The 115,343-nt window shown below is 73.2% G+C and carries 83 protein-coding genes and 1 pseudogene (2 of these 84 cut by a window edge); 28 read left to right on the top strand and 56 right to left on the bottom strand.

Annotated features, from left to right (window positions below; genetic code table 11):
* Nucleotides 1-500 carry the 3' portion of a hypothetical protein gene (locus ABZ354_RS10895; RefSeq protein WP_358655401.1) on the top strand. It extends 181 nt beyond the left edge of the window, so the window shows 500 of its 681 coding nt (coding positions 182-681); the start codon falls outside the window, past its left edge; the stop codon is at nucleotides 498-500.
* A gap of 7 nt (nucleotides 501-507) precedes the next feature.
* Here ABZ354_RS10895 and ABZ354_RS10890 read toward each other — a convergent pair whose 3' ends face one another.
* Nucleotides 508-1,845: a right-handed parallel beta-helix repeat-containing protein gene (locus tag ABZ354_RS10890; protein WP_358655211.1), complete on the bottom strand. Its 1,338-nt coding sequence runs from the start codon at nucleotides 1,843-1,845 to the stop codon at nucleotides 508-510.
* 89 nt (nucleotides 1,846-1,934) lie between these two features.
* Here ABZ354_RS10890 and ABZ354_RS10885 point away from each other — a divergent pair, with 89 nt between their 5' ends.
* Nucleotides 1,935-3,092 (top strand): Dyp-type peroxidase, encoded by a 1,158-nt coding sequence (locus ABZ354_RS10885; protein ID WP_358655209.1) that lies wholly within the window; start codon nucleotides 1,935-1,937, stop codon nucleotides 3,090-3,092.
* A gap of 323 nt (nucleotides 3,093-3,415) precedes the next feature.
* Here ABZ354_RS10885 and ABZ354_RS10880 read toward each other — a convergent pair whose 3' ends face one another.
* The 21 genes from ABZ354_RS10880 to ABZ354_RS10780 form a co-directional block, all read right to left on the bottom strand.
* Nucleotides 3,416-4,828 carry an aminotransferase class V-fold PLP-dependent enzyme gene (locus ABZ354_RS10880; RefSeq protein WP_358655207.1) on the bottom strand — a complete coding sequence of 471 codons (1,413 nt, stop codon included), beginning with the start codon at nucleotides 4,826-4,828 and terminating at the stop codon, nucleotides 3,416-3,418.
* A gap of 53 nt (nucleotides 4,829-4,881) precedes the next feature.
* A complete protein-coding gene (locus ABZ354_RS10875) occupies nucleotides 4,882-5,031 on the bottom strand; it encodes a hypothetical protein (RefSeq protein ID WP_358655205.1) in 150 nt (49 codons plus the stop codon).
* Nucleotides 5,032-5,510: 479 nt separating this feature from the next.
* Nucleotides 5,511-6,110 carry a hypothetical protein gene (locus ABZ354_RS10870; protein ID WP_358655204.1) on the bottom strand — a complete coding sequence of 200 codons (600 nt, stop codon included), beginning with the start codon at nucleotides 6,108-6,110 and terminating at the stop codon, nucleotides 5,511-5,513.
* A 254-nt stretch (nucleotides 6,111-6,364) separates the two neighbouring features.
* Complete coding sequence (locus tag ABZ354_RS10865) at nucleotides 6,365-6,817, bottom strand: hypothetical protein (protein ID WP_358655399.1); 453 nt, start codon at nucleotides 6,815-6,817, stop codon at nucleotides 6,365-6,367.
* A gap of 597 nt (nucleotides 6,818-7,414) precedes the next feature.
* Entirely contained in the window at nucleotides 7,415-8,671 is a 1,257-nt protein-coding gene (otnK, locus tag ABZ354_RS10860) for a 3-oxo-tetronate kinase (protein ID WP_358655202.1), read from the bottom strand.
* Nucleotides 8,668-10,359 (bottom strand): glycoside hydrolase family 13 protein, encoded by a 1,692-nt coding sequence (locus tag ABZ354_RS10855; RefSeq protein ID WP_358655200.1) that lies wholly within the window; start codon nucleotides 10,357-10,359, stop codon nucleotides 8,668-8,670. The genes otnK and ABZ354_RS10855 overlap by 4 nt, the downstream gene beginning before the upstream one ends.
* A gap of 10 nt (nucleotides 10,360-10,369) precedes the next feature.
* Nucleotides 10,370-11,011 carry an aspartate/glutamate racemase family protein gene (locus ABZ354_RS10850; protein WP_358655198.1) on the bottom strand — a complete coding sequence of 214 codons (642 nt, stop codon included), beginning with the start codon at nucleotides 11,009-11,011 and terminating at the stop codon, nucleotides 10,370-10,372.
* Nucleotides 11,008-13,860: an FGGY family carbohydrate kinase gene (locus ABZ354_RS10845; protein ID WP_358655196.1), complete on the bottom strand. Its 2,853-nt coding sequence runs from the start codon at nucleotides 13,858-13,860 to the stop codon at nucleotides 11,008-11,010. The genes ABZ354_RS10850 and ABZ354_RS10845 overlap by 4 nt, the downstream gene beginning before the upstream one ends.
* A complete protein-coding gene (locus tag ABZ354_RS10840) occupies nucleotides 13,857-16,850 on the bottom strand; it encodes an FAD-dependent oxidoreductase (protein WP_358655194.1) in 2,994 nt (997 codons plus the stop codon). The genes ABZ354_RS10845 and ABZ354_RS10840 overlap by 4 nt, the downstream gene beginning before the upstream one ends.
* 46 nt (nucleotides 16,851-16,896) lie before the next feature.
* Nucleotides 16,897-18,279 (bottom strand): GH1 family beta-glucosidase, encoded by a 1,383-nt coding sequence (locus ABZ354_RS10835; RefSeq protein ID WP_358655192.1) that lies wholly within the window; start codon nucleotides 18,277-18,279, stop codon nucleotides 16,897-16,899.
* A complete protein-coding gene (locus ABZ354_RS10830) occupies nucleotides 18,276-20,276 on the bottom strand; it encodes a hypothetical protein (protein WP_358655191.1) in 2,001 nt (666 codons plus the stop codon). The genes ABZ354_RS10835 and ABZ354_RS10830 overlap by 4 nt, the downstream gene beginning before the upstream one ends.
* 88 nt (nucleotides 20,277-20,364) lie before the next feature.
* Nucleotides 20,365-22,929: a glycoside hydrolase family 2 TIM barrel-domain containing protein gene (locus ABZ354_RS10825; protein ID WP_358655189.1), complete on the bottom strand. Its 2,565-nt coding sequence runs from the start codon at nucleotides 22,927-22,929 to the stop codon at nucleotides 20,365-20,367.
* On the bottom strand, nucleotides 22,926-25,382 hold the full coding sequence (locus ABZ354_RS10820; RefSeq protein ID WP_358655187.1) for a glycoside hydrolase family 38 C-terminal domain-containing protein: 2,457 nt from the start codon (nucleotides 25,380-25,382) through the stop codon (nucleotides 22,926-22,928). The genes ABZ354_RS10825 and ABZ354_RS10820 overlap by 4 nt, the downstream gene beginning before the upstream one ends.
* Nucleotides 25,379-25,981 (bottom strand): SIS domain-containing protein, encoded by a 603-nt coding sequence (locus ABZ354_RS10815; protein ID WP_358655185.1) that lies wholly within the window; start codon nucleotides 25,979-25,981, stop codon nucleotides 25,379-25,381. Before ABZ354_RS10815 ends, ABZ354_RS10820 begins: the two co-directional genes overlap by 4 nt.
* Nucleotides 25,982-26,155: 174 nt before the next feature.
* Nucleotides 26,156-27,136 (bottom strand): ROK family protein, encoded by a 981-nt coding sequence (locus ABZ354_RS10810; RefSeq protein WP_358655184.1) that lies wholly within the window; start codon nucleotides 27,134-27,136, stop codon nucleotides 26,156-26,158.
* Nucleotides 27,136-28,071 carry a carbohydrate ABC transporter permease gene (locus ABZ354_RS10805; RefSeq protein ID WP_358655182.1) on the bottom strand — a complete coding sequence of 312 codons (936 nt, stop codon included), beginning with the start codon at nucleotides 28,069-28,071 and terminating at the stop codon, nucleotides 27,136-27,138. The genes ABZ354_RS10810 and ABZ354_RS10805 overlap by 1 nt, the downstream gene beginning before the upstream one ends.
* Nucleotides 28,068-29,024, bottom strand: coding sequence for a sugar ABC transporter permease (locus tag ABZ354_RS10800; RefSeq protein ID WP_358655180.1), 957 nt, complete (start codon nucleotides 29,022-29,024; stop codon nucleotides 28,068-28,070). Before ABZ354_RS10800 ends, ABZ354_RS10805 begins: the two co-directional genes overlap by 4 nt.
* A 7-nt stretch (nucleotides 29,025-29,031) precedes the next feature.
* Entirely contained in the window at nucleotides 29,032-30,390 is a 1,359-nt protein-coding gene (locus ABZ354_RS10795; RefSeq protein WP_358655178.1) for an extracellular solute-binding protein, read from the bottom strand.
* Nucleotides 30,391-30,640: 250 nt separating this feature from the next.
* Nucleotides 30,641-31,675: a LacI family DNA-binding transcriptional regulator gene (locus tag ABZ354_RS10790; protein WP_358655176.1), complete on the bottom strand. Its 1,035-nt coding sequence runs from the start codon at nucleotides 31,673-31,675 to the stop codon at nucleotides 30,641-30,643.
* Nucleotides 31,672-33,507, bottom strand: a complete 1,836-nt coding sequence (locus ABZ354_RS10785; RefSeq protein ID WP_358655174.1) for a hypothetical protein — start codon at nucleotides 33,505-33,507, stop codon at nucleotides 31,672-31,674. Before ABZ354_RS10785 ends, ABZ354_RS10790 begins: the two co-directional genes overlap by 4 nt.
* Nucleotides 33,504-35,354 carry an MBL fold metallo-hydrolase gene (locus ABZ354_RS10780; protein ID WP_358655172.1) on the bottom strand — a complete coding sequence of 617 codons (1,851 nt, stop codon included), beginning with the start codon at nucleotides 35,352-35,354 and terminating at the stop codon, nucleotides 33,504-33,506. Before ABZ354_RS10780 ends, ABZ354_RS10785 begins: the two co-directional genes overlap by 4 nt.
* A 155-nt stretch (nucleotides 35,355-35,509) precedes the next feature.
* On the opposite strand from ABZ354_RS10780, the gene ABZ354_RS10775 reads away from it, so the two are divergent.
* Nucleotides 35,510-37,693, top strand: coding sequence for a beta-N-acetylglucosaminidase domain-containing protein (locus ABZ354_RS10775; RefSeq protein ID WP_358655170.1), 2,184 nt, complete (start codon nucleotides 35,510-35,512; stop codon nucleotides 37,691-37,693).
* A gap of 17 nt (nucleotides 37,694-37,710) precedes the next feature.
* Here ABZ354_RS10775 and ABZ354_RS10770 read toward each other — a convergent pair whose 3' ends face one another.
* Nucleotides 37,711-38,667, bottom strand: coding sequence for a MerR family transcriptional regulator (locus ABZ354_RS10770; protein ID WP_358655397.1), 957 nt, complete (start codon nucleotides 38,665-38,667; stop codon nucleotides 37,711-37,713).
* A gap of 110 nt (nucleotides 38,668-38,777) precedes the next feature.
* Here ABZ354_RS10770 and ABZ354_RS10765 point away from each other — a divergent pair, with 110 nt between their 5' ends.
* Both ABZ354_RS10765 and ABZ354_RS10760 read left to right on the top strand, forming a co-directional pair.
* Entirely contained in the window at nucleotides 38,778-40,298 is a 1,521-nt protein-coding gene (locus ABZ354_RS10765) for an alpha/beta fold hydrolase (RefSeq protein ID WP_358655168.1), read from the top strand.
* Between the two features lie 913 nt (nucleotides 40,299-41,211).
* Nucleotides 41,212-42,408 carry a hypothetical protein gene (locus ABZ354_RS10760; protein ID WP_358655166.1) on the top strand — a complete coding sequence of 399 codons (1,197 nt, stop codon included), beginning with the start codon at nucleotides 41,212-41,214 and terminating at the stop codon, nucleotides 42,406-42,408.
* A gap of 256 nt (nucleotides 42,409-42,664) precedes the next feature.
* Here the strand turns inward: ABZ354_RS10760 and ABZ354_RS10755 are convergent, their stop codons facing one another.
* Nucleotides 42,665-43,618 carry a hypothetical protein gene (locus ABZ354_RS10755; protein WP_358655164.1) on the bottom strand — a complete coding sequence of 318 codons (954 nt, stop codon included), beginning with the start codon at nucleotides 43,616-43,618 and terminating at the stop codon, nucleotides 42,665-42,667.
* A gap of 620 nt (nucleotides 43,619-44,238) precedes the next feature.
* Between ABZ354_RS10755 and ABZ354_RS10750 the strand changes: the two genes are divergently transcribed.
* Nucleotides 44,239-44,511, top strand: a complete 273-nt coding sequence (locus tag ABZ354_RS10750; protein ID WP_358655162.1) for a hypothetical protein — start codon at nucleotides 44,239-44,241, stop codon at nucleotides 44,509-44,511.
* A 672-nt stretch (nucleotides 44,512-45,183) separates the two neighbouring features.
* Nucleotides 45,184-46,923, top strand: a complete 1,740-nt coding sequence (locus tag ABZ354_RS10745) for a SpoIIE family protein phosphatase (RefSeq protein WP_358655161.1) — start codon at nucleotides 45,184-45,186, stop codon at nucleotides 46,921-46,923.
* A 304-nt stretch (nucleotides 46,924-47,227) separates the two neighbouring features.
* On the opposite strand, the gene ABZ354_RS10740 is transcribed toward ABZ354_RS10745, so the two are convergent.
* Entirely contained in the window at nucleotides 47,228-47,779 is a 552-nt protein-coding gene (locus ABZ354_RS10740; RefSeq protein WP_358655159.1) for a TerB family tellurite resistance protein, read from the bottom strand.
* Nucleotides 47,780-48,703: 924 nt separating this feature from the next.
* Here ABZ354_RS10740 and ABZ354_RS10735 point away from each other — a divergent pair.
* Both ABZ354_RS10735 and ABZ354_RS10730 read left to right on the top strand, forming a co-directional pair.
* Nucleotides 48,704-50,080 carry a deoxyribodipyrimidine photo-lyase gene (locus tag ABZ354_RS10735; protein ID WP_358655157.1) on the top strand — a complete coding sequence of 459 codons (1,377 nt, stop codon included), beginning with the start codon at nucleotides 48,704-48,706 and terminating at the stop codon, nucleotides 50,078-50,080.
* 208 nt (nucleotides 50,081-50,288) lie between these two features.
* Nucleotides 50,289-52,064 carry a SpoIIE family protein phosphatase gene (locus ABZ354_RS10730; protein ID WP_358655155.1) on the top strand — a complete coding sequence of 592 codons (1,776 nt, stop codon included), beginning with the start codon at nucleotides 50,289-50,291 and terminating at the stop codon, nucleotides 52,062-52,064.
* Between the two features lie 206 nt (nucleotides 52,065-52,270).
* Here ABZ354_RS10730 and ABZ354_RS10725 read toward each other — a convergent pair whose 3' ends face one another.
* From ABZ354_RS10725 to ABZ354_RS10700, 6 genes are all read right to left on the bottom strand, one after another.
* Complete coding sequence (locus tag ABZ354_RS10725) at nucleotides 52,271-53,608, bottom strand: hypothetical protein (RefSeq protein WP_358655153.1); 1,338 nt, start codon at nucleotides 53,606-53,608, stop codon at nucleotides 52,271-52,273.
* Between the two features lie 279 nt (nucleotides 53,609-53,887).
* Nucleotides 53,888-56,041: an alpha-galactosidase gene (locus ABZ354_RS10720; RefSeq protein ID WP_358655152.1), complete on the bottom strand. Its 2,154-nt coding sequence runs from the start codon at nucleotides 56,039-56,041 to the stop codon at nucleotides 53,888-53,890.
* 57 nt (nucleotides 56,042-56,098) lie between these two features.
* Nucleotides 56,099-58,138: a beta-galactosidase gene (locus tag ABZ354_RS10715; RefSeq protein WP_358655151.1), complete on the bottom strand. Its 2,040-nt coding sequence runs from the start codon at nucleotides 58,136-58,138 to the stop codon at nucleotides 56,099-56,101.
* Nucleotides 58,135-59,034 carry a carbohydrate ABC transporter permease gene (locus ABZ354_RS10710; RefSeq protein WP_358655149.1) on the bottom strand — a complete coding sequence of 300 codons (900 nt, stop codon included), beginning with the start codon at nucleotides 59,032-59,034 and terminating at the stop codon, nucleotides 58,135-58,137. The genes ABZ354_RS10715 and ABZ354_RS10710 overlap by 4 nt, the downstream gene beginning before the upstream one ends.
* Nucleotides 59,031-59,942, bottom strand: coding sequence for a sugar ABC transporter permease (locus ABZ354_RS10705; protein ID WP_358655147.1), 912 nt, complete (start codon nucleotides 59,940-59,942; stop codon nucleotides 59,031-59,033). The genes ABZ354_RS10710 and ABZ354_RS10705 overlap by 4 nt, the downstream gene beginning before the upstream one ends.
* 66 nt (nucleotides 59,943-60,008) lie before the next feature.
* Nucleotides 60,009-61,364 carry a sugar ABC transporter substrate-binding protein gene (locus tag ABZ354_RS10700; RefSeq protein ID WP_358655145.1) on the bottom strand — a complete coding sequence of 452 codons (1,356 nt, stop codon included), beginning with the start codon at nucleotides 61,362-61,364 and terminating at the stop codon, nucleotides 60,009-60,011.
* A gap of 364 nt (nucleotides 61,365-61,728) precedes the next feature.
* Between ABZ354_RS10700 and ABZ354_RS10695 the strand changes: the two genes are divergently transcribed.
* Nucleotides 61,729-62,247, top strand: coding sequence for a DUF402 domain-containing protein (locus ABZ354_RS10695; protein WP_358655143.1), 519 nt, complete (start codon nucleotides 61,729-61,731; stop codon nucleotides 62,245-62,247).
* Between the two features lie 95 nt (nucleotides 62,248-62,342).
* Here the strand turns inward: ABZ354_RS10695 and ABZ354_RS10690 are convergent, their stop codons facing one another.
* A complete protein-coding gene (locus tag ABZ354_RS10690) occupies nucleotides 62,343-63,335 on the bottom strand; it encodes a LacI family DNA-binding transcriptional regulator (protein WP_358655141.1) in 993 nt (330 codons plus the stop codon).
* 232 nt (nucleotides 63,336-63,567) lie between these two features.
* Between ABZ354_RS10690 and ABZ354_RS10685 the strand changes: the two genes are divergently transcribed.
* The 3 genes from ABZ354_RS10685 to ABZ354_RS10675 all read left to right on the top strand — a co-directional run bounded on the left by ABZ354_RS10685 (nucleotide 63,568) and on the right by ABZ354_RS10675 (nucleotide 65,947).
* Entirely contained in the window at nucleotides 63,568-64,140 is a 573-nt protein-coding gene (locus ABZ354_RS10685; protein WP_358655139.1) for a helix-turn-helix domain-containing protein, read from the top strand.
* Complete coding sequence (locus ABZ354_RS10680) at nucleotides 64,137-64,967, top strand: SDR family NAD(P)-dependent oxidoreductase (protein ID WP_358655137.1); 831 nt, start codon at nucleotides 64,137-64,139, stop codon at nucleotides 64,965-64,967. Before ABZ354_RS10685 ends, ABZ354_RS10680 begins: the two co-directional genes overlap by 4 nt.
* 263 nt (nucleotides 64,968-65,230) lie before the next feature.
* A complete protein-coding gene (locus ABZ354_RS10675) occupies nucleotides 65,231-65,947 on the top strand; it encodes a DUF2690 domain-containing protein (RefSeq protein ID WP_358655135.1) in 717 nt (238 codons plus the stop codon).
* 111 nt (nucleotides 65,948-66,058) lie between these two features.
* On the opposite strand, the gene ABZ354_RS10670 is transcribed toward ABZ354_RS10675, so the two are convergent.
* Together ABZ354_RS10670 and ABZ354_RS10665 are read right to left on the bottom strand one after the other, a co-directional pair.
* Nucleotides 66,059-66,604 carry a GNAT family N-acetyltransferase gene (locus ABZ354_RS10670; protein WP_358655133.1) on the bottom strand — a complete coding sequence of 182 codons (546 nt, stop codon included), beginning with the start codon at nucleotides 66,602-66,604 and terminating at the stop codon, nucleotides 66,059-66,061.
* 114 nt (nucleotides 66,605-66,718) lie between these two features.
* Complete coding sequence (locus ABZ354_RS10665; protein WP_358655395.1) at nucleotides 66,719-67,981, bottom strand: amidohydrolase; 1,263 nt, start codon at nucleotides 67,979-67,981, stop codon at nucleotides 66,719-66,721.
* Nucleotides 67,982-68,236: 255 nt separating this feature from the next.
* Between ABZ354_RS10665 and ABZ354_RS10660 the strand changes: the two genes are divergently transcribed.
* Nucleotides 68,237-68,413, top strand: a complete 177-nt coding sequence (locus tag ABZ354_RS10660) for a thiazolylpeptide-type bacteriocin (RefSeq protein WP_358655131.1) — start codon at nucleotides 68,237-68,239, stop codon at nucleotides 68,411-68,413.
* Nucleotides 68,414-68,536: 123 nt separating this feature from the next.
* Here the strand turns inward: ABZ354_RS10660 and ABZ354_RS10655 are convergent, their stop codons facing one another.
* The 10 genes from ABZ354_RS10655 to ABZ354_RS10610 form a co-directional block, all read right to left on the bottom strand.
* Nucleotides 68,537-70,456 carry a TOMM precursor leader peptide-binding protein gene (locus ABZ354_RS10655; RefSeq protein ID WP_358655129.1) on the bottom strand — a complete coding sequence of 640 codons (1,920 nt, stop codon included), beginning with the start codon at nucleotides 70,454-70,456 and terminating at the stop codon, nucleotides 68,537-68,539.
* The gene (locus tag ABZ354_RS10650) at nucleotides 70,453-71,208 is read right to left on the bottom strand and encodes an ABC transporter permease (RefSeq protein WP_358655127.1); all 756 of its coding nucleotides are present in this window, start codon (nucleotides 71,206-71,208) and stop codon (nucleotides 70,453-70,455) included. The genes ABZ354_RS10655 and ABZ354_RS10650 overlap by 4 nt, the downstream gene beginning before the upstream one ends.
* Nucleotides 71,205-72,188 carry an ABC transporter ATP-binding protein gene (locus ABZ354_RS10645; RefSeq protein ID WP_358655125.1) on the bottom strand — a complete coding sequence of 328 codons (984 nt, stop codon included), beginning with the start codon at nucleotides 72,186-72,188 and terminating at the stop codon, nucleotides 71,205-71,207. The genes ABZ354_RS10650 and ABZ354_RS10645 overlap by 4 nt, the downstream gene beginning before the upstream one ends.
* 87 nt (nucleotides 72,189-72,275) lie before the next feature.
* Nucleotides 72,276-73,379 carry a peptidase M50 gene (locus ABZ354_RS10640; RefSeq protein ID WP_358655123.1) on the bottom strand — a complete coding sequence of 368 codons (1,104 nt, stop codon included), beginning with the start codon at nucleotides 73,377-73,379 and terminating at the stop codon, nucleotides 72,276-72,278.
* The gene (locus ABZ354_RS10635) at nucleotides 73,379-74,392 is read right to left on the bottom strand and encodes a lantibiotic dehydratase C-terminal domain-containing protein (protein WP_358655393.1); all 1,014 of its coding nucleotides are present in this window, start codon (nucleotides 74,390-74,392) and stop codon (nucleotides 73,379-73,381) included. The genes ABZ354_RS10640 and ABZ354_RS10635 overlap by 1 nt, the downstream gene beginning before the upstream one ends.
* A gap of 26 nt (nucleotides 74,393-74,418) precedes the next feature.
* Entirely contained in the window at nucleotides 74,419-77,145 is a 2,727-nt protein-coding gene (locus ABZ354_RS10630) for a lantibiotic dehydratase (RefSeq protein WP_358655391.1), read from the bottom strand.
* A gap of 20 nt (nucleotides 77,146-77,165) precedes the next feature.
* Nucleotides 77,166-78,848: a SagB family peptide dehydrogenase gene (locus ABZ354_RS10625; RefSeq protein ID WP_358655121.1), complete on the bottom strand. Its 1,683-nt coding sequence runs from the start codon at nucleotides 78,846-78,848 to the stop codon at nucleotides 77,166-77,168.
* A gap of 43 nt (nucleotides 78,849-78,891) precedes the next feature.
* Nucleotides 78,892-80,829, bottom strand: a complete 1,938-nt coding sequence (locus ABZ354_RS10620; RefSeq protein ID WP_358655119.1) for a TOMM precursor leader peptide-binding protein — start codon at nucleotides 80,827-80,829, stop codon at nucleotides 78,892-78,894.
* Nucleotides 80,819-83,020, bottom strand: a complete 2,202-nt coding sequence (locus ABZ354_RS10615) for a TOMM precursor leader peptide-binding protein (RefSeq protein ID WP_358655117.1) — start codon at nucleotides 83,018-83,020, stop codon at nucleotides 80,819-80,821. The genes ABZ354_RS10620 and ABZ354_RS10615 overlap by 11 nt, the downstream gene beginning before the upstream one ends.
* Nucleotides 83,021-83,133: 113 nt before the next feature.
* Nucleotides 83,134-85,017 carry an AfsR/SARP family transcriptional regulator gene (locus ABZ354_RS10610; protein ID WP_358655115.1) on the bottom strand — a complete coding sequence of 628 codons (1,884 nt, stop codon included), beginning with the start codon at nucleotides 85,015-85,017 and terminating at the stop codon, nucleotides 83,134-83,136.
* Nucleotides 85,018-85,854: 837 nt separating this feature from the next.
* On the opposite strand from ABZ354_RS10610, the pseudogene ABZ354_RS10605 reads away from it, so the two are divergent.
* Together ABZ354_RS10605 and ABZ354_RS10600 are read left to right on the top strand one after the other, a co-directional pair.
* A pseudogene (locus tag ABZ354_RS10605) lies at nucleotides 85,855-85,929 on the top strand (ABC transporter ATP-binding protein); the annotation flags it as partial.
* Nucleotides 85,930-86,321: 392 nt separating this feature from the next.
* Nucleotides 86,322-88,598 (top strand): catalase, encoded by a 2,277-nt coding sequence (locus tag ABZ354_RS10600; protein WP_358655113.1) that lies wholly within the window; start codon nucleotides 86,322-86,324, stop codon nucleotides 88,596-88,598.
* A gap of 180 nt (nucleotides 88,599-88,778) precedes the next feature.
* Here ABZ354_RS10600 and ABZ354_RS10595 read toward each other — a convergent pair whose 3' ends face one another.
* The 7 genes from ABZ354_RS10595 to ABZ354_RS10565 form a co-directional block, all read right to left on the bottom strand.
* Entirely contained in the window at nucleotides 88,779-89,435 is a 657-nt protein-coding gene (locus tag ABZ354_RS10595; protein WP_358655111.1) for a dihydrofolate reductase family protein, read from the bottom strand.
* A 185-nt stretch (nucleotides 89,436-89,620) separates the two neighbouring features.
* Nucleotides 89,621-90,505 (bottom strand): class I SAM-dependent methyltransferase, encoded by an 885-nt coding sequence (locus tag ABZ354_RS10590; protein WP_358655110.1) that lies wholly within the window; start codon nucleotides 90,503-90,505, stop codon nucleotides 89,621-89,623.
* 156 nt (nucleotides 90,506-90,661) lie between these two features.
* On the bottom strand, nucleotides 90,662-91,312 hold the full coding sequence (locus ABZ354_RS10585; RefSeq protein ID WP_358655108.1) for a gamma carbonic anhydrase family protein: 651 nt from the start codon (nucleotides 91,310-91,312) through the stop codon (nucleotides 90,662-90,664).
* Nucleotides 91,313-91,350: 38 nt separating this feature from the next.
* On the bottom strand, nucleotides 91,351-92,250 hold the full coding sequence (locus ABZ354_RS10580; protein WP_358655106.1) for a Gfo/Idh/MocA family oxidoreductase: 900 nt from the start codon (nucleotides 92,248-92,250) through the stop codon (nucleotides 91,351-91,353).
* 323 nt (nucleotides 92,251-92,573) lie between these two features.
* Complete coding sequence (locus ABZ354_RS10575; protein WP_358655389.1) at nucleotides 92,574-93,440, bottom strand: carbohydrate ABC transporter permease; 867 nt, start codon at nucleotides 93,438-93,440, stop codon at nucleotides 92,574-92,576.
* A 17-nt stretch (nucleotides 93,441-93,457) separates the two neighbouring features.
* On the bottom strand, nucleotides 93,458-94,477 hold the full coding sequence (locus tag ABZ354_RS10570) for a sugar ABC transporter permease (protein ID WP_358655104.1): 1,020 nt from the start codon (nucleotides 94,475-94,477) through the stop codon (nucleotides 93,458-93,460).
* A gap of 31 nt (nucleotides 94,478-94,508) precedes the next feature.
* Entirely contained in the window at nucleotides 94,509-95,912 is a 1,404-nt protein-coding gene (locus tag ABZ354_RS10565; RefSeq protein WP_358655102.1) for an extracellular solute-binding protein, read from the bottom strand.
* A gap of 127 nt (nucleotides 95,913-96,039) precedes the next feature.
* On the opposite strand from ABZ354_RS10565, the gene ABZ354_RS10560 reads away from it, so the two are divergent.
* From ABZ354_RS10560 to ABZ354_RS10535, 6 genes are all read left to right on the top strand, one after another.
* Nucleotides 96,040-97,086: a zinc-binding alcohol dehydrogenase gene (locus ABZ354_RS10560; RefSeq protein ID WP_358655100.1), complete on the top strand. Its 1,047-nt coding sequence runs from the start codon at nucleotides 96,040-96,042 to the stop codon at nucleotides 97,084-97,086.
* Nucleotides 97,087-97,111: 25 nt separating this feature from the next.
* Nucleotides 97,112-97,912: a sugar phosphate isomerase/epimerase family protein gene (locus ABZ354_RS10555; RefSeq protein WP_358655098.1), complete on the top strand. Its 801-nt coding sequence runs from the start codon at nucleotides 97,112-97,114 to the stop codon at nucleotides 97,910-97,912.
* Nucleotides 97,909-99,273 (top strand): trehalase family glycosidase, encoded by a 1,365-nt coding sequence (locus tag ABZ354_RS10550; RefSeq protein WP_358655096.1) that lies wholly within the window; start codon nucleotides 97,909-97,911, stop codon nucleotides 99,271-99,273. Before ABZ354_RS10555 ends, ABZ354_RS10550 begins: the two co-directional genes overlap by 4 nt.
* The gene (locus ABZ354_RS10545; RefSeq protein WP_358655095.1) at nucleotides 99,270-101,261 is read left to right on the top strand and encodes a glycogen debranching N-terminal domain-containing protein; all 1,992 of its coding nucleotides are present in this window, start codon (nucleotides 99,270-99,272) and stop codon (nucleotides 101,259-101,261) included. The genes ABZ354_RS10550 and ABZ354_RS10545 overlap by 4 nt, the downstream gene beginning before the upstream one ends.
* Nucleotides 101,262-101,718: 457 nt before the next feature.
* Entirely contained in the window at nucleotides 101,719-103,437 is a 1,719-nt protein-coding gene (gene ctaD, locus ABZ354_RS10540) for a cytochrome c oxidase subunit I (protein ID WP_358655093.1), read from the top strand.
* A 71-nt stretch (nucleotides 103,438-103,508) separates the two neighbouring features.
* Entirely contained in the window at nucleotides 103,509-103,811 is a 303-nt protein-coding gene (locus ABZ354_RS10535; RefSeq protein ID WP_358655387.1) for a hypothetical protein, read from the top strand.
* 218 nt (nucleotides 103,812-104,029) lie between these two features.
* Here ABZ354_RS10535 and ABZ354_RS10530 read toward each other — a convergent pair whose 3' ends face one another.
* Nucleotides 104,030-104,779, bottom strand: a complete 750-nt coding sequence (locus ABZ354_RS10530; RefSeq protein WP_358655091.1) for a hypothetical protein — start codon at nucleotides 104,777-104,779, stop codon at nucleotides 104,030-104,032.
* Between the two features lie 434 nt (nucleotides 104,780-105,213).
* Here ABZ354_RS10530 and ABZ354_RS10525 point away from each other — a divergent pair, with 434 nt between their 5' ends.
* Both ABZ354_RS10525 and ABZ354_RS10520 read left to right on the top strand, forming a co-directional pair.
* A complete protein-coding gene (locus ABZ354_RS10525) occupies nucleotides 105,214-106,899 on the top strand; it encodes a ribonuclease J (protein ID WP_358655089.1) in 1,686 nt (561 codons plus the stop codon).
* Between the two features lie 70 nt (nucleotides 106,900-106,969).
* Nucleotides 106,970-107,719 carry a spermidine synthase gene (locus tag ABZ354_RS10520; protein WP_358655087.1) on the top strand — a complete coding sequence of 250 codons (750 nt, stop codon included), beginning with the start codon at nucleotides 106,970-106,972 and terminating at the stop codon, nucleotides 107,717-107,719.
* A gap of 197 nt (nucleotides 107,720-107,916) precedes the next feature.
* On the opposite strand, the gene ABZ354_RS10515 is transcribed toward ABZ354_RS10520, so the two are convergent.
* Entirely contained in the window at nucleotides 107,917-108,573 is a 657-nt protein-coding gene (locus tag ABZ354_RS10515) for a DUF6629 family protein (RefSeq protein ID WP_358655385.1), read from the bottom strand.
* A gap of 171 nt (nucleotides 108,574-108,744) precedes the next feature.
* Nucleotides 108,745-109,416, bottom strand: coding sequence for a trypsin-like serine protease (locus ABZ354_RS10510; protein ID WP_358655085.1), 672 nt, complete (start codon nucleotides 109,414-109,416; stop codon nucleotides 108,745-108,747).
* Between the two features lie 253 nt (nucleotides 109,417-109,669).
* Here ABZ354_RS10510 and ABZ354_RS10505 point away from each other — a divergent pair, with 253 nt between their 5' ends.
* Both ABZ354_RS10505 and ABZ354_RS10500 read left to right on the top strand, forming a co-directional pair.
* On the top strand, nucleotides 109,670-110,902 hold the full coding sequence (locus tag ABZ354_RS10505) for a glycosyltransferase (RefSeq protein WP_358655083.1): 1,233 nt from the start codon (nucleotides 109,670-109,672) through the stop codon (nucleotides 110,900-110,902).
* Nucleotides 110,903-111,028: 126 nt separating this feature from the next.
* Nucleotides 111,029-111,451 (top strand): DUF350 domain-containing protein, encoded by a 423-nt coding sequence (locus ABZ354_RS10500; RefSeq protein WP_358655081.1) that lies wholly within the window; start codon nucleotides 111,029-111,031, stop codon nucleotides 111,449-111,451.
* Nucleotides 111,452-111,684: 233 nt separating this feature from the next.
* On the opposite strand, the gene pgm is transcribed toward ABZ354_RS10500, so the two are convergent.
* The gene (gene pgm / locus ABZ354_RS10495) at nucleotides 111,685-113,325 is read right to left on the bottom strand and encodes a phosphoglucomutase (alpha-D-glucose-1,6-bisphosphate-dependent) (protein ID WP_358655079.1); all 1,641 of its coding nucleotides are present in this window, start codon (nucleotides 113,323-113,325) and stop codon (nucleotides 111,685-111,687) included.
* 308 nt (nucleotides 113,326-113,633) lie between these two features.
* Between pgm and ABZ354_RS10490 the strand changes: the two genes are divergently transcribed.
* Nucleotides 113,634-114,152, top strand: a complete 519-nt coding sequence (locus ABZ354_RS10490) for a GNAT family N-acetyltransferase (RefSeq protein ID WP_358655077.1) — start codon at nucleotides 113,634-113,636, stop codon at nucleotides 114,150-114,152.
* An 18-nt stretch (nucleotides 114,153-114,170) separates the two neighbouring features.
* On the opposite strand, the gene ABZ354_RS10485 is transcribed toward ABZ354_RS10490, so the two are convergent.
* Nucleotides 114,171-114,935 (bottom strand): TioE family transcriptional regulator, encoded by a 765-nt coding sequence (locus ABZ354_RS10485; protein ID WP_358655075.1) that lies wholly within the window; start codon nucleotides 114,933-114,935, stop codon nucleotides 114,171-114,173.
* Between the two features lie 69 nt (nucleotides 114,936-115,004).
* Here ABZ354_RS10485 and ABZ354_RS10480 point away from each other — a divergent pair, with 69 nt between their 5' ends.
* Nucleotides 115,005-115,343, top strand: partial view of an erythromycin esterase family protein gene (locus ABZ354_RS10480; RefSeq protein WP_358655073.1) — the 5' portion only. Its footprint extends 873 nt past the window's final position; the window shows 339 of its 1,212 coding nt (coding positions 1-339); it begins with the start codon at nucleotides 115,005-115,007; its stop codon lies beyond the right edge, outside the window.

The raw sequence follows: 115,343 nt of genomic DNA, 5'->3' as shown, positions 1-115,343 counted from the left end.
ATCGGCGCAAGGCCGGTTACGGCGTGGTGCACGGCACCGGGCGCGACCGGTCCAGCGACGGGCTGATCCAGTGGACGCCCACCGCGGTGCACGTCCGCCCGATGGCGGACGCCCCGGCGCACGCACCCGCGTCGCCACCTCGCTCGGGCTGGTACGACCGTCCCCTGCTGTCGTCCGGCAGTGCGCTCGACACCGCGCTGTCCATCACGCTGGGTCTCGGCGGCGACCGGCCGGACAACGCCGAACTGCTGCCGCAGAACGGCGCCGCCTGGTGGGGGCGGGAGCAGGTGGACGGGCGCCGGGTGGACGTCATGAGCGGACCGTCTTCCCCCGACCGCTCAGGTACGGCGGGCAACGTGCGCTACTGGATCGGCTCCGACGGCACCATGTACCGGGTCCGCGTCAGCGTGGGTTCGCAGCCGGAGCCGGTAGTCATCGAATTCGACACCCACACGTACGTTGCGGTCGAGCCGGTACCGGGAACCACCCCGGCCCGGTAGCCGCTGGTCAGGACGCCTGCACCCGCGCGTTCGCGGCGAGCAGGGACGCCGGCGGCAGCCGGATGCCCTCCGTCTCCGGCAGGGCCGGGACGGGTGGGACGGTGGTGGCTCCCGCGGTGGCGGCGTCGGGGAACTGCGGCTGCGGAGCAGGCGCCGCGACCTCGCTGAACGGGATGCCACCGGGTGCCGTCGGCGCCGCCCACGTGCCGGCCGGCGAGGACGACCCGGCCGGAAGCGGGCAGGCCGCAGTCGTCGCGAGCGCGGCGGGCACGGTGGTGCGCAGAGCGTTGCCCCGCAGGCAGTTGCCCCGTCCCCGCGTGGCGGTGGGGAACGTCCAGCCGACGTCGACGCCGTTACCGGTGAACGTGTTGTCCACGATCTGGTTGCCGACGGGACGTATGTCGGCGGTCGCGGTGATCACCAGCCCGGCGTTGCGGTTGCCGGCGACGCGGTTGCGGACGAACCGGTTGTCGCTGCCGCCGTCGATGCCGGCGCCGATGCCCCACCCGCCGTCGGCCTGCTCCGGGGTGGCCTTCTGCTGGTTCGCGGCGATCAGATTGCCCGCGATGACGGAGCCCTTCTGCGGGAGCAGTTTCTCCTGGTGGTCGGAGTTGGTGGTGAGTCCGACCCGGTTGCCGACCAGGCGGTTGCCGACCACGTACATGTCCTCGCTGGCGTTGGTGCCTTCGTAACCGACCGCGTTGAGTTCGGCGACGTTGTCCCGCACCACGATGTTGCAGGGCTTGCACTGGCCGACGTAGATCCCCGAGTCGGCGCCGCCCGACGCGTACGAGTGCTCGATGACACCGTTCTGGGCGGAGAACGCGTAGATGCCGTACAGGCCGTTGCGGGTCGCGGTCACGTGGGAGACCAGGAACGACTTCAGGAAGGTGACGGGCTCGTCGCCGGTGTCGTAGCCGCCGCTTCCCCCCGGCAGGCCGGCGGCCGCCTTCGCCGAACCGGTGACCAGGACCCCGTTCTGCGTGTTGTTCTCCACTGTCAGGTTCTCCACGGCTACCCCGGGCGCCGTGACGACGACGCCGTTCGGCTGACGTAACCGCCCGTCGATGACGACCTTGTCCCGGGACACTCCGCGAAGAGTGACGCGCGCCGTGTCGATCTCCACCGACTCGTGGTATCGGCCCGGTGCGACCAGCACCAGGTCACCTGGTTGCGCCAAGGACACCGCATCCGAGATCGTCGGGGCGTCCGCAGGTACCGCGATCGTCACCTGCGCGCCGGCCGGACGTCGGCCTTCGTCCGATTCGCCGTCACCACCGCAGCCTGCCACCAGTGTCAACGTGCCCAGTGTCGCCGCCCACACGCGTAAAACTGATCGAGGCATGATCCCAGTCTGGCATGACGCTCAACCCCACGCCAGAATGGGCAGGTTGACCGGCATGCGCGATGCGGATGTGTGGCACGCTGCACCCCATGTGCCGAGCCGATCACCATCCGTCACGCCGCACGTTCCTCGATATCGCCGGCGGCGTGATGGCCGCCGGTCTGACCGCCGGGTGCACATCGGACTCCGCCCAGCCGGACCGGCACGCCCCCGCCCCGGGGCCCACGCCCATGCCGGTTCCGGCGACGGGCCGGCACCAGGCAGGCATCACGCTCCCCCAGCCGGCCCAGACCAACCTGCTCGCCCTGGTGGCCGACCTCGGTGCCACCGTGGCTCCCGGCCCGTTGCTGGCCGAACTCGGTCAGGCCATCCGCACACTCACAGCCGGGACCGACACGCGGCTGCTGGGCCTGCCGCCGGGGGACCTCACCGTGACCGTCGGCGTGGGCCCCCGGCTGGTGCGCGCGGCCGGTGCCTCGCTGCCCGGCGCGGCCGAGCTCCCGCGATTCTCCCGCGAGCGGATCGCCCCGCGAGCACGCGGCGGTGACCTGCTGATCCAGATCTGCGCCGGTGACGCGCTGCTCCTGCCGGTCGTCGCCGCCGCACTTCTCGACCAGGCCGGTGACCGCGTCCGCGAACGCTGGCGCCAGTCCGCACACCGCGGTACGCACGTGTCCGTCGGCAACGGCCTCACCGCGCCACGCAACCCGCTCGGGTTCATCGACGGCATCGTGGGCCCGCACACGACCGCCGAACAACGACGCGACCTGTGGCTGGCGGGGCCCCCTGCCGTCGCCGGCGGCACCCTTGCCGTACTGCGGCGTATGGAGCTCGACCTGCCGCGGTTCGCCGCCCTGTCCTTGGCCGAACAGGAAGCGGTCCTCGGGCGGCGCCGGGCCAGCGGCGTCCCTCTCTCCGGCGGAACCGCCGCCTCGGGCCCGGAACTCGGAGCCAAGACACCGGACGGGCGCTATCTCGTCCCCGCGGACGCCCACGTGCGCAGGGCGCACGCCACCGTGGTGGGGGTCGGGCTCATGCTCCGCCGCTCCTACAGCATCGACGGGGCCGCCCCCGGCCTGCTGTTCATCAGCTTCCAGAACGACCTGCGGACCTTCACCGCCACCCTCACCCACATGGACACCTCCGACGCGCTGCTGCCCTTCACCACCACAACCGCCGGCGCGTCCTTCCTGATCCTCCCCGGCTTCGACCGGCGGCACCCGCTCGGTTCCCGGCTGTTCGGCTGATCACGATCAACTCGAGGGCAGGGAAACCGCGATGTTCGACCCTGCCCGACGATGTGCCCGCGTCGACGCGGGACGGGTCGCAGGGGGCTTCTTCCTCAAGCAACTCCCGCTGGTGCTCGCCGATGATCGTGGCCGTGGCCGACGTCGCCGGGCTGCCGGCGCTGGACTCCCTCTCGGTACACCGGGTCCGGCGCCGCACCGGGAACGGAGCGGGTGAGCGTCCAGCTCGCGGCCACGACGTCGCGGAACGCGGAGTCCGCGCGAGCGCGCGCATGCCGAGGGGCCGCGGAGGACCTCCGCGGCCCCGGGGCGTATGCGTGGGCTCAGCCCATGGTGCGCGACAGTCGCCACAGGGCGTCGATCAGGCGCTCCACATCCTCCTCCTGGTGGAACAGATGCGTGGAGATGCGGACCGCCTGGTGCGGGCGGGCCGATCCGAGTACCGGGAAGTCGCTGGTGCGGATCACGATTCCGTGCTCGTCCTTGAGCCGTGCGACGAGTGCCTCGGTCTTCTTCGCGTCGTAGACGTCCCCCGGGTCACGGAAGGGCGCGAAGGAGGTGAGCGCGCACACGAGCCGCGGATCGTCCTTCGGTGAGTACAGGGAGCCGGCCCCCCAGCGCTCGGCGATCAGGTCCTTGGCGTACGCGGAGAGCCGCAGGACGTGGTCCTGGATCCTGGCGCGTCCGATGCGGTCCCAGACCTCGCAGACGTTGCGCACGCCGGTCATGATCGCCAGGCTGCTGTTGCCGACGCTCTGGAGCGTTGCGGCGATGTCGTAGCTCGCCGTCGGTCCAGACGATCGCGGCGGCAGTCCTCCCTCCGGGTATCCGCTGGAGACCACGGGCCAGAAGTCGGGCAGGGGGTTGGGGTTGTGGCGGGGCAGCACCTTGTTGCGGAGGTAGAGGACGCCGGTGCCGCCCGGTCCGCACTGCCACTTCGCCGCCGAGCCGGCGAGGAAGTCCACACCGAGCTCGTGGAAGTCGTACGCCATCATGCCCGGTATGTGCGCGCCGTCGACGATGCTGATCAGGCCGTGGTCCTGGGCGAGCCTCGCCAGCATCGCGATGGGCAGCATCGTGCCCGTCTTGTAGGTGGGAGCGGAGAACATCAACGCCTTGGTCCGCGGAGTGATGGCACGGCGGAACAGCTCGACGTAGTCCTCGGCCCGTTGCTCGTTGCCGACCGGCAGGGCCACCCGCTTGACGACGATCCCGTACCGGTCCCGCGCCTGTGCGAGGGGCGCGTTCCCGGCGGAGTGCTCGTGGTTGGTGGTGACGATTTCGTCGCCTTCTTTCAGGGCGAGCCCGGCGAAGATCTTCGACATCCCGTCGCTGGTGTTGTGCGTGATGACGATCTCGTCGGGATCACACCCGTATCCACGCGCCGCGACGGCCCGCACGTCGGCGAAGTCGCTGTAGGAGGCCGTCGCCTTGACGGCCACTTCCCGGTGCACCCGGTCGACGGTGTCGAGTACCTCGCGCGGGGGCGACCCGACGGTGCCGACGTTCATGAACAGCACCTTCTTGTCCAGAACGAACAGCCGCTCGACGGCCTTCCAGTATCCCGGCGACGAAGCGGGCGGGAGGGCGGCGGAGGTCGCGCTGGCGGCGGCCGCGGCCGGCGCGGCGCCGGCCGCTCCGATGCCGACGGAGGCGGCACCCGCGCCCAGCAGTCCGACGAATCCTCGTCGCGAGACTCCGCTGCCCTTCCGGGCGTTGGCGTTGGTCAGGGGCATGTCATTCTCCTTCGGTGGGGCCCGGCGGACGGCTGTCGCCGGGACCTGGAGTTTCACGTCACGGACAGTCGCGGCACGTGGACCGTGGCACGGGCGGGCGGCGCGCAGGAGCAGAAGGACCCGGTGTACGCGGTGCCGAAGCGGGCGAGTTCATCCAGGGCGGTCGGACAGACCGTGGAGTTCACCACCCGCTTCTGCGTCATTCGGCCGGCCTCCTGGCGGCAGCGGGCACGCCACGCGGAGGACGAGAGCGCATCGCGGTCCTCTCCTCGACGGGTGGGGTGGTGCATGACCGGCCGGCGTCACGGCTCGGGTCGGCCCGCGTCACCGCCGCCGGCCATCGGCGTCCCGACCCCGACCTACCCAACTCCCCTACTGCGAACGCATGTTCACGTACCGACTGTTGCGGCGCAAGGTCATGAAGGAGCCACCCTCGGCGCGGCCGGTCGGTGTACGTCGGGCAGCAAGACGGCCGTCAGTCCTGGCCGCACCGGACGCTGACGCGGCGACGGGCACGAGCCCACCGCGCGCCCCACTGACGACAGCATGTCCTGCGCCTGCTGCGGTCCGCCCCAGAACCCGTTGGGTGACGTCCGGCCGGATGGACCGGGTAGTCGCCGGAACCAGGGCCACGTCGGGCCCCGGTCGTTGTGTCCGCCTTGACGGCACGGTCACTCCCGGCCTAGACGGTTGCGCCCGCTTCCCTCCGTGCCAGGGCCCGGTCGATCGCCCATGCGCCCAGACCGACCAGGACGGACGCCCCGAGTCCGTACAGCGGCAGCCATCGGGTCGTGGTGGATGCCAGGCAGTCGGCGACGGCGTCGTGGCGCCGGATCGCCCGCGCCTGAGCCAGGGCGGCACTGTCGCGGCCGGTGAGGTTCCCCAGCGCGGCCTCCGTGCGGAGGCTCTCGTACCGGCCCACCGCCCGGCAGTCGTCGCGGGTGCCCGGCATCGGGAAGAGCCACGCCGAGCGCTGCAGTACCGGTGCCAGCACGATCGCGACGCACAGGCCCGCCACCATCGAGTACGCGATCAGGACCCGCACGTACGCGGAGCGGAGACCGGGCTTCCACGGTGGCATGCGGGAGACGAAGGAGATCACCGCGAGGAGCGTCAGTCCGATGTACGAGGCGAACCACTCCCAGGCACCCTCCGCGAGTGCGAACGTCAGCACGGCGGCGAGCCCGATGCCGATGACCCCCGCCTGGGCGGCGGGGACGCTGTGGCCGCCCGTACCGACCGGCACGGGTCTTGCGGCTTCTTGAGTCTCGGGGTCGTCCACGGTGTCCCTCCTTGTCGCCCGGGGCCCGCCGTTCCCGCGCCTCCCGCCTGCGGCCGGCGACGGCCCGGTGACGGCCCGACGCCAGGCCGTGCCTTGCGGGGACCGCCCGGGACCTTCCGGGGACCGCCCCGGGCGAAGGATCCTCCTCCCTGGACTGTCTCGACGGTGCTTCCGGTCGGCTCCGGAGCGGACGGAACTCCTCGAGTCGGTGAGTTGCCCGACGGCCTCGGGACGGAGCGCGCGACGGCGGCGCGCTAGGTGTACTGACCCGTGAGGTTGGGGACGCGGCTGGCGGGTGGTTGGCCCTTCATCGTGACCGAATGCCGCAGAGTGGCCCGGATCCGCGCGCCCTCGCCGTGTTTCGCAGGCCACTCCTGTTCCGCCGCCGCGCCCTGGCCGACGATCGGGTCGAGCCCGGTGTCCAGGGCTCCCGCCGGTTTCGGTCTCACCCTGGGACGCAGGAACGTGGGACCGTTGCACCAGGACTGTTGCATGAACTCGAAGTGGTCCTGGATGCTGCTCTGCGCACACAGGAACAGCAGGCCGACCTTCCCGCCCCGGGCGAAGCTGATGCCCCTGCGGGCGATGCGGACGTCCCGTTCCCTCGGGTTGCCGGTTTCGTTGCGCGGGTTGGTCTTGCGGATGTGCGACTGGAACGGGCACCTGTCGCCGTTCGGGTCCGCCGCGAAGTCGAAGTCGTTCGGGATGTCCGTGCCGGAACCGCTCTGCGCGTCCCGGCCGCGGCCGGGTCCGTGAACCGGACGAACAGGTGCTGGCTGTGGTCCCGCCCGTGGCTCTTGAGGATGTTGCCCTGGATGCCCCGCAAGTACCGGTCGAGGTCGGCCGGGAGGTCACCGAAAGGGTCCTTCGGACCGATCGGCGAGGTGTTGGCGAGGTCGAGCGGCATGGCGTACTACTCCGTTCGGGAGGGGGCAGCGCGATGCGCCGCCACAGTGGCCCTGATCTCCCCTCCCATGGCGGCCGCGACGGCTACCGGCGCCGGCGTGCTATTACGCCGGGCGCCCGGGGCAATCCCCCGGGTGGCCGTGACCGCTTGACGTGCCGGGGCCTCCGGGGGCAGGGCCGCTCCCCGGAGACCGCCGGGCGGGTCCGTGGCGTGGCCGTCACGTCGACGTGGCCAACCCACCCGCGTTGCGGACGGCGGGTCCAGGGCCGGGCGACGATACGAACGTGGGCGGGCCGCACGGCTGTCGGATCCACCGTGAACGGCCCTCAGGGCGCGGGCCGGGCGTGGCCGCGGGGTTCCCCGCGTGTGTGCGGGGGCGCTGCCTTCCGCCGGGGGTTCAGGGGGTTTCCAGGGCTCGGGTGAACAGGTCGGGGCGGCCGAAGTTGCCGGATTTCAGCATGAGGGCGAGGCTGCCGGTCCGGGTGGTGGCGCTGGTCCAGGGCACCCCGGGGTCGGCTTCCTCGTGGACCAGGACCGTTCGGACGCCGAGGGCCGTGGTCACCGTCCCGGAGGTTTCCCCGCCGGCGACCAGGAGGCGGCGTACGCCACGGTCGGTGAGGTGAACGGCGAGTGCGCCGAGGAGGCTCTCGGCCACTGCCGCTGACTCGGCCGTGCCCAGAAAGTGCTGGGCGGTGGTGAGTTCCTCGGGCGGCACGGAGGTGTGGATGAGGACGGGTTCCGCCGGGTCCTGGGCGTCGTACCAGGCCAGCGCCTCGCCGATGATGTCGCGGCCGGCCGCCGCCGCCAGGATGTCGAGGCGGAGGGTGGGGCGGCCCGCGGCACGGAAGTGGGCGATCTGTTCGAGGGTGCGGGTCGAGCAGCTGCCGGCCAGCACCGCCGCGCGGCCCGCCGGAGGCCGACGGCCGGCGGCCACGCCGCGGGCGGGGCGGGTTCGGCCGAGGCCCTCGGCCAGGCCCGCCGCGCCGGCGACCACCGGCAGACGGCGCGTGGCCCGGCCGAGGACGGCGAGGTCGTCGTCGGTGAGCGCGTCGGCGATCACGTGCCGTACGCCCTCTAGTCTGCGGGCCTCGACGGCGTCGTGGACGGCGTCGGCGCCCCGGCGCACGGTGGCCCAGTCCAGCACCGCGACGCGGTGGCGGGTCTGGGCGGACAGCAGTCTCACCAGGGCGGAGTCCGTCATGGGGTTGAGCGGGTGGTGGCGCAGGGGCGACTCGGACAGCAGTCGGTCGTGGACGAAGAGGTGCCCCTGGTAGACGGTGCGGCCGTTGGGCGGCGAGGCCGGGCAGTGCACGGTGACCTCGGCACCGGCCGCGTCCATCAGCGCGTCGGTGACCGGGCCGATGTTGCCCGCGGGGGTGGAGTCGAACGTGGAGCAGTACTTGACGTAGGTCTGCCCGGCTCCCTTCGACCGCAGCCAGTGGTGGGTGGCGAGGGAGTCGGCCACGGCGAGATACGCGGGCGCGGAGCGCGACTTGAGGGCGACCACGGCCGCGTCGCAGTCGGCCGGCAGGGGCGTGGTGTCGTCCGGGACTCCGAAGACCAGGGCGGTACGCAGCCCCGCCCGCCGGAAGGCCGCGGCGACGTCCGTGCCGCCGGTGAAGTCGTCGGCGATGCAGCCGATGTGCAGTGTCATGCGCGCGTCTCCCGCTCGGGCGTGCGCGGGCCGGTGGCGGCCAGCCATGCCGCCGAGTCCGGCGGCAGCGTCCCGGGGTCCGTCCCCGGCGCGGCGGCCAGGAGGGCGGGGGCCGGCAGCGGTACCGGGTCCGGGCCGAGGTTCAGCACGCAGCGCAGGCCGCCGCGTGTGAAGTCGAGGGTGGCGGGGGCCGGACGTGGATTCCACTCGAGGGGGCCGGTGGCGTGGGTGCGGCGCAGGCGCAGTGCCGCGCGGTACAGCTCCAGGGTGCTGTCGGGGTCGCCGGTCTGTTCCTGAACCGAGAGCCGGGCCCAGTCCGGCGGCTGGGGCAGCCATCCGGGTGCGGGGCCGAAACCCAGCGACGGACCGCCGGGCCGCCACGGCAGCGGTACGCGGCAGCCGTCCCGGCCCTTGCGGGCGCCCGCCGAGCGCTTGTGCACGGGGTCCGCCAGCACGTCGGCGGGGAGGTCGGCGACTTCGGGCAGGCCCAGTTCCTCGCCCTGGTAGAGGTAGGCGGAGCCGGGCAGGGCGAGCAGCAGCAGGGCTGCCGCACGTGCCCGGCGCCGGCCCAGTTCCGTCTCGGGTGGGGGCGTGGTGCCGTCGCTGCGGAGCCAGGCGTCGAGGTCGGTGCCGGGTGGGAGGGCCAGGCGGGAGGCGTGGCGGATCGTGTCGTGGTTGGACAGCACCCATGTCGGGGCGGCGCCGGTGGACACCGCCAGGGAGATGGAGCGGTCGATGGTGGCGCGCAGGGCCCGCGGTTCCCACGGGGCGCCCAGGAAGTCGAAGTTGAAGCTCTGGTGGAGCTCGTCCGGGCGGGTGTAGAGGGCGCGGCGGTCGAGTTCGGCCCAGGATTCGGCGACGGCGGCGCGGGGTGGGTCGTAGGCGTTGAGGAGGGTGCGCCAGGAGCGCAGGATCGTGTGGACCTCGTCGCGGTCCCAGAAGGGGTGGGTGCCGTTGGCGCCGACGCCGACCATGCGGTGGTGGACCTGGCCGGGTCCGAGGTCGCGCAGGGGTGGGGTGAGGTCCTTGGCCATGCCGTGGGCGACGTCGATGCGGAAGCCGTCGACGCCCAGGTCCAGCCAGAACCGGAGGATGTCCTCGAACTCGGCGGCGACCTCGGGGTTGTCCCAGTTGAGGTCGGGCTGCTGGGGGGCGAACAGGTGGAGGTACCACTGGCCGTCCTCGGCCCGGGTCCAGGCGGGGCCGCCGAAGACGGACTGCCAGTCGCTCGGCGGGGCGGTGCCGCCGTCCCGGCCGTCGCGGAAGACGTACCGGTCCCGGGCCGCGCTGCCCGGCGGGGCGTGCAGCGCCTCGGTGAACCAGGCGTGCCGGTCCGAGGTGTGGTTCGGCACGACGTCCACGATCACGCGCAGGCCGAGTTCGTGAGCGCGTTCCAGCAGGTCCTCGGCGTCGGCCAGGGTGCCGAAGCGGGGGTCGACGTCGCGGTAGTCGGCGACGTCGTAGCCGCCGTCGGCCATCGGGGAGGGGTAGAACGGTGTGAGCCAGACGGCGTCCGCGCCGAGGGCCGCGACGTGGTCGAGGCGGGCGGTGATGCCGGGGAGGTCGCCGACGCCGTCGCCGTCGGAGTCGGCGAAACTGCGGACGTAGATCTGGTAGACGACGGCTTCGCGCCACCAGGCGGCCGAGGACGCCCCTGGGGTCTGCTGCGGGTCGGGTGCGACGGGCATGAGGGCTTCCTCAGAGGGCTCTGCGCAGCTGGGCGGTGCCCGAGCGCGGTGAGGTCAGGACGGGGACGGACAGTTCGCCGTCCGGGACGGCCGCGGCCATCGACGCCTGGGCTAGGACCAGGACGTCGTGGTCGGCTGCGAGACGCCGCGCCTCGGCGGCGATCAGCGCGTCGTGTTCGGCGGTACGGCCGGCGATGCGGGCCTCGTACGCGCCCGGGCAGGCGGAGGCGGTGAGTTCGACGCGTACGCCCGTCGCGTCGGCCTGGCGGCGGATCAGGGCGGTGGTGGGGTCGAGGGTGGAGGACAGCGTGGCGAGGACGCCGATGCGGGCTCCGGTGCGGACCGCTTCGGCCGCCATCGGCTCGTCGACCCGCAGGACGGGGATGCCGACCAGCGGGCGGGCGGCCTCGGCGGCCGGGCCGACGGAGGAGCAGGTGACGAGGACGGCCTCGGCCCCGGCGGCCTCGGCGTGCTGGACGTACGCCGCGAGGCGCGCGGCGGTGCGGGGCAGCGGGCCGTGCGTGATCGTGTCGGCGAGGAGGCTTTCGTCCACGACGTGGTACGGGCGCACGCCGGGCGCGAGTTCGCGCACCAGGGGGTCGAAGACGGCCGGGAGGGCGGCGACGGTGTGCAGGACGCAGACACGGCTCACGCGGAGGCCCCCTGTGCCGCGGCGCCGGCGGTCCACCAGGGGCGGCCGTGGGTGTCGACGGTTTCGGCGAGCCTCTTGAGGCGGTCCGTGCAGGGGCCGGCGAGCGTGCCCCGGGTGTCCGGGCTGTCGAGGGCGTCGGTCCACAGGGCACGGCCGGCGAGGAAGCCGGAGGCGCCGGCCCGGCAGGCCGCCTCGACTGCGTCGGGGAAGTCGTCGAGGGCGACGCCCTGCGACAGCACGACCCACGGGACGTCCACGACGGCGTCGATCCGTTCGGCCTGGGCGGCGATCCGGGCGACACTGCCCCGGCCGCCGTCCGGCACCTGGCATTTGTAGAGGGAAGGGCGCAGGGGTGCGAGGGCGTGGGCGGCGTCCACGATGGCGTCGTTGAGGCGGAAGGTGCCGGCGGCTTCCTGTTCGGCGGTGGGGCGGGCCACGGGTTCCAGGACGGAGGCCAGTCCGGCGGTGCGGCAGAGGTCGATGAAGTGGGCGGCCAGGGCGACACGCCGTTCCTCGTGCCCGTCGCGGCGCCAGATGATCAGCAGTTTCAGGCCACGGGTTCCCTCGGCTGCGGCGGCCTGCGGGTCCACGGCGGTGTCGAGGGAGGTGTCCTCGACCGGCCCACCGGGCTGCTGGTCGAGCGCGTCGACGGCGAGGATCGGGGCGCAGGCCGGGGGCAGGGCCTGGGTGTCGAGCATCGGGCGGTATCCGTAGTCGCGGTCGATGAGGAGCGCGGAGGCGTGCGGTCCGAGGGTGCGGGCGACGGCGAGCTTGAACTCGGTGAGCCGCTCGTCGGGGATGCCGGCGCCGGGGACCCGGGCGCGCTCGGCCATCATCGTGCGCAGCGAGTCGCGCTGGTCCATGGCGACCATGGCGAACGTGCCGGAAGGGCGGGCCAGTTCGCCCGGGGCGAGCGAACCGCCGGTGAGGGTGGCGGGGAGCGGTACGGGCGGGGTGGTACTCATCGGTCTCCCTGGGGTGGTGGGGCGGGCGGTGCGGGGCGGGTTCGTGCCGGGGCGGGCGGTCCCACCGCCGGGGGCGGCGGCGGGACCGGGGGTCGCGTGCGTACGGGTGGGCGGGTGCGTGCCGGGGGCGACCGGCGTCCCGGAGGCCGCGCCCCCGTTCCCGCCCGGGCCCGCGCCCGGGGCTGCGGGCGTACCGGACGCGGGCTGCCCGTCGGAGGCAGGGCGCAGCCCGGGGGCGGCCGTCGTCCCGCGGACCACGCCCGGCCCGGGGGTCGCGGAGGCGCCGGAAGCGGTGGCCGGACCGGAGATCGCGGACGCGCCGGAGACGGCAGCCGGACCAGAGGCAGCGGACGTGTCCGGCACGGGCGGCGTGCCGACGTCCGAGGGCGCGTCAGGAGCGGTGGGTGGCCGTGTGCCGCGGTGTGTGCCGGTGACACGGGGCAGGAAGCCCGTCTCGTACGCGTGACGGTGTGCCTCGGCCGCCGGGCGCGGTGGTCGTTCCTCGCGGTGCGGTGGGCGGATGGACGCCGGGTCGTGGCCGAGGGCCGCGCAGGCCCAGGCGGCGGCGCCGAGACACGGGGCCTCGGGCTCGTCGCAGACCTCCGTGCGCCAGGGGGTGACGGCGGCCTTGAGGGCGGTCCAGGCGCGCAGCCGGGTGGAGCCGCCGAGCAGGGTGACGGTCGTGGGCGGGTGGCCGGTGAGCCGGGACTGTACGTCGGTCATCCAGCGGGCCTGGTGGGCGGCGCCTTCGAGGAGCGCGCGGGCCAGTTCGGGCGGCCCGTGGTGTACGCCGATGCCGTGGACGGCCAGCCGGGCGCCCGGGTCGGGGCGCGGGGCGCTGCGGCCGTGCAGGTAGGGCTCGACGGTGAGGCCGGTGGGCGTGGCGTCGTCGCCGACGAGCCGGGCGAACGCGGCGTACCTCTCCGTGCGTGGCGCGTCGGCGAGGTGGGGCAGGAAGCGGTCGCAGAACCACTCGACGAGCGCGCCCGAGCTCGACATCCCCGCGACGGTGACGAAGTGCGAGCCGTCGGCGTGCCGCCCCCACGACATGCCCTCGCGCGCGGCGGCGGCCCGGTCGGGTGGTGCCGCCGAGACGGTGACGACGGCTTCGGCGGTGCCCATCGAGTCGGCGACGCACCCCGGTGTGCGGGCGCCCGCGGTCCATGCCCCGACGAGGTGGTCGTGTCCGGCGACGACGACCGGGGTGCCGGGTCGCAGTCCGGTGCGGGCGGCTGCCTGAGCGGTGACACGGCCGACGGGATCGCCGGGTCCGTGCACGTGCGGCATCCGCTCCGGTGTCAGTCCGGCGTCCGCGAGGAGATCCGGGTGCCAGCGGCCGGCGGCGGGGTCCCAGGCCATGGTGCGCTGCGCGAAGGTGGCGTCGGTGCCGGTGCGGCCGGTCAGGGCGTGGGCGACGAGGTCGGCCGCTCCCGCCCAGGTGTGCATCCGGGACAGCCGCCCGGGGTGTTCGGCGCGCAGCCAGTGCCAGCGGGCGAGCGGGACCTTGGCGCTGGGCAGGACGCCGGTCCGCGCGTGCAGTGCGGCGCGGCCGTAGGCGCGGGCGAGCCGGTCGGCGTGCGCCGCGGGCGCCGGGTCGGACCACATCAGCAGCGGGCCGATCGTCCGGCCGTCCCGGTCGAGGGGTACGCCGGACTCCGCCATGCCGGTGACGCCGACGGCCTCGGGGGCCGTGCCGCCCGCGGAGCGGACGCACCGCGCGAGGGCGTCGAGTGCGGTGGTGGCCAGGTCGGTGCTGTTGGTGGGTGCCTGGGCGCGGGCCACCACCGTGCCGTCGGCGGTGCACAGCAGGGCCTTGCAGTGCGTGCTGCCGGCGTCCACTCCGGCGAGCAGCGGCCCGGACGGTACGGGAACTGGTCCGGTCATGTGGTGCGCCTCCCTGGCTGGAATCCCCGCGGGAGGTCTGCCCGGTGCGGGTCGTGCCGCCACGGCAGCGGACGGGCGGGGGGTGTGCCCGCGCGGGCGGCGAGCTCCCGCCACGCCCGCGTGTCGTGGCGGGCGGGGGCGTCGGACGGGTCCAGGTCGTACAGGGCGCACAGTCTGCGGCGGGCCTGCGCGGCGAGTGGCGCCCGGCAGTCGGTCAGGTACGCGAGGAGGACGTCCAGTCCGCGGCTGCTGCCGCACTGGGCCAGGGCGCGGGCGAGGGCGAGTTCCAGCATGGCGCGGCGTTCCTGGAAGTCGTCCGGTTCGATGCCGCCGGTCCGGTGCTGGCCGTGCAGCGCCGGGTGCCGGTGGAGGCGGGTCAGGACGGGTACGGCGGCCCGGTCGCCGAGGCGTTCGGCGCCGGCGGCGACGCTGTCGACCCAGGAGAAGGTCCCGGCGGCGCCGTCGCGCAGCGACTCGGGCGTCACCTCCAGGCGCGCGGCCACCCGCTCCCACACCCCGACGGTGCGCGGATCGCGTGCGAGGGCGAGGGTGTTGAGCAGATACACCTCGTCCGGCATAGCGGACTGGTCGGGCGGCAGCTGTGCCTCGCGGATGTGTGACGCGCGGCGTGGCAGGGCGGGGCCGGAGAGCCTGCGGTGGAGGTGGTCGCGCAGTACGTCGGCACCGGCCGGGTCGCCGCGGAGCACGAGGAGCTGGGCGAGCGTCAGGCGCAGCGGCTCCGCGTCGGTTTCGGCGAGGGCCGCGGCGATACGGGCCGTCGTGCCGGGCTGCGGGTCGAGGGCCAGGTCGACGAAGGGGATGCGGCCGTGGAACACCTCGCGGCGGCCCATGTCGGAGTACGCGTGCAGGGGCAGCCGTGCGGCGAGTTCGCGCAGTGCCTGCGGCCAGGGCAGCGGGGTGGTGGGCGGGGCCGGTTCCGGCAGGTGCCCGGTGTGCCTGAGGTGGCTGCGGAGTTTCGCCACGTCGAGGTGGCGCGGCCGGACGCCGTCCCGTACGCACTGGGCGGCTGCGATACCGGTGGCGGCGCCCAGGTTCTCCAGATCGGCCTGCATGCGCAGGGCGGGCAGGGCGTCATGGGTGGCTGCCAGGGCCTTGCCGGTGACGAGGAGGCCGTCCACGGTGCGGGGCAGCAGGGCACGGTAGGGGACCTCGATCTCGAGGTTGGGCGGGATCAGGCCGAGCTGCGGCCAGAGCGCCTCGCCCTTGCCCTTCAGGTCGTGGTTGGAGAAGTGCACGGCGATCGTGTCCGGCCGGCGGCGGTCCGTGAGCTGGTCGGTGAGCGTCAGCACCGTCTCGCCCACCAGATGGCGGCCCTCGCGGGTCACGGGTGCCTCGCCGTGGTCGTGCAGCCGGGGGCTGCGGCGGCGGGCGGCCAGTACGGCCCGGGTGGCGTCGGCCGGGTCGGTGAGGTCGGCGAGGCCGCCGAAGTTGTTGCGGGTGATGCCCGGGGTCTCGAAGCCGGCGAGGGACGCCCACATGGTCGTACGGGTAGCTGCCGCGCCGTGCTCGGTGGGTGCGCCGCTCCAGGCGGCGAGGTCGGCCTCGCCGGTGGCGTCGACGACGACCTCGGCCGTGGCGGCGTACGGGCCGTGTTCACCGGCGAGGGCCGCCCCGGTGACGCGGTGGCCGTCCCTCAGGACGGCGAAGGCGCGGGTGCCGTAGTGGAGTTCGACGCCCGCGGCCCGGAGTTCGTCGTGCAGGGCGAGGGCCTTGGCCTCGATGTTCCAGGTGGCGACGCCGCCGCGCAGGCCGAGTTCCCGGTGGGTGCGCCTGCTCGCGCGCTGCACGGAGCCGGCGTGGCCCGCGCGGCGGCCGAACCAGTAGCTGTGCACACCGCCGTAGGTGCCGGTGCCGCCGGGGCCGGGGCCCGCCTCGGCCATCAGGACGCGGGCGCCCTCGCGCGCGGCGGCCAGCGCGGCGGAGGCGCCGCTGGTGCCGCCGCCGACGACGAGGACGTCGACCGGGGGATGCGCGCGCAGCGGCTGCGCCGTGACCTGTGCGACGCCCGGCGTGCGGTGTGGCACCGACGGCGGGCCTCCCGGTCCCACACTGAGCGTGCGGGCCGCTTCCTCGCCGCGCGTGACGGCCGCGGCCGGGCACTGTCCGCGCAGGGGGATCCGGCCCACGGCGCCGATGCGGGCGCCGCGCAGCGCCGGGTGCCCGCGCAGGAGGCGGCCCGCGGTGCGTACGGCCGTGCGGCGGTCGCCGTCCGTCTCGATCAGCGCGTACAGGTGTCCTTCGCCCCGGTAGCCGTCGACGTACCGCACCCCGGGGACCGGGTGACGACGGGAGGCCTGCGCCGCGTCCGCGCCCGCGCCGTCGATCTCCACGCTGAACACCCGCGACGGCCCGGACGGCCCGGACGACCGGGCGGGCTCCGTCGGCCCGGGGCGGTGGCTCCCCGGGAGCCCGGGCCGGTCGTGCGGGTGGTGCGGACCGCCGTGGCGCCCGTCGTCCGGCGGGGACCCGTCCGTGGTCAGGACGGTGCCGCAGGCCACCAGGCTGCGGCCGGACACGTCCGCCACGACCAGACCCGCCCCGCGGCCCTCGTCGCGGTGCTCCGCCACCGGTCGCGTCCCGTACAGCAGCTCCACCCCTGCCGCGAGCAGCGCGTCCTCCAGGTGGAGCTTGAGCGCCGCCGGGCGCAGCGGCACATGGGCGCCCGGCGCGGTGTCCTCGGGCACGAGCGGTGCCAGCAGGTCCGGCAGCGCCGCCTGCCGTGACCGGCGGTCCGGTGCGGTGAGCCACGGCCGGTTCGCCGCCGTGAGGTCCGTGCCGGGGGCGTACCCCGGTTCCAGCAGCGCCACCCGGTGCCCGGCCTCCGCCAGACGGATCGCGGCCACCACGCCGGTCAGGGTGGCGCCGACCACCGCGACGTCCACGTCCGCCCGTACGGGCACCTCCGCCCCGGGCAGCGTCACCGTGCCGCCCGGCGCGCTCCGCCCCGCGCTCCCCGAGCCGCTCCTCACGGCGCTCCTCCCGGCGCTCCCCGCCGCGGGTCGCGCGCCGCCCCCGTCACCGCGGCTCCGCGATCGCGCCCGTGCGCGCCGCCCTCGCGTACCAGCGGCCACTGTCCTTGACCGTCCGCCGCTGGGTGGCACGGTCGACGTGCACGAGGCCGAACTGCGGCCGGTAGCCCATCGCCCACTCGAAGTTGTCGATGAACGACCAGTGGAAGTAGCCCTCGACCGGTGCGCCCGCCTCGATCGCCGCGTGCACCGCCGCGAGGTGGCGGTGGAGGAAGTCCACCCGGCGCGCGTCGCGCACGGCGCCGTCGGGGCCGGGCCCGTCGTTGAAGACACCGCCGTTCTCCGTGATCAGCAGCGGCAGGCCCGGGTACTCGCGGTGCAGGCGCACCAGCAGGGACTCCAGGTCGCCGGGGAGGATCTCCCAGTCGAGGTCCGTACGCGGTATGTCCGCCCGGCCGCCCTCCACCTTCCACGGCCAGGGCCCGTCGCCCCGTCCGGCGCTGACGATCCGCCGCGTGTAGTAGTTGACGCCGATGAAGTCGCTGCCGGCGGCGATGGTGTCCTCGTCCCCGTCGTGTACGAAGTCCAGCGGGCCGGTCGCGCGTTCCCAGTGCCCGCGCATGTCGGCGGGGTAGCCGCAGCCGTGCACCGGGTCGAGGAACCAGCGGTTGGTGTAGCCGTCGGAGGCGTGCGCCGCGTCCCGGTCCTCGGCGCTGTCGGTGTCCGGGGTGTGCGGCCAGAGGCTGAAGGCGACGCCCGCCCGCGCGTCCTGACGGCCCCGCGCCCGCAGTTCCCGTACGGCCAGGCCGTGCGCCAGCAGCAGGTGGTGCATCACGCGCACACTGCCCGCCAGGTCCTTCTCGCCCGGTGCGTGCAGGCCCAGCTGATGGCCCAGCAGGCCGACGACCCAGGGTTCGTTGATGGTCACCCAGTCGCGTACCCGGTCGCCGAAGGCGTCGAAGCACACGGCGGCGTACTCGGCGAAACGCTGCGCGGTGTCCCGGTTGCGCCAGCCGCCCGTGTCCTGCAACGGCTGCGGCAGGTCCCAGTGGTAGAGGGTGACGAGCGGGGTGATGCCCTTGTCGAGGAGGGTGTCGATGAAGCGGTCGTAGTGGGCGAGCCCGCGCTTTTCCACCCGGCCCGATCCTTCGGGCACGATCCGCGGCCAGGCGAGGGAGAAACGGTGGGCGTTCAGCCCCAGCTCCGCCATCAGCGCCACGTCCGACTCGCGGCGCCGGTACTGGTCGCAGGCGACGTCCCCGGTGTCACCGTTCTCGACCGTGCCGGGCCGCGCGCAGAACCGGTCCCAGATCGACTCACCCTTCCCGTCGGCCCTCGGGGAGCCCTCCACCTGGTAGGCGGAGGTGGACGTGCCCCAGCGGAACCCGTCGGGGAAGCGCAGCAGGCGGGACGCGTCCGTGTCGGTCATCGCAGCTCCTTGAACTCGGGCATCTCGCGGGCGGTTTCGCAGCCGTACAGGAGCACGCCCGCGGACCAGGCGTGCGACAGGGTGAGCAGCATGCCCTTCGCCTGGAAGCACTCCGTCTGGTAGAAGCGCTCGCTGACCATGCCGCGGTAGGCGTTGAAGTCGCCGTCGGCGCGGGCGACGAACTGCCGGAAGCAGTCGAGGTTCTCGCGCGCCGACGCCAGGTAGTACGGGTCGCGGGTGTGGCGGGCGAGCCGGGTCAGTTCCGGCAGGCAGATCAGGCCGAAGGCGTGCAGGTGCTGGTTGGAGGGCGAGGCCTGGTCGCCGCCGCGGGTGCGGAAGCCGTAGCGGCCGAGGAGGGTGTGCTCGCCGAAGGAGACGTCGTAGGTGTAGCGGAAGGTGAGTGTCCAGTCGGCCGCGCGCCGCGCGAGGTCCAGCCACCGGCCCTCCCCCGCCGCCGGGTCCGCCTCGTGCAGCAGGGTGTACGCGATGAGCGCGTTGTAGCCGTCCTCCGAGGTGGGCGCGAGGGACACGTCCTCGGGTGCCCCGCAGATGAACTCCGCGGCCACGTCCGCCGCGTACGCCTGCCCCGCCCCGCGCGCCACCGCCAGCAGCTCCGGCTCCCCGAACGCCTCCGCCGCCTCCACCATTGCGGCGATCCAGGCGAGCCCGGCCGCACCCTCGTACGACAGGGCCTCTCCGGTCTCGGTGTGGTGCGCCGCCGCGAGCCGTCCGGAGTCCGGGTGCCGGCCGGCCACCGCGACGGCCAGGTTGGAACGCACCGCCCGCTCCCACAGCGGGTGGCGGTGGCCGCGTGCCCGCTCGGAGCGCAGCGCGCGCAGCAGGAAGAGGGTGGCGTCGCCGATCGTGCGGGCGTGGACGCGGCTGCGGTCGGGGGTCCAGCCCGCGTTCCAGCCGCCGCTCTCGGTCCACTGGCCCCAGAAGGTGCCGCCGGGTGTGAGGTTGCCGGCGATGTGGTCGAGGACGCTCACCGCCGCCTCGGCCTGCGCCGCGTCGCCGGTGCGGCGGGCGTGCAGCAGCAGGGCGTGCGCGTACGGGGTGCCGCTGACCCAGGAGACGTGCATCGCCCGCCGGTCGCCGCGCTCGCCGAGCGCCTCACGGTCGAAGGCGGCCGTCTCCAGGAGCAGCGGCGGGTCGGGGCGGTAGTGCCAGCGGTGCAGCCCGTACGCCGACAGTTCGGCCGCCTCGTCCAGGCCCACCCAGGCGGCGGGCCGTTCGGGCACGGCGGTGCGGGCGTGCAGGGCGCGCAGGACGGGGGCGTAGGCGTGCGGGTCGGCGTCCAGCAGGTGCACCGTGAAACGCAGCGTGTGCTCCTCGCCGGGAGCCCAGCTGTGCAGGGGGGCTTCGGCGGGCCTCGGGGTGCCGCTGCCGTAGTAGGAGACGGGTTCCTCGCGGTAGGGGGCGTGCAGGCGCAGGGCCGGGCGGTCGCCGTCGAGGAGGGCGAGGCCGACGCCCTGTTCGCCCAGTTCGCCGGTCTCCGCCGTGAGGGCGAGGGCCGCGCCGCCGTACGGGTCGCGGGCGAAGACCACGGGTGTGGCGCAGCGGTCGGCCCGGAAGGACCAGGCGTCCGCGGTCATGCCGTCGGGGTCGTGGTCGCCGCGCTCGTAGCGGGGGTAGGGGCGGGTGCAGTCGGGGCGCCGGTTCTCGCCGTAGAAGACGCCGGGGACGAGCCAGCCGGGGTCGGTGCTCGCGCCGAGCCGGATCTCGGCGCGCAGGCCCGCCTCGGCGGGTTCGGCGGCGACGCGCCGTACGGTGAGTGCCGCCTCGCGCAGTCCGGTGCCGGGTGCGAGGCGCAGGCGGGCGGTGAATCCTCCGGCCGTGCCCTGGACGTCCACGGTGCCGTCGGCCCGGACGGAGGTGTGCTCGGCCGGTACGGGCAGACAGTGGCCGTCCGGGCGCGTCAGCCCCACGACGTACGGCAGCGTCACCTCGCCGGCCGGGGCGGACCGCAGGACGACCGGGGCGGGGGCGTCAGCCACCGGCCCGGCGGCATGCGGCGGCCTCGCCCCGCCTCCGGTGGCGTCCCGCGGGGGCGGCGCGGGGGCCCCGGGCGAGGGGGCGTCAGCGTCAGAGGAGTTCGACGACACCGGTGTTCCATCCTTCCAGCCGTACGGTGCGGCCCTCGGCGGGGGCGTGGCGCCACTGCACGGGGATGCGGACGCGGTCGCCGGGGAGCAGGTCGAGCATGTTGTCGCCGAAGGCGGCCCAGCCGGGGTCGGTGATGGGGCGGGCGTCGGTCAGGACCAGGCCGAGGGCGGCCGCTCCCCCGGTGTGGGCGACGGTCACGTGGTCCGGGCCCGCCGTGGCCTCGATGTGCGCCGCGGGGAGGTCGAGGAGCGGGGACAGGTCGGCGGTGCGGGTGTGGAGCCAGCGGTTCGCGGCGAGCACCGACCCGTCGGCGTCGTACAGGGCGAGGTCGAGGAGGAAGACATCCGTGGTGAGGCCGTCCAGCACCACCTCCCACTCGCCGGCCCGGGCGGCGGGGACGGACGTGTGCGGTCCTGGCGCCGTCGGTTCGCCGAGCGGGCGGCGGTGCTCGGCGAGGAGTTCGCCGTAGGCGTCCGTGAGGCGGGCGGTGACGGTCCTGCCCCGTCCGTGCTGGTCCCAGGCCCACAGTTCGGCCGTGAAGGCCGGGTGGCCGTGCCAGGCCTGGGTGGGAAAGCGGGCGCAGACGTGTGCGGGGCGGTAGGCGCGGCGCACCCCGTGGTAGGCGGGTTTCGGGTCGCCGCGGTGGTCGACGGCGGCGGTGCACCAGGCGTTGGGGAACGGCTCGTCGAACTGCCAGGGGATCGTGCCGCTGCTGCGCGGCGCGCGGCGCAGGTTGGCCTCCACCGCGTAGCGCAGTCCGTCGTACTGGAGCTGCTGCGAGGCGCGCCGTACGAGGTCGGGGGTGGTCAGCCTGCCGCCGAAGGACGCCTGGACGAGCGGGGTGTTGTTCCACCAGGCGCCCAGGTGCTCCATGAGGGGGTTGTCCCGGCCGGTCGGCCACCGGCGGCCCTCGGGGACGACGGCCTGCCACGTGCGGGCGTTCGCCATGCCCTCCACGCCGAACTCGCTGTGCAGCAGACAGGTTCCCGCGTCGTACAGCTCGTGCTGTGCGCCGATGCCCTGGTGCTCCCACGGGCCGTGCACGTCGTGCTGGGCGTCGGGGGCGGCCGCGATGAGGTCGAGGCGGTTGAGGAAGGCGGCCCCGGACGGTGAGCCGGGCAGCCAGGCGCGGTCCGGGTCCAGCTCCGCCACGACGTCGGCCAGCGCGGCGACGACCGGGGACGACCGCTCGTCCAGGGGGCAGGCGGCGGCCGTGTCGTGCAGTTCGTTGCCCGGGCCCCAGATCGCGAGCGAGGGGTGCGGGCGCAGTGCCGGTACGAGGGCGCGCGCCTCGCGCTCCATCAGCGCCACGTACTCCCCGTCGGCGGCGGGCACACTGTCGATTCCGGAGCTGGAGAGGCTGAACTCCTGCCACACCAGCAGCCCCAGCCGGTCGCACCACCGGTAGAAGTCCGCCGTCTCGATCAGGCCGCCGCCCCACACCCTCAGCAGGGTGACGTGCGCGTCGGCGGCCAGCCGCAGCAGGTGTTCCAGCCGCTCGGGCCGCGGCACGCCGTAATGGGCGTCGTGCGGGACCCAGTTCCAGCCCTTGAGGTGGATACGGCGGCCGTTGACCTCCAGGGTGTAGGGGAGGGCGCCGGCGGGAGCGCCGGGGTTCGGTACGAGCCCGATCCGGCGGAAGCCCGTGGCGGCGCGGCGGACCCCCACCGTGCGGCCGGTGGTGTCCGCGAGGGTCACCTCGACCTCGTACAGGGGCTGGTCGCCGTGCCCGTTCGGCCACCACAGCTCCGGCCCCGGGACCGGCACGCCGAGGACCGCGGACCGCTCCCCGGGCGCCACGGCGTGTTCGGCCGCCGCGACCGGCTCGCCGTCGGGCGAGCGCACCTCGACCCGCAGCAGCCCCGCCGCCCGCGCCTCCACCGACGCCGAGACCCGCACCTCGCCGGTGTCGAGGGCTTCACCGGTCTCGGCGCCGATGTGCGCGTCCACCAGCCGTACGGGGCCCGCGATCTCCAGGGTCACCGGCTTCCAGATGCCCTGGTGGATCATGCGCGGGCAGAAGTCCCAGCCGTAGCCCATGCGGGACTTGTGGATCCGTACCCGGTCCGTGCGGCCGACCTGCGGCTCGGACGGCGGGGCGGGGTGGACGGCAACGGCCAGCAGGTGCGGGCCGCCGTCGGCGAGCTGTTCGGTGACGTCCACCTCGAACGGCACGAACATGCCGCTGTGGTGGGCCACCTCCCGCCCGTCCACCAGCACCGTCGCGTCGTGGTCGACGCCGCCGAACCGCAGGACCGCCCGCTCCCCCTGGGCGAGGGGTGCCCCGGCGATCTCGCGGCGGTAGAGCCAGGTGCGCTGCGGCACCCACTCCGACGCGAGACTGTTGTCGGAGTGGTACGGGTCGGGCAGCCGCCCGGCCCGGCACAGGTCGTCCGGCACCGAGCCGGGCACACGGGCCGCGAACCATCCCGCCTCACCCGCCGGCCGTCCGGGGCCGCCGAGCCACCGCCAGGTGTCGCCCAGGCAGCCCCGGATCTCCCAGCCGTCGCCGGCCGGGTCGCCGGACAGGGGGTACGAGGTCACTGGCCGGCGGTCCTCTCCAGCAGGTCCGTCTCCGTGACCGGCGCCTGCGGGTCGAGCGGCACCCGGAACGTCTTGATCTCCTGCGGCCCGAACGCGGCCTCGATCACCCGGCCGCCGAGCATCGGCAGCTCGATCCGCGCCTCGGCCGGGACGCCCTGCGACTCGTAGGCGCGGACGACGTAGTCGCCGCTGCCGTCCTCGTCGCCCTTGACGACCGTCACGAGGACGCTGCCCGCGCCGTCGTCGGCGTGCGCGGCGCGCTGTGCGAACGGGCCGGTATGGAAGGTCTCCAGCAGCGCGAACGCGGGCTGGTTGAGCTCCGCGGCCCGCCGCACCGGGTCGGCGGCACGCCAGTCGCCGGCGTGCGGGACGAGGGTGTAGCGGAATTCCTGCCGCCCCTGGTCGAGGTACTCGTACACGCCGTCCTCGTCCAGCAGCTTCGGCTCGTGCCAGGCGTAGACCGGGCTGCGCAGCGCCGTCATGCCGATGCGGCCGGCCAGGACGTCGTGGCCGTGCTTGCTGTCGTTGACGACGGCGAGACCGGCGCGGGCGCCGCCGGGCAGGGTGCCGGTGACGTCCACCCACGCCTGAGTGGGCTCCTCGGTGCCGTCGGGCGTGCGCTCGATGTGGCCGTAGGGAATCTCGTGGGTGGCCGTGACGTCCGTCAGCGCCGTGGGGAAGCGCAGCTTGAGGAGCTTGAGCTGCTCGTGCCAGTGGACGACGGCACGGACCTCGACCTGGCGGGAGCCGGCCGACAGCACCAGTTCCTCGGCGAGGGTGGAGCGCCCGTACTCGCTCTCGACGCGCAGCACCGCCCGCACCGGGCCCTGTTCGACCAGGCGTACGCGGGTGCAGCGGAAGGCGCCCGCCTCCTTGTCGTAGGCGCGGACGCGGTGGCCCCAGGTGTCGGAGGCGTCGTCGATGACGACGGCGTGCGGCTCGGGCCGCCCGGGGAGCAGTTCGACGTTGTTGTCCTTGTCGTACAGGGAGCCGAGCCAGCCCGTGGCCGGGTCGACGGTGAGCCTGAGGTGCTCGTTCTCCAGCATGGTCCCGGTGGCCGTGACGGGTCCGGGCTGTGCCGTACGGGTGCCGGGCAGGAGGTGGTAGACGCGGTGTCCGAGCGGCGGGACGGTGGCGCGGAAGGCGATCCGGCCGCGGCTGCCGTTCATGGTGGATTCCGAGCGGGTGAGCTGGACGGGGACCGGGGTGCCCGTCTCGTCCTCCAGGTGGATGGTGGCGGCCTGGCCGTACTCGGCCTCGACGTCCGCCGTGAGCTCCCAGGGGTGCGGGTTGAACACGACGAGGGGGACGGTGCCGTCGCGCTGCGGGATGTCGATGCGGCGGGCGACGGCCTGCACCGAGCGGTTGAAGACCTCCGCGGCGATCGAGCGGGCGCGGCCGTAGTCGTCGCGGGCGTCGTCGTAGGCGGTACGGAGGGAGGTGCCGGCGAGGATGTCGTGGAACTGGTTGAACAGCACCAGCTTCCAGGCCTCGGTGAACTGGGCGAGCGGGTACGCCTCGCCGGTCAGTGCCCGGGCGACCGAGGCCCACTTCTCGGCGCGCTGCAGTTCGTTCTCGGCGCGGCGGTTCCACTCCTTGACGCCGGAGTGCGAGGAGTAGCAGCCGGGGCCGTGGTGCTGCAGTTCGCCCGCGTGCACGGGGATGTCCTCGCGGTCGCGGATGCGCTCGTAGAACGCCTCGGGGTGGGAGAGGACCAGTGTGGGCAGGCCGCCGAGGGAGTCGAGTCGCTTGACCGAGTCCAGGTTGGCCTTGGTGGGGCCGCCGCCGTGGTTGCCGACGCCGTAGAAGACCATGAGCTCGTCCTCCTCGGGCGGCATCATGGCGAGGGACTTGTCGAGGTGGCCGCCGATGTCCTGGCCGGGGCTGCAGTACTCGTGCGGCAGCCGGTAGGCGATGACGCGTGATCCGTCCGGGGACTGCCAGTGGAAGAACTGGCCCGGCAGCACCTGCTCGTGCCGCCCGGGGCGCAGGAAGATGTAGCCGTCCATGCCGGACTTGCGCAGGATCTGCGGGATCTGCGCGTTGTGGCCGAACGGGTCGAGGTTGCAGCCGAGGGTGGCGGCGGCGCCGAACTTCTCGATCAGGTAGCGCTGCCCGTACAGCGCCTGGCGGACGAACGACTCGCCGGAGGGCACGTTGCAGTCGGGTTCGATCCACCAGCCGCCGACCACCCGCCAGCGGCCCTCGCCGACCCGCTTCCTGATCGTCTCGAAGAGCTCGGGGTGGTGCTTCTCGATCCACTCCAGGTACATGACGGAGTCGCAGGTGAACACGAAGTCGGGGTACTCCTCCATGCGGTCGACGGCGGACTGGAAGGTGGCGCGGATCTCCTGCAGGCCCTCCGGCCAGCGCCACAGCCACACCGGGTCGATGTGCGCGTTGCCGACGAGGTGGAGGGTGCGGCTGCGGGCGTTGGGCTTGTGCGCGGTCATGCGGGCTTCTCCTGCCGGTTGTCGTCGGTGGTCGCGGCCCAGGCGTCGACCTGCTCGCTGAGCAGGTGGAGCAGCATCAGGTGCATCTCCTGGATCCGGGCGGTGGCGGTGGCCGGGACGATCAGGGTGTGGTCGGCGTGGTCGGCGGCGGGCCGGCCGTCCTGGTCCCCGCCGGCGAACAGGACGGTGACGGCACCGGCTTCGCGCGCGGCGGCCAGACCCCGCACGACGTTGGCGGAGCGGCCCGAGGTGGTGAAGCCGATGACCATGTCGCCGCGACGGGCCAGGGCCTGCACCTGGCGGGCGAAGACGTCGTCGAAGGAGTAGTCGTTGGCGATGCAGCTGACCACGGTCGGGTCGGTGACCAGCGACACGGCGGGCAGCGGGCGGCGCTCACGCAGGTAGCGGCCGATCAGCTCACCGGCGAGGTGCTGGGCGTCGGCGGCGCTCCCGCCGTTGCCGAACGTGTAGAGCCGGCCGTCGGCCTCGTACACCTCGATGAGCCGCTCGGCGACCCTCTGGAGTTCGGGGATCAGCTCCCGGGTGCGTTCGGCCAGTTCGAGATGGTCGGTGAGCTGGCGGGCGGGGTCCTCGGACATGGTGCTCCGTAAGTCGGTGGGTCCGTCGAGCGGTGGACCGGCCGGGCCGGCGGCGGTCGGCGGCTGGTGGGTCCGGTGGGCGGGGAGCGGTCGGTGTGTGGTCGGCCGGTCGGTGGTTCGGCCGGGTGAGCGTGTGCGGCCGGTCGGGGAGGGGTTCGGGAACGGTGACGGTGGTCAGGTGAGGCGTTCGAAGGCGACGGCGGCGGCGCCGAGGAGGCCCGCGTGTTCGCCGCCGGTGGCCGGGACGATCCGTACGGCGGCCGCCGCGGGCCCCATGGCCTGCGCGGCCACCCGGCGCCGTACGGGCTCGAACAGCAGGTCGGCGGCGCGGGTGACACCGCCGCCGAGGACCAGCACCTCGGGCTCGTAGAGGTTGACGATGCTGGTCAGGCCGCTGCCGAGGAGGTCCAGGGTCTCCTCCCACAGCGCGGTGGCGAACGGGTCGCCGGCCCGGACGGCAGCCGTCACGTCGGCGGCCGTCACGTCCTCCAAGGCGTTCAGCGCGGAGTCGCCGCCCGCGCCCTCGGCGAGCCCTTCCCGGGCCCGCTCGGCGATCGAGGTGCCCGACGCGTACGCCTCCAGGCACCCGGCGCGTTCACAGCTCCGGCAGCGCCGGCCGCCGGAGCGGACGGTGACGTGCCCCGGCTCCCCGCCGTTGCCGGCGGCACCCCGGAAGGTACGGCCTTCGAACACGGCGCCGCCGCCGACGCCGGTCGACAGGGTGAGGTACACGACGTGGTCGCTGCCCCGCCCGGCGCCGAAACGCCACTGCCCGGCAGCGCCCGCGGTGCCGTCGTTGTCCAGGACGGCATCGTGGCCGTACGCCGCCCGGGCGAGCTCCGTGATCGGGACGTCCACCCACCCCGGCAGGTGCGGCGGCCCGGTCAGCACGCCCGTGTACGGGTCGAGCGGGCCCCCGCAGCCGATGCCGGTACCGATGAGGCCGCCCAGGTCGGCGCCGGCCGACGCCACCGCCTGCCGGCCGAGATCGATCAGCCGTTTCAGTGCCTGGTCCGGGCCCTCCGGGGCACGGGTGGGGCAGACTGCGGACGACAGCACCGTGCCGTCCGCGGCCACGACTCCGGCAGCCAGTTTCGTGCCCCCGATGTCGAGGGCGAGCACGGCCGGCGACGCTGTGGGGTGGTGCTCCGCCATCAACCCTTCCGTCCCTGTGTGGCGATGCCCTCGGTGAAGTGCCGCTGGCAGAAGAAGAACACGAGGATCATGGGGAGGGTGACCACCACGGAGGCCGTCGCGACGATCTCCCACCGCCATTCGCCGCCCTCGCCGAACTGGTCGAGCACGGCCTTCAGCCCGCGCGGCACGGTGTAGAGGTCCGGGTCGCGCAGATAGATCAGCGGGCGCACCAGGTCCGTCCAGGACGCCTGGATCTCGAAGACGAACGTCACCAGCAGCGCGGGCTTGCACAGCGGCGCGGCGATGCGCCAGTACAGCGTCCAGTAGCTGGCGCCGTCGACGCGTGCGGCGTCGAACAGTTCGCGCGGCAGGCCGAGGAAGAACTGGCGCAGCAGGAAGATGTAGAAGGCGCTGCCGAAGAGGTTCGGCGCCCACAGCGGCAGCTGGCTGCTGGACAGGTGCAGCCAGTCCCAGATCAGGTACTGCGGCACCATCAGCACCGTGGCGGGCAGCATCATCGTGCCGACGACCAGCCCGAACAGGACGTTCCTGCCGGGGAAGCGGAAGTACGCGAACCCGAAGGCCACCAGCCCGCTGGACACCGTGACGGCGACGGCGGCGGCCAGGGTGATGACGGTGGAGTTCCACAGCCAGGTCAGCAGCGGGAACGTGTCCCAGATCTCCGTGTAGTTGCCCGGCTGGAACGTCTCCGGGACGAGCGCGTTGTCGAACACCTCCTGCACGGGCTTGACGGACGCGCTCAGCAGCCAGACGAAGGGGTACAGGAAGACGGCGGAGACGAGGACCAGCAGCACGAGCCGTACGGCCCTGCCCGCCGGGCTCCCTGACCGGCGCCGGTCACGGGCCGTGCGGCGCTTTCGGAGGGCGCGGGACGCGCCGTCGGCACCGGACGGTCCGGTGTCTGTTCTGCCGTGCTCCTCGATGACCGTCATCGCTCATCTCCCTCGTAGTAGACGAAGCGCTTGCTGAGCCTGAACTGGACGAGGGTGATGACGACGATCACCAGGAACAGCAGCCAGGCGAGCGCCGAGGCGTATCCCATGTGCATGAACTGGAAGGCCTGCTGGAACAGGTAGACGACGTAGAAGAGGGCGTCGTCGCTGGTGTACGACTGGGCCTGCCCGGTGCCGTAGAAGGCGGTGTAGGCCTCCGTGAAGGTCTGCAGCGAGGCGATGGTGTTGACGACGAGGGTGAAGAACAGCGCTCCCGATATCTGCGGCAGTGTCACGTGCCGGAAACGGTGCCACCAGTTCGCGCCGTCCAGTTCGGCCGCCTCGTACAGGTCCTGCGGCACGTTGCGCAGCGCGGCGAAGTAGATGACGACGGTCGAGCCGACGGCCCACAGCGAGATGAGCACCAGGCCCGGCTTGATCCACGGCCCGTCGGTGGTCCAGCTCGGCCCGGTGACGCCGACGGCCTCGAGGGCCTTGTTGATGACGCCGACGTTGCCGTTGAACAGCATCAGGAACAGCACGCCGACCGCGACGGCCGGGGTCATCACCGGCAGGTAGAAGACCGTGCGGAAGAAGCCGGCGGCGCGGCCGACGCGCAGCAGCAGCATGGCCAGGGCCAGGGCGATGACCATCTGCAGTGGGACGCGCAGCGCGGTGAAGAAGAGCGTGTTCCCCATGGACTTCGCGACGGACGGGTCGTCGAAGATCTGCGCGTAGTTGGCCAGGCCCACGTTCTGGGTGACGCCGATGCCGTCGTAGTTGGTGAACGACAGGGCGAAGCTGGCGATCATCGGGCCCAGTGTGAAGATCAGGAAGCCGAGGATCCAGGGCAGGATGAACAGGTAGGCGGCGCGGGTGTCGTGGCGCTTCCATGCCGCCCAGCGGCCGCCGCGGGCGGGAGGCCGCGGGTCGCCCGGTGTGGGTGCGGTCACAGCCGGCTCACCTCTTTCCCTGGTTCGCGATGTCGAGGACGCTCTGGGCCTGCTTCTGGGCCTGGTCGAGCGCTTCCTTCGGGCTCTGCTGGCCGGCCAGGACGCGGTTCACGGCCTTCTGCCAGGCGCTGGTGAACTCGCTGCCGGCGGCGTTCGCCGGGACGCTGAAACCGTTGGCCTGGACGTCGAAGAGGACGCGGGTGGCCTGGTCGTAGGGCTTGTTGCCGCTCGGCTTCCAGATCTCCGTCTCGATGGTGCGGTCGGCGACGGAGTTGCCGGTGAAGTCGCCGACGTAGGGGCCGCCGGCTTTCTTGGCCTCCTGCTGCTTGGCCCGGGCGCCGATCTCCCACGTCTTGGCGGAGCTCATCGTCTTGATGAAGGCGCAGGCCTTGTCGACGTGTGCGGCGCCCTTGGGGATGGCGAAGGAGTAGCCGGTCGTCCAGTTGATCGGGTTGCCTTCGCGGTCCTTGAACGGGGCGGTGTAGAGGTCGGTCTTCGGGGAGTTCTGGGCGAGGACGTTGACGTACCAGTCCTCCATGGGGAAGCCGCCGAGCTGCTCGCGGGCGAACTGGTTCTTCGACCCGAACATGTCGAAGGAGTCGCGCAGCGCCTTCACCCTTCCCCAGCCGCCCTGGAGATCGAGCAGGTGGCTGGTGTACTCGAGCGCCTCGACGGCCTCGGGGCTGTTGAGGGTGGCGGTCCGGCCGTCCTCGCTGATCAGGGCGCCGCCGTTGGCCTCGACCCACATCGGGAAGAACTCGGGGATCTTCGGGTCGAAGCCGATGCGGGAGAGCTTCTTCCCGTCGAACTTCACCAGCTTCTTCGTGATCCGCTCCAACTGGTCCCAGTCGGCGGTGTCGAAGTCCTCCGGGGTGAGGCCGTGCTTCTTCAGCAGGCCCGCGTTGATCATCATGATGCGGCTGTCGAACGAGTTGGGCAGGCCGTACAGCCTGCCGTCCAGGGTGGCCTCGTCGATGGCGGTGTCGCGGTACTCGCCGATGTCGATGTGTTCCTTCTTCACGCACGCGTCGAGCGGGAGCAGCGCGCCGCGGGACGCGTAGCCGCCGATCTTGGCGCGGTCCATGTTGACGACGTCCGGCGGGTCGTCGGCGGCGACCGAGGACAGGAACTGCTGCTCGTCGAAGGAACCCTCGTTGACCTGGATCTTGATGCCGAGGGCCTTGCGGGCCTCGTTCATGCGGGCGACCGCGAGGGCGTCGCCCGTGCCCTGGCCCATGGTGGTGAAGGTGTCGGAGCCGTCGCCGGTGAGGTTGACGCCGCCGCAGGCGGTGAGGGACAGCAGACCGGACACGGCGGCGAAACAGGCCAGTCGGCGGCGTGTCCGATGTGGAGATGGTGCAGCCATGCGCTCTCCCTTGAGGTGGCGGCTGACACGGCACGGGCGGCAGAAGGCGCCCGGGGACAGGTGGAGCCGGGTCGCGCCACGGGTCTCGCACCCATGTGGCATCGTTCCCACATGAGAACGTACCCACATGGGTCATGGGCGTCAATGGATGGCGAACAAAGGGTTTCGTGAAGAGTCAACAGGCCGCTGACCTGCGATGACGACACACCGAGGGCCGGTCGGGCACGGTGCTGACTACGCGACTCGCAGGTCAGTTCACTCTCGGTGCCGACGTCGAACCGCGTGTCAGCAGCTCGGGCAGCAGGACGCGTACCTCCGGCCTGCCCCGGGTCCCGGCGAGGCGCTGGAGCAGCAGTTCGGCCGCCCGCACTCCCATGTCGTAGACGGGCTGGCGGACCGCGGTGACGCCCGGTTCGACCATCCGCATCCACGTCATGTCGTCGAAGCAGATCAGCGAGCACTCCTGCGGCACGCGGCGCCCTCGGCGCTTCAGCTCCTGCCAGACGGTCTCGCCGACAACGTTGTTCGCGGCGAAGACGGCGGTGATGTCCGGATTGTGGTCGAGGAAGGCGGCCACGTCACGGTCCGGGTCGGCCGGGCGCAGTCCGAGGGTGAGGACGAGCCGCCTGGACACCGGTACGCCGGCTTCCCGGTGCGCGGCCCGGTAGCCCTTGAGGCGTGCCTGCCCGGTGTCCCACATCGTCTCGTCGGTGATCAGGGCGACCCGGCGGTGTCCCTGGGCGAGCAGATGTCCGACGGCCTCGCGGGCGCCGAGGCCGCTGTCGATGGTGACGGAGTCGCAGCCCCGCACGCCCGAGCGGCGGTCGACCTCCACGACGGGCGTGCCGCGCTCGACGAGTGTCCGGGTCGCGGCCCGGCCGACGGGCGCGAGGAGCACGCCGTCGGCCCGCATGGCGAGGAAGGCACGCGCCCCGTCGGCGGCCTTCTGCTCGCTGCCGTGGTCGTCCACGAGCACGAGTTGCTGCCCGGCGGCAGCCAGGGTCTGTTCCACCCCGGCGGCGAGCTGGGCGTAGAACTGGTTGCGCAGGTCGGACACCAGCAGCCCGACCAGGCCGCTGGACTGGCCCTTCAGGGTGCGGGCCGAGACGTCGGGTACGTACCCCAGCCGGTCGGCGGCCTCGCGCACGCGGGTCCTGATGGACTGGGCGACGTAGCCGGTGCCGGCCAGCGCCCGGGACGCGGTGGAACGCGAGGTGCCCGCGGCCTCGGCGACGTCGCGCAGGGTGACCCGGCCGCGCTTGCCCCGCGGACCGTACTCACTCATCGGGCTGTCCCTCCGCCCGCGCGCCACTCGGACCACTGCCGGCGCAGCGCGGCGTAGTCCGCGTCCTCCAGCGGCTCGCCGGTGCGGTCCAGGTGCGTGGTGACGTACAGCGCGGGTACGCCGAGTTCGGTCTTGACGGCGGCGTACGCGCGCCACTGCTCCCGGTCCGGGGCGCACCAGTCGTCGGTGTCGATCGGCAGGTGGGGGCAGGAGGCGGCGGTGACGGCGGCCCGGTGACGCATCTGCGGTACGACGGGAGCGTACGGGTCGGGATCGTCGAGGCGGAGCATGTCGTTGAGCCGGACCATGTCTGTCACCCCCGCGAAGGCCGGATGCGGTGTGTGCGTGATGACCAGCGCGTCCGGCTTCGCCGCCTTCGCCGCAGTATGGATCACCGCGAGGAGATCGTACAACAGGGCGATTCCCCACCTGTCGCCGTGTGCGGTGAGGTGATGGCCGGAGGGGGTGTCCGCCGTGAAGTCGATCTTCAGCCCGTCGGCGTCGAACCCGTCGCGTCCCGCCGGGGCGAGCATCCGGGTGATGCTGTCGGTGAGCAGGGCACGCGCCTCGGGGTGGCCGGGGTCGAGGGCGACGGGGTGGCCGTCCGGGGTGCGCACGCACCAGGCGTCCGGCACGCCCTCGGTGGACCATGCGCGCCACCACAGCAGCACCTTCTGCCCGCGCGCGTGCCGGCCGGCGATCCAGCCGGGCAGGTCGGGCCACTTGGCGGGGTCGGGGTCCGGACGGCCGTAGCTCTCCTGCCACTTGTCGTCGATGACGACCGTGCCGGGGACGAGGCCGCGCTCCTCGAGGTGGGCGAGGTGGCCGTCGTACTCGGTCTGCGTGGCCAGGGCCGGCGCCGGCCGGCCGGTGTCGCGGGCGCGGGCCATCTGGGCGCCCCAGCCGCAGAACATCGGCTCGGTCCACCAGTCGGGCCGCCCGGGTGCCGGCTCGGCGGGCGGGGCCCAGCCGCGGCGCTCCAGCCAGGACCGGTGGGCGCGCAGACCGGCGTACGGATCCTGGTGGCCGGGCGAGACGAGCAGCGCGGGGGTGCTGAAGCGGCCGTCGACGCGGGTGTGGCCCTCGTAGCCCAGGGTCAGGTGGAAGCCCTGGTCGGAGGGGACGTACGTGGCGGTGGTGAAGGTGAGTTCGCGGACGGGCGCGCCGAGCCCCAGGGTGTGCCAGCCGCCGGGGGGCCGGGCCCCGGCGGGGTCGGCGTCGTCGGCGTAGGCCTCGGCGGTGAGGGCGAGGCAGAGCGGGGCGGGGGTGAAGAACCAGTGGCCGCGCCCCGGGCGGGCGTCGCCGCAGGCGCCGACGACCGCGCTCTCCCCGGCGCCGCGCAGCAGTCTGCGCGGCGGGCCCGGGTTGGGGGTGAAGAGGGTCTGCCAGTCGTGCCCGCTGGGCCGCAGTCCGGTGCCGCGGCCGGGGAGCGCCGAACGCAGGGCCGCCAGGTGTACGTCGTCCAGCCGGCCGGTGCCGTGGACGGTCCAGGTGAACTCCGGCCCGTCGGGCGTGCACACGATGCGGGTCTCGGCGCCGTCCCACGCGGTGCTGCGCCGGCGGACGGTGATGACCGGGGCGTCACCGGTGGGGGTCCCGCCCGCGTCGGTGCGGACGGGCAAGTCGGCGGCGAGGACCGGCGGTTCGGCGGAGAGGGTCTCGTCCTTGGCGTCGGTGCGGTCCAGGGCGCCGGGCAGTTGCAGCTCCAGCGGGTGGCCGGAGCGGTGGGAGAGGCGGGCGACGAGGCCGTCCGGGGTCACCGTCAGCCGGTAGCCGGGCGCGGTCACCTCGATGGTGCCGTCGTCGCCGCGGACCGCCTTGATCGCGTTCATCGCCCCGCTCCCTCGCTCCGTACGCTCACCAGTGCCTCCGCCTGCTGTCCGAAGCGCATCGTTCCGACCGTGAGGTCCACCGCGAGACGCGCGCGTTCCACGGGATCCGCGTCCTCGGGCACCCTTACCTCGAACCGGGCCGTGCCGGTGGCGTGCCCCGCCAGGTCCAGCGCGATCCGCTGCTCCGCCGCCCGCCAGCCCTGCGGGAGGACGATCTCCACCTGGGCCGTCTCGGCGCCGGGGAAGGGGTTGACCAACTCGGCCTCCAGCCGCAGCCGGCCGCCGGGGGCGACGACACTGCGGTACGGGCTGATGCGCGCCCCGAACCCCTCGGCGCCGAAGTCCACGTCCCGCGGGAGGATCTCGCGGTGCAGCTGGGCCAGCCGCCGCCCCTTCTCCAGCAGCATGTCGAGGTAGGCGTCGCCGACCTCGAACGGCTGCCAGTGGCCACTGATCATGAGGTCCGGGCGGATGGCGCGGTACAGCTCGGCGCTGCGGGTGAAGTCGTCGATGCGGAAGCGGTTGCGGTACTGGTAGTTGAGCAGCTCGGGCCGTAGTCCCGGCTCCCAGGCGGTGTCCTGCTGGTCGCCGGTGGCGATCACCCGGCGGCCGTCGGCGGTGAAGGAGTAGGCGGCGGCGTAGAGGGTGTGGCCGGGCAGGTCGTGGACGCCGATCTCGTACTCCCGCCACACCACCGGGGTGTCCGGCGGGAGTTCGCGGTCCACCGGGACCGGGTCGTACCACAGGCACGGCAGGTCCCAGCGCTCCGGCGAGTGCAGGACGGGCGCGATGTGCGACGGCGACCAGACCTCGGTGCCGTGCACGTCGCGCAGCAGGTTGAAGCCGGCCACGTGGTCGTCGTGGTAGTGGGTGGGAAGGGCGACCTCGACGCGGTCGATGCCGTGGTCGCGCCGGAGCGCCTCGATGGAGGCGAGGAGCGGACGCCGGGAGGAACGGTCGTGGCCGCCGGGCAGCCCGGTGGTCAGGTCGTAGCCGAAGTCGAGGAGCAGGGCGGTGCCGTGGTCGGAGAGCAGGGCGTAGGAGTTGGCCATGCCGGTGACGTTGCGCAGGAGGTGCGGGGTGACCGGCTTCCACGGCGCACGCAGCATCGCTTCCGGGTCCCACGGTGCCGTGCGGCGCATGTCGAGCAGTTCGGTGAGGTGCGTGCGCAGCCGGGCGACGGCGGCGGGCGGGTCGGTGACCGCGTCGCCGTGGGAGGGCAGCAGGACGTCGGGGCGGTGGTCGAGGAGTTGCAGGCAGGACAGGACGGTGGCGGCGGCGCCCTCCATCCCGGCGTTCGGGTGGAACCCGGTGTACGCCCACTGGGTGGCGGCGAGCGACCAGAGCCGCCCCTCGCCGTGGATCAGGTCGCCGGTGAAGGCGAGCCGCCGGCCGCCCACGTCCACGAGGTAGCCGACCGAGCCGACGGTGTGACCGGGCAGCGGCACGGTGTGCACGTCGAGGTGGCCGTAGCGGGCGGTGCGGTACTCGGCGACGGTGCCGGTGACGGGGACCTGCTGAAGGAGGGAGAAGCGGTCCTGGCGGACGTCGTAGTCGTTGTCGAGGGGGCGGGTGCGCCAGTGCTCGTCGACACCGGCGATCAGGTCGCGTTCGACGGGCGGCACCCAGATGCGGATGCCGGCCGCGGCAGCCCGGGCCAGGCCCTGCACCTGGTCGCGGTGGTGGTGGGTGACCAGGATGTCGGTGACCTCGTCCACGCCGTAGTCGGCGAGGTGGTCGAGGACGGCACCGCTGCCGAAGTCGATCAGTACGGCGCTGCGGCCGCCGCGCAGGACGTAGACGTGGCAGGTGTCCTGGAACAGGTGGACGTCGTCGCCCACGCGCATGGGTCTCTCCCCTCCTGGTACCCCGACCTGGGATCGATCCCAGATGGGAACGGTCTCATTCGCCCGGCGGAGGCGTCAACACCCCCACCGGGCGCGGCCAAGGAGTACGCACCCGGGCCTTGCGCCGCAGGTCAGACATGGGGAACGCTGCAGCGATGACCTCGGACGCACCGCTCCTGCCCACTCCTCGATCCCTCACCGCCCTTCCCGGCCGGGACACCGTCCCGATGGACAGAACGGTGCATTTCCTGCCCGGTCCCGACCCGCGCGCCAACGCCCTCGCAGAAGGCGCACTGCGCGGGGCAGGCGCACGGATCGCAGCCGCGGACCCTTCTGCCCGCGGCGTTGTGAGCGTCGTCTGCGGCGGCCCCGCCGCCGCCCGCGCGCTGGCCGCGCTCGGCGTCGAGGGCCCCGCGGCCCTGCCCTCCGACGGCTACGTACTCGCCGTCACGGACGGCCGTGTCGTCCTGGCCGGATCGGGCGACCGCGGCACCTACTACGCCGCCCAGACGCTGCGCCAGCTGCTCGCCCACCACGGCACCCGGCTGCCCCCCACGGTCGTCCGCGACTGGCCGGCGACCCCGCTGCGCGGCGTGGTCGAGGGTTTCTACGGCATCCCGTGGTCGCACCGGGCGCGCCTGGACCAGCTGGACTTCTACGCCGCGCACAAGATGAACGTCTACGTCTACTCCCCCAAGGACGACCCGTACCTGAGGGAGAAGTGGCGCGAGCCGTACCCGGCCGAGGACCTGGCCCGGCTGCGGGAGCTGGTGGAACGGGCCGACGAGCGGCACGTCGCGTTCGTGTTCGCCCTCTCCCCCGGCCTGTCGGTCCGCTACGGATCGGACGCCGACGCCCGGGCGCTGATCCGCAAGTTCGCGTCGCTGTGGGAGATCGGGGTGCGGTCGTTCTCCGTGCCGCTCGACGACATCAGCTACACGGAGTGGAACTGCCCCGAGGACGCGGAGCGGTTCGGGACCGGGGGCGGCGCCGCGGGGACGGCGCAGGCGCACCTCCTGAACCGCGTGAACCGGGAGTTCATCCGCGTCCACGAGGGCGCGCGACCCCTGCAGATGGTGCCGACCGAGTACGCCGACGCCGACGCCACCCCGTACAAGGCGGCCCTCGCCGGCTCCCTGGACGCGGACGTGCTGGTGGGGTGGACGGGCGTCGCGGTGATCCCGGCGACGATCACCGTGGCCCAGGCGGCACGGGCCCGTGAGGCGTACGCCCACGAGATCCTTCTCTGGGACAACCACCCGGTCAACGACTTCGCGTTCAACCGCCTGTTCCTCGGCCCCTTCGACGGCCGGGAGAAGGGCCTGCCGGGCGGACTGGCCGGCTTCACCGCCAATCCCATGGTCCACCCCGCCGCCTCGAAGCCGGCGCTGGCCACGGGAGCGGACTACTCCTGGAACGACGAGGCGTACGATCCGGCCGCCTCCTGGCGTACCGCCCTGCGCCGGGCGTCCGGTGGCGATTCGGTGGTCGAGCACGCCCTGCGCGCCTTCGCCGACGTGTCGTACGGCTCGATCGTCACGCCGGGCCAGGCGCCGGAACTCGCCTCGGCGGTCGGGGAGTTCTGGGCGGGAGGCCCGGCCGGGACGCTGGAGGCGCGGCTGCGGGCGCTGCACGAGGCGCCGGCCGTGCTGCGCGGCGGGCTGCCGGACCGGGGGTTCGTCGAGGAGACCGGTCCATGGCTGGACGCCGCCGGGGCCTGGGCCGCGGCGGCACTCGCGGCACTGCGCATGGTGGTGCGCGCGCGGGCCGGGGACGCGGCCGGGGCGCAGCGCCTGCGGAGCGAGCTGGTGCGGCTGGAGGAGGTGGCCCGCTCCTTCACGTACACCGGTCTGGCGGACGCCTCGTACGCCGTGCTGGTCGGTGAGGGCGTGCTCGACGGCTTCCTGGACGACGCCCGGCACGAGGCCGACCGTGCGCTCGGCCTGCCGCGCCGGCCGAAGGGGATGGCCAGTCTGCGCACGTTCCAGGACATGGCCGTCTGGCGGATGACGGACGGCGTCGGCGACACGTACTTCCGCAGCGCCAACGCCGTGGACGCGGACGCGTACGTCGGTGTCGACCTGCACACGGCGCGGCCCCTGCGCGCCGTGCGTGTCGCGATGGGCACCCCGGACCTGCCGCGGCACCGCATCCGGTCGGGCGTGGTGGAGTGCTCGCGGGACGGCGCGGAATGGACGCCGCTCACGTCGTTCGACGGCCCTCACGAGGTGCTGGTGGACGTCCCCGCGGGCACCCACGCCCGCTATGTCCGCGCCCGCGCCACGCGAGCCCAGCAGGAATGGCTGGCGGTGCGGGAGTTCACCGCCGTGTACACGTAGCGTGCCTCCCGCCGTGGTCATCCCGCCGCGGCGTTGTCCCGGTCCAGCGCCGCGCGCAGCCAGTCGTCCGCGGAACCCGGAGTCGGCTCCGGACGGCCGCCCGGCGGCGTCCGCACGACGGCTGTCAGCTCCCAGTACCGCTCCAGACGCGGCTCCGCCGCGAGCCGCGCGGACAGCAGACGGCGGAATGTGCGGGTGTCCCGGCTGCCGTACGCGCGCGCGTACGCCGCCACGTAGGCGTCCAGTGCCCCGCCCGGGTGCGGATCCCGCGCCCGGCGCAACTGCGGGCTCGCGAGCTCGTACGCTTCGGCGAGGCCGGCGTACAGCGCTGCCGTCCCGTGCGCCCCGGCCACCCGGTGCACCTCCGGCTCGGGCCGGCGTCCACCCGGGCACGGGGCTGTCGTCATCGCGTGCAGCCGGGCGAGGGCGAGCAGATGCGCCGGGGCCGGCTCGTCGGGCAGCTGCGGGACGGCCACCTCCAGGAACGCCGATGTCGCCCCGGCCGGCATCCGGGGCGGCAGCCAGCCACGCCAGAACCGGACCAGCGGCGCCGTGCTCGGCGGGACGCCCACGGTGGCGATCAGCCGCAGCCGGCCGGCCCGTTCCGCGGGCGGGCTCTCCCCCACCAGCCGCAGCGCGGCCTCCCGCCAGCGCAGTGCCTTCAGCTCGCTGCCCAGCTCGCGCAGGCGGCCCGCGACGGCGTCCTCCAGCACCCGGTCCGCCGCGCCCCCGGCGTCGAGGACGCGGCGCACTTCGGGCAGCGGAAGGCCGAGCGCCCTCAGGGAGCGGATCATCCGCAGCCGGTCCAGCGCCCCGGGGCCGTACCGGCGGTGCCCGCCGGTGCTGCGGGCGGTCGCGGGCAGCAGACCGTGATCGGAGTAGAAGCGGACGGTTTTCACCGTGACGCCCGCGCGCTCGGCGAGTTCGCCGATGCTCCAGACAACCTCGTGCGACGGCAGTTGAACCTCCCTCAGGGGGAGTTCCTACGGTACCGGCGCACCCGGGCCGGGCGTACGGCCCCGTCCGCGGAGCGAGGGCGCACGCGAACGGCGTGACGTCGTGTGACAGATCCGAGGAGAGAGCCATGACCGTGTTCATCCTGGTGGGGGGCGTGTTCACCGGTGCCGATGTGTGGCGGGAGACGGCCGCGCGGCTGGCCGCGGCGGGCCGCGAGGCGCACGCGGTCCCGCTCACGGCAATCGACGCGGGCCGCCCCGCCGTCGGCCACGTCGACCTGGAGACGCACATCGCGGACGTGACCGCGGCCATCGACGCGGTGGGCGAAGGTCCCGGCCGGGAGATCGTGCTCGTCGGGCACGACTACGGCATCCACCCCGCTCTCGGCGCCGCCGACCGGCGGCCGCAACGCGTCGACCGTGTCGTGTACCTGGACTGCGGGATGCCGCGCGACGGAGTGCCGCCCCTGGCCGCCGTACCGGACCCGGCCCTGCGCGCGCGACTGGCCGCGCGGGCCGGACGAGGCGAGACCCAGGGCGAGCTGGCCCCACCGGCCACCCATGAGGAATGGCAGCGGTGGGGCAGTACCGCCGGGGTCGGCGTCGCCGCTCTGGACCGGCTCACCGCCCTTGCCGCGCCGCAGCCACTGGGCACTCTGCTCCAGCCGCTGCGGCTGAGCGAAGCGGTCGCCGCGGTTCCGGCCACCGGGGTGCTGTGCACCCGCAACGGTGTCGGCATCGACCTGGTGCAGCGGCTCGTCGACTTCGGCGACCCCGTGGCGGCGGCCCTGGCCGGCCCCCGGGTCACCTTCTTCGAACTGCCGACGGGGCACTGGCCCATGCTGTCCTGTCCCGCCGAGCTGGCGGACGTCCTGCTGCGGGCGGCGGCCGGCGCCGGACACCGCCTGCGGCCGGCGGACACCGGCACGCCCCCCGCCCACCTGCGCCCGTTCCCGCTGGACGTGCCGGAGGTGCCCAGGGACCGCAAGGGCCACGTCGACCTGTACGTGCCCGGCGAGGGGGGCGCGCGGCCGGCCGTGGTCTTCGTGCACGGCGGGCCGGTGCCCGCCGCGGCCCGGCCCACGCCGCGCGACTGGCCGACCCTGGTGGGGTACGCCCGTCTGGCGGCCGCCGAGGGCGTGGTCGGCGCGACCCTGGACCACCGGCTGCACGACGTCGCCGACTACGAACGCGCCGCCGCGGACGTCACCGCCGCGGTGGAACTGGTGCGTGCCGATCCCCGGGTGGACGCCGACCGGATCGCCCTGTGGTTCTTCTCCGGCGGAGGCCTGCTCGCCGCGCCCTGGCTGGCGGAGCCCCCGGCCTGGCTGCGCTGCCTGGCCGCCTCCTACCCGGTCCTGGAGCCGCCGCCCGGGTGGGGGCTGGGCGACAGCCGGTTCCGGCCCGTCCGGGCGGTCGCGCACGCGGGCGCCCTGCCGGTCGTCCTTCTGCGCGCCGGGCGGGAGGCACCCGGAATCGCCGCCACGGTGGAGGCGTTCGTCGCAGCGGCGAAGGACAGCGGGGCCCGGCTGGAACTGGTGGACGTCCCCCACGGCCACCACGGCTTCGAGACCCTCGACCCCGCCGAGGAAACCGGTCCGCCCCTGCGCCACGCGATGCGGGCGGTGGTGACCCGTCTCACCGGCTGACACCCGGTCCCCGGCGGGCCGCCACCCCGGTTCCGGACCACGGTGTGCGCCGTTCCACGGCCTCGGCGAACACCGGGCCGGACAGACCGTCGAGTGCGCGGAGGCAGTACGTCACCCTCCCGGCCGACGGGCCGAAGGGCCGAAGGGCCGAAGGGCCGACGCCGTCACCCGCACGCGGGCTGTGCGGGTGACGGCGCAGGACCACCGTCCGCACCGCGTGCGGCAGTTCTCGCGCCGCGCGTCCTGCCGCCGCGCCCGTGCGCGGACCGTCCCCCATCCGTGACCGTTCCCATCCGTGCGCGGACCGTTCCCATCCGTGCGCGGGCCGTCCCCCATCCATGCGGGAACCGGCAAGGGCACGATGCCGCTCACGCCTCATTGACGCGTACGCGTCATTCTCTCTAGATTCTTTCTCGCACCGTCCGACACTTCTCTCTCGCACCATCCGGATGAACGAGGGTCGCGGAAACGGAGGACGCGGATGGGAGCCGACGCCTCCACGCGCGTCGCCGCACGGCGTCGCGTCGCGGACGAAGGACGCGACCCACGCCCGCGACCCGGATGCGCCGCTCGGCGCATCGCCCGGCACCGGCAACGCGCCGACCGCCGTCCCCGCAGCCGCAGCCGGGGCGGCCACGCCGGTAAGCGGAGACGGCACCCTCATGCCCGGTGGGGGGGCCGGTACGCACCGGGGTCACCCGGGCCCTTCCCCGCCGCTGCGGCCGGTTACCGGACCCGTGCGCGGCAGGAGTGCGCGTCCTCAACGGCAACGCGGTTCAGGACGGCGCCAAGACCGCCAGCTGCTCGCACTCAGCGGCTACTGACCCCTCCGCCACCGACCCCTCGGCGCCCGGTGGCAGCCCTCCTACCGGCCACCGCACCTTCCGCGCCCTCCGCCCGAAAGGACGATCACATGTTTCTTCCCGTCACCAGACGTCGACGGCCCGGCGGCCGTCTGGCCGTCGGCGCCGCGGCCCTGTTCGCAGCTCTCGCCCTCGCCACCCCTGCCCAGGCCTCTCCCCCGGCCGCCGACGAGCAGCCCACCCTGACCGAGGCCGTCTCCACACGCCTGCACACCGCCGCCCCCGGGACAGCCACCGTCCTCGGCTCCGACACCCGGATCGACGTCACCCGCAAACAGGGCGGTTGGGCCTTCGGCACCGCGGTACTGGCCACGCCGGCAGGCTCCGAACACCTCCCCGAGGGACGCCTCTTCCTCGCCCACCGCGACGCCACCGGCTGGAAGGTCAGCTTCGACGGCGAGTCCTCCTTCAGCCGCCTCGCCCGCACCAGCCCCGTCATGAAGGCGCCGGAGCAGCGCCTGCTCTCCGCCGGCACGGACGGCCCGCAGGCAGCGGTGGCCGGAGACTTCCGTACCGGCATGACCCTGCCGTACTCGACCGGCCAGAGCTGGACCATGGCCGGTGGCCCGCACGGCTGGTCCGGTGAGGCCGCTCCGTGGAGTTCGGTGGACCTCGCCGGCGGCGACCAGGTCGTGCGAGCCGTACGCGCCGGCACCGCGTACACCATGTGCCAGGGCTGGATCCGTGTGCTGCACGACCGGGGCTACGCCACCGACTACTACCACCTGTGGAACAACATCGGCGTCGACGGCGCCACCGTGCAGGCCGGCGCGTTCCTCGGCAACACCGGCACCGACGTCACCTGCGGCGGATCGGCACTCGGTCGCCACGTCCACCTCGCGCTCCGCCACGACGGCGCGTACATCGGCATCGCCGGACACAACCTCAGCAAGTGGGTACTGCAGAGCGGCGGCAGCGCGTACCAGGGGTCCGCTCTGCACGGCAGCCGGCAGGTAGCCGCCGGAGGCGCCCTGTACAACTACGGCGTCCTCGGCTTCACCCAGGGCGTCGTCGACACCGACGGCGGGACCACCCTCACCCGCCGGACCGGCCCCGGAACCGGCTACGCGGTGGCCGGCAGCGTCGCGGACGGGGAAACGGTGACCATCTCCTGCTCCCGCACCGGCACCAGTCACACCGGCCGCTGGGGCACCAGCGCGTGGTGGCACCGTCTGAGCGACGGCACCTGGGTCAGCGACGCCTTCGTATGGACCGGGGTCGACGGGCCGGTCAACGGGACGTGCTGAACCGGCTTCCCGGCGGACGTACGTGACGAAGCCCTGATCACCGTTCCCGGTGCGCCGCTCCGCGACCCACCCGCCGGGCGACCGCGGTCCGGAGCCCAGCGGCGCTTCCGGGGCGTCCGGCGGGGGCCCGTGCGCACCGGGCACGTCACCGGTGTCTGCGGTGCGGATGTGCACGACAGTCGGGCTGGGCGGTCGTCGGGCGGGGCGCCGCTGATCACCTCGTGGTCGGCGGCGCCCCTCGTCGTAGGACGCGGGGTCAGTAGTTGACGTACGCGGTGACCGCCCGATGGCCGGAGTACTCGCCGCCGACCATCGCCTCGGTGACGGTCGCGACGTTGCTGAAACCGCTGCCGCTCTTGGCCAGCAGGAAGTCGATCCGGTGGTTGGTGGTGGTGTTGTAGGCGGACGAGCAGATCCGGGCGCCGCACTTCTCGGAGATCGGGTCGCGGAATCCGTAGCCCTGGGACGTGGCCCACCAGTCCGCGGCCCCGGTGGTGGCATTGGTGTCGCCGGCGACGATCTTGAGGGAGCCTCCGAGGCGGTCGACCGCCAGGTTGGCCTCGTTGATGTTCTCGGCCGCGCACTCGGGACCGTGCCAGGTGTCGGTCGGCCAGTGGATCGACGCGACGGTGACGTCCTTGTTGGCGATGGTGTCGTGGAGACGTACGGCGATGTTGTGCACCCGGTCCTGGCTGGTCTTGGTGGGCTCCAGGTTCTGGCAGCCACCGGTGCCCGCCTCGGGGTCGGCGGGGGCGTCGGACCGCCAGGTGGTGGAGTCCTCGAAGGTCAGCCGGTCGGACCGGTAGACGACCGCGTTGGTCTGCTGGTTCTTCAGCTTGCCGCAGGTGCTCGTGTACCCCATGGAGCCGGGGCTGGCGATCGCGATCCTGCCCGCGTACGTACCGGGCAGTTCGTCGGACAGCCGTTTGGTCAGCGCCGCCAGCTGCGTGGAGTTGGAGATCTGCTGCACCGTGAAGACGTCGGGGCTCTTGGGCCGGGCCTTGAGGTAGTCGATCATCAGGTCGTAATCGTCGCCGTAACAGGACGGGGGCACCATGTTCTCGATGTTGTTGTCATAGACGACGAGGGTGCTCGCCGAGGTGTTCACATCGGCCTGGGCGACATGGGCGCTCCCGAGCGCCAGGGTCGTCAGGCCGGCGGTCAGGACGGTGACGGCGCAGCGGGCGAAGCCGCGTCTACGGTCGGGCATTCTCAGCTCCTCGGTATGTGGGGGCTCGCGCAGCATCGCATGACGCGGATCAGCATTCGAGGGTCCGGCGAGCTCCTCGTACCCGCGGCTGCGTCAACCCGGCCCGGGGACGGCAGGATGGACCCGTGATGACCTGAAATGCCGTGACGCCGCCGCCAGTTGACCGTGTCGGCGCCGATCGGTCGTTAGCCGCGCCGAGGGGGCAGACCCGTGTACGCGGAGAGGTGCTCCGCACCCTCGCCCGGCACCATGGGCCCCGGACCCCGGACCCCGGACCCCGGGCCCGGTGCGCGGCGTCCGGCGCGCGCCGCGCGCCCCGCGCCCGTAGTGTCCCGGTCTCGCCGGGCCGCGTTCCGGCGGACTGCCGCCGGACGCGGTGGGGGTGCCGCCGGTGCGCGGATGTCCGGCTCGTCGTCCGCGCACCGACCGGCCGAGGGGGATGACGCCGCTTCACGGGCCCCGGGGCAGGTCGGCCGTCCCCGTCTGGCCGGCCGGGCCGGGCGTCACCGGTTTGGCGTACACCACACATCCGTCAAAATGTGCGAAATGGGATGATTGGGCACAGTGGCATTGAGGAACACGGCCACCATTCCATTCACCCTGCCTGCAACGGAGCCGCAATGATCATCAAGAAGATGCACGAGATGGGCATCCGCAGCGAACACGCCTACATGGCAGCTCTGGCCTCCATCGGACTCTCGGTCGCCACCTGGGTGGCCAGCCTGAAAGCCGAGCCCGTGGGCGGTCTCGCCCGTGCCGACAGGTGGGGAATCTTCGTCGGCGAGTGGGCACCCACCTTCTTCGGCCTCGGCGTCGCCCTGTCCCACTACGAACAGCACGACGGCACCCTCACCGCCACCGTCCACGAGCTGCGCGAGCAGAAGGCAGGCTGAGGACCGGCCGAGGGCCGCCCACGCCCCCGGCCGGCCCCGGGCACCCCGCACTCGCCGGCTCCCATGCGCTCCGCGAACCCACGACACCGTCGGCAGCGGGCAGGACCCCGGACGCGGACACGTCGCCGGAGGTCTACGACGCCCGTCCACCCGGCGGACCGCACACCGGCCCTGTGCCGTGCCCCAGCCGGACACGAGGCACCCCGCGCCCCCCTGCCGCCGGACACCGGACCCCGGACCGCGGCCGGCGACCGCAGCGCGAACAGGACCCCGCCGGAAGATCCCGTACCGGCGGGGCCGACGCCGTCCCGCGCCGTCCCCGCCACGGCATTCCGCTCCCCCACCCGCACCCGCCACTCGGGGAAGAGACGTACGCCTCCTCCGCGCCCCCGTCAGCAGACCGGGCCGTCGTCACAGACGGAGTCGCTTTCGTGGGCGGGGCGGATGTCGCGACGTGGTCCGGCACGCCAACACGGTCCGGCTCGACGCCGTCATCCGCCCAGCGGCGTGATCCGGCCAGGCGCCGTGATCCGGTCGGCCACGCGCGGCCGTTCCGGTCGCAGTGCCCGACCGGCGGGGGACAATGGTGACGCCGGTTTCCACCAGCGGAAGGCAGCCGTACTTGTGAACGACATCGGTCGCGCGGGACAGCGTGGGCCGACGTCCTCCTCCATGCCCGCTCCCGCCGGCGGGCGGGGCGGCGTCGAGATCGACGGACTGTCCGCCGCGCAGCCCGAGGCCCTGCGTCACCTGGTCTGGCTGAACGAGGCGAGCGCCAAGGTCGGAACCACCCTCGACCTCCAGCGGACGGCCAAGGAGTTCGCCGACTTCACCGTCCCGCGGCTCGCCGACGGATGCGCCGTCGACCTGCTGGAATCGGTGCTGCGCGGCGAGGAGGGCACCCGCTGGTCCGCCTCGCGGCCCCCCGTCCTGCGGGCGATGGCCGTGACCCAGATCGAGCAGCTCGGCGATCTGGAACCCGATGTTGTCGGAGAGATCGCCACCAGCGACCCCACACTCGTCGGCATGCAGTGCCTCATGGCCCGCGAACCCATCCTGATCAGCCGCATCGGTCCGGACGAATACGAGCGGATCGCCGTCACCCGGAGCGCGGCCGCCGAGATGCGCAAGGCCGGGGTGCACAGCTACATGGTCATCCCGCTGATCGCCCGGGGGGTGCTGCTGGGCCTCGCGGACTTCGTCCGCTCCGCCGGCCACCCGCCGTTCACGCGCACCGACCTGGCCCTGGCGGTACAACTGGCCTCCAAGGCGGCCGTCTTCGTCGACAACGCACGGCTGTACGGGCGTGAGCGGGACCACGTCGTCAACCTGCAGCGCAGCCTGCTCCCGCGGAGCACCCCGCCCACGCCGGGGCTGGACGTCTCCACCCGCTACGAGCCGAGCTCCGATCCGAGCGGCGTGGGCGGCGACTGGTTCGACGTGGTGGCACTGCCCGGAGGGCGTACCGCCCTCGTCGTCGGCGACGTCATGTCGCACGGTCTGCCGGCCGCCGCGACGATGGGGCAGCTGCGGACGGTGGCGCGCACGCTCATGGCGCTGGACATGGCCCCGGAGCGAGTCCTGGCACGGCTGGACCTCGCCGCGCGCGACCTGGAGGAGGACCAGATCGCGACATGTCTGTGCGCGGTGCACGACCCGCTCGACAGCAGCTACACCGTGGTCCGGGCGGGTCATCCGCCGCCACTGCTGGTCACCGCGGACGGTTCGGCCCGCTACCTCGACGTACCGGCCGGTGCGCCGCTCGGCGCCGGCGTGATCCCGTACGACCCGGTGGCCGTCCCGGTGGAGCCGGGCAGCAGCCTGGTGCTGTTCACCGACGGGGTCGTCAAGACGCGGGCCGACGACATCGACACCCAGCTCCGGCGACTGCTCGAGGCAGCCGCCCGCCCGCGCCCCGGAGGGCTGGACGCGACCACCCTGATCGGCAAGTGCCCGCTCGATGAGCCCCGCTTCGACGAGGCGGTCATGGTGGTGGCGAGAAGCAGATCGCCGGAGGCGGGCCTCGACGTGAAGGAGTGGCCGCTGCCGGAAGGCGGGGCGGCGGCCGGGACGGCGCGTCGGCTGGTGCGGGAACGGCTGGAGCGCTGGAGGCTCACGGAACTGGCCGAAGTGACCGAACTGGTCGTCAGCGAACTGGTGGGCAACGCCCTGCGGTACGGCGGCGGGCCCGGCCACCTGCGGCTGCTCCGGCACGAGCGGCTCGTGGTGGAGGTGTCGGACAAGGGACCCGACCTGCCGCAGATCCAGCACACCACCCCCAGCGACGAGGGCGGGCGCGGCCTGCAACTCATCAACATGCTCTGCCGCCGGTGGGGGTCCTGTCGCACGGAGACCGGCAAGCTCGTCTGGGCCGAGCTGGACCTGCCCGACCCGCCCCGCCCGGGGTCGTGACCGGGCACCACCCGCCCGCGTTCTCCGCGGGCGGGTGGTGCCCGGCTCCGCCTGTCCCGAAGTCTCGACGGGCCGGCCGGGGCGGGTGGTCCCGGCACCACCGGCCCCCGTCGGGGTCACACGCCGTGACGGCGGTTCCGGAACGTCCGGGGACGGGACCACGCCGGTCGCTTCCGGGATGGTGTCCGGTGGCCGCCCGCGCGGTGACCGGGCGGGCCGGGCGACCGTGCCGGCGGCCGGCGGCACCCGGCAGGTGCCGGCGCTGACGAGCGGCCGTACGCACCGGGGCGCAGCGGCTCCCGGGTCAGAGGCCGAACTCCTGGGCGGACAGGCCCAGTGTCGAGCACGCCTCGCGCAGGACCTGCTCCTCGGCGGGCGCGATGAACCCGTCCGCGCCAGCGACGACGAAGCCCGTCTGTACGACCGCCCTGGCCTCCGTGGGCTTCTTCGCGGCCTTCGCGATCTCCTGCAGCGCCTCGGCCTTCCCCTGCGGGAAGTTGAGCGCCAGCTGGTCGACGTGCTTGTTGAAGCGCTGCCGCAGCTGGTCCGGCGGGAAGTTCTGCAGGACGTCGTTGTTCAGGAGCAACGACTCCACGTGCTGTCGCTCAGCCGCGTCGACCTGCCCGTCGGCGGCGGCGACCAGGGCGCACATGGCCATGCTCGCGTCACGGTAGGCGCCGCTCTTCAGCTCCGTCTTGAAGGAGGTGAGCTGCGACTTCAGGGCGCTCACCATCTGGGCCCTGCCCGCTCCCGAGGTCCCTGCTCCCGGCCGTCCGTGTCCGCCGGCACCCCGCGCGCCCTGTGCCTGCTGCTGCAGACCCTTGGCCTGGTCCTTGATCCGATCCCACATAGCCACCCGCGCCACCTCGGCTTCAGCCCGTGTCCTTGCCCTGCACGCACGTCCCGCACGTCTCCCCGACAACGCCTCCCGGCACCGGGAAGTTCCGGGCGCCGGACCGCCCGCGCGCGGGCCGTGTCGCCGGCGAGGCCGTGCGCGAGGCGGCTGATCACGCCGTTCGTGCGCCCCAGCCGCACGGCGACGGCCCGGAGGACGCTGCCCGGATCGCCGTCACGGAGGGCCCGCTCCGCCCCCCTTCCGTCCGGCCCCGCTCCCGGTCGAGGTTCCCGCTGTGGTTCCTGCCACGCGAACGGCCTACGGAGGCCCCCGCCTCCGGTACGGCCCGGCCGGAGCGCGTGATGATCGGGGCAGACACGCACACATCCGGCGGGCGACGCGCAGCCACACCCGCGGAAGGACTGAGGGGCGACGCATGCACGGCAAGGAGACCGGGCCGGGGCCGCGCCGTGCGCCGACCGGCTCCATGCGCCGCGTCAGCGGGCCGCCGACCGCGGAACCGCTCGTCGGGGCCGACGGGTGCGTTGCCCGGCCCGCTCGCCCGCGGAACTCCGTGACCACCGGAAGCGCGCCCACCGGGCTGGGCCCGGCCGGAGTCGTACGCCGAGACGGACGGAGCCGGCCATACCCGTCACCGGGGGCGGGCCGTGTCTCCGCCGATGTCCGCCGGGCCGTGCCCACGGTGTGGCGCGGGCCCCCGAGGTCACGCCCCGGAGCCCCGTGTGCGTCCCGCAACCCGGCTCACCCGTGTCACGCCGTGGTGTGCGGCGGCCCGGCCCGCACCGTCACACCGGCCGCCGCCACGGGGACGCACGCGGGGCGCCGGGCTCGCCGGGCCGTCGGCCGTCGCGTCCACCGGGCCCCGCCGGCCCGGCCCGAAGTCACCCTCGCCCGGTCACGATGTCACCTCCTGGAGTGCGCACCATGAACGTCTCGGTCGTTCTGTTCACCTCCGATCTCCGGCTGCACGACCATCCGCCGCTGCGTGCCGCCTGCGACAACCACGGCGGGCAGGTCGTGCCCCTGTTCGTGCGGGACCGGGTCGTGGACGCGGTGGGCTTCGCCGTCCCCAACCGGCTGGCGTTCCTCGCCGACTGCCTGCGGGACCTGGACACGGGCCTGCGCGAGCGCGGGGGGCGGCTCGTCGTCCGTTCCGGGGATGTCGTCGAGCAGGTGTGCCGGGTGGTGGCCGAGGCGGACGCCGGCGAGGTGCACATGGCGTCCGACGCCGGTGGCTACGCCCACCACCGCGAACAGCGGCTGAGGAGGGCCCTGGGAGCGCTGGGGTGCCGCTTCCACGTCCACGACAGGGTGACCACCGTGGTGGCCCCGGGTGGGGTGACACCGTCCGCGTCCGACCACTTCGCCGTGTTCACGCCGTACTTCCGGACGTGGTCGGGGCAGCCCCTGCGCGGTGTCCTCGACGCCCCGCGCGCGGTACGGGTCCCGGACGGTGTGGCGTCCGAGCCGCTGCCTTCGCGCGAAGACCTGTCCGGCCTGTCGGAAGGACTGGCCCCGGGCGGTGAGACGGCGGGCCGCAAACGGCTCACGGCGTGGCTGCGCACCGGCATCGCCTCCTACGAGGAACGTCACGACGACCTGGCCGGTGACGCCACCTCGCGCCTCTCGCCCCACCTGCACTTCGGCACCCTCTCCCCCGTCGAGGTCGTCCAGCGGGCACGGCGGGCCGGAGGGCCCGGCGCCGCGGCCTTCGAGCGTCAGCTGGCCTGGCGGGACTTCCACCGGCAGGTCCTCGCGGCGCGGCCCGACGCGGCCCGCGCCGACTACCGCACCCGGCACGACCACTGGCGCTCCCCGCGGGAGTCCGAGGCGGACGTGGCCGCCTGGCGGGAGGGGCGCACCGGATACCCGGTGATCGACGCGGCGATGCGCCAGATGCGCCACGAGGGCTGGATGCACAACCGTGCCCGTCTGCTCACCGCGAGCTTCCTGACCAAGACCCTGTACGTCGACTGGCGTGTCGGTGCCCGGTACTTCCTCGATCTGCTGGTCGACGGCGATCTCGCCAACAACCAGCTCAACTGGCAGTGGGTGGCGGGGACCGGCACCGACAGCCGGCCCAACCGGGTCCTCAACCCGGTTCTCCAGGCCAAGCGGTACGACCCCGACGGCGGCTACGTCCGGCGCTGGGTGCCCGAACTCGCCGATGTGGTGGGCCCCGCGGTGCACGAGCCGTGGAAACTGGTGGGTCTGGACCGCGTCGCGGCCGACTACCCCGATCCGATCGTCGATCTGGCGGACGGTCTGGCCCGTTTCCGCGAGGCCCGCGAACGCGGCTGAGGCCGCCGGCGGGCGAGCGTCGGCACGGGCCGGCGGCTGTCGGCGATCGGGTGGACCTCTGCGGTGGAGCCGAGGCCCCGTCGATCGGTACGCGCGTCTGTGTGCTGGTATGGAACGAGCGACGCGTATCCCTCGGTGTTTCCACGGATGCGCCGGCTGGGAACGCGGGGAGTCGCCCATCACGACCGGCCAGGACGAGGACGAAACCATGCAGGGCCGAGACGATGCAGCACCGGAGGGACACGCTGCCGCGGAGGGCGCGGGACCGCCGGCCGTCGGACTGAACGCGCTCGCGGCCGGTGCCTACCTGGCGGACGAGCACGGCGTCATCACGGCCGTCAATGAGGCAGCCGAGCGGCTGATCGGCCGGCCCGCCGCCGAACTCCTCGGCCGTGACTCGCACGAGCTGCTGCACCGCAACGCCGCGGGCCAGCCCGTGGCGAGGACCGAGTGCCCGATCCGGCAGGCCGCTCTGGCGGGCCACACCGCACAGGGCGCGGAATTCTGGTTCGAGCGGGGTGACGGCTCCGTGGCGCCCGTGGCCTGGCTGGTCACCTCCTGCGCGAACGGCGACCGGCAGGACATGCTGGTGCTCTTCCACCTGGTCGACAGCGAGGAACCGGGTCCGCCCCAGCAGACCCTCTCCGAGCTGCAGCGCCTGACACTGCTCGCGGAGCTGACCACTCAGCTGACCTCGACCATGGACGTCGAGGAGGCGCTGCGGCGGCTCGTGCGGCTGGTGGTGCCGCGGCTGGCGGACTGGGCGGTCATCGACCTGATCAACGAGTCCGGTCAGGTGTGGCGCCGGGCCGTCGTCCACTTCGAGAACGGCGCTCTGACGCACAAGGAGGAACTCGTCGGGCTCATGCCGGCGGTGCCGCAGAAGTCTCAGCTCCCGCTGTCCCGAGCGCTGCGGGGCGCGGCGTCGACGCTGGCGGGTCCCGAGACCTACGCGCGGGAGCCGGACTCGGACGTCGCCGTCGAACAGCAGCGGCTCTTCACCACCACCGGGATCCGCTCCGCGGTCATCGGCCCCATCCGCGGCCTGCGGGACGTACTGGGGGCCCTGACCCTGGGCCGCTCCGTGTGCCCGGCCCCTTTCACGTCGGCCGACCTTCCCCTTCTGGAGGAGATCACGCGGCGGGCCGGGGTGGCGCTGGACAACGCCCGTCTCTACCAGCGGCAGCGGAAGGTGGCGGAGACGATGCAGCAGCATCTGCTGCCGCAGCTGCCGCGGGTGCCGCGCCTGGAGATGACGGTCCGCTACGTGTCGGCTCCGGACGCCTCGCAGGTCGGCGGTGACTGGTACGACGCGTTCGCCCTGCCGGACGGGGCGACCTCGCTCGTCATCGGGGACGTCGTCGGACACGACCTGGACGCCGCGGCCGGTATGGCCCAGCTGCGGAGCATGCTGCGGGCCTACGCGTTCTCCGAGCAGAAACCCCCCAGCAAGATCGTCGAATGGATGGACCGGGCGGCGCTGCAGTTGTCCGGTACCGACATGGCCACCCTCGTCCTCGCGCGGCTCACCGATCTCGGAGCCGTGGGCTGGGAACTGACCTGGACCAACGCGGGCCACCCGCCACCCCTGCTCATCACCGAGGAGGGAGTGACCGAGTACCTCACCGCGGGGCACGGCGTTCTCCTCGGCACCGGCACCCTGGAGGGGCGTTCGGACGCGACGGCGTTCGTGCCGCCCGGTGCGACCCTGCTGTTGTACACCGACGGCCTCATCGAGGAGCCCGGCGTGTCACTCGACGACGGACTGGACCGGCTGAGCCGCCATGCCGCCGCTCTCGCGCACCGCCCCCTGGAGACGTTCACCGACCAGCTTCTCGCACGCGCCCGTCCCACGGCCAATGACGACGACGTCGCCGTCCTCGCCGTGCGCACCGGCGCCCAAACGGGTGACCCGCCGGCCGTCTCCCACGGTCCGGCCGGTCCGGCCCAGGACCGGAAGGAACGACCCGCGCCCCCGCCGTAGCGGGCCGGCCACGCGGCCCGGCCCCGGCGAGGACGCTGCGTCGACGGCCCACACCTTCACCACTCGATGCCGTGCCGCGCTCCCGTCCGGGGACGGGCCCCGCCGCCGGGCGGCCCCGGGCAGGGGCGAGAGCGGAGCAGCGGAAGGGAGCCGTGCCGGGGCCCGGCCGATGCGCCGACATCGCACCGCACCCGTCGCGCGGGACTTCAGTCGGTGATGTACCACTCGCCCTTGAGGTATTCCAGGGTGGAGTCGCCGAGTTCATTCTCGGAGAAGGTGACGGAGGCCCTGACCGATTCGACCGGCATCTCGATCTTGTCGGGTGACTGCACCACGACGCGCTGCGGGTCGACGGTCGCGGTCTGCAGGGCCTTCTTCTGCGTCGGCGAGATCATGTGGAACACGACGGCGAACGTCAGCCTGCACGGACCGAATCCCTGGTCCTCGGCCTGCTTCGCCGCGGGCCCGGCCACCTCGCACACCGTGTCGATGTCCTCACGGCCCAAGGCGTGGAGGTACTCCTCGTACCGCTCGATCGCGCCTTCCTTCGTCTTGGGCGCGGGCTGCGGCCCGGACGGCTCCGCCGGCGGCTTGTGGGCGCCCCCGCAGGGCTTTTCGGTGAAGATGCCCGCCAGTTGCCGATGCGGGTAGGGGCCGATCGGCCCGTTGAACCCGTCCACGTGCTCCTGCGCACCCCACCACCCGGCGTACCCCCACCAGGACTCCCGGTCGACGGGGCGGGCGTGGTCCCAGGTGCGCCATTCGGCGCCGCCGTCCGAGGTCCGGTCGACCGTGACAGCCACCCGGTGGTATCCGTCGGTCGGGTAGGAACCGTGCGACCCGAGCGCCGAGTACACCGTCGGATGCCCGCCGTCCAGTTTCAGGTCCGGCCACTTCACACTGCACGGGCTGCCGCCGTGCCTGGCGAACGTCACCGCCTCCGGCTTCCCGTCGCGCAACTGGACGGCGACGCGCTCCCAGTCGCCCTCGTGCCTGTTGCCCGCGGTCAGCTTGTTGTAGGCGTAGAAGAACCAGTACACGTACGCCGTGCGCCCCGGGTCGCTCTTGTGCTTGTGGTACTCCCAGTAGACGGGCGCACCGGTGCCTTCGCCCGTGCGGACCTCCTTGGGCGGGTCGAGGTAGAACCCGCCGCCGACCTTGGTCGTGGCGTGCTCTTCTCCGGTGTGCCCGGGGCAGGTCACCGGCGTCGACGACGGGCTGCGCGGGTCGACGGAGCGGTGGGTGTAGGGGGAGGCACGCAGGCCCAGTCTGCGCGGGTCGACCGGATCGGCCACCGGCCCCTCCGCGCGGCACAGGCCGTCGTGGTCGAAGCGCAGCACGGACCGCCCGGCGAACCGCTCCGCGTCCATCGGCATCAGCGACTCCTTCTCGTGGAGCCGCACCAACGGCGCGAACTGCGCGGCGGCGGCCGAGGACGCGCCCGCCGACTCCGCGCCCGTGTACTCCTTCGGCTCCTCCGGATCGCACGCCACCAGCGCCACAGAGGCCACTACCGCCAGGCTCACCATCACCCGCACCCGCATGCGCACCCGCTCCCCCTTCGGTCACCCGCCGCCTGCTGACAGCACGTCAGGTCATCACGCAGAAACCGGCCGAGTGGTTCCCTCTCCGTGTGTTCCGCGCCGGCTCTCCCGGCCCGGGCAGCCCGGTGAGGCTCACGACAGGCGGGCGGGAGGGTCGGTCGGCACCTGGACGTCGTCCGCGCCGGATCGAGGATGACGCCGCCGCCTCCCCGGCCCGCGCGTGTGGGGCGGGCCGGCGACCGGGACGGGCTCCCGCGTGCGGTCGGGCGGATCCGCGCCTCAGTCGTGCCGCCTGAGCCGTACCACCGCACTCGAGCAGTCACCGGGCGGCATGTCGGGCAGCGGCAGTCCGAAGCCGGTGAGTGTCGCTCCGGACCACTGCGCGCCGGTGTCCTCGTCCCGGTATCCGGCCGTCGCGTCGAGCCCGCGCAGCCGGAGCGGGGGGTGGGCGGAGGTGAAGGAGGTGGTCGGCCGCCAGAGGAACACCACGACGCGCTCGGCCTCGGCGTCCGCGTACTGGACGGCTGTGAGCGGCCCGTCCCCCGGCGCGAGCAGGCGGTACTGGTGGCCGTGCTGCACGAGGTCCCGGATGTCCTTGTAGAGGGTGACCAGTCGCTCCGCCTCGTGCGTCTCTTCGGGAGTCCAGCGGGTCAGGTCGCCTCCGATGCCCAGGACGCCCGCCATGGCGCAGTGGAAGCGGAAGCGCAGCGGGACCTTCCGTCCGGTCAGGGGGTTGGGGCTGTCGGTCACCCAGGCCGACATCACCGCGGCGGGATAGACCTGGCTGAAGCCGTGGTGGATGGTGAGCCGGTCCACCGCGTCGGTGTTGTCCGACGTCCACACCTGGTCGGTGCGCCGGAGGATGCTCAGGTCGATCCTGCCGCCGCCTCCCGCGCAGGATTCCACGCGCAGGTGCGGGACGTCGGCGCGCAGCCGGTCGAGCAGACGGTTCAGGCCCTCGGCGTGCTCGACGTACACCCTTCGCGCGTCGCGGCCGCCCGCGTGGACGCCCGCTTCCGTGAAGGAGCGGTTGAAGTCCCACTTGAGGAAGTCCACGTCGTTGGCGTCGACGAGTTCGCGGAGCCGTCCGTAGGCCCAGTCGGTCACGTCCTGCCGGGAGAAGTCCAGGACGAGCTGGTGCCGCAGCTCCGTGGGCGAGCGGTCGGGCAGGTGCAGTACCCAGTCGGGATGCCGGCGGTACAGGTCGCTGTCGGCGTTGACCATCTCCGGCTCCACCCACAGTCCGAACGCCATGCCCAGCCCGTGCACTTCGTCGGCGAGGGGGCGCAGTCCTCGTGGGAAGCGGCGGCGGTGCGGTGTCCAGTCGCCCAGGCCCGACCGGTCGTCGTCGCGTCCGGCGAACCAGCCGTCGTCGACGACGAACAGCTCCGCGCCGAGGGCCGCCGCCCGCCGGGCGAGGGCCCGCTGGTTCTCTTCGCTCACCTCGAAGGACGTGGCCTCCCAGGAGTTGTACAGCACGGGGCGCGTCTCATGCGGGTGGGGCAGCACGTGCCGGCGTACGTAGGTGTGGAAGGCGCGGCTCGCACCGCCGAAACCACCCGTGGCGTACGCCGCCACGCTCACGGGGGTGCGGTGCCGCTGCCCGGGTTCCAGAGAGACGCCGACGCCCTCGTGTCCTCGCGAGGCCACGACGCCGACGCGTCCTGCGGCGGTGCGCTGGATCGTGAGCCGCCAGCTGCCGCTGGTGGCGAGGGCCGTCGCCCAGACCTCCCCGTACTCCTCGCCGGTGTGACCGGGGTCGAGCATGACCCACGGGTTGGCGTGGTGACCGGTGTGGCCGCGTCTGCTGGTGAGCGTGGTCTCGCCGACGGCCGGGACGCTCCGCTCCAGACGGCTCTCCGAGGACCAGCCGCCGTGCACGGACGACAGCCGCCATGCGTGGCGCGGCGGCATCGGCCAGTGCGCGGAGGCGCATCGCAGGACCAGCAGCGCCGGCGCGTCCGGCCCGGCCGTGTGGGTGAGTTCCGTCCAGCGTTCGATCACGTCGGCGCCGGGCGGCACGCGGTAGTGCAGTTCCCAGGCCAGTGGCCGTGCGCGGTCCCGCAGCGAGACGGCGAGGTGTCCCTCGTCCACGATTCTCACGCCCTCGACCTGCGGTTCCACCGGGCTGCTGCCGTCGGCGAAGCGGACTTCGAGCGCCGGGGTGCCGAACCGGGCGCCGCCCTCCACCGGGTACTCCTCCACCCCGTCGAGACGTCCGGCGAAGCTGTTGTCGTGGTCGGCCCAGTCCGGCAGTCTCGCGGCGTCGGCCAGCGGAAGGGGCGCCCCCCAGTGGATGTGGCGCACGGTGCCCGCCGCGGTGTCCAGGCGCAGGACGTAGCAGGAGGCGGCGGTGCGCAGCAGCACGGTGCCGCTGGGATGGTCGATCTCCACCGTCTCGTACCGGGGTGGTGGAGTCTGCGGGGCGGACATGCGGGCGCTCCTCACTGGGCGGGGGACGCCGCGCAGGGGTGGGGCGGCGGCGGGTGGTTAGGGACGGCTCGGGGGCGGGGGCGTGGTTTCGCGCAGGACGGTCACGCCCCCGGCGGGGATGTCCGTGCCGGGGCCGTCTTCCTCGGTGCCCGGCTGTCCGGTGGCGCCGACCGTCACCGTGACGTCGTTGTCGGTGTGGTTGATGAGGAACAGGAAGGAGCCGCCGGGGCCGGTGCGGCGCACCGCCTCGACGCCGTCGGGGGTGTCGGCGACGGGCGTGACGCCGGCCTTCTCGGTGACCCGGCGGAGCAGTTCGCGCAGGGTGCCGGACGAGGGGCGGGTGGCCAGGTACCAGGCGGTTCCGCCGCCGTAGTTGTGGCGGGTGAGGGCCGGCCCGCCGCGGGCGGGGCCGCCCTGCGGGGTGTTCGCGAAGTGGAGGAGCGGGATGCAGCCCTCCGGTTCGACCCGTTCGGCCCACAGCCCGGCCGGCGCCCCGTCGCTGAGGCGGACGGTGTCGTCCGGCCGGAGCGGAAGGTACTCGTCGACCCGGAGTCCGAGTACGTCGCGCAGCGGGCCCGGGTGGGCGCCCGCGTGCACCCGGTCATGGGTGTCCACCACGCCGCTGAAGCAGCCGACCGCCAGGTGTCCGCCCTCGCGGACGTACCGGGTGAGCCGGTCGGCGTGCCGGTCGGTGAGGAGGTACAGGTTGGGCGCGACGACCGCCTTGTACGGGGTCAGGTCGGTGCCGGGCGCGACGAGGTCGCAGGTGATGTTCGACGTCCACAGTGCCTCGTACCATTCGCGCACCATGTCGAGGTAGCGCATCAGGCCGGAGGGGCGGGCCTCCAGTTCGAGCGCCCACCAGTTGTGCCAGTCGAAGAGCATCGCGACGTCCGCCCGGACCCGTGTGCCCGCCACGTCGGCGAGCTGCGCCAGGTCGGCGCCCAGCGTGCGTACCTCGCGCCAGATGCGGGTGCCGGTGCCGCCGTGCGGAAGCATGGCGGAGTGCCACTTCTCGGCGCCGGCGCGGGACTGGCGCCACTGGAAGAACATGATGCCGTCCGCGCCGCGGGCCAGGTGTGTGAGGCTGTTGCGCCGCATCTCGCCGGGGCGTTTGGCGACGTTGACGGGCTGCCAGTTGACGGCGGAGGTGGAGTGCTCCATGAGCAGCCAGGGGCGGCCGTCGGCCATGCCCCGGGTGAGGTCCGCGTTGAGTGCCAGGTCGATGTGGCCGTCCGGGTCTGCGGCGGGCAGGTAGTGGTCCAGGGAGACGATGTCGCACTCGGCGGCGAGGGCGTGGGCGTCGGTCTTCTTCTCCAGTGTTCCCAGGTGGTTGGTGGTCAGGGGGACGCCGGGTGCGTGGCGGCGCAGCAGGTCCGCCTCGGCGCGGTGGCGGGCCAGCAGGGCGTCGGAGGAGAAGCGGCGGTAGTCCAGGTCCTGTCCGGGGTTGCGGAACGCCGTGGTGTCGCGGGGCGCGTCGATTTCCTCCCAGTCGCCGTAGCGCTGGCCCCAGAAGTCCGTTCCCCATGCCTCGTTGAGGGCGTCGAGCGTCGTGTACCGCTCCTCCAGCCACGTCCGGAAGGCCGCCGCGCTGGTGTCGCAGTAGCACAGGGCGTTGTGGTTGCCCCATTCGTTGTGGACGTGCCACAGGGCGAGGGCGGGGTGGCGCCCGTAGCGTGCGGCGAGCCGGGTGACGAGGGCGTCGGCCGCTTCGGCGTAGGCGGGGTGGCTGGGGCAGAAGACCTGTCGGCTGCCGTGGGCCAGGCGGTTGCCGGCGCGGGTGACCGGGCGGGCGTCGGGGTGCTGCCGGGTGAACCACGGCGGTGGGGCCGCGGTGGAGGTGGCGAGGTCGACGGCGATGCCGTGTTCGTGCAGCAGGTCGAGGACCTCGTCGAGGAGGCTCCAGTCGTAGGTGCCGGGGCGGGGCTGGAGGCGGGACCAGGAGAACACGCCGACGGTGACGAGGTTGACGCCTGCCTCGCGCATCAGGCGTACGTCCTCGTGCCACACCTCGCGCGGCCACTGCTCGGGGTTGTAGTCGCCGCCGTAGGCGATGCCGCCGAGCCGTCGGTTGAGTGCGGTGAGGGGGTGGGTCACGACTTCACGGCTCCGGCGGCGAGTCCGGCGCGCCAGTGGCGCTGCAGGAGGAGGAAGGTGAGCACGATGGGTACGACGGAGATCAGCGCTCCCACGATGGTGAGGGTCTGCAGTTCGGGCAGGCGGCTGGTCTGCGACTGCCAGGTGAACAGGCCGAGGGTGACGGGGTAGAGGCGGTCGTCCTGCAGCATCACCAGGGGCAGCAGGAAGTTGTTCCAGATGACGACGAACTGGAACAGGAAGACGGTCACCAGGGCGGGTGCCATGAGGCGCAGCGCGATGGTGCGGAAGATGCGGAGCTCCCCGGCCCCGTCCATGCGGGCGGCTTCCATCACCTCGTCCGGCACGGACGCGGCGGCGAAGATGCGGGAGAGGTAGACGCCGAAGGGGCTGACGATGCTGGGCAGGAACACCGACCAGAACGTGTTGGTGGCGTCGGCCTGCGCGAACAGCAGGAACAGCGGCAGGGCGAGGGCGGTCGCCGGTACGAGGACACCGCCGAGGACGACGGAGAAGACGGTCTCGCGCCCGCGGAAGGTGTACTTGGCGAGGGCGTAACCGGCCGCGGCGGCCAGCACCGTGGCGACGCCCGCGCCGGCACCCGCGTACAGGAGGCTGTTGAGCAGCCAGCGGGCGAAGACACCGTCCTGCTGGGAGAAGAGCGAGGCCAGGTTGTCGCCGAGGTGCCACTCGGCGGGCAGCAGGCCCTGCGTGGTGACGAGGTCGCTCTGGCTCTTGGTGGAGGAGATGAGCAGCCAGTAGACCGGCAGCAGCATGTAGCAGGCGACGACGGTCATGAAGGTCACGGCGGCCACGGTCGACGCGCTGACACGGCGTCGGCGGCCGGCCGGGGCGGGGGCCGCGTGGGCGCCTTCGGTGCGGGTGAGGAAGCTCACGCCTGCCTCCTGGAGGTGAAGCGGAGGAACAGGAAGGACAGCAGGAACGTCACCACGGCCAGCAGGACCGACAGGGCGGCCGCACCGCTGTAGTCGTCGCCGGAGGCGAGCGAGTAGGCGGCGAGGTTGGGGGTGTAGGTGCTGGTCACGCTCGTGGATATGGAGCGGAAGACCTGCGGCTCGGTGAACAGCTGGAAGGAGCCGATGATGGAGAACACGCCGGTCAGGACGAGGGCGGGCCGGATCATCGGGAGTTTGATGCGCAGGGCTATGGTCCAGCCGCTCGCCCCGTCCATCCGGGCGGCCTCTTCGACGTCGGAGGGGACGGCCTGCAAGGCGGCGTACAGGATCAGCATGTTGTAGCCGGTGTAGGTCCAGGTCACCACGTTGCCGATGGACCACAGGATCGCGCCGGGCCCCAGCAGGTCGACGTGCGCGCCGGCGGAGTCGAGGAGGTCGACGACCGGGGAGAGCCGCGGGTCGTACAGGAAGGCCCACATGAGGGCCGCCACCACGCCGGGGATGCCGTACGGCACGAAGTAGACCAGGCGGAAGAAGCGCTTGGCGCGGGCCACGGCCGAGTCCAGGAGCAGGGCGAGGACCAGTGCCAGCAGCAGCATGACGGGGATCTGGACGAGGGCGAAGCCGGCGACGCGCAGCACGCTCTGGGTGAAGAAGGGCGCGTCGAGGATGTCGGCGTACTGCTCGAATCCGGCGAACACCGACCGGGTGCGGCCGAAGGTGCCGCCCGTGCGTTCGGTCTTGTGCAGGCTCTGCCAGAACGCGTAGCCGACCGGGACGAGGGTGAACAGGACGAAGGGGATGAGGAAGGGGGCGAGGAACGCGTAGGGCGCGACGGTGCGGCGCGGGCGCCGGCGTTTCGCGGGTGGGGCGGTGATGGGGGTCACGGGAGGCCTTTGCGGGTGCTGTTCCCCGCCGCGCGGGCGGCGGGGAGTGGCAGGGCGGACGACCGGTCAGTCGCTGACGTCGAGCGCCTGCTTGCGCAGGGATGCGGCGCTCTGGGTGTCGGTCTGCTTCAGCACGTCGGCGAGGGTGTTCTTGCCGCCGATCACGCTCGCGGTGCCGTCACTGAGGTAGCGGTAGGTGTCGGTCATGGTCGGCCCCCAGGTGAAGCCGGTGTCCACGTTCGCGGAGGCCCGGGCGAAGACGTCAAAGATCTTCTGCTTGCCGTAGAAGCCGACGGGCTGCTGGAGCGCGGGCAGGTCGAGTCCGGCCTTGGCCGCCGGGTAGAGCCCGCCCTCGCGGTTGAGGATGGCCAGCGCCTCGGGGTCGGTGTTCAGCCACAGGGCGAACTCGGCCGCTTCCGCCGGGTGCTTGCTCCCGCCGAGCACCGCCGTGGTCGACCCGCCCCAGTTGCCGGCCTGCCTGCCGCCGTTCTCCCACTGCGGCATGGGTGCCACCGCCCACTTGCCGTCGGTGGACTTGGCGTTGTCGCGGATGGTGCTGTAGCCCCAGGCGGCGCTGATCCAGGTGACCACCTCGCCCGAGTTCCACGCCTTGTAGAGCGCCGGTGAGAAGCCCTGCAGGTCGGTGGCGACGAGCTTGTCGTCGATCATCTTCTGCCAGTAGTCGGCCACTCGGCGGCTCTCGGGCCGGTCGACGGTGACCTTCCAGGCGTCGCCCTCGCGCTCGAACATGGTGGCCTTGTTCTGCCACAGCAGTCCGGTGAACCAGTTGGGGTCGGTCTGGGAGAAGTGGGTGATGTACTTGCCCGCCTTCTTCAGCTCGCGGGCCTGGTCCGCGTACTCGTCCCACGTGCCGGGGGCCTCGAGGCCGAGCTTGTCGTAGATGTCCTTGCGGTAGTAGAGCGCCATGGGCCCGGTGTCCTGGGGCACGGCCCACACGCCGTCCTCGCCGCCGGCGCCGAACTCCACCTGGGACCAGGTCCAGTCGGCGAAGCTGCTGCCCGCAGCGTCCACTCCGGGGCAGGAGGAGATGTCGCGCAGGCCGTCCTTGAGACGGAAGCTGGCCAGCGAGTCGTACTCGATCTGGCCGAGGTCGGGGGCCTTGCCGGCCTTCAACGCGTTGGACAGGTTCTGGTAGGTGCCCGCGTTGCCCGCGGGGGTCGTCTTCAGCTTCACCCGGACGTCGGGGTTCTCCTTGTTCCAGACGTCCACCGCCTTCTGCATCCCCGGCACCCAGGACCAGTACTGCAGGGTGACCTTGCCCGAGGACTTCTCGCAGGACGTGTCCGCTCCGGCGTCGTCCGTGCCGCCACCGCCGCAGCCGGTGGCCGCGGTGAGAGCCACGGCCAGCGCGCCGATCACGCAGCGTCTGGCCAGGGATGAAGTGCGATCACGCGTCGCCATGAGGGTGCTCCTTGCGCCGAGGTCCCGCCCCGTTGAAGCGGTGGCCGCAACCTTCACAACAGGAATCCACAGAAGTCAACAGGGTTGACGGGATTCCTGGGTTTCGAGGTCACTTCGTGACCCTCGACCCGGCGGGCGTCAGCTACCAAATCTCCACGCTGACCTGGCATTTCGCTTTCACATGCCGCCCATCCGCGCTTGGGGTCTCGCCATACGGAATCGATTACGCTACGGTGCTTGTCCGGATGGCGTGGTTCCGGATTGGGTGACATTGCTATGGTTTGAGAGCTGTGGGCACGGCAGTTGCTCCCGCTGGGGCTCCGATCCTGACTCCCGGCCGGCGCTGTCGCGTTAACGTCGGGGGGTGATCACCGAGAGCACCTCCGTACTGGTCGACATCCGGAAGTACGACGGCCGCCTGAGCGCGCGGTGGACGGCCGACCGGCTCGGCGAAGACGAGCACGGCGTGTGGTTGGGCACGGCGCGGGGGGTCGCCGTGCGTTCGGCCGCGGGAGGCTGGACGACCCGGTTCGCGTACGTGGTGCTGGTGCCGCGGGACGAGTGGTGGACCGCCACGTTCTGCGCGGATCCGGGTCCCGAGATGTACTGCGACGTGTGCACGGTGCCCGAGTGGAACGCGGACGGGACCGTCCTGCGCATGGTCGACCTCGACCTGGATGTCGTGCGCTCTCCCGGCGGCGAAGCATGGATCAAGGACGAGGACGAGTTCGCCGAACACCGGGTGACGTACGGCTATCCCGACAGCCTCGTCGGCAAGGCCCTGCAGACCTGCGGGTGGTTGATGGAGGCGGGCCGTCGCGGCGGCAACGGCACCGAGCCCTTCGCCTCGGCGTACCGTCACTGGCTCGGCCTCATCAGCTGACCAGGGGCGCGGCCGCCCCGCACGCGGTGGGGCGGCGGTGCTCCCGCCAGGGATCAGCCTCGAGCGCCGACGGGCGGGCCGGGACGACGCGTGGATCAGGCCGAATCCCGGGCGACGAACTCCGCCTCCACGTGGACGGTCCGATGCACGGGCCGACCGTCCAGCCTTTCCCTCAGCAACCGGGCGGCGGCCCGGCCGACGCTGTCCGCGGGATAGCGGATGGTCGTCAGTTGCGGGTGCACCAGGGAGGCGAAGGCGGCGTCGTCGTGGCCCACCAGCGCCACCTCACCGGGAATGTCGATACCGAGCTCCCGGGCCTTGTCCATGGCGCCGATCGCGATCACGTCGTTGGCGCAGAACACGGCGTCCGGCCGGTAGCGCCGGTCCATCAGCCGGGCGAATCCGGCGGCTCCCGCCTCACGCGTGTGCTCACCACGGATCACCAGCTCCCGCGGCAGGGCGGTGCCGAACTGCCCGGCCAGGGACCGGAGCAGTTCCAGGCGCGGGTCACCGCCCGTCGCGTCCCGCGGACCCGCGATCATCGCGATCCGCCGCCGCTGTGCCGCCGTCACCCGCTCCAGCGCACGCCGGGTCGCGGTCCGGGCGTCGGGGGTGACCAGATCCACGGGGCCGAAGGGGACGTCCGCGCTGACGACCGCCGGGATGCCGGCGGCGGTGAGCGTCTCCATGTCACGGGGCAGCAGCCGGAACGGCGTGATCACGACACCGGTGAAGCGCTGCTGCACGGCCTCGGCGAGCAGCGCGCGCTCCTCGTCCCGGCGGGCACGGGTGTTGCAGACGACCACGTGGATCCCCATGCCGCGCAGCTCCTCCTGGAGGGTTGCCGCGAGCTGGGCGAAGAAGGGGTTGGCGATGTCGGGCACGATCAGCGCCACGAGGCTGGAGCGGCCCGTACGCAGGCTGCGCGCCGCCGTGTTCACCGTGAAGCCCAGCTCGGCGATGGCGCTCTCGACGGCCGCCCGCGTCTGCGGGGCCACGGCGCGTTTGCCGGACAGGACGTAGGAGACGGTGGCGGAGGAGACTCCGGCCGCTCGGGCGACGTCCGCCATGGTGACCCGCTCTTGCACTGCTCACGCTCCCTTCGCGCCGTCACCCTACTTCACCGGCCGATCTGCGCAGAGGCGCGCTTCGATGCCGCGGACTCCGGCGTGTACCCAGGTCAGGGCGGTGCGGACGGTGCGGCGGACAGGCCCGCGCGACGAACGTCCCGGCCGGTCGCCGGTGCGCGCGGGAACCGGCCGGCCCACATCGACGACCCGAGGCATTGACGCTCTGACATTTCATGCATAGATTGTCAGCATGTCCGCCGATGAACGCGTCGCCCTCATCCTCGACGCCGCCTACACCTGTTTCACCCGGCACGGCGTCCGCCGCACCACGATGGACGACATCGCCCGTGCCGCCGACATGTCCCGGCCTGCCGTCTACCAGCACGTACGCAACAAGGAGGACGCCTTCCGTCGGCTCGTGGAGCGCATGCTCCAAGACGCCCTCGACGCCTCCCGCGAGGCACTCGCGCAGGACGGCGACCTGGCCACGCGGCTGACCGGCGCGCTGCGCGCCAAGCTGGGGATGGTCATGCGGGTCTGGCGCGACAGCCCGGCGCACGCCGCGGAACTGCTCGCGGTCGACGCCCGGGTGTCCGCCGACCTCGTCGCGCGCTACGACGAGTCGATGCGGGCGCTGCTGCGGGACGCCCTCCAGCGGTCCGGACACGGACCGCCGGCGGCGAGCGTCGCAGAACTCATGATGGCGCTCACGCGCGGCCTCGAAGCGGACCTCACCGACCCCGACACCCCCCTCGACCTGCTCCGCCGGGGCGTCGAGCTGATGATCGCCGGCCTGTCCGGCCGTCCGGAGGAACTCTCATGACCGCATCCGTTCTGATCACCGGCGCGTCCTCCGGCATCGGCCGCGCCACCGCCAGGCACCTCGCGCGACGCGAGGACCTCACGGTCTACGCCACCGCCCGCCGCCCCGAGACCCTCGAGCCGGCGGGACCGGGCATCCACCCGCTCGCGCTGGACGTGACGGACGAGGAGTCGATGCGCGCCGCCGTGAAGCACATCGAGGAACGCCACGGCTCCGTCGGCGCCCTCGTCAACAACGCCGGGTACGGCCAGTACGGCACCGTCGAAGAGACCGACATGCAGGCCGTGCGGCGCCAGTTCGAGACCAACGTCTTCGGGCCGGCGCGCCTCGCACAACTGGTCCTGCCCGGCATGCGGAGGGCCGGCGGCGGACGGATCGTCAACATCGGCTCCATGGGCGGACGTCTCGTCTTCCCCGTGGGCGGCTACTACCACGCCAGCAAGTACGCCGTGGAAGCCCTCAGCGACGCCCTCCGCTTCGAGGCCGCTCCCTTCGGAGTCAAGGTGTCCCTGGTGGAACCGGGGCTGATCCGCACCGGTTTCGAGGACACCGCCTCCGGCACCCTCGCCGACTCCGCAGGCGACGACAGCGTGTACGCCGCGCTCAACGAGGCGGTCGGCCGCCGGATGGCGGACTCCTACCGGTCGCGGCTCCTCGCCGTCGGCCCGGACGCCGTGGCCACCGTCGTGAAGCGGGCCGTCACGGCAAGGCGCCCCCGCACCCGTTATGTCGTGACACCGGCCGCCGTGGCCCTGGTGCACACACGTCGCCTGCTCGGCGGACGCGCCTTCGACGCGTACCTGCGCCTGCAGTTCGGCAAGGTCTGAGCGGGCACGGCCGCCCACCCGGCCGGACCGCGGCGTCAGCCGCGCACGCGAGTCGCCCGGGACCTCGCCGGCACACCCCTGGCCGGAACTTTCCGGCGCACAGCGGGCGCTCGGCGGCACGGGCGAGCCGGAATCGTCGACTGTCCGGCATGAGGGCGCGCGAGATGGGCTGTTCGCGCCTTCCGTACTACCGTCGTGCGACTTGTCCCCACGGGGCGAGAGGTCAATCCTGACTCTTCCGGACAATGCACAAGGCGGTCACCGTGACGACGAGCAGTACCGACGACGACTCGGCACCCACCCCCGAACCCGCGACGCCACCGTCCACGGACACGGGCACGGGCACGGGCACGGGCACGGGCACGGGCGGGAACGCGGGTGCGGATGCGGATGCGGACCGGAGCACGGAGGGACACGCGAACGCGGACCGGAGCACGGAGGGGCTCGCGACCGTGGACGCGGACGCGGATCGGGACGCGGACGCGGACGCGGATCGGGGCGACAGGCGCAACGGCGCGGCGGTGCTGGCCGTTGCGCTGGCTGTCATCAGCGCCGTGGTGACGGCCCTGGTGACTCCCCTCGGGGACCAGCTGACACACGCGTTCTTCGACGAGCCGACCTGTCCGGGTGAGGCCTGCGACGGGAAGAACCCCCAGAACCAGGGGTGCAACGAGGACGCACGCACCTTCAAGCCCGGTGGCGGCAACCCGGCCGTCCTGCAGCTCCGCTACAGCGAGAACTGCCGGGCCGTGTGGGCGAAGATCGAGCGGGGGAGCCCGGGGGACCTGGTCACGGTCCACGTCACCGGCCGCGCCGAACGCACGGCCGAGATCAATTACGGCCACGACCAGTTCACCGGCATGGTGGGCGTGAAGGAGGGCGACTTCCAGGTCACGGCCTGCGCGATCCCGAAAACCGGGGGCGACAGCACGTACGAGAAGTACTGCATCCACGGGAGCGAGGCCACCGCCTGGCGATGACGGAGGGGGCGGGGCCGCCCGGGGGCAGGGCCGATGCCGTACGACCTGGGCGTCGGCGAACCCTGGGGCGTGGGTCTGGCGCGCTCCCCGCCGGGCGGCCCGGCGTCACCGTCACGGGGCCGCCGCGTAGCAGTGAACGGTCACGAGCCGGGACGGGCTCCACCGTTGTTCGAGGGTGGCGAGCCGTTCCCAGCCCAGCCGTTCGTACAGGGCTGCCGCGGCGGTGTCGGAGGCGACGACGTCCAGCACCGGGTGCAGGCCGCGGCCTCGTGCTTCCGCCACGGCCCGGCCGATGAGCAGCGCACCGATCCCGTGCCCCCTGGCCCACGGGGCGACGAACAGCCGGCTGACCACGGCGGTCAGGGTCTCGCGCGTCCCGTTCCGCCCGCTCCACAGGCCGGGGGCGAGGTCCCCTTCACCGGCGCGGGACAGGCTGACGTGGCCGACGACCCGGCCGTCGAGTTCGGCCACCCAGGCTTTGAGCCCGGAGTCCTGCGACAGCCACGCGGCGGGCCGGTCGGGCCAGTTCACCGGGTAGCCGTCGCGCCGGTGGACTTCCGCGAGCACGCGCACGCAGTTCTCGACGTCACCGTCCGTCCTGCACCGTATGCGGCGGTCCGGCCCCTTCACGGCAGCCCCGGGGTCCTCGGTATCCACTCCGGCATGAGAACACAGGTCACGGGGACACGGACATGTCCCTGTGTCCGGCACGTGCCGCAGTGGGCTTCGACAACCCCGAGAATCCGCCGGGCCGCGCCTCGGCCGCGTCCTTCAGCGGCCGTCGGTCCCCGCCTTCGGCTCCCGGTTCAGGCAGGTCAGGGCCGCTGTCGTCAGGGCCGTCGTCGCCGTGGGGAGGGCGATCGGGAGGTGCGGGGCGAACTCGGGCGAGTGGTTGGGGGGCAGCGCGGCCAGGCGTTCCGCGGCGTTGGCGCCCGGGGTGGCGGCCCACTGGCGCGGGCCGGTCGTCCCGAACATCCAGTAGCCCAGGGCGATGCCCGTACCGCCGTGGATGTCCCGGCCGGCGTCGCCGTAGAGGGCGAAGTCCTCGGTCGCCATGGACGGCGCCCAGGCCATGACGCGTTGCGGGCCGAGGTGTTCGCGGTGCGCGGCCGACAGCGCGGTGGTGAGCTCCGGGTCCGGGAGGACGGCCGGGGAGCGGGCGGTCACGGTGATGTCGGGGTCGCGGGGGCAGCCGGAGGCGGCGGCCTCGGCGCGTACGACCCGTTCGACGGCCGCCACGGCGCGGTCCAGGGACGCCGGGGACAGGGCGCGCACGGTGACGCCGAGGGAGGCGGTGTCCGGTACGACGTTGCTGCGGGTGCCCGCCCGGAGGAAACCGACCGTCAGTGCGGTCTGCTCGGCGGGCGCGCACTCGCGGGCGACGATCCCCTGGAGCCGCATCACGACCGCGGCCGCCGCGAGCACGGGGTCCACCGTCAGGTGCGGTGTACCGGCGTGTCCGCCCCGGCCGTGCAGGGTGATGGCCAGGTCGGCGCCGCCCGCCAGCACGGGTTGGCCGTAGCCGTGCGCCACCATGCCGGCCAGCAGGGGCGCCGAGTGCTGGGCGAGGACGGTGTCGGGGCGGCCGAAGCGGTCGTAGAGGCCGTCCTCCAGCATGGCCCGTGCGCCGGTGAGCGTCTCCTCGGCCGGCTGCCCGACGACGACCACGGTGCCCCGCCAGTGCTCGCGCGCCCTCGCGAGCAGGGAGGCGGCGCCGAGGAGCGCGGCGGTGTGCAGGTCGTGGCCGCAGGCGTGCATGAGGGCGCCCTCGGCGGCGTAGGGCAGGCCGGTCCGTTCCTCGACCGGCAGGGCGTCCAGTTCGGCCCGCAGGTACACGCGCGGTCCGTCGCCGTTGGTGAGGACGCCGACGACGCCGTGTCCACCGATGCCGGACGTCACCGCGTAGTCCTCGGCGGCGAGGGAGGTGCCGAGCCCGGCCGCCGTGCGGACTTCCCCGCCGGACGCCTCCGGGTGCATGTGGAGGTCGATGGCGAACTCGGTCAGCGGGCGCAGCAGGGCGTCCAGGTGCCGCAGGACGGGCGCGTGCCTGCCGGAGAGGGCCGTCGCCTTGGTACTCACCCGGTCATGATCCGCCGCCGTGCCGTCGCTCCGCTGGCAGGCCGCTGGCACAGCGCTGGCATCCGGGTGCCGCGGCGGCGGTGGTGTTCTGCCGCGAAACGCCAGTGACCTGTCAGCGCGCGGCAGTCGATGCGTCAGTGGCCACCGGTCCAATGAAGGGGACCGAACACGCCGGGACCCGCCCGGGGTGTGCCGACGTCAGGAGTGATCATGGCTGACAAGAACTCCCTCGCCGCCCTCGCCGACGAGATCCTGGAGCTGGAGTCGGAGACCTTCGAGATCTCGGACTACTCGGACGCCAGCGAGGTCGTGCTCGCCGGTTCCACGAGCTGCTCCTCGACCTCGACGTGCTCCTCCACCACCAGCACCACCTCCTGCAGCGCCTGATCCACCGGGCCCGGCAGCACCCTCGGTCTCCGGTACTGCCGGACGCCGAACGGCCGGATGCCGCTTCACCCCCTCCGGGGTGAGCCGCGGCATCCGGCCGTCCCGCGTTCCCGGGCCCGTGTCCTAGGGGAACGGGTGCGGGACCCGTCGGATCTCGTGCTCCGCCAGGTCCGTGTCGCGCAGGCCGCCCCGGTGGGCCGCGGTGCGCAGCCGGGGCATGCGCAGGGCGCGCTGACGGGACCAGCCGAAGTCGATCGGCAGCAGGCCGGGGGCCAGGACGCAGACCGTGCGCAGGCCCATGCGCTCCTGCTCGGGCGTCGTCTGATCGACGACGATCACGTCGAGACCGGCCCTGACCAGTTCGTCGCGGCACAGCGCCACGTCGTCCGCGAGATCGCCGGTGCGCGGACGTCCCGACGATTCCCAGGACGCGTACGTCTGCGCCATCGGGCGGACCGACGTGGGCCGGTGGTACGGGGTCACGTGCTCGGCCATGGCGGGCAGGCCGTACAGCTGGGCGTGGTCCTTGAGGTGCAGGACCTTGCCGAAGTCGGCCGCCATCGCCTCCAGTTCCCCCTGCCGCTCCTCGACCTGGCCGGGCAGGTGCGGGATGTACGTGAGGACCTCCGACAGGGCGCCCTCCAGGGCCGCCGACGGGTCCAGTGAGGCGCCGGCGCCGAAGGAGTACAGGCCGGGGCCCCCGTCACGGCGGACCGCGAGACCCGTCACCACGGGCACGGCCAGGTCGACGCGGTTGTCGAAGGCGTGCACGTCGTAGCCCTGGAGGGAGGCCCGGTCGATCATGGCGCGGACGGTGGGGTCGCCGATCGTGCCGAGGTCGATCTCGGGCAGGCGGGTGCCTCCGTACCAGGCGAGCAGGAAGGCGTCCCGTTCGACGAGTTCCAGCAGCGCGCCGAGGACCGCCTCCTCCAGGCATCCGCCGATGGCGCAGCCGTTGGAGCATTCGAAGACGAAGTTGTCGGCGGCCAGCCCGGCGCTGTAGTGCACGAGCCGGGCCGGGACCAGCACGGGGCGTTCGTCGCGCAGGGAGTACCCCCACACCCAGGGGATGGGCCGGTCGGGGTCGAAGGGGTCGACGAGCGGGTCGTCGCGGTAGGTCTCGGGCGCGTAGAAGCCGCAGTCGGCCGGGTCGAGGGCGTCCTCGCCGAGGCTGCGGTACGACGCCGTGAGCAGGGACGTGCCCCGTCTGCGGTGCGTCCCGGCGTAGCGCTCCAGGCCCTCGAGGAAGGCCAGGTCGCGGCTGGCGGTGAAGCCGTTGGCCTGGCCGCTCCAGGTCACGTCGGTCAGTCCGGCGTAGCCGCGCATGAAGACACTGCCCGCGACGGGTGCGGTAGTGGGCGAGGTGACGTTGAGCCAGGTCCCGGCGCCGAGCAGGCCGGTGACCGGGTTCGCCAGCGCGGCCGGTGCCAGCGGGTAGGAGGAGGCCGGTCGCAGCCGGTAGGTGTCCGGGGCCGGTTTGGGCCTGCTCGCCAGGGCGAGGGGCGTCGCGGTGTCCGTGCCGGCCGGTCCGCAGTGCGGGCACAGCGGGTCGGCGTACAGCGGGTACGTCCGCACCGTCAGGGTCGCCATGTCCAGGCACGACACCTGCGGCAGCGACCGGTCCGCCACGGTGTCGCCCGGCGGCACCGGCCCCTCGCGCACGGCCTCGCACAGCGCGTGCACGGCGTCGATCACGAACTCCGGCAGTGCGGGCCACCGCGGTGCGAAGCTCCAGGGCGTGCCCGTCTCCAGGGCGTCCCGCTCGGTGCGCGACCGCAGCCGCTGCCAGCGCATGGCCAGGCAGGTCCCGCACGCGCGCGCGTCCTCGTCGCCGCCCCACGGGCCCACCAGTACGGCCCGGGACGTCAGGTGCACCAGGGCGGTCGGACGGGTCGCGGCGTCCGGGTCGTCCTTCACGCGGCGCGCCCCGAGGGGGACGACCTCCGGCGCCCGGCCGGGCCCGGACCGTTCGGCCAGCGCGGACCGCAGCCGCTGCCGGGCCGCCTCCAGCGGCACGCTCTCTCCCACCACGGTCGTCGTCATGCGCGGTTGCTCCAGCGGAAGGTCTTCAGGCCGATCAGCGCGAAGACGACGGTGAAGGCGACCAGGGCGCCGCAGCCTCCGGCGATGTCGCCGAGGTCGCCACTGCCGGACAGGGCCGCGGAGACGGCGTCGTTGAAGTAGCGCAGCGGCAGCGCCAGGGACACGGTCTGCAGCCAGCCCGGCATCATGTCCAGCGGCAGGAACGAGCCGGACAGGAACGCCATCGGCACCATCAGGAAGTTCGCGATGGCGGCGACCGCCTCGGGGGTGTCGGCGTAACTGCCGATGATGACGCCGATGGACAGGAACGCGGTGATGCCGAGCAGCAGCACGGGCAGGGCGAGCGGCCAGCGGGACGCCGGTTCCAGGCCGAACGGCGGCAGCAGCGCCACCGCGACGAACACCACGGCCTGGACGACGCCGACGGCGAGCGCCAGCACGTAGCGGGAGGCGAGGACGGTGGGCAGGCTGGTGGGTGTCATGCGGATCAGGCGCAGCAGGTCGTCCCGGCGCCACTGCATCAGGGTGAACGCGATGCCGAAGACGGCGGCGTTGCCCACGCCCCAGGACATCACTCCGGGTGCGATGTAGGAGATGTAGGGGCGGCCGGTCTCCTCCACGTCCTGACCGCTGAAGATCAGCCCGAAGACGACCAGGAAGACCAGGGGGAAGGCGAAGGTGAAGAAGAGGGTGGCCGCGTCCCGGACCTGGGCCCGGTAGCCGGCGGCCGTCAGTGCCCCGTAGGCGCTCATGGGCGGTGCTCCGTGTTCTGGGTGTCGTGGGGGGTGCGGTCGTCGGCCTCGGCGGTGAGCCGCAGGTAGACGTCCTCCAGGGAGGCCGCGCGGGTCTGAACGCCGTCCAGGCCGCCCCGGGCGTCGAGCGCGGACAGCACCTGTCCGGAGACGCGGGTTTCCAGGACGAGGCTGCCGCCGCGCAGTTCGGCGCGGTCCACGCCCGGGACGGACTCCGCCTCGGCGACGGTCATGCGCTCGGGCGGCAGGAGGACGGAGAGGGGCGCGCCGGCCGCGTCGACGAGGGCGCGCGGCGAGTCCAGCGCCGCGACGCGGCCCCGTACCAGGATGGCGACGCGGTCGCAGAGGGCTTCCGCCTCGTCCAGGTGGTGGGTGGTGTAGACGATGGTGCGCCCCGCCGCCTTCAGGCCGCGCAGGACGTCCCACAGGTCGCGGCGTGCCTGCGGGTCGAGGGCGGCCGTGGGTTCGTCGAGGAAGATCAGCTCGGGGTCGTGGACCAGCGCCGAGGCGATGGCCAGGCGCTGGCGCTGGCCGCCCGACAGGTTCTCCACCCGGGTGTCCCGCTGCTCCGTGAGGGACACGGCGGACAGGGTCCGCTCGGCCGCCGCCCGGCCCGCGCCGTAGAGCGCGGCGACGGTCGTCAGGTGCTCGTGCGCGGTCTGGCGTACGAAGAACGCCGAGGACTGGGTCTGGACGCCGATCCGGGGCAGCAGCGCCACGTCACGCGGCCAGGGGGCGTGGCCCAGGACGGTGACGGCACCGGAGTCCGCCTGCCGCAGCCCTTCCATGATCTCCACCAGGGTGGTCTTCCCGGCGCCGTTGGGTCCGAGCAGGCCGAAGAACTCGCCGCGGGAGACGCGCAGGGACACCGCGTCCAGGGCCTGGTGGTCGCCGTAGCGCTTGCTCACCGCCTCGACGTGGAGGGCCGCGTCCGTCTCGGGGTCGCCGGGATCCGCCGGCACGGTTTCCGTCTTGGTCATGAACAGCCTTTCAGAACAGGCCCCTCGGGGTCGGAACGGGCCCCGTGGGGGCCCGGACAGGTCCGTCGGGGGGTGAGCAGGCGCCCGTCAGGAGGTGAGCAGAACGATCGCGGCCGTGACCGCGGCGGCCACGAGCAGACAGACCAGGACGGACGAGCCGATCCCGTATGCCGTGTAGAGGATCCGCGCCCGGCGCGGGTAGCGGGCGGCGGCCTCCCGGTCGCTCATCCGCAGCCTCAGATACGTGCCGCTCGCGGGCGCGTACGCGGACACGCCGAGGGCGTGGCCGAGCATGGTGTAGCCGTCGAGCGGCGGCAGGGGCAGGAGGTTGACGAGGGCCTGGACGCTGCCCAGCAGGAGCAGGCCCGACAGTGTCCTGCGGGTGGGGTCGCCGGTCTCCAGCAGCCCCCACCAGAGGGTGAACGGCAGCAGGAACAGCAGGTTGGCGAAGGCTCCGGCCGCGCCGATGACGAGCTGGTGTCCGCGGCGCCGCAGGAAGCGGTAGTTGTCGACCCGGCAGTACATGATCATGGCGGGCAGGCGCCAGCGCAGGCCGATCTCGCTGACCGTGCCGCCGTAGTGCCGGGCGGCGATGCCGTGCGCCAGTTCGTGTCCCGCGGTGCTCAGCCACAGCAGCGTGAACACGGCCACCAGGGCGACCGGTTGACGCAGCAGCCATCCGGTGTCGTCGAGCAGGGTGCCGAGGCCGGCGGCCAGGACGCTCTCCGCGGCCAGGCACAGTGCCAGCAGCGGCAGGATGACCGTCCGGCGCAGCAGGGGGCGCAGGATGCGGTGCAGGCGTCCGGTGGTGGCTTCGGCGTCTGCGACCAGGCGGAGGGTGCCCCGGTAGAGGTTGCCGTTCAGGGCGGGGGTGTGCGGCGTGGCGGGTGTCCGGGGGACGGGCGCACCGACGAGCAGCCCCTTGGTGCCGAGCAGGCCCAGCAGTTGTCGCCAGTTGGCGGGGCCGAGTCTGCGGCCGAAGGCGGCGGCGTACTCGTCGCCGATCTCCTCCAGGCTCCGGGTGCCGTCCAGCCGGGAGATGAGGAAGTGTTCCTTCGGCCCGACTTCGAACGACGCGCCGCCGACCGGGTCCTTGATCAGGTGGACGGTGGCCGGGCCGCGCAGCAGGGCCCGGCTGAGCAGGATGTCCGGCCGCAGGCGGGGGCGGTGCGTGGAGACGTCGGGGTGCATCACACGGCCTCCGCCCCGGACACGGGGTCGCCGCGCAGGACCCGTCCGAGGATGTGGGACAGGTAGGCCTCGTCGCGGATCGTCACATGCAGCCGGTTGTTGGTCATGTGCATGTACGGCGAGAGCAGCAGCGGCAGGGCGACGGCGGGATCGGTGACCTGCTCGTCGCGGGTGCCGTCCCAGGAGCGGAAGACCAGGTCGCCGGCCTCGGCCAGGGCTACGGCCCTCTCCCGCAGTTCGAGGCAGTGGGCCGCCCAGCCGCGCAGGAACACCGGCAGCCGGTCGAGCCGGTCGCCGGCCAGGGCCGCGCGGATCTCGGCGAAACGGCGTCCCAGCGGCGGCGCCGTCTCCAGGTAGTTGCGGTCGTACTCCTTCGACCCGATGAAGCCGGTGTCCGGGAAGGCACGGTGCCAGAACTCGTAGTAGCTCTCGAGGTAGCCGGCGAGTTCGTCGTCGTCGGGCAGGAAGCAGCCCGCCATGACCATCATCAGCTGCGCCGAGGTGCCCAGGAGTACGGTCCGCAGGTGCAGGTTCATCGTGGACAGCGCGTCGATGACGAGATCGCTGGAGTGCGCGAAGTGCCACTCGGCCAGCGCGATCCCGGCCTCTCCCCCGTACTTGCCGTACTCGGGCTCGTACGGCTCGTAGGAGCGCGAGTTGTTGGGGCGCAGCCGCATGCGGCCGTCCTCGCCCATGAAGTCCCCGCGGTCGCCCTCGGGGAACTCGATCTGGAACAGGGTGTTGTAGAACTCGTTGAGGAAGCCGGAGTCGACCTCGTAGAGGGCGGGCCGGGTGCGCAGGAACGTGTCGACGGCCTCTTCGGCCCGGCGGCGCACCTCGTCCGTCGCCTCCTGGGACGACGGCTTCAGACGCAGCCGCACATGCGGGCCCTCCAGCCAGTAGTTGATGAAGAAGTGCCCGGCGAGCAGCCCGTCGTCGCGCAGCCCCGCGACCAGCGGGCCGACGCAGTTCACCAGCAGGGGCTGCGGGTTGGCGGCGTAGAAGATGTGCATGGCCTGCCACGCACCGGGGGGCGGGGTCAGCTGGGACACGGTGCGTTCTCCTCGGGGCGTCGGGTGGTGAAGGTCTCGACGGACAGTTCGGCGACGTGGCTGCCCCGCTCGGAGTGGACGTGCAGACCGTTCTCGGCGGGGAGCATCTCACGCAGCTCGATCCGGTCGTCCGGGGACTTCACCAGTGAGGTGAAGGCCGCGAGCGAGAGGGGGCTGTCGAAGTCGACGTACTGCGGTTTGGCGCCCGCGCCGCCCCGGGGACCGCTGGAGACGGTGGCGAAGACCCGGGCGGGCAGGCCGTGCGCGTGGCGCCAGCGCCGCCAGGCCAGGAAGACGTCGGTCTCCCGGGAGTGCGCCGCGGGCGCCGGCAGACGGGCCGCGGTCGTGGACCAGCCGCGCCGGGCCAGGACGAGGTTGCCGTGCCGGACGCGTGGGCGACGGGTGACGCCGTCGTGCGACGGGCCGTGCGGGACACCGGCCCACACGTCGAGGGGGGCCATGGACGTCGGGGAGAGCAGGAGCAGCGTCCGCGGGGTTTCGGGCAGGGCGAGGGGCACCAGGTAGCCGAGGTAGACCGGGACGACCTCGCGGTCCAGGCGTCCGGACCACAGCACGAGCCGGTCCTCCGCCTCGTCGTGCCGCAGGTGCAGGTCGTCCAGGTGGATACGGCTCTCCTCGGGGACGCTGCTGGCCTCCCCCGGGCACACGATCTGGTAGTCAGTGAGCCGCCCGTGCAGGTTGAGGTTGCTGGTGACGGGGCCGCCGGTCAGTTCGGCGAGGACGGCGCCGGGCGGAGTGAGCCGCGCGGCGTCCTCCCGCAGCCGGTCGGACAGCCCCGGGCCCGCGGTCGCGTCGTCCCACACGTGGGTGAAACGGCTGAAGGGGAAGGACAGTCCGCCGTACGAGCGGTTGAGGACCATCAGCGGTTCGCCGCCCTCGCGGGTCAGCTGCAGATGGTGGCTCTGCGGGGTGAACGGCGTCCCGAGCCCGTCCAGGGCGTCCGCTACCTCGTCGAGGTGGTCGTCGTCCAGGACGAGATCGCCCTCGCCGTCGTACGCCTCCCACTGGGCGCGCATGCGGTCGATGAACGTCCGTCGTCCCTGGTCCAGGGCCCGCAGCTCGGCCAGACCCAGCCAGTTCTCCTCCGGGACGTACTCGCCCCGCGCGTCGAACGGGGTGCGGCGGGAGGCGAAGGACAGGTACTGGTCGAAGAAGTCCTCGTGGAAGTCGTGCACCAGACCCAGCAGGTCGTCGCAGCGGCCGCCGCGTCCGTAGCGGGCCAGGAAGAAGCCCTTGAACGTCACCCGCTGGGGCAGCGTCAGGTCGAAGGCGGGCAGGACGCGCTCCACCGAGCGGAGCGCGCCGCCGTCCGTGCCGGTCCAGGCGCCCAGGCCGCACGACACGTCGTCGCCCGCGTCGGCGTCCTCGTACAGCAGCGTCTGCGGCAGCGACACGTTCTCCGCGCCCAGCAGCCGCTGCGCCGCGCCGAGGCAGGCGCGCAGCCCGCGCAGCAGTTTCGCCCGGCCCGCGGTGTCCGCGGACGGGTACTCCTCGATCAGCGCGGCGGCCTCGCCCAGCTCGGCGGCCACCTCCCCGGCCCACGCGCGGTCCAGGGAACGCAGGGCGTGGCGGAAGGAGGCGAGCGGGTCGGCGGCGTGCACGTCGGTGTCCAGGCTGGGCACGCGGATCATGCCGAGTTGCAGCAGCGCGGCGACGTACGTCTCGCACAGGCCGGCGTCGGCGTCCGTGCCGTACTCGGCGCGCAGCCAGTCGACCACCTCCCCGTACCGCAGGTCGCGTTCGCTGAGCAGGGCGACGATCCGGTCGAGGGTGCCGCTGCGGCGCAGGAAGAACAGCCGGTCCTTGACCGCGTCGAAGGTGACGGCCGCGTCGTCGTCGCCCGCGGTCACCCAGCGGCGCACGTACCGCACCCGGTGCTCGTCCCGGCCCCAGCCGGAGGCGAGCCGCACGGGCAGGTCGGCGCGCAGCGCGGGCGAGGCGAGGATCTGCTCCGCGAAACGCGCCAGCACGACCACGTTGAGGCGCACCCGTCCCCGCCACTCCTCGCGGACCGTCACCAGCGGGCTGTCACCGGCGTCGAACGTGCCGAGGGCGACGCCCGTGAAGGTGCTGAAGGGGCTCGTCTTGCAGACCGTCCGGTACAGGTACGACAGCACCGAACGCTCCACCTTGCGCAGCCGCTTGTCCGGCGTCCGGCCCGCCTCGAGCCGCGTGTACGGCTCCAGGCGGCCCTCGAGCGTCGGCGAGGCGAGCAGCAGGCCGTGCCGCAGCCGGTCCTCGTCGAGCAGCCCGCGCAGCACGGCACGCGTGTCCGCCAGCTCACGGCTCATCAGCGCGGTTCCACGGGCGAGGAGTTCGTCGAGTGCGCGGCGGTCCTCCACCCACTGGTGCGTGCGCCGCGCCACGGCCGGGTCCAGTGCGGTGACCAGGTCGAGGGCGGTGTCCGGACGTGCGGGCAGCCGGTTGTTGAACACGTCGCGGCGCAGGGCGAGCAGCCGGCGGCGCGGTCCGCCGCCGTCGTCGGGGAAGGCCCGGTCGGCGGCCGGGACGAGGGTGTGGAGTACGTCGCTCAGTTCGGCGCCCCGTGCCAGGAGGTCGCGTTCGGCCGAGATGACGTCGTCGGCCCAGCGGGCGGTGTCGGGGCAGCGCAGGTCACGGACGGTGTCGATGGGCAGTCCGGCGACCCGCAGGAGGAAGCGGCGTCCGGGCTGCCAGTCGGTGGTGGATGTCATGGCGGTCACGGCGGCCCCTGTCAGGCGATCGCGGAGCGGAAGTCGGCGGGGTGGGGACGCTCGTTGCCGAGCAGCATGATCAGCAGCGGCGCTTCCCCGGTGTCTTCCAGCCGGAGCTTCTCGATGTAGGAGATGTTGTCGAATCCGAGTGCCACACCGGCCCCGAGGCCCAGGGCGGCCGAGGCGGTGTAGAAGGTCTGGGCGATGGCGCCGACGGTGGCGTTGACCAGGCGGTATCCGCGGTCGCCGACGGCGTCGAGGATCGCGGCGGTGCGCAGCGTGGGGACGATGACGGCGCCGGTCTGTTCGAGGTTGTAGTTGGACAGGAAGTAGTTCTCCTGCAGGAAACCGCCCGGCGCGCCCGGCGCCACCAGGTGCAGGGTGTGCGTGTCGGGTTCGTAGGCGTAGGCGCCCGGTTCGATGCCGTCGACGTGGTTGACGAAGGCGTACAGCCGGGTCTGGCGCGGGGTGCCGGGGGGCTCGGCGTCGCTGTCCAGCCGGGTGGCCGCGCAGGCGGCGAGCGTGGTGGCCAGCTGGGCCGGGGTCGTCGGGACGGACGCGTCGAACCGGCCGAAGCTGCTGCGCCGCGTGCGCAGCGCCTCGCGCACGCTCACTTCGGGGAACTCGGCTCGCGGCAGGGGGACCGGCTCGGCGGACGTGGCAGGTGCGGCGGGCCCGGTGTCGTGGAGGGCGCCGGGCGCCGGGCGTGCGGTGGCGTGCTCGGCGGTGGCGCGGTGGATGCGCAGCAGTGTCCCGAACTCGAGGACGGTCCGGGAGCGTTCCTGGTCGCGGTGGGGTACGGCGGCGCCGGTCGGCTCGCCCACCGGGGCGGAGGACACCGGGGCGGAGGACACCGGGGCGGAGGACACCGGGGCGGAGGCAGCGGGCACGGGGGACGCGGGGCGCTGCCCGTCCCAGTGCAGCGGGACGACGGCGAACAGTCCCTCCTCGTCCTCTCCCAGGCCCAGCAGCCGGGCCAGTCGCGCCTCGTCGAACCAGAGTGCCGGGGCCAGCCGGAGCCCGCGGGCGCGCGCCCACATCTGCCATGTCTGCAGCAGCGCTCCGACGTCCATGCTCACGGCGTGGAAGGAGAAGCTGTTGTACTTGAACGCGTTCTGCCAGTACTTCACGCCCAGCACCAGGTACTGGTCCGTCGTCTCGCCGTGCGCTCCGAGAGCCGCCCGCATCTCCCCCGTCACGTCTCCGGCGAGGAGCCGCACCATGGAGTGCCGGGGCGGCGAGTAGTGGTGCACGCCAGGCGTGAGGGGTCCCGAGGGGCCGGAGACCCAGTAGACGCTCACCGGGTAGAGGCCGCCGCCGGACGCGGTGCCGCGGGACCAGTTGGCCTGTGTGTAGTGCGGCAGGGCCGCCAGGTCGGTGTTGGCCTGGACGCCCAGGCGCCGGCCGGTCAGCCCGTAGGAGTCGAGCAGCATGCCGGACAGCAGGGGCAGCGTGAAGGCCGTGCCGGGGGCCTCGCCGGACCCCGTGCGGAGGTGGGAGCCGGGGCCGGCGTCCGGCAGGCAGCCCGCCGTGATCGTCGCCGAACCGGGGTAGCCGCCGTCGGGCAGCGGGACGGACTCCGCGCCGGGGTAGTACTTGGCCTTGCGCGGGCGGTCCGCCCAGTCGGGCACGAAGTCGGCCGGCTCCATGGGGATCCGGCCCCGGTGCAGGATGGCCGTCGCGTATTCATGGGCGTAGCCCATGGGCATCTCCTTGGTGTGCGTGCGGGCTCGGTGGGGCCGGTCGTCAGGGGAAGGGGTGCGGGGCCGGGTTGAGGTCGGCCGGCGTCAGGTCGTGCGTGCGCAGCCCCGCCTCGCGCAGTGCCGTGCGCAGGCGCGGCATGCCGAGGGCGCGCTGACGCGACCAGCCGAAGTCGATCGGCAGGAGACCGGGGACGAGGACGCTGAAGGTGTGCAGTCCCAGCCGCCGCTGTTCCGGCAGGGTCTGGTCGACCACCACCACGTCGAAGCCGGCGGCGGTGACCTCGGCGACACACCGTTCCAGGTCCTCCCGCAGGTCCGGGGAGGCGGTCGCGCCCGAGGCGTCGGGCCAGGCGAGGTCGGCGACCGCGAGCGGCGGCGTCGCCGCCCCGGCGCGCAGCAGGAAGTCGGCGTGGACGCCCATCTCGGGGACGCCGTAGACGAGGGGGTGGTCGTGCAGGGCGGTGACCCTGGAGAAGTCCTCGGCCATGGCCCGCAGCCGCGGCTCGTCCCGTTCGGTCCTGCCCTGGAGGTTGACGGCGTCGGTGGCGATCTCGCACAGGGCGGCGTCGAGCGCGGACTCCGGGTCGAGGCCGGCGCCCGCGCCGAAGCACATCCGGCCCGGGCCGCCGTCCATGCGTTCGGCGACCGCCGTGACGACGGGGACGCGGAAGCTGATCCGGGTGTCGAAGAACCGTGCCCGGTACCCGTACATGGCGAGCCGGTCCACCATGTGCCGCGTGGCGGGACGCGCGCTGGTGCGCGGGTCGATCTCGGGCAGCGGCTGCCGCCCGTACCAGGCGAGCAGGAACGCGTCCCGTTCGACGACCTCCATCAGGCCGAAGTAGACGGCCTCCTCCACGCAGCCCCCGGAGGCGCAGCCGTTGGAGGACTCCTGCACGAACCGGTTCTCCAGACCGGGTGCGTGGTAGTACGTCAGCACCTCGGGCACCAGCCGCGGCGCGGCGTCGCGCAGCGACCAGCCCCACACCCACGGGATCGCCCGGTCGGGGGCGAACCGCGTGACGTGCGGGTTGTCCCGGTAGAAGGCGTCCGCGTAGAGACCCACCTCCCGCGGGTCGACCGCGTCCGCGCGGAACTCCTCCAGGCTGCCGGTCACCACGGTCCGCTTCGCGCGCGCCCGCATGCCCGCGTACCGCTCGAGCCCTTCCAGGACCCCGATGCGTCCGCTGGTGCCGAAGGAACCCGCGTGCCCGCCCCAGAACGTCTCGCGCAGATACTCCCCGGAGCGCATCGAGAAGCAGCCGATGGTCGCCGACGTGGACGTGGACGACACGTCCTGCACGAGCGACGGGCCGAGCGCCCCGCACACCGGGTTCGCGAAGGCGGCCACGTCGATGTCGTACGCGTCGATGCCACGCAGCCGGAACGTTCCCGGCGCGTGCTTGGGCGCGGCGGCCAGGGTGACGGTGGCGCCCTCGGGCGTGTCCGCCTCCGGCCGGGCGCACACCGGGCACTGCGGGTCGGGCACGAGGGCGTAGCTGCGCACCGTCAGGGACTCGAGGTCCAGCAGGTGGACGTCCGGGAAGGGCGCGCCGGGGGGCCGGGCGTGGGCGCGGATCACCAGGGTGGCGAGCGCGTCCACGGCGAACGGCACGGCGTAGGGCCAGGTACCCGACTCGTGCGTGGGACCTCCCAGTTCGAGGGCGTCTCGCAGCGCCACCGACCGGACCGCCTGCCAGCGGCGGCGCAGGCAGTGCGGGCAGGGAGCACCGGGGCCCGTACCCGTGCCGGCGAGGGGGCCGACGATCGCGTGCCGCGTGTACACGTGCACGGGAATCGCGCCGTCCGGGGCATGCGGGGCGTCGGTCTCGCTGAACGCGTCGCCGAAGCCGAGCGCCCGCACCGAGACGTCGAGGTCGCCGCGGCCGAGCCGGTCCAGCGCCGCCCGCAGCGGTTCCGCCGTGAGCCGCGCGGGCCCGGGCTGCGCGGCGGGAGGGGCGGCGGTCGGGCTAGCCGGCATGCCGGGCCTCCGAGGTCAGCAGGACGCGGACCACGTGGATTCCGGCGCGCCGCAGGTCCGCCGAGCCCGTGCGGACGGCCAGGGCGTCCCGGCCGTGTTCGCCGAGCCGGCGCAGCACGTCCGGCCAGGAGGCGGTGGCCGCCGGGTCGGCGGCCGTGGTGCCGGTGACGGTGAGGGTGCGCGGGTCGAGGCCGCGCAGCTCCGGGTCCCCGAAGGAGGTGTCGGCCGCCAGTCCCTGCTGCTCCAGCTGGACGCCCGCCAGCAGGTCGCGCAGGGCCGCGGACGCCGCCGCCGGGTACGACAGTTCGGCGGCCAGGGTCCAGCGGGCGCCGGCCCTGGCCAGCACCACCGCGACGCCGCTCTCACCTCGTGCGCCGAGGTCGAGCAGTTCGGCCTCGACGCCGAGGTTGGCGGCGGAACGCAGCAGGAAGGTGAGTTCGGGGCCGGGGTCCTCGGGCAGGGTCAGGACTGTCGCGCGGCCGGCCCAGACCGCGTCCCGCAGCGCGTCGTGGGCGAGTGCGGACAGTACGCCCCGGGCCGCCGCGTCGGCGTCGCTCGCGCCCGCCCGCATCCCGGCGCCGGTCGCCTCGAACAGCCGGTCGCGGTTGTCGGCGCCGAAGGGCCGTACCGCCTCCGCCGGGACCAGGAAGGGTTCCTTGGTGAGCAGGGACGTCGCCGGCAGCCAGTGGCGTACGTCCGCCTCGGCGCCGTCGATTCCGCTGCTGGTGGCCAGCTCGTTCGGCGGGATGCGGACGGCGGACCCGGGGCCGGCGGCGCGGGTGGGCGGGACGACGTGTTCGGCGTAGGTCTCGGCGGCGCGGTGCAGCGCGCGCAGCCGGGCGCCCGCCACGTGGTGGACGTCGGCGGCGGCCACCCTGCGGGTGCGTCCGTGGCCGAGGGCCAGTTCCACGACGCTGAGCTTGAGCGGGGTCTGGGTGATGTCCTCGTCGTCGTAGCGGCGGAACACCCCGGTGTACGGGCGCAGCAGGACCGACCGGTGGTTGAGCTCCTCGACGAGGGCGTCGGCGTCGCGCGCGGTGTCCACGGTGGGCAGGGCGAGCGCGTCGGTGTCCGCGGAACCGAGGTCGATCGGGGAGAGGTCGTCCGTGGTGTGGTCGGCACACCACGGGCAGCGGGGGTGGGCGAGCAGGGGTTCGGTGGTGACGTCCAGGGACTCGGTGTCCTGGATGATCACCTGGCCCAGGGTCTCGGCGGGCAGCGCGCCCGTCGTCAGGCGGAACACCTCGTAGCCGAGGAGGTTGCCGAGCATCGCCGACAGCGGCCCGCCGGGGTGTGCCTCCGGGTCGGCGGTGGTGAACGGCAGGTCCAGGGCGAGGGAACTCCACAGGTCGGCGGCGTGTGCCGCCCCGTCACCGGCGCCCAGCCGCAGCACGGCGCAGGCCCAGCAGCCGCTGGTCTGCGCGGAGGTGGCCGGGCCGACGACGGCGTGCCGGCCGTAGGACCAGGCCGGTATGAGGGTGCAGCCCGCCGGCACGCCCTGGCGCAGCAGGGGGAGGAGGGTGCGGGGCGCCTCGGGCCCGCCGGTGACCACGACCACGTCGTAGCCCTGGAGGTCGTCCCAGGTGAGCGGCCCGTTCGTGGTGGCGACCACCTCGTGCACGTCGACGGGGCAGCCGTCGGCGGCGGCCGCGGCGGCCTCCTTGCGGATGTCGTCCCGGTGGAGTCCGGGCAGCACCCCGATGGCGCGCCCGCCGTTGCGGACGAGGCTGAGGACGCACCACTGGGCGACGCCGTCGTCGCCGACGACGGCCACGCGGGTGTCCCGGAAGCGCTGGAAGCGCCGGGCCGCGTCGTCCGCGTAGTGGTCGACGTAGGCGATCTGGGCCTCGTGGCGCCGGGCCACCTCCGGGGACGGCCCGGGCGCGGCGGACGCGTCCTCGTCCGGGGCGGGTACGTCGCGGGCGAAGCCGCGTTCGTAGAGCGTGCCGACGAGTTCGCCGACCATGGCGCGCTGCCGGTCCCCGAAGGCCGCGCAGATCTCGGCGACGGTGTGGTCCCCGTTGAGGTGCGGCACGAGCAGGGTGGCGAAGCGGTACGCCGATTTCGCCGACAGACGGAAGCCGCCGTCGGCGTTGTGGAAGAGGACACCGTCGGGTGTCTCGGTGAACAGGACGTCCCGCCGGATGCGCGGGCGGGTCGCGGCGACGGCTTCGTACCGTGCGGAAAGCATGCTGATGTCACCTCTGGTGGAGGGCTGGGGTGGGGTGGCCGAGCGGTCGGCCGGGTGGTTCGTGGTGCTGGGCACCGGGGTCCGGTGGTTCTGGCTCCCGGGTGCGGTGCGGGTCAGTCCGGTACGAGTTCGGTGCCGGGCCGGGCGGGGCCGGTGGCAGGGCGCAAACGTGCCGGTGGCAGGGCGGCGCGGTGCCGACGCGCGTAGACGTGGAGCAGTTCGTGGATCCGGTAGGGCTTGGGCGGGCCTTCCTCGATGAAGCCGGCGTCCGCCAGCCGCTCGAGGACTTCGTCGGGCGGCGGCGGGGGTGGGCCGTCGGCGTTCCGGCCGCGGGCGGCGAGCAGCAGGAAGGCCGCCCGCAGGTCGGGGTCGAGGCGTCGCAGGGCGGCGTCGAACACGCGGGGTACGGACATGCGCGGCTCGTCGGCGAGGGCGAGCCGGTCCGGCAGGTCGTCGGCCAGCCAGTCGACGCCCTCACCGATACCGAGGTCGGGCCGGGTCAGGAGGCGGGCCGTCGCGATCCGCAGGGCCAGCGGGAAGTGACCGCAGATCGCGGCGAGTCGGCAGGAGGCGTCGGGTTCCGCGGCCACCCGTTCGGCGCCGAGGGCGGCGACGAGGAACTGGTGCGACTCCTCCTCGTCGAAGGTGTCGAGGCGGTGCACGGTCCCGCCGTGCGTGGCCACCAGACCGGCCAGGCCCCGCCTGCTGGTGACCACCGCGACGCCGTCGGCGGACGGGGGAAGCAGCGGCCGGACCTGTTCGGCGCTCACCGCGTCGTCGAGGACGATCAGCCGGCGTCCGGGCCCGGCCGGGGGCGGCACCGCGATCGGCTCCTCAGCGGTGCCGAGCGGTTCGCCCTGCGGGCCGGTCAGGGCGAGGACGCAGCTTCCGCCGGGGAAGGCGTCCCGTGTCAGGTGGGCCGCCTGCAGGGCGAGGGCGGTCTTGCCGATCCCGGGCGCGCCGGAGAGCACGACCAGTCCGGTCCCGGCGCCCTCGGCGGTCAACGCCCGCCGCATGGCGGCGAGTTGCGGGACGCGGCCGGTGAAACCGGGTACCGGAGCCGACGCGGAGACGGAGGTGGCGGCAGCGGCGGAGGGCGTGGCGAACACCGGCGGCCGGGCCGCCGAGGGCGGTAAGGGCGCCGCGTCCGGTCGTACGGATTCCCCGCCGGCCGGGTCGGCCGGCGGCGCGGGCGGGGCGGACGCCGGCAGCGCCTTCGGTGGGGCGACGCGTCCCTCGATGGCTCGGACGGCGGTGCGGTCCGCCGGAATGTCCAGCGCCTCACCGCGCAGGATCGCCATCTCCAGGCGCTGGAGCGGCGCGCCGGGGTCGATTCCGAACTCCTCCTTCAGCCGCTCCTTGACGTCCCTGATCTGCACGAGGGCCTCGGTCTGGCGGCCGGTACGGTAGAGCGCCTCGATCAACTGTTCGGAGAATCGTTCCCTCTCCGGATGCTGCCGGGCCGCGTCCCACACCTCCGCCAGCACCTCGTGGCATCGGCCGCGCGCGAGCTCGATGTCGCACAGTCGCTCCAGCACCCGCAGGCGCTGCTCGGTCAGCCGGGGTGCCTCGTCCCGGTGGAGCCGCTGCGACGAGACGTTCGCCAGCACCGGGCCGTGCCAGAGGGCGAGCGCCTCCCGCAGGACGCACACCTCGGTGTCGATGCCGGGCGCGGCAGCGGCCGTCCGTACCAGCTCACGGAAGTGGAGCAGGTCCAGGGTGTCCCTGTTCATCCGCATGCGGTATCCGCCCGGGACGGCTTCGATCGTGTCGTTCGCTATCCCGTACTTGGCGAAGATGCGGCGCAGACGCAACACGCAGCTCTGCAGTGCCGCCCTCGCGGTGGCCGGTGGCTCCGTGTCCCAGACGGCGCGCAGTAGATAGTCGGTGGAAACCGTCGTGCCGCTGTGAATGAGCAGCGCGGCGAGCAGGCTGGTCGGCCTGGACGGCTGCAGCACGGCGACCTGGTCACCGTCACTGATACTGAGTAGCCCCAACAGCTGGAACCGCATCCCCCATGTGCTCCATTGCGTGTACCGCCGGTCGGCGAACGGGCTGGTCGGGCTCGCTCGCTGGGACCTGCGAAGACGGATGGGCAAAAGCGCCGAGTGCGGACGCCGGGTTTCGGCGATTTTCGGACGGGCCGTCCGCATCCCAATTCCGGGACGTCTCAGTCCCGTGAACCATTGGCCACCATAGTGACGTTCGGGGAGTACGTCGATCCCCGATTCAGCAAGTTCTCAGACACAGAGACCGGGGCACTTGCGGGCGAGTAGCCACTCTCGACCGTTATGCGCGTCCGTTCGCTCCCGGTCCGCCTTTCGCGCGGAGACAGTTCCCGAATGGAAAGCCCCCGCACCGCGTCCTGGAATAACCCGCACCGTCACCACGCACCGAATGCGACCCGCAATCGATTCACCGCATGAGCGAAAAACTCGGGACTGCACCTTTTTTCTGCGGCTACGTATTTCGTTGCGGAGCGGTGTCGTACGACCGCCGGCGGGCCCGCCGTGCGGTGTACGTGATCACGGCCCGGCCCCTTCCTGTCCGGTACCGAGGTGACAGGTCCACAGGTGCCGGGCGGGTTGCCGCCCCTCGTGCCGCGCGACCCGCCGAGGCACGACACAGCACGTACCGGACTGCGAATTCCGGACCGCACCGCCGACCGGGTGTTCTCACAGGGGCGTTGGCGTCATCACTTCATCCGGACCGGTCCGGCTGACGGCCTCGCACGGCACCGTACGGTCGCACCGGCGTCGCGGGGGCGTGCCGTGGCCGATGGCGGGCGTGCCGGTGCCGGTGGTGGCGCGGCAGCGCACGCTCGTACCCCGGGTCCTCGCCTTCTGGTCTGCGACGAGACGACGGCGATGCTCGACGCCTCCACCACGGCCGCCCCGGTGGCCGCGGTGGGAGCAGCGGCCGGGGTCCCCGGAGACCCGGGCTGCCGGAAGACGACACGCAGGGCGGTGCGCAGTTCGCGTGGGGCGCGGCGGCACGTGACGTCCGGGTACGGGTGCCGGCTCCCGGCCGGGTCGGACCACGCGGGAGGACAGTGGTTCACCCGCTCGATGCACGTGCCGTGTGCCGCCCCGCGCCCTGTGCGACGTTGGCGGTGCGGCCCGTGCACCGACGGCACCGGCGTGCCTCTCCCACCCGCGGCGCGCGGCGTTCCCGGGCGTCACCCCCCGGGCGGCGCGAGCCGCGCGGAGCGGGCCCTGGACGGGGACCGACGCGCCGGGCGGCAGCCGACCGGCAGTCGGTGCGTCAGCGGCAGTCCGAACCCACCGGAGGAACGGCATCCATGGAATCCAAGCCCTTGAAGCAGGCAGCGCAGAAGCTCGCAGAAACGATCCAGGGCGGCGTCCCCGGCCCGGAGGAGGGCATTCCGGGGAAGCCGGGGGCCGAGTCGCCGTCTCTGGCGGAGCCCACCGAGCCGCGCGAGCCGCTGCCGCCCAAGCCCGACCAGAGCGGCCCCGCCACCATGTCGCCCACCGGCCGGGCGACCGGCGCGGACCAGGCCCGGGTGGCTCAGGCGGGCAGCTACCTGACCACGGCACAGGGCGCCCGGCTGTACGACACGGACCACTCGCTCAAGGCCGGCCCGCGAGGTCCGGTGCTGCTCCAGGACCATCACCTGCGCGAGAAGGTCATGCACTTCGACCACGAGCGCATCCCGGAGCGCGTGGTGCACGCCCGCGGCGCGGCGGCCCACGGCGTCTTCCGGAGCTACGGCACGGCGGAGAGCGTCACGAAGGCGGCGTTCCTCGCCACGGACGTCGAGACTCCGGTCTTCGTCCGCTTCTCCACGGTGCTGGGCTCGCGCGGCTCGTCGGACACGGTGCGGGACACCCGGGGCTTCGCGACGAAGTTCTACACCGGTGAGGGCGTCTTCGACCTGGTCGGGAACAACATGCCGGTCTTCTTCATCCAGGACGCCGTCAAGTTCCCGGACGTCATCCACGCGGCCAAGCCCCACCCGGACCGGGAGATCCCGCAGGCACAGAGCGCGCACGACACCTTCTGGGACTTCGTCACCCTGCACACCGAGGCCTCCCACCACACCCTGTGGAACATGTCCGACCGCGGTATTCCGCGCTCCTACCGCACGATGGAGGGCTTCGGCGTCCACACGTTCCGGCTGGTCGACGCGGCGGGCGGGACGACCCTGGTGAAGTTCCACTGGAAACCCACCCTGGGCGTGCACTCCCTGGTGTGGGAGGAGGCACAGCTCCTCAACGGCGTCGACCCGGACTTCCACCGCCGGGACCTCGCCGACGCGATCGAGGCCGGGGCCCACCCCCAGTGGGAACTGGGCATCCAGACCTTCCCGGACACCCCGGAGCAGACCTTCGAGGGCATCGACCTGCTCGACCCGACGAACCTCGTGCCCGAGGAACTGGCGCCGGTACGGCCGATCGGGATCCTCACCCTCGACCGCAACCCGTCGAACTTCTTCGCCGAGACGGAACAGGTCGCCTTCCACGTCGGCCATCTGGTGCCCGGCATCGACCTCACCGACGACCCGCTGCTCGCCGGGCGGCTGTTCTCGTACCTGGACACCCAGATCACGCGCCTCGGCGGCCCGAACTTCCCGCAGCTGCCCGTCAACCGCCCGCACGCCCCGGTGAACGACATGCTGCGCGACGGCATGCACCAGACGGCCGTGCACCGCGGGGTGGCGCCCTACCGGCCCAACTCCCTCGACGGCGGCTGCCCCTTCACCGCCGGCGCGGACACCGAGGCGTACATCGAGACGCCGGTACGGATCCCGGAGGCCACGAAGGTGCGAAAGGCGCCCGAGTCCTTCGCCGACCACTTCAGCCAGCCCCGCAGGTTCTGGCTCAGCATGAGCCCCGTGGAGCGCGAGCACATCATCGGCGCGTACACCTTCGAGCTGGGCAAGTGCTACGAGCAGGCCGTCAAGGAACGCGGGCTGCGGGTCCTCGCGAACATCGACACGGAGCTGTGCGCGCAGGTCGCCGCCGGTCTCGGCCTGCCCGCGCCGGAGCCGACCGTACCCCTGGCGGACGTCGAGCCGAGCCCCGCGCTGTCCCAGGTCGGGCGGACCTGGCCCACGGACGGCCGCGTCGTCGGCATCGTCACCGACACAAACGGCGACCTGGACGGCGTGCGGGCCGTGCGGGAGGCCGTCCTGGACGCCGGCATGGTTCCGCTGGTGGTCGCGCCGACCGGCGGCACCCTCGGTTCGGGCGAGGCCGCGCTGACCGTCCAGCGCACGTATGTGACGGCGCGGAGCGTGGAGTTCGACGCGGTGCTGCTGGCCGGGGCGCCCGGGGTGAGCCGTGACGCGCGAAGCGCCCGCGACGCCAAGGTGCCACCGGGCGGCGCGGGGTCGGCCGCGCACGATCCGCGCGTGACACTGCTGCTGGCCGAGGCGTACCGGCACGGCAAGGCCATCGGCGCCTGGGCGGGCGGCGACGCCGCGCTCGGGACGGCGGGCGTGCCGGCCGTCGCACCGGGCGTGGTGGTGGCCGACAGCGGCACGGCGGTACTGGAGCAGATCACCGGTCTGCTCGGCGCCCACCGCGTGTGGGAGCGGTTCACGGCCGGAGCCTGAACGGCCCGCCCGGCATCCGCGGCCACGGCCGGGGGGATCGCCCGGGACAACGACGACGGGCCGTGACGTCGCGCCGGAAGGAGGCGCGCCGCCACGGCCCGGCCGGGCCCTCGGGGAGGACCCGCGGCAGCGATCAGCAGGTGCGGCCGGTGTAGTGCGCGCCCTGGATCCTGGTCACTCTCACGTGTCCGTCCTCGGCTCCTGCGGTGGGGACGGCCGGGGCAGCACTCGGTAGGTCAGGTGGGTGACCAGGCTCGCCGGACGCGACGTCACCTGCTCCAGTCGCAACGGCGGGACGCCCTCGAAGACGCGCGTGCCGGCGCCGAGCGTGAACGGCACGATGTGCAGGCGCAGCTCGTCGACGAGTCCGGCGGCGAGGTACTGATTGACGGTGGTCGCGCCTCCCGTGATCAGGACATCGCCGTCTCCGGCCGCGGCGCGAGCCTGTTCCAGCGCGGACGCGATGCCCTCGGTGACGAAGTGGTACGTGGTGCCGCCGTCCATCGGCTGCGGTTCGCGCGGGTGGTGGGTGAGGACGAACACCGGTGCGTGGAAGGGCGGGTCGTCACCCCACCAGCCGTTCCACCGCCGGTCCCACTCGCCCCGCACGGGGCCGAACATGTTGCGCCCCATGACGAATGCGCCGGCGGCGCCCAGCCGGTCGATCTCGGCACGGTTCTCGTCGGGCGTGTCGAACATCCAGGCGTGCAGTGTGCCGCCCGTGCCGTCGCCGCCGTCGTCACCGAACGGGCGCTCCTCGGTCTGGTCGAGCCCGGCCGCGTAGCCGTCGGCCGTGATCGTGATGTCGCAGATCACCCGGCCCGATCGCTGGGTCAATGCGCTCGCCTCCTCGACGGGCCCCCGCACTCCTGCCCCCATGCTCGCCCGCCGGGGGAGGGCTGTCGACTCGCGCGGCCCGTCCGCGGCACGGTGGCCCGCACCCGGGCACGCGCCCTGGACCGTCTGCGCCGCCGCATGACCCCATGAGCCCTGCCGACCGGTGCACCCGGGCGATCCCGGTGTCAGCCCCCGCGCTTGTACGACACCGCCAGCTCGAAGAGGTGACGCTTCGTCACCCGGCCCGCGTACCGCCCGTCGATGAGCCCCGCGATGCACGCCATCAGCCCGTCGCGCGCCGGCTTCGGCAGGGCCCTGTGGCCGGAGTAGGTGTGCAGCAGGTCCAGGTACTCCGACGTGGTGTACGTCAGGTCCTGCTGGTGGCGGCGGAAGACCGTGGGGCCGAACCGTCCGCTTCGCGCCACCTCCTCCGCGTGGTCCGAGCCGTGGACGCCCGCGGCGTCAGGAAGCCGCAGCCCGGGCGGCGTGTCCGGGTCGAAGCGCTCGTAGCAGCGCTGGACCTCGACGAAGAACTTCTCCGTGCCGCCCCTGACGTGCTGGGTGCGCACCACGGCGAGGGCCCCGCCCGGACGCAGCGCGTCGGCGGCCCTGTCCATCCGCACCGCCGGGTCGATCCAGTGGAATGCCGTCGCCGCGACGACCGCGTCGAACGGCTCCGCCGGCAGCGGCCAGCTCTCGAAGTCCGCCGTCACGATTTCCGCCACGGCCGACCGGGCCCCGGCGCCCGCTCCCGTTCCCGCTTCCGCTTCCGCTTCCGCCAGGTTGCGGCGGGCGACCGCGGCCATGTTCCGTCCCGCCTCGACGGCCGTGATCCGGCAGCCCCGCGCAGCGAGGGGCACCGTGGCCCGGCCCGTCCCGCAGCCCACCTCCAGGACCCGGCTGCCGGGGCCGGCACCCGCGAGCTCCGCGAGGTCGTCGAAGAGCCCCGGCGGATATCCGGGCCGGGCCCGGTCGTACAGCTCCGCGTCCTCGTCGAAGGTCCGGCTCAGCCGCGCCCGCCGGGGCTCCTCGGGCCTGTCGTCGCGTCGTACGCGCGTGGTGTCGGGCATGGGGAGCAGACTAGGCAACGGCCGCCCGCCCGCACTCCCGGCTCGGGACCACGCGCGAGGACCGCGCCCGCCCTTCAGCCGGCCTCGTCCCTACCGGTGCCGTCACCATCACCGGTGCCGACACCATCACCGGTGCCGTCACCATCACCGTTGTCGTCACCAATCACCGTTGTCGTCACTGTCACCATCGCCGTTGCCGTGGCCGTGGCTGTCGCCGTCGAGGACGCGGTCGTTCCGGTGCGCGCCGTAGTACGCGCTCTGCCGGGCCATGACGTCGCGCATCGGGGTGTCGCGGGGGACGCCGTACACCGTGCCCGGGAAGTCCAGTTCCCACTGGACCTCCCAGAGTTCCTCGTGCTGTCCCGGGGCGAAGAGCCGGGCCGGGTCGCCCGCCGCGATCCAGCCGATGGGCAGCACCGTGCCGGGCTCGAGCCGCGAGTTGGCGTGCAGGACGCTGTTGACGCGCAACTCGGCGCGGGCACCCGCCACCGAGCCCGGGAAGAGCGAGGCACCGGTGGCGACGAAGACCTCGTCCCGCACCGTCGCCCCGTTGACGTGGGCGTGCGGGCCGATCAGCACGGCATCGCCGATCACCGCCGGGTACTGGGCCCGCCCGCGGACGAGCGCGTTCTCCATCACGACCGTGTGCCTCCCGATGCGGATCTCCCCGTCCTCGGCGGTGAGGACGGCGCCGTGCAGCACACGCGCGCCCTCACCGAGTACGACGGCGCCACAGAGGGTGGCGGAGGGTGCGACGTGGGCGGAGTCCGGGACGACGGGTCGGTGCCCGCGGTGTTCGATCAGCATGTACGTCTCCCTGCCCGTCGGGGTGGCGGAGGCGGGCGTCAGCTCGGCGTGGCCCGCTCGATGAGAGTCTGCAGGTACAGGCCGCGGCGGGCGTCGAGTTCGGTCGGGGTGTCGGTGCGCACCGCGGTGGCGAAGTCGCGGCGGAGGACGGGCCAGCACTCCTCGTGGTCGATTTCGGCGGTGTCGTAGACGACGGGCGGGTGCGTGCCGAAGAGTTCGACGCGGGTCTGGGCCCGCGGGACGCTCACCGAGCCGGACAGCGACGCCTGGCTCACGGCGCCGTTGGCGTGTTCGCAGGTCAACTCGATCCAGTGGCGCGGGTCGCCCGTGCCGCGGATGTCGACGACCGGGCCGATCGCGGCGTCGAGGAGGTCGAGGAGGTGCGGCCCGAGGTCGAGGAGCGCACCGTGCTCCAGGCGCCAGCCGGTGGCGAGGTCACCGCCGAGGAACGCGCCGTGCAGGTAGCAGCCGCGGGCGCCCCGTACGTCCACCGTACGGGCGGCGGCGAGGAACGCGCGCGTGGTGGGGTGGTACCGCTTGGTGAGGACGAGCTGGGAGACGACTCCGGCGTCGGCGACGGCGTCCGCGAGCCGTCGTGCCGCCGGCAGGTCCGGGCCGAGGGGTTTCTCCAGGAGGAGGGCCTTGCCCTGTCGCGCGGCGAGCGGGGCCAGTTCGGCCTGGACGGCGGGCGGTACGGCGAAGGCGACGGCCTCGCAGTTGTCGAGCAGTTCCCCGAAGCTGCCCGCCGCGCGCGCCCCGTAGGGCGACGCGGTCTGCTGTGCGGCTTCGGGGCGACGGGCCCAGACGGCGGCCAGCCTGGTCTCGGGGCCCGCGGCGAGCATGCGGGCGTGCATGGCCCGGGCCCAGGGGCCGGCGCCGACGAGTCCGACGTCCACGGGCCGGTGGGACCAGATGGCGGGGGTGGAGGTGGGGGTCACGGTGTTCCTGTCTGCGTACGGAGGCCTGCGACGGGGCACCCGGCGGTGAGCTGTGACGGTGGCGCCCGGTCAGGTGGCGCCCCGGGTCACGTGGCGCCCGGTCAGGGGCGAGGCGTTCGAGGCGGGCAGCGGACCGGGCCGGTGAGTAGAGGGACTCCACAACCGTGGCGGCGGCGCCGGTCACCGTTTCAGGCGCCGCCCGACGGTGGACCGGGACAGTCCCGTGGCGCGTCGCCGGCCGGCGCGGGTGCCGGCCGCGCCGCCGCGGATCAGCCGCGGCGGGTCGCCCGCACCGGCCCGCGCCATCGGTGTGCTCCCTGGCGTCAGCTCTTGTCGGCGCCGCTGGTCAGCCCCTCGGTGAGGAGCCGTTCGGCGGCGAAGAACAGCACGACGACCGGGATCGTCAGTACCACGGAACCCGCCATGAGGACCGTCTTGGGCACCTCGATGCCGTTGGACAGCTGGGCCAGACCCAGTGACACGGTCCATGCGTCCGGGTCGGCGGCCAGGAACAGCAGGGCGAACAGAAACTCGTTCCACGCGATCATGAAGACGTACAGCCCGGTCGCCATGATGGAGGGCATGGCGAGCGGCAGGATCACCTTGCGCACGGTCTGCAGGCGGGAGCAGCCGTCGAGCGCGGCGGCCTCCTCGATCGAGTAGGGGATGGTGACGAGGTAGTTGCGCAGCATGTAGATCGACACCGGGACGGTCTGCGCGACGTAGACCACGGCGAGTCCGACGAGGCTGGACGACAGGCCCATCCTGGCGAAGATCACGAACAGCGGGACGGCCAGCAGGGTCGCCGGGAACAGGTAGACGGCCAGGAAGAGGGCGCTGACCTGGCGGTGGCCGACGAACTTCAGGCGGCTGACGGCGTAGGCGCCGGGCACCGCGGCAAGCAGGGTCAGCGCGACCGTGCCGAGGGACACGAGGGCGGAGTTGACCAGGAATTTCGTGAAGCCCTGGCCGCCGTCCCCGGTGGACCGCAGCACGTCCTGGTAGGTGCTCAGGGTGAAGTCCTTGGCCGAGATCCACAGGGATCCCGGTTCGAGGAGCAGCGCGTCGATGGGTTTCAGCGACAGCAGCACCATGTAGTAGAAGGGCAGCAGGGTGATCACTGCGAGGAACGCGATGACGATCCACCGCAGGACGCCGAAGAGCCTGTCCTCGACCTGGGCCCGGGTCAGGGCCGCCTTGCGGGTCGTCACGATTCCTCCTGGACCTTGTTGGCGAAGAACTTGAAGTAGAAGCCCAGCAGGATCATCAGCGAGAGGGCCAGGACGAGCGCCTGGGCGGCCGCCGCTCCGACGTCGTAGCGGGCGGTCAGGAAGTCGTAGACCCGGACGGCGGCGACGTCGGTGCCGGCGCCGCCGCCGGTCAGCAGGTACACGTCGTCGAACTTGTTGAACGTCATGATGAACCGCAGGACGCAGAGCAGCGCCATGACCGGCATCAGCTGGGGCAGCAGGATGTGCCGGAACCGCTGCGAGGGGGTGGCGCCGTCGACCATGGCGGCCTCCTCCAGCCCGTCCGGGACCGCCTGCAGCCGGGCGAGGATGAACAGGAACGCGAAGGGGAAGTAGCGCCAGCACTCGAAGACGATCACCGTGAGCAGGGCCAGCGGGACGTCGAAGTGCAGGCCGAGGAGGTCGACTTCGTACGCGCGGGTGGAGAGGAAGGCGATGGGGTCGTCCCAGCCGAACAGGCGCCGTCCCCAGTCGTTGACGACGCCGTACTGCGGGCTGAGCGCGACCTCCCACACGAACGCCACGGCCACCACGGGAGCGACGTACGGCAGCAGCATCGCGGCACGCAGCAGGCCGCGGCCGGGGAAGGGCTTGCGCAGGGCGAGCGCGGCGATCAGCCCGAGGAGGATCGAGCCGACGGTGGAGCCGGCGGTGTAGAGGAGGGTGGTGCCGAGGCTGGACCAGAATCCGGCCGAGTCGAAGACCTGGTCGAAGTTGTCCAGGGACCAGTTGCCGAACAGGCCCATGCCCTGGATGTCGACGAGCTTGGCGTCCTGGAACGCCAGTAGCACGGTCCACAGGATGGGCAGGATGACCACCACGAGGACCACGACGAAGGTGGGCGAGACGAACGCGATCCCCGCGCGGTTGGCGCGTCGGCGGGCGGTCGTCGGACGTGGGCCGACGGTGTCCGGCCGGTCCGCGGACCTGGGGTCGGTGTCCCGGCGCTGCGGCGCGCCGGCGGGTGCTGTGGGCATGAGGGGACCTTCGTGACGAGCAGGCGGGCGGCTACTGCAGGGACTTCTGGAGGGCGGCGACTTCGTCGTCGGCTTCGCGGGCCGCCTCGGCGGGCGAGAGCTGTCCGCCGGTCATCGCGCCGATGGCCTTGGGCACGGGCAGTTCGCCGTTGGTGGCGCCCACGAGGGCTCCTTCGCCCTGGGTGATGCCCCAGCGGCCCATGTTGCTGACGCCGTCGGCGAGCTGGTTGAGCAGGCTCGCGGGGAAGACCTGGTCGAAGGGTTTCTTGGTGTCGACGCCGATCTCGCTGTGGCGCCAGGCCTCCAGGTAGCGGTCGGGCTGGCCGGCGGTGCCCCTGCGGACGGGGATCTTGCCCTCGGGGGCCATGCCGAACCAGGACTCGTAGCCGGAGCCCATCACGTACTCGACGAATGCGCGGGAGGCGTCTTGCTCCGCGGTCTTGGTGGTGACCCAGGAGGTGATCTCGCCGAACTGGGCGGCCTCCGTGGCGTCCGGGCCCTTCATGGCGGTGACGATGCCGCTCTTGCCCGACAGGTACCGCGGGTCGCCCTTGCACGCGGGGCAGCTGGGCAGGGCGTCCTTGCGCAGGCCGGCGAGCTCGTCGAGCAGGAACGACGACCAGATGATCATGGAGGAGCGGCCGGCGAAGTAGGTCGCGCGGGTGGAGTCCACGGTCTGGGTTCCGGGGGCGCCGTGGGCGCGGGCGAGCTGGTCGTAGGTGCGGAACGCCCTCGCGCAGCGCGGGGACTCGAGGGCCACCCGGTGCCGGTCGTCGACGAGTTCGCAGCCATTGGCGAGGGCGAGGCTCTCGAAGCTCTGCGAGGTGAAGACGTCGCCGGGGTCGGTGGCGGCCGAGATGCCGTCGTTGCCCCTGGCGTCGAGGGCCTTCGCGGCGGTCAGGGCCCTGGCGTAGGTGTCGGGGGCCGCGAGGTGCTTCGCGTCGAACTGGTCCTTGCGGTAGACGAGCAGCTGGAGCCAGGCGTCGGAGGGCACGCCCAGGCTGGTGCCGCCGTCGGACGTCAGGTCCAGCGCGTTGGTGTTGAAGGTGTCGCGGCCGAGGCCCGCGATGATCTCCTCAGGGATGTCGGTGTTGAGCAGCCCGTTGGTGTACATCTGCCAGACCTGGCCCATGGGGGCGGCGCCGATGACGTCCGGCAGCGTGCCCGAGGCGGCGGCGGACATGATCAGCTGGGGCATCTGACCCTCGTCGACCCCGACGAGCTTGACCTTGATCCCGGTCTTCTTCTCGAACCCGTCGACGATCTTCCGTGTCGCGGCGATGCGGTCGGGCAGGTTCTCCTGCGACCACACCGTGATCTCGCGGTCCGGCCTGCCGGGCCCGGTACTGCCGGCGCAGCTCGTGAGCAGCCCTGATGCCAGGGCTGCCGTGATGCCCACCGCGGTCATCCTCGACCGCCGGCTCTTGGTGTGCATGGCGTTTCCTCGTTCCGGCTTACGTCTGCTGGGCACGCATCTCAGCATTAGTTTTGCGTGTTGACAAGACATAAGTTGGGGTTATTGTCGACGCAACCGCACTGCCAAACCTTTCCGGAGCCATCCGTTGGAACGCGTCGTACAGTTCACCGGTCCACGCCAGGTGGAGCTCGCCCAGCACGCCACAGCCGATCTGCCGCCCGGCCATCTGAGAGTGCGCACCCGCTACTCGGGCATCTCGGCGGGCACGGAGCTGACCGCCTACCGCGGGACGAACCCGTATCTGACGCGGACCTGGGACCCCGGGGCGCGGCTGTTCCGCGAGGGCGCCGCCGGGATCGCCTACCCGGTGGCCGGCTGGGGCTACTCGGAGGTCGGCGAGGTCGTCGAGGTCTCCCCAGAGCTGGCCGGAACCCCGGGGCTGCCCGCCCCCGGCGACCTGGTGTGGGGTATCTGGGGCCACCGCAGCGAGGGCATCGTCCCCGTCGAGCGCATGATCGGCCACACGCTGCCCGCCGGTCTGGAGCCGCTGGCCGGGGCCTTCGCCCGGGTCGGCGCCATCGCGTACAACGCGGTCCTGGCGGGCGACATCCACCTCGGTGAGGACGTCGCCGTGTTCGGGCAGGGCGTCATCGGCCTGCTCACCACCCGTCTCGCCCGGCTCAGCGGCGCCCGCGTCACCGCCGTCGACGCCCTCGACGACCGCCTGGAGACCGCCAGGGCCTACGGCGCGCACCACACCCTCAACGCCCGCACCGACGCCGTCGCCGAACGCATCCGGGAGACGACCGGCGGGCTCGGCGCCGACCTCGCCATCGAGATCAGCGGCGCCTACCCGGCGCTGCACGAGGCCCTGCGCGCGGTCGCCGCCGGAGGCCGGGTGGTGGCCTCCGGCTTCTACCAGGGCGACGGGGTCGGGCTGCGGCTGGGAGACGAGTTCCACCACAACCGGGTCCAGCTCATCTGCTCGCAGATCGGCTCGGTCCCCCCGCAGCTGTCGCACCGCTGGACCGTCGAGCGGCTCCAGCAGACCTTCCTGCGGCTGGTCGCCGAGGGCCAGGTGGACGTCGCCTCCCTGGTGAGCCACGTGGTCCCGGCCGACGAAGCCGCCGACGCCTACGTACTGCTGGACGAGCGTCCCGCACAGGCGCTGCAGGTCGTCCTGGAATTCTGAGAGTCCCGAAAGGCCCTTCCTCCTCATGCTCAAGACCGCCGTTCAGGAACAACTCCTGCCCGGAGACACCCTGCAGGCCAAGTGGGACTTCGCCCAGCGGGCCGGCTACGACGCCATCGAACTGCGCGGCAAGGGCGACCTGCACTTCGCCTCCCGCCTCGACGAGCTCAGGCAGGCGCGCAGGGACGGTGTCGTCATGCCGACCGTGTGCGTGGAGATGCTGCACTTCTTCGGCGCCTTCGACGACGACCTGCGCCGCGACGCCGTCGCGCAGATGAAGTCGCAGCTCACCGTGATCGCCGAGATCGGCGGCGTCGGCGCGCAGACCCCGGCGTCGTACGGGATGTTCTCGCGCCGTCTGCCGCCCTTCGAGGCGCCGCGCAGCGAGGCGAAGGACCGCGAGGTCCTGCTCGCCGGGCTGTCCGAACTCGGTGAGCACGCCCGCAGGGAAGGCGTCACGCTCTTCCTGGAGCCGCTCAACCGGTACGAGGACCACATGGTGAACCGGCTGGACCAGGCGGCCGACCTGATCCGTGCCGTCGGCCTCGACTCGGTGCGGATCGGCATCGACAGCTACCACATGAACATCGAGGAGAGCGACCCCGCCGCCGCGATCCTCGCCCACGCCGACCTGATCGGCCACGCCCAGGTGTCCGACTCCAACCGCTTCCAGCCCGGCGCCGGGCACCTCGACTGGCCCGCCTGGCTCGGCGCCCTGCACACCATCGGCTACGACGGCCACCTGGCGATGGAGTGCCGTCTGACCGGCGATCCCGTCCAGGCCGTCCGGTCCGTCCCCGGCTTCCTCAAGAGGTCGGGCGCGTGAAGTCACTCGTCGGCCCTCCGGTCCGGCCCGCGTCCACCGCCGCCGCAGACCTGACACTGCGCCGGGGTGCGGCGCGGGTCCTCCTCGACAACTGGACCGGCACCTCCACCGTCCCCTCCCGCACCCTGTACCCGCACCAGTGGAGCTGGGACTCCGCGTTCGTCGCGGTCGGGCTGCGCCATCTGTCGGTGCGGCGGGCGCAGCGGGAACTGGAGTCGCTGCTGGCCTCCCAGTGGGCGGACGGACGTATTCCGCACATTGTGTTCAACTCGGGTGTGCCGCACGACGCGTACTTCCCGAGCCCCGACTTCTGGCAGTCGTCCGGGGCCGGGAAGGCGGCGGGCGCGCCCCCGGCCCCCGAGACGTCCGGGATCGTGCAGCCGCCGGTGCACGCCCTGGCGGCCTGGCTCGTGCACCGCAGCGACCCCGCGGAATCGCGGCGCCGGGGCTTCCTCGCCCGCGTCCAGCCCCGGCTCACCGCCTGGCACGACTACCTCCTCAACCGTCGTGACCTGGGCGGCGGCGGCCTCGCGGCGGTCGTCCACCCGTGGGAGCCGGGCATGGACAACAGTCCCTGCTGGGACCGGGCGCTGCGGCGTGTCGAGCCCGCGCCGCCCTCCGGCTTCCGGCGCGCCGACCTCGACCACGGGCACCCCGCCGACCGGCCCACGGACCTGGACTACGGCCGCTACGTGCGGCTCGCCGGTGCATACCGCGAGGCGGGCTACGACGACCGTGTCGTCCGGCACGGCTTCGCGATGGAAGACCCCTGCTTCAACGCGCTGCTGATCGTCAGTGAGCTGGCCCTCGCCGCCATGGCCCGCGAACTGCGCCTGCCCGACGCGCCCTACACCCTGCGCGCCGAGGCCCTCACACGGCGCCTGGTAACCCGGCTGTGGGACGCGTCGGCGGGCCTGTTCCGGGTGCGTGACCTGCACACCGACACCCTCGTCGACGAGCGCGGCGTCTCCGGCCTCGTCCCGCTGATCGTGCCCCACCTGCCTTCCGACGTCGTCGGCAAGCTGCACGCCACGCTCACCGGCCCCCGTTTTCGCGCCCCGGCCACGCGGCTGGTCCCCAGCTACGACCTCACCGGCCCCTCCTTCGACCCACAGCGCTACTGGCGCGGCCCGGCCTGGTTCAACACGGCATGGCTGCTCCACCGCGGACTGCGCGCCCACGGCCTGACGCAGGACGCCGAACGCCTCCGGCAGGGCTTCCTCACGCAGGCGGGACAGTCCGAGTTCGCCGAGTACGTCGACCCCGTCACCGGGGAGGGCCGCGGCACCCGCCGCTTCTCCTGGACCGCCGCCCTCACCCTCGACCTGCTGTGCGCCGACCACGCGGAGGCACCCTCATGACCCCGGCCGACGCGGTCGTGCAGCTGGTGCGCGACGCCACGTTCGCCCGCCTCGCACCCGACGGCGGCATCACGGGCACCCGCGGCACCGCGCCCGACGGGCTGTTCGTGCAGGACGCCCGCCACCTCAGCCTCTGGCAGCTCACGGTCGACGGCGCCGCCCCGGTCCCGCTGCTGCCCGCCGCGGCGGAGACCGGCCACACCGCCACCAGCGCCCTGACCCCCCGGGGCACCCGGGACGACCCGCCCGCCTACACGGTCTTCCGGGAACAGACGGTCGCCGCGGGCACGTTGACCGAGCATCTGCGCCTGGTCAACAACCGCCCCGAGCCGGTGACCGCGCACCTCGACCTCGCCGTCGACGCCGACTTCGCCGACCTGTTCGAGCTGCGCTCCGACGGTCGCCGCTACGCCAGGCCCGACAGCCGTTACGAGACCCGGGCCACCGGCGGCGGCGTCGAGTTCGGCTTCCGGCGGGCCGAGTGGCACGCGCGGACCACCCTCGGCTGCCGCCCCGCGCCGGACGTCGTCGGCGACGCGCCGTCCGCTCCGCGGCCCACCGCGCGCACCCTCGGCTGGCGCCTCGAGATCGGCCCGCACGCGGAGGCAGAACTCCACCTGACGGTCCGCGCCCACCCGCACGGGTACCCGGCCGCCCCGCCGGCCGTGCCGCACGCCGGGCCGGCGACCGCGACCCACGGGTACCCGGCGATCACGACCGCGCCGCACGCCCGGCTTGCGACCGCGACCGCGCGGGACGACCTCACCCGCGCCTGCGAGCGGGGGCTGGCAGACGTCGGCCTGCTGACCATCCCGGTCACCGGTGTCGACGGCGACGAGGTGTACGTCCCCGCCGCCGGCATCCCCTGGTTCCTCACCCTGTTCGGCCGGGACTCCCTGCTGACGTCGTACTTCCTGCTCCCGTACCGTCCGGAGCCGGCCGCCGCCACGCTGAGCGCGCTCGCCGCGTCGCAGGGCCGGCGCCACGACGCGTTCAGCGGCGAGCAGCCGGGGCGCATCGTCCACGAGACCCGGCACGGCGAACTCGCCCACTTCCGGCAGGTCCCCTACGGCCGCTACTACGGCACCGTCGACGCCACGCCCCTCTTCCTGGTCCTGCTCCACGCCCACCACGCGACGACCGGCGACCCTGCACCGGCCCGGCGCCTGGAGCAGCACGCCCGGCGGGCGGTGGACTGGATGTTCACCGACGGCGGCCTGGACGAGCACGGCTACCTCGTCTACACGCCCGACCCGGGCGGCCTGATCAACCAGAGCTGGAAGGACTCGGCCGACGCCATCTGCTTCTCCGACGGCACCCGGGCGGCGGGCCCCGTCGCCGTGTCGGAAGTCCAGGGCTACGCCTACGACGCCCTGGTGCGCACGGCCGCCCTGGCCAGGGACGTCTGGCACGACGAGCCGTACGCGCGCCGCCTCGCCGAGGCCGCAGACGGGCTGCGCGGCAGGTTCCTGACGGACTTCTGGATGACCGGCGGCGACTTCCCGGCCCTCGCTCTGGACGGCGCGGGGCGGCAGGTCGACGCCCTGGCGTCGGACGCGGGACACCTGCTGTGGTCCGGCATCCTCGACGCGGACCGGGGGCGCCGGGTCGGGCGGCGGCTGCTGGAGCCGGACTTCTTCTCCGGGTGGGCGATCCGCACCCTGGCGGCCGGCCAGAAGCCGTACCACCCGTTGTCGTACCACTGCGGCAGCGCATGGCCGCACGACAACGCCGTCATCGCGCTGGGGCTCGCCCGCTACGGCCTGGCCGAGGAGGTCGAGGCCGTCGCCGAGGGCCTGGTCGCGGCGGCGGCGCGGAACGGCCACCGACTGCCCGAGGTCATCGCCGGCTACCCCCGTTCCGCGACCGGCGGCCCCGTCCCCTACGCCCACGCCTGCTCGCCCCAGGCCTGGGCGGCGGCGACGCCGCTCGCCCTGCGCACGGCGCTGCGGCAGCGGGGAGGGGACGACCGGGCCGTGCCCCAGTAGCTGTCGCCGCCTTCGGTGTCCCGGGGGGCGGCGAGGGTGGCGGTACGGCTTCGGCGACCCCGGCCGGGCACGTCGGGCCGGGCACGGCGGGGCCGGTCGCGCGCGGTACGGCGGCACCGCTGACGACGGCCACCCCTGGCTCCCCTGGCTCCCCTCGAGACCTGTCCGCGGCGTGGCCCACCGGGCGGCGGCCGTCCGGGGACAGCCGCGCCCCGACAGGTCGGTCACCGAGCCGGCCTCGATCCGTCGTGCCCGGCTCGCCGACCAACCCGACCGGGTGAACTCGTCCGCCGTTCGGCCGAGCAAAGGCGCACGTCCGGCCCTGTCGGCGTGACCGGAAGGACTACTTTCCGCTGGGCTGGCTCCGCACGCACCGCACGACGGCGGACGGCCGGGGCGTTCGTCCGCCTCCCGCTGCCAGCGTCCACGCACCGCCTGCTGCCGATCGAGGGGTCCGATGGCGACACACACGACTGAGCCGATGTCCGCGGAACCGGCGGCCGAGGAGCGCCTCAGCCGGGGCAAAGTGATCATCTCCTGGCTGACCACCACCGACCACAAGAAGATCGGCCACCTCTATCTGATCACGTCGTTCGGCTTCTTCCTGATCGCCGGGGCGCTGGCCATGGTGATCCGTGCCGAGCTGGCGCGGCCGGGGCTGCAGCTCATCTCCAGCGAGCAGTACAACCAGTCGTTCACGATGCACGGCACGGTCATGCTGCTGCTGTTCGCCACCCCGACGTTCGCCGGGTTCGCCAACGCGATCATGCCGCTGCAGATCGGCTCGCCCGATGTCGCCTTCCCCCGGCTGAACATGTTCTCGTACTGGCTGTTCCTCTTCGGCGGCCTGATCGTGCTCTCGAGCCTCCTCACCCCGCAGGGAGCGGCCGACTTCGGCTGGACCGCCTACACGCCGCTGAGCGGCCCGATCCGTTCCGGTTACATCGGCGCCGACCTGTGGACCATGGGGCTCGCGCTGTCCGGGTTCGGCACCATCCTGGGCGCGGTCAACTTCATCACCACCATCATCTGCATGCGCGCCCCCGGCATGACCATGTTCCGGATGCCGATCTTCACGTGGAACGTGCTGCTGACCTCGCTGCTGGTGCTGCTCGCCTTCCCCGTCCTGGCGGCCGCGTTGCTCGCGCTGGAGACGGACCGGCGCTTCGGCTCGCACATCTTCTCCCCGGAGAACGGCGGGCCGATCCTGTGGCAGCACCTGTTCTGGTTCTTCGGCCACCCCGAGGTGTACATCCTGGCCCTGCCGTTCTTCGGGGTGATCAGCGAGATCATCCCGGTGTTCGCCCGCAAACCGATCTTCGGCTACACCGGCCTGGTCGGCGCCACCATCACCATCACCGGCCTGTCCGTGACCGTGTGGGCCCACCACATGTTCGCCACCGGCGCCGTGCTGCTGCCGTTCTTCTCCTTCATGAGTTTCCTGATCGCCATGCCCACCGGGGTGAAGTTCTTCAACTGGATCGGCACGATGTGGAAGGGATCGCTGTCGTTCGAGCCGCCGATGCTGTGGGCGGCAGGCTTCCTCGTCACGTTCCTCTTCGGCGGTCTGACCGGCGTGCTCCTGGCCTCGCCGCCGATGGACTTCCACGTCCACGACAGCTACTTCGTCGTCGCGCACTTCCACTACGTGCTGTTCGGCACCATCGTCTTCGCGATGTTCGGCGGGTTCAGTTTCTGGTGGCCGAAGATGACCGGCACCATGCTCGACCACCGCCTGGAGAAGATCCACTTCTGGACCCTCTTCGCCGGCTTCCACACCACCTTCCTCATCCAGCACTGGCTCGGCGCGGAGGGCATGCCCCGCCGCTACGCCGACTACCTCGCCGCCGACGGCTTCACGGTCCTCAACACCGTGTCCTCCATCGGCGCGTTCCTCCTGGGCCTGTCCACCCTCCCCTTCCTCTACAACGTGTGGAAAACCGCCCGCCTGGGCAAACGGGTCACGGTCGACGACCCCTGGGGGTACGGGCGTTCCCTGGAGTGGGCCACCTCCTGCCCGCCGCCCCGTCACAACTTCGTCACCCTGCCGAGGATCCGCTCCGAGTCGCCGGCGTTCGACCTGCACCACCCGTACCTGGCCGAGCTCGACGAGAAGGAGAACGTCGGCAAACGCGACGTCATCGACGCGGCCGGTCACGAAAGCGACCGCTCGTGAGGAAGTCCGGGCGCCGCCCTCCGGACACCGGCGACGCCGCGGCCCTCGTCGCGGAGGCCGAGGGCCACCTCATGGCGCGGGCCCACCGGGACCAGGCGCTCCGCGAGGCCGAGGAACTGCGCGCCGGCCTGCCGTGGCTGACCGGCGTCCAGGCGGAGGACCTCACCCGCCAGTACGTCCACCACCGCCTCGACTTCACCCGCCGCATGCTCCAGGACACCGTCCGGCGGGCCGCCGAACTGCGCCAAGAGTACGAGGCCCGGTACGCCGCCCTCCGCCGCGCCCTGCTCAGACGGCACACCGTGTGCGCCTGCCTGGTCCTCGCCTGCGGATTCGGCCTGGGCGTCCTGGGGAACGTGCTCGGCGCACGCTGACGGACGGCGGTGGCGATCCCCCGGACGAGGGGCGGGCGGGCCTTGCCGTTGGGGGGTGGCGGTGTCGTCGGCCTGCCGGGCGGTCATCCGTCGCGTCCCCGAGCGGGCCCGCGTCATGGCGGTTCACCACTGCCGTCGCTCTCGACGGCACGGGCGAACACGCGGAGACTCCGCTCTGCCGTGCGGGCGGCGGCCGGCGCCCTTCCCCCGTGCCGGCCTCAGGGGTGCAGGAGGTGGAGACGGCCGGGCAGGGCCTCGATGCGCAGGGGGGCGCGTACGTCGCGGGAGGGTACGCCGTCCACTTCCAGCCGGTAGGCGCCCCAGGCGCGTTCGAAGCGCAGGCGGCGGATGCGGCGCAGACCGAAGGAGTCGCCGCGTGCCTCCAGCAGGCCCTCGTCGGTCAGGGTCAAGCACAGGGGCCGGTCGCCCGGGGCGGTGATCTTCTCGTTGTCGAGGATGAGGCGGGCATGGCCCGGGTGCGGCTGCAGCGAGACCAGGACGGCCTCGCGTACCGCCACCGCGAAGCCGCCGTCGGCGAGATGGATGCCGGCCACTGCCCTGCGATGCGTGTCCGCCGTGTCGGGATCGCTGCCGCTCCGGCGTCCCGCCGGACGGTCGAGGAGCAGCGGCAGGTCCCACAGGGCGGCGGCCCGCATGGCCTGCTCCGGCTGGGATCCCCCGGCGTACACGAGCAGGTCGACCGGCGGGCGGGGGCCGCGCCCCCGGCCGTCACGCCGGCCCGCCTCGGCCACGGGGTTCAACTCCGTGCTGCGGACGTGCCGTTCGTCGAGACCGATGCGCAACTGCCGGGCCCGTTCCCGCTCGCCGCGGCTCCAGCCGCGCACGATGCCCAGCGTGGGGCGGGCGGCCCGCAGGGTGCCGACGTGGCGTAACGCGGCGTCCAGGAGGTCGTCGGTCTCCGGCGCGACGCGGGTGGCTGCGTCGGGGGACGAGGTCGAGGGCGGCATGCGGGCTCCTTGCGCGCTCGGTACGGGCGGACGACGTCAGGGCTGCGCCGGGGTCCTGGGGGCCCGCGAGACCCGCTGTCGGGGAGGAGACGGCCTCGCGGGCCGCGGCCGGCGGCCGCTGGGGAACGACGCCGCCGAGGTACCGGCGCGGGAGCTCCCCGGCCGCTGTGGCCCGAGGCGGGGCCGACGGCGGAGGTCCAGCCCTTGATCTCCAACCTAACGCGAGAGTCCCGCCGCGAGAAGCCGGTTCCGTGCGGCGTGGACGGCCTTTCGAGTTCGCGTGGAGGCAGGGTCGCCGGGCGACGCAGCACGCCGGAGTCCGTGGCCGCGGACGGTGGACGCGGCCCGGTCCGGCACCAGTCGTGAACGCCGGTGGCGGCGTGATGCGTATGCCGGTAATGGATCACCCGGCGGCCCTCCGGTAGCGTCACGGTATGAGTCACCCGCATCCCGGCCTGAAGCCCGCCCCGCCACTGCCCGCCGGAGGCTTGAGGGTCGTCGCCCTGGGCGGCCTCGGCGAGATCGGCCGCAACATGACCGTCTTCGAGCACGCCGGCAAACTGCTCGTCATCGACTGTGGCGTGCTGTTCCCCGAAGAGACACAGCCCGGCGTGGACGTGATCCTTCCCGACTTCACCTCCATCCGGGACCGTCTGGACGACATCGTGGCCGTGGTGCTGACCCACGGCCACGAGGATCACATCGGCGCCGTCCCGTACCTGCTGCGGGAGCGGTCGGACATTCCCGTCGTCGGTTCGAAGCTCACCCTTGCGTTCCTGGAGGCCAAGCTCAAGGAGCACGGCATCCGGCCCCGGACGGTGCGGGTGAAGGAGAACGACCGGCGCACCTTCGGGCCGTTCGACTGCGAGTTCGTCGCCGTGAACCACTCCATCCCGGACAGTCTCGCCGTGGCCGTCCGCACCGCTGCCGGACTGGTCCTGCACACCGGTGACTTCAAGATGGACCAGTTCCCGCTGGACGACCGCATCACCGACCTGCGGGCGTTCGCGCGGCTCGGCGAGGAGGGCGTGGACCTTTTCCTCACGGACTCCACCAACGCCGAGGTGCCCGGGTTCACCACTTCCGAGCGGGAGTTGAACCCGGCGATCGAGCAGGTGATGCGGACCGCGCCGCGCCGCGTCATCGTCTCCAGCTTCGCCAGCCATGTGCACCGCATCCAGCAGGTCCTGGACGCCGCGCACCAGCACGGCCGCAAGGTCGCGTTCGTGGGCCGCTCGATGGTCCGCAACATGGGCATCGCCCGCGAGCTGGGCTACCTGAAGGTGCCGTCCGGACTGGTCGTGTCCACCAAGGAGCTGGAGAAGCTGCCCGACCACCGGGTGACCCTGGTCTGCACGGGCTCCCAGGGCGAGCCGATGGCGGCGCTGTCACGGATGGCCAACCGCGACCACATGATCCGGATCGGCGAGGGCGACACCGTCCTGCTCGCCAGCTCCCTCATCCCCGGCAACGAGAACGCCATCTACCGGGTGATCAACGGGCTGACCCGGTGGGGCGCCCACGTCGTCCACAAGGGCAACGCCAAGGTGCACGTCTCGGGGCACGCCAGCGCCGGGGAGCTCGTCTACTGCTACAACATCGTCAAGCCCCGCAACGTCATGCCGGTGCACGGCGAGTGGCGCCATCTACGGGCCAACGGCGACCTGGCCATCCGTACGGGTGTCGACCCGGAGCGGGTCGTCATCGCCGAGGACGGTGTCGTGGTCGACCTCGTGAACGGGCGCGCCACCATCACCGGCAAGGTGCCCGCGGGCAACGTCTACGTGGACGGCATGGAGGTGGGCGGCGCCACCGAGGCCTCCCTCAAGGACCGTCTGACCCTGGCCTCCGAGGGCGTGGTCACGGTCGTGGCGATCGTGGACGCCGACACGGGTGCGCTTGCCGAGCCGCCCGACTTCCTGGCCCGGGGCTTCGTGCACGACGAGTCCACGTTCGAGTCGGTGATCCCCGTCATCAAGAAGACGCTGGCCACCGCCGCCGAGGAAGGTGTCGGCGACGCGCACCAGCTGGAGCAGCTCATCGCCCGCGCGGTGGCCAACTGGGCGTTCCGCACCCATCGCCGCAGGCCGCTCATCATTCCCGTCATCATCGACGCCTGAGGGCCGGCCGGGCCGCCGCCGACCATCCTGAAAGCCCCGGCCCCGGCCGGGGCGGAGACGAGGAACACCCGTGAGTGCGCGCTTCGAGGAGATCGACTGGCGCCCGACCCGGCTGGGCGACCTCAGCCTGCGGCGCCGCCGCTCCCCCGGCTCGGACGACGACGTCTACGAGGTGAAACTCGGCGACGAGTTCCTGATGTCCAGCCTGTTCACCGCCGGGGAGGTCGAGCTGACCCGGCTGGGCCTCGCGGAGCTGCCGGGGGCCGAGGGGGCCGGGGCGGAGCTGTCCGGTGCTGTCGGTGAGCTGGACGTCGTGGTCGGCGGGCTCGGCCTCGGATACACCGCCGTGGCCGCGCTCGACGACCCGCGGGTGCGGTCGCTGGTCGTCGTGGAGGCGCTCGGTGAGGTGATCGACTGGCACGAGCGGCATCTCGTGCCGCTCGGCGCACGCGTGGCCGACGATCCCCGCTGCCGCCTGGTGCACGCCGACTTCTTCGAGGCCGTCGGCGACCCGGCGGGCCTGGACCCGCGGACACCGGGACGGCGTTTTCACGCCGTCCTGCTGGACATCGACCACTCACCGCGTCATGTGCTCAACCCCCGGCACGCCGCGCTCTACCGCCCCGAGGGGCTGCGGGCGCTCGGGCGGCACCTGCTGCCCGGCGGGGTCTTCGCGCTGTGGTCCAACGACCCGCCGGACGAGCAGTTCACGGCCGTCCTGGCCGACGTCTTCGCCACGGCCGAGGCCCACATCGTGGACTTCGACAACCCGCTCCAGGGCGGCACGTCGACCAACACCGTGTACGTGACGCGTACATAGTTCCTGGAGAGGGCGGTACCGGCCCGTGTCAGACCGGTGCCGGGAGCCCCGGGATCAGGCCGGTGCTGTATGGCGTGATCATGCCGGTCGGTCCGTGGCCCGCGCCGGACGCGTGACCTCCGCCTCCGGTGCGGCGGAGGGTTCCCGGGGGCCCGTCGCCCGCGCGCAGGCCTGTCCCGGCCCCTGTCCGACGACCGTCAGCCGGGCCGGGCCGGCCTGCCGTCCACGGGCGCGTGCCCCGGCTCCGCGGCTCGGCGGCGGACCCAGCCGAGCAGTGCCACCGAGCACACGGCGGCGACGGCGCACCAGGTGGACACGAACTCCAGCCGCCACAGCGACCAGCTCAGCAGTGCCCCGGCGCCGAGCACGATCCCCAGGACCAGCAGCCCGCGGTCGCCGGAGAGCAGCAGCGAGCCGACCGTGGCCAGCAGGTAGCCGGCGACCAGGAGGCGGGGGTGGTGCAGGTCCAGGACGTAGCCCACGGTGTGGCCGCGGACATCGGCCGTGACCGGGCTTTCGGCCAGGGCGAGGCCGAGTGCCGCCGCCGTCGCGGCGCCGACCGCGAGCAGCGGGATCAGCCGGCGCCGGGCATGTCGCGGCGCGGCGCACAGCACACCCGCCGGCACCCACACGGCGAGCAGGGGCAGAGCGAGGACGGCCCAGGCGAGGGTGGCCGGCCCCGTGCCCCCGTCGGAGGTCCATACGGCCGCCTCGATGATCTGATGGGCCCCGAGCAGCAATGGCAGCGTGGCCAGCGGCAGGTCTCGGCGCCGTCGGACGCGGGTCAGGCAGGCCGCGCCCGCGGCGGCGACGGCGGCGCCCGCCACGAGGTCGGCCTTCGCGCTCCAGCACATGGCACCACCACGGATCGGTCCAGCACGGTCGGCCTGCGCCATCGACCCCACGGTACGTCCCGTGCCCGCCGGCCGCGGGGCGACGCGTCGGCGGCCCCCCTCGTCCTCACCCGCGCACAGGGACGCGCACGCGCGCGACCGTCGCGCGGGAGAGGACGTGTGCCGTACGGCCTACGGGAGCTGGACGAACGGTGACAGGAAAGCCCGCGCGCCGGGCGTGTCCAGGCGGTAGGTGACATTCGTGGCGTAGCACGGGGTGTCGCCGGTGATGGTGGTGGCCGCGAGGATGCGCCTGCCCCCGATGAGGGCGAAGTTGGGCCCGCCGGAGTCGCCGTAGCAGGCGCCGCCGTTGCCCTGGGGGGCGGTCATGGCCAGGCGTGCCCAGGCGTCGTTGAGGGCGTCGAAGGTCACCGGGGCCTTCCTGCGGACGCCGCCGCCCGGGTGGGTCCGGCCGCCCGGTCCGTTCACCGCTTCCCGGGTGCCGTATCCGGCGACGGTCCAGTCGGTGGAGTTGAGCTTCTGCGGGCCGAGGGCGCTCAGTTGGCCGGCGGTGGGCAGGGTGGCCGGGGTGAAGGACCAGCGCGTTTTCGTCTTCGTGGCGGGTAGTTCGACGACGGCGATGTCGTGCGGGTCGGAGGCAGGGCCCGGATAGTCGGGGTGGGTGTGCGCCCGCCCCTGCACGGCGACGGCGTTCGCCTGGGCGGCCGGGTCGCCGGGGTATCTCTTCTCGGCGGCGTCCAGCCCGGCCTGCACGTCCTGGTCGAGCGACACGTAGAAGCGGACGTTGTCGGGCCAGTCCGTAGTGCAGTGGGACGCGGTCAGGAAGGTGTCCGCGTCGATCATCGTGCCGGTGCACACCCAGTCGACGCGTCGTTGTCCCAGGTTGCCACCAGCGCACCGACCTCGGTGCCTACCGGGGCGGGTGTCGCGTTGTACGAGTTGGGGTTGAGTGGACCGGTGCGTACAAAAAAAGAACGAGGAGATGGATCTCCTCGCCACTACCAAGCTATAGCGCACCGGGGGGCTTGCGGCAAGGCCCCGGTCGTGCTCCAGGATGGGCGGCCGAAGCCGGGACCAGGGAAAACGGGGTTGTGTCATGCGTGTGCTGTTGTCGACGTGGGGATCGCGCGGGGACGTCGAGCCGCTTGCGGCGCTCGCGGTGCGAGTGCGGGAACTCGGTGCGGAGGTAGGGGTGTGCGCGCCGCCGGACGAGGAGTTCGCGGCGCTGCTGGCCGGGGTCGGCGTGCCGCTGGTACCGCTCGGTCCGACGGTGCGCTCGGTGGTGTCCCGGGAGAGGCCGCCCACGACGGAGGACGCGTTCCGGCTGGCTGCCGACCTGGTGAACGCGCGGTTCGACACGCTCACCGCGGCGGCGGCCGAGGGATGCGATGTGCTGCTGGCGACCGGCCTGATGCCGGCCGGCGTGCGCTCGGTGGCCGAACACCTGGGCGTTCCCTGCCTGTTCGCGTGCTTCCACACCTTCGGCCTGCCGTCCCCGCACTTCCCGCCGGGACGGCGGCCGGGACGGCAGTCCTCGCCGGAGGAGACCGACCTGGAGGTGCTGTGGGAGGAGGACGCCCAGCGTGTGAACGCGATGTACGCCGAGCCCCTCAACACCCGCCGGGCGGCGCTCGGTCTGCCGCCGGTGGACGACGTGCGCGCCCATGTCCACGGTGGCCGGGCGTTGCTGGCGGCCGACCCGGTCCTGGCGCCGTGGGCGGACCTGACGCATCTCGACCTGGTGCAGACCGGGGCGTGGCTCCTGCCGGACGAACGTCCGCTCCCCGCAGACCTGGAGGCGTTCCTGGCGGCCGGTGAGCCGCCGGTGTACGTGGGCTTCGGCAGCATGGCCATGCGTTCCTCCCCCGGCCTCGCCCGCGTGGTCACCGAAGCGGTCCGCGCACGGGGCCGCCGGGTCCTGCTCGCCCGCGGCTGGGCGGACCTGGCCCGGACGGACGAGGGGGACGACTGCTTCGTCGTCGGCGAGGTCAGTCACCGGGCGCTGTTCGGGAGGGTGGCCGCCGTCGTGCATCACGGTGGCGCGGGCACCACGACGACGGCGACCGCGGCCGGTGCCCCGCAGGTGGTGGTGCCGCAGATCGCGGACCAGCCGTACTGGGCGGCGAGGGTGGCCGAGTTGGGCATCGGCGCGGCACACGACGGGCCGACGCCGACCCTCGGCTCCCTGTCGGCCGCGCTCGCCACGGCCCTGGCGCCCGGGACCCGTGCGCGGGCGGCGGCCGTGGCCGGCACGATCCGCACGGACGGGGCGGCGGTGGCCGCGAAACTGCTGCTAGAGACGGCCGCCCGGGAGCGGCAGCCGCGCTGACGTCGGGCCCGGTCGGCCATCCGCAACCCGGGTGGCCGACCGGGTCGGGGGCCTGGTGCGCTACATTTTGCGTCACCTTGACCGCGATCATTCAACGATCCCTTACGTTATGGAGCCGGGCACCCCATGAGCGACATCGTCAACGGACTCGGACGGGCCACCACGTACGGCGCGCTCGGCCTCGTCCTGCTGGTCCTCGGCATCGTGCTGGTCGACGTGCTCACCCCCGGCAAGCTGGGCAAGCAGATCTGGGAGGAGCGCAACCGCAACGCCTCCCTGGTGCTCAGCTCCGCGCTGCTCGGCATCGGCGGCATCGTGTTCACGTCGATCTGGACGACGTACGAGGACTTCGGCAAGGGCCTCGCGTCGACCGCGGCGTTCGGGCTGCTGGGGCTGGTGATGATGGCGTTGGCGTTCCTGGTGGTGGACCTGATCACGCCGGGGCGGCTGGGCGCGACGCTGGTCGAGCCCGAGCCCCACCCCGCGGTGTGGGTGACGGCGTCCTGCAACCTCGCCGTGTCCGCCGTCATCTCCGCGTCGATCGCCTGACGGCACCCTCCCGGCATCGGCGCACCGACATGTCGGGGTACGCCCGTGGCCGTGCGGGCGGGCTCCGGAACCGTGTCGCTGCCGGTCTCGGTCCTGGGCCTGCGGGCGGGGTCCGGCGCCGTGTCCGCCGTGCGTGCGGAGTCCCGGACCGGTCCGTCGCGCGGGCGGGCTCCGGAACCGTGACGGCCGGACCCCGCCCCGGCGCCCCGCGCGACGAGGCCGGGCGCCCGGCCTCAGTCGGCCAGTGCCCCAAGGACGACGCCCCGGGCCTCCTCCTGGACCTGCCGGAGGTGGTCGGGGCCCCGGAACGACTCCGCGTAGATCTTGTAGACGTCCTCCGTGCCGGACGGGCGGGCCGCGAACCAGGCGTTCTCCGTGGCCACCTTGAGGCCGCCGATGGGCGCGCCGTTGCCCGGTGCCTCGGTCAGCACGGACGTGACCGGCTCCCCGGCGAGGGTGTCGGCGGTGACCCGGGCCGGGGACAGTGCGGCGAGGCGGGCCTTCTCCTCGCGGGTCGCGGGCGCGTCGATGCGGGCGTAGGCGGGCGCCCCGAAGCGGGCGGTGAGAGCGGCGTAGTGCTCGGAGGGGGTCTTGCCGGTGACGGCGGTGATCTCGGAGGCGAGCAGGGCCAGGACGATGCCGTCCTTGTCGGTGGTCCACACCGATCCGTCGCGGCGCAGGAACGATGCGCCCGCGGATTCCTCGCCGCCGAAGCCGAGCGAGCCGTCGGCCAGCCCGTCCACGAACCACTTGAATCCGACGGGGACTTCGACCAGGCGGCGGCCGAGGCCCGCGGCGACGCGGTCGATCATGCCGGAGGAGACGAGCGTCTTGCCCACGCCCGCGTCGGCGGGCCAGCCGGTGCGGTGGGCGTAGAGATAGGAGATGGCGGCGGCGAGATAGTGGTTGGGGTTCATCAGCCCGGCGTCCGGGGTGACGATGCCGTGCCGGTCGGCGTCGGCGTCGTTGCCGGTGGCGATCCGGAACCCGTCGCGCTGCTCGATGAGCGAGGCCATCGCGTACGGCGACGAGCAGTCCATGCGGATCCTGCCGTCCCAGTCCAGCGTCATGAACCGCCAGGTGGGGTCGGTGCGCGGGTTGACCACGGTCAGGTCGAGGCGGTGCTGTTCGGCGATGCGGCCCCAGTAGTCGACGGACGCGCCGCCCAGCGGGTCGGCGCCGATGCGCACGCCGGCCGCCCGGACCGCGTCGAGGTCCAGCACGGCGGGCAGGTCCGAGACGTACGCGCCCAGGAAGTCGTGACGGCCGGTGCCGGGAGCGGCGAGCGCCCTGGCGTACGGGACGCGCCGTACGTCCTTCAGGCCTTCGGTGATGATGTCGTTGGCGCGGTTCTGGATCCACGCGGTGGCCTCCGAGCCGGCCGGACCGCCGTGGGGCGGGTTGTACTTGAAGCCGCCGTCGGCGGGCGGGTTGTGCGAGGGGGTGACGACCACGCCGTCCGCGAGGCCCGGGCCACGGCCCCGGTTGTGGGTGAGGATGGCGTGGGAGACCGCGGGTGTGGGGGTGTAGCCGTCCGCGGTGTCGATCAGGGTCGTCACGTCGTTGGCGGCGAACACCTCCAGCGCGGTGACCCTCGCCGGCTCGGACAGGGCGTGCGTGTCCGCGCCGAGGAACAGCGGCCCGTCGGTGCCCTGCGCCGCCCGGTACTCGCAGATGGCCTGGCTGGTGGCGGCGATGTGGTCCTCGTTGAAGGAGACCGCCAGGGACGATCCGCGGTGGCCGGACGTGCCGAACGCCACCCGTTGGCCGGGGTCCGCCGGATCGGGGTGCAGTGCGTAGTACGCCGTCACCAGGCGGGCGACGTCGATCAGGTCCTCGGGGTCGGCCGGCCGGCCCGCTCGCTCGTGCTGCATGCGCCTGCTCCTTCACATCGGGTCCGCTCGATCGCCCACCCATCTTCCCCCGCACGCCCGGACGATCCGGTACGGAGGGGTGCGCGGCGGGTACGAACCGGCCGTTGTGCCACGGGGTGGGTGCGGGCCGGGCGTTCCGGCGCGGCGCCGCGGCGGTGGGTACGGACCGGCCGCCGCCCCGCGGCACCGGCGTGGCGGGGACGAACCGGCCGCGTCCTCGGAGAGCGGGAGCGGCGGGGGCGGGGCGGGCGCGCGGGCGCGGCGTGGCGTCTCGCGTCGGTGAGCGGGCCGGTGTCAGGGTGGCGCGGATGACTTCCCACCCGCGCGCGGGGGCGCCGTCCTGGTGGCCCGCCGCCCTGGACACGCCTCGGCTGCTGCTGCGTCCGGTGGCGGCGGCGGACCTGCCGTCGATCGAGCGGCTGTGGCGGGACGAACGGGCACGCCTTTTTCTCGGCGGGCCGGTGAGCGAGGACAGGATCGCGATCCGGCGCTCGCGTCTGCCGGGCACACCCGGGGCGTTCGCGGTGGAGTTGCGGGAGACGTCCGCGGTGGTCGGGCTGGTCACCGTCGAGCCGGGTTCTCCCCGGGGCGGGACGGAGGTCTCGTACACACTTCTTCCGGAGGTGTGGGGGTGCGGCCTGGGGCGCGAGGCGGTCGCCGAGGTGATCCGCTGGGCCCGGGGCCTGCCGGGCGCGCAGGCGGTGGTGGCCGTCACGCAGAACGCGAACGTGTCTTCCCGAAGCCTCCTTGAGGCCGTCGGCATGCTGCCCGGCGACGAGCTGGTCGAGTACGGGCAGCGGCGGACGGTCTACCGCCTGCCCGTGTGACCGGGGCCGGGGCCCGCGTCAGTCGGTTCGTTCGCGGGCGCGGAGGTAGGCGTCCAGTTCCGCCGCGCCCGCGAGCATCGCCCGCGCGCGGGCGGACAGCCGGCCGCGCCAGTCGCGCAGGGCGGACTCCAACGGCTGCGGGCCACCGGCCGAACGCACCTGGTCGATCAGCGGGGCGATCTGCTCCAGCAGGTAGCCGCCGCGCCTCAGTTGGTGGGTGAGCCGGGCATCCCGGACGTCCGACTCGTCGTAGACGCGGTAACCGGTCCGCGGGTCACGGCGGGGGCGTACCAGCCCGGCACGCTCCCAGGTGCGCAACGTGGCGGGCCTGATGCCGAGCCGGCCGGCCAGGGGGCCGATGAACGTGTCGGCCACCGTGCGCGCGGTGCCCGCGCCGCGCGCGCCGGCGGCGCGGGGCTCCGGCACCGCCCCGGACTCCAGGTCGCGCAGGGCGCCCTCCACGGCTTGGAGCGTCCGGCGGTCGTCGAGGAGCTGGGCGTGGCTCTCGTCGACGAGGCGGAACGCCTCCTCGGTCGTGCCCTCGTTCACCGCCCGCATGATCGACGTCGCCGCGGGGTGGCCGTGGCCCGGCACCAGGGCGAGGAAGGCGCGCAGGGCGTGCGCGTGCAGCGGCGTGTAGGTGCGGTAGCCGTGGGGTGTGCGAGCGGCGGGCGGCAGGATGCCGGCGTCCTCGTAGTTCCTGACCGCCTGTGTGGACAGGCCGTGTCCGCGCGCCAGGTCGATCGGCCGGAGCCGTACACCGCTTTGAAGGTTTTCTGCCATGAGACCGCCGTATAGCTGCTGTCTTCGCGAAAAAGTTTCCACCGAAGCTTCAACGATAGCGTGGAGACCATGATCGCAGACATCAGGAACGACGCCCTTCCCGTCGATGCCGCCGCCGTCATGGGGCTGCTGCCGGCCCGGCCCCGGCTGCTCGCCCTGGGCGAGCCCACGCACGGCGAGGACACACTGCTCGACGTACGGAACGGCCTCTTCCGGCAGTTGGCCGAGCAGGAGGGCTACCGGTCGATCGTGATCGAGAGCGACTGTGTGGCGGGCCTCGTCGTGGACGACTACGTCACCTCGGGCGCCGGCACCCTCGACGAGGTCATGGAGCGCGGGTTCAGCCACGGGTGGGGTGCGTCCGACGCCAATCGCGAACTGGTGCGCTGGATGCGCGCGTACAACGAC

This window comes from Streptomyces sp. NPDC005925 (assembly GCF_040638805.1).
Taxonomy (GTDB): Bacteria; Actinomycetota; Actinomycetes; order Streptomycetales; family Streptomycetaceae; genus Streptomyces.
Note: the sequence above shows the minus strand (reverse complement) of the source record. Positions and strands in the feature narration are given on the sequence as shown.

Excerpts from the sequence above, each read along its gene's own strand:
- ABZ354_RS10890 (WP_358655211.1), bottom strand. The coding sequence starts at position 1,845 with ATGCCTCGATCAGTTTTACGCGTGTGGGCGGCGACACTGGGCACGTTG.
- ABZ354_RS10885 (WP_358655209.1), top strand. The coding sequence starts at position 1,935 with ATGTGCCGAGCCGATCACCATCCGTCACGCCGCACGTTCCTCGATATC.
- ABZ354_RS10880 (WP_358655207.1), bottom strand. The coding sequence starts at position 4,828 with ATGCCCCTGACCAACGCCAACGCCCGGAAGGGCAGCGGAGTCTCGCGA.
- ABZ354_RS10875 (WP_358655205.1), bottom strand. The coding sequence starts at position 5,031 with ATGACGCAGAAGCGGGTGGTGAACTCCACGGTCTGTCCGACCGCCCTG.
- otnK (WP_358655202.1), bottom strand. The coding sequence starts at position 8,671 with ATGACACTGCACATCGGCTGCATCGCCGACGACTTCACCGGCGGCACG.
- ABZ354_RS10855 (WP_358655200.1), bottom strand. The coding sequence starts at position 10,359 with ATGCCCGTCGCACCCGACCCGCAGCAGACCCCAGGGGCGTCCTCGGCC.
- ABZ354_RS10845 (WP_358655196.1), bottom strand. The coding sequence starts at position 13,860 with ATGACCGGACCAGTTCCCGTACCGTCCGGGCCGCTGCTCGCCGGAGTG.
- ABZ354_RS10835 (WP_358655192.1), bottom strand. The coding sequence starts at position 18,279 with ATGACCGACACGGACGCGTCCCGCCTGCTGCGCTTCCCCGACGGGTTC.
- ABZ354_RS10820 (WP_358655187.1), bottom strand. The coding sequence starts at position 25,382 with ATGACCGCGCACAAGCCCAACGCCCGCAGCCGCACCCTCCACCTCGTC.
- ABZ354_RS10815 (WP_358655185.1), bottom strand. The coding sequence starts at position 25,981 with ATGTCCGAGGACCCCGCCCGCCAGCTCACCGACCATCTCGAACTGGCC.
- ABZ354_RS10810 (WP_358655184.1), bottom strand. The coding sequence starts at position 27,136 with ATGGCGGAGCACCACCCCACAGCGTCGCCGGCCGTGCTCGCCCTCGAC.
- ABZ354_RS10805 (WP_358655182.1), bottom strand. The coding sequence starts at position 28,071 with ATGACGGTCATCGAGGAGCACGGCAGAACAGACACCGGACCGTCCGGT.
- ABZ354_RS10795 (WP_358655178.1), bottom strand. The coding sequence starts at position 30,390 with ATGGCTGCACCATCTCCACATCGGACACGCCGCCGACTGGCCTGTTTC.
- ABZ354_RS10790 (WP_358655176.1), bottom strand. The coding sequence starts at position 31,675 with ATGAGTGAGTACGGTCCGCGGGGCAAGCGCGGCCGGGTCACCCTGCGC.
- ABZ354_RS10785 (WP_358655174.1), bottom strand. The coding sequence starts at position 33,507 with ATGAACGCGATCAAGGCGGTCCGCGGCGACGACGGCACCATCGAGGTG.
- ABZ354_RS10780 (WP_358655172.1), bottom strand. The coding sequence starts at position 35,354 with ATGCGCGTGGGCGACGACGTCCACCTGTTCCAGGACACCTGCCACGTC.
- ABZ354_RS10775 (WP_358655170.1), top strand. The coding sequence starts at position 35,510 with ATGACCTCGGACGCACCGCTCCTGCCCACTCCTCGATCCCTCACCGCC.
- ABZ354_RS10765 (WP_358655168.1), top strand. The coding sequence starts at position 38,778 with ATGACCGTGTTCATCCTGGTGGGGGGCGTGTTCACCGGTGCCGATGTG.
- ABZ354_RS10760 (WP_358655166.1), top strand. The coding sequence starts at position 41,212 with ATGTTTCTTCCCGTCACCAGACGTCGACGGCCCGGCGGCCGTCTGGCC.
- ABZ354_RS10755 (WP_358655164.1), bottom strand. The coding sequence starts at position 43,618 with ATGCCCGACCGTAGACGCGGCTTCGCCCGCTGCGCCGTCACCGTCCTG.
- ABZ354_RS10750 (WP_358655162.1), top strand. The coding sequence starts at position 44,239 with ATGATCATCAAGAAGATGCACGAGATGGGCATCCGCAGCGAACACGCC.
- ABZ354_RS10745 (WP_358655161.1), top strand. The coding sequence starts at position 45,184 with ATGCCCGCTCCCGCCGGCGGGCGGGGCGGCGTCGAGATCGACGGACTG.
- ABZ354_RS10735 (WP_358655157.1), top strand. The coding sequence starts at position 48,704 with ATGAACGTCTCGGTCGTTCTGTTCACCTCCGATCTCCGGCTGCACGAC.
- ABZ354_RS10730 (WP_358655155.1), top strand. The coding sequence starts at position 50,289 with ATGCAGGGCCGAGACGATGCAGCACCGGAGGGACACGCTGCCGCGGAG.
- ABZ354_RS10725 (WP_358655153.1), bottom strand. The coding sequence starts at position 53,608 with ATGCGGGTGCGGGTGATGGTGAGCCTGGCGGTAGTGGCCTCTGTGGCG.
- ABZ354_RS10720 (WP_358655152.1), bottom strand. The coding sequence starts at position 56,041 with ATGTCCGCCCCGCAGACTCCACCACCCCGGTACGAGACGGTGGAGATC.
- ABZ354_RS10700 (WP_358655145.1), bottom strand. The coding sequence starts at position 61,364 with ATGGCGACGCGTGATCGCACTTCATCCCTGGCCAGACGCTGCGTGATC.
- ABZ354_RS10685 (WP_358655139.1), top strand. The coding sequence starts at position 63,568 with ATGTCCGCCGATGAACGCGTCGCCCTCATCCTCGACGCCGCCTACACC.
- ABZ354_RS10680 (WP_358655137.1), top strand. The coding sequence starts at position 64,137 with ATGACCGCATCCGTTCTGATCACCGGCGCGTCCTCCGGCATCGGCCGC.
- ABZ354_RS10660 (WP_358655131.1), top strand. The coding sequence starts at position 68,237 with ATGGCTGACAAGAACTCCCTCGCCGCCCTCGCCGACGAGATCCTGGAG.
- ABZ354_RS10655 (WP_358655129.1), bottom strand. The coding sequence starts at position 70,456 with ATGACGACGACCGTGGTGGGAGAGAGCGTGCCGCTGGAGGCGGCCCGG.
- ABZ354_RS10650 (WP_358655127.1), bottom strand. The coding sequence starts at position 71,208 with ATGAGCGCCTACGGGGCACTGACGGCCGCCGGCTACCGGGCCCAGGTC.
- ABZ354_RS10645 (WP_358655125.1), bottom strand. The coding sequence starts at position 72,188 with ATGACCAAGACGGAAACCGTGCCGGCGGATCCCGGCGACCCCGAGACG.
- ABZ354_RS10640 (WP_358655123.1), bottom strand. The coding sequence starts at position 73,379 with ATGCACCCCGACGTCTCCACGCACCGCCCCCGCCTGCGGCCGGACATC.
- ABZ354_RS10635 (WP_358655393.1), bottom strand. The coding sequence starts at position 74,392 with ATGCACATCTTCTACGCCGCCAACCCGCAGCCCCTGCTGGTGAACTGC.
- ABZ354_RS10630 (WP_358655391.1), bottom strand. The coding sequence starts at position 77,145 with ATGACATCCACCACCGACTGGCAGCCCGGACGCCGCTTCCTCCTGCGG.
- ABZ354_RS10625 (WP_358655121.1), bottom strand. The coding sequence starts at position 78,848 with ATGGGCTACGCCCATGAATACGCGACGGCCATCCTGCACCGGGGCCGG.
- ABZ354_RS10620 (WP_358655119.1), bottom strand. The coding sequence starts at position 80,829 with ATGCCGGCTAGCCCGACCGCCGCCCCTCCCGCCGCGCAGCCCGGGCCC.
- ABZ354_RS10615 (WP_358655117.1), bottom strand. The coding sequence starts at position 83,020 with ATGCTTTCCGCACGGTACGAAGCCGTCGCCGCGACCCGCCCGCGCATC.
- ABZ354_RS10600 (WP_358655113.1), top strand. The coding sequence starts at position 86,322 with ATGGAATCCAAGCCCTTGAAGCAGGCAGCGCAGAAGCTCGCAGAAACG.
- ABZ354_RS10590 (WP_358655110.1), bottom strand. The coding sequence starts at position 90,505 with ATGCCCGACACCACGCGCGTACGACGCGACGACAGGCCCGAGGAGCCC.
- ABZ354_RS10585 (WP_358655108.1), bottom strand. The coding sequence starts at position 91,312 with ATGCTGATCGAACACCGCGGGCACCGACCCGTCGTCCCGGACTCCGCC.
- ABZ354_RS10570 (WP_358655104.1), bottom strand. The coding sequence starts at position 94,477 with ATGCCCACAGCACCCGCCGGCGCGCCGCAGCGCCGGGACACCGACCCC.
- ABZ354_RS10565 (WP_358655102.1), bottom strand. The coding sequence starts at position 95,912 with ATGCACACCAAGAGCCGGCGGTCGAGGATGACCGCGGTGGGCATCACG.
- ABZ354_RS10555 (WP_358655098.1), top strand. The coding sequence starts at position 97,112 with ATGCTCAAGACCGCCGTTCAGGAACAACTCCTGCCCGGAGACACCCTG.
- ABZ354_RS10545 (WP_358655095.1), top strand. The coding sequence starts at position 99,270 with ATGACCCCGGCCGACGCGGTCGTGCAGCTGGTGCGCGACGCCACGTTC.
- ctaD (WP_358655093.1), top strand. The coding sequence starts at position 101,719 with ATGGCGACACACACGACTGAGCCGATGTCCGCGGAACCGGCGGCCGAG.
- ABZ354_RS10535 (WP_358655387.1), top strand. The coding sequence starts at position 103,509 with ATGGCGCGGGCCCACCGGGACCAGGCGCTCCGCGAGGCCGAGGAACTG.
- ABZ354_RS10530 (WP_358655091.1), bottom strand. The coding sequence starts at position 104,779 with ATGCCGCCCTCGACCTCGTCCCCCGACGCAGCCACCCGCGTCGCGCCG.
- ABZ354_RS10525 (WP_358655089.1), top strand. The coding sequence starts at position 105,214 with ATGAGTCACCCGCATCCCGGCCTGAAGCCCGCCCCGCCACTGCCCGCC.
- ABZ354_RS10515 (WP_358655385.1), bottom strand. The coding sequence starts at position 108,573 with ATGTGCTGGAGCGCGAAGGCCGACCTCGTGGCGGGCGCCGCCGTCGCC.
- ABZ354_RS10510 (WP_358655085.1), bottom strand. The coding sequence starts at position 109,416 with ATGATCGACGCGGACACCTTCCTGACCGCGTCCCACTGCACTACGGAC.
- ABZ354_RS10505 (WP_358655083.1), top strand. The coding sequence starts at position 109,670 with ATGCGTGTGCTGTTGTCGACGTGGGGATCGCGCGGGGACGTCGAGCCG.
- ABZ354_RS10500 (WP_358655081.1), top strand. The coding sequence starts at position 111,029 with ATGAGCGACATCGTCAACGGACTCGGACGGGCCACCACGTACGGCGCG.
- pgm (WP_358655079.1), bottom strand. The coding sequence starts at position 113,325 with ATGCAGCACGAGCGAGCGGGCCGGCCGGCCGACCCCGAGGACCTGATC.
- ABZ354_RS10490 (WP_358655077.1), top strand. The coding sequence starts at position 113,634 with ATGACTTCCCACCCGCGCGCGGGGGCGCCGTCCTGGTGGCCCGCCGCC.
- ABZ354_RS10485 (WP_358655075.1), bottom strand. The coding sequence starts at position 114,935 with ATGGCAGAAAACCTTCAAAGCGGTGTACGGCTCCGGCCGATCGACCTG.